Source organism: Bacillus sp. JAS24-2 (assembly GCF_008274905.1).
Lineage (GTDB): Bacteria > Bacillota > Bacilli > Bacillales > Bacillaceae_G > Bacillus_A > Bacillus_A cereus.
Window position 1 is genome coordinate 1412022 of the sequence record NZ_CP031068.1, and the last position, 114570, is coordinate 1526591.

Here is a 114570-nt window from a genome sequence, read left to right on the forward strand (position 1 = left end):
AAAGGATGCATTGAAAGGATTTATTTTTTCAACTTATTTACGCTTAAAAGGATATGAGGCGATATATATTAGGACAAGCTTAGCTGAAGATGGTATGTTATCAGCGGTAGAGGAAATACAGCCGAAATATGTATTTGTATCTTTTGCTGACGAACAAGAAATGAAAAAGACGATGAACTTTATAAATTTATTACAAGAAAAAAGGGAATCTCTTTTAGTTGGATTTATCGGAAAGCTAGGCGTTCTAAACCAGTTGGACATTGAAACAATCCTAATTGGTGATACGAAAGAAGAATGGGATGGATGGTTAAAAATGTCGGAATAGTTGTTCGAAAAGAACCATCTATTTTCTATTTCATATAATAAAAATTAGATGCATTGGTTACGTAGGGAGGGTATGAGATGAGGCTGGAACGATTAAATTACAATAAGATAAAAATTTTTCTAACATTTGATGATTTATCTGAACGAGGATTAACGAAAGAAGATTTATGGAGAAATGCACCGAAAGTACAGCAATTATTTCGTGATATGATGCAAGAAGCAAATAAGGAATTAGGGTTTGAAGCAGATGGTCCGATTGCAGTTGAAGTGTTTTCTCTACAAGCACAAGGGATGGTTGTAATTGTAACGAAAGAAAATCAAGAAATGGATACAGATGATGAGTTCCGTGACGAGTTTATTGAAATGCAAGTGACTCTAGATGAAAGTGAGCATATATTATATGAGTTTGCTACGCTAGATGACGTAATTAACCTGTCGAATCGCTTATATAACCTTGGTGTAACTGGCGGAAAGCTATATACGTGGGATGAGCGCTTCTATCTTTGGGTGGAAGAAGAGGAACAAATTCAATTGTTAAAGGCGGATTTTATAGCTATTTTAGCGGAATACGGTAATCCGTCTACAGCAACCATTTATCGCATCATGGAGTACGGTAAAGAATTAATGGATGTTAACGCGATAGAGCAAATACACAATTACTTTGTGAAAAAACAAAACCTCAGCTAATACAACATAGCTGAGGTTTTGTTTTTATTTGGAGAAGGGAAGGGATGATTGTAAATACTCGAACATACTTTTTGAAAATAAAATATGCAGTTTTATGGGAGTGTGGTTGATGGAAATAAAAAATATTTAAATATTTAAGTATTTTACTTTTCTAAAAGTAATAAAAGGACTATAATAATAGTGAAAACGCTTGCAACAGAAAATAGTTTGTATATATTTGTTAGCGTTTTCTATTGCATTCCAAATTTAAGGGTGTATACTAGGCAATGAAGGTTTACTAAACAAGTGAAATTACAGGGGGTTTACTTACTATGGTAGCCGAAAAGGGAACTCAAACAAAAACACAACAACAAAGGGAACAACATTTTGAACTATTGAATTCAACACAAATTGTTATTAGTGAAGCGTTAGAAAAATTGGGTTATCCAAACGAAGTATATGAATTATTAAAAGAACCAATTCGTATGATGACAGTGAAAATACCAGTTCGTATGGATGACGGGACTGTTAAAATATTTACAGGATATCGTGCACAACATAATGATGCTGTTGGTCCAACGAAAGGTGGGATTCGCTTCCATCCGAATGTAACAGAAAATGAAGTGAAAGCACTTTCAATCTGGATGAGTTTAAAATGTGGTATTGTTGATTTACCATATGGTGGAGGTAAGGGTGGAATTATTTGTGATCCACGTGAAATGTCATTCCGTGAGTTAGAAAGATTAAGTCGCGGTTATGTACGAGCAATTAGCCAAATCGTAGGACCGACGAAAGATATTCCAGCTCCAGATGTATTCACAAACTCTCAAATTATGGCATGGATGATGGATGAGTATAGCCGTATTGATGAATTTAATTCACCAGGATTTATTACAGGTAAACCGCTTGTATTAGGTGGATCACATGGACGTGAAACAGCAACAGCGAAAGGTGTAACAATTTGTATTCGCGAAGCTGCGAAAAAACGTGGCATTGATATTAAGGGTGCACGCGTTGTTGTTCAAGGATTCGGTAATGCTGGTAGCTTCTTAGCTAAATTTATGCATGATGCAGGTGCGAAAGTTATTGCAATCTCAGATGCTTACGGCGCGTTACATGATCCAAATGGATTAGATATTGATTATTTATTAGACCGTCGTGATAGCTTCGGTACAGTAACAAAGTTATTTAACAATACAATTTCAAACAAAGAATTGTTAGAACTTGATTGCGATATTTTAGTTCCAGCTGCAATTGAGAACCAAATTACAGAAGAAAATGCTAATGATATTAAAGCGAAAATCGTTGTTGAAGCAGCAAATGGTCCAACAACATTAGAAGCGACTAAAATTTTAACAGATCGCGGAATTTTACTTGTTCCAGACGTGTTAGCAAGTGCTGGTGGTGTAACAGTATCTTACTTTGAGTGGGTACAAAATAACCAAGGTTACTACTGGACTGAAGAAGAAGTAGAACAACGTTTAGAAAAAGTAATGGTAAGATCATTTGATTCTATTTATGAAACAGCACAAGTTCGTAAAGTGAACATGCGCTTAGCGGCGTACATGGTTGGTGTTCGTAAAATGGCTGAAGCAAGCCGCTTCAGAGGTTGGGTATAAAATATTATATCTTGAGAAAACGTGATTTCCTTTCGAGGGAATCACGTTTTTTTGTTGAAGTATTAAATGAGGTGTTGTATATGGAGAATGAAATGTTGGAACGAGTAGAACAATTAGAAGAAAAGGTTAATAGGTTAGAGGGAGAACTCGCAAGAACGATGAAAGCTCGCAAAATAAGTACCGTTCGGATGTTCGGGGAAGGGCTACTGTTTCTGATATTTGGTGTGGTTGTAGTAGGGCCGATTATTGCCGTTGTAATCTCAATTTTTACTTGGCTTGCTGAAAAATAAAATAAAATAAAAATAAAAAAGAACGCTTGTTCTACACGAACAAACGTGCTATACTCTCCTTAGATAAACAAAACGGAAATGATTTTAAGGAGAGATAAATGATGAAAATGACAGTAGACCAAAGATTTATGATGCCAGCAGATGTTGTAGAGCGAGTGGAAGTATTACGAAACAAACAAAGCAAGCGTGGCACATTATTACAATCGGTAAATAAATTTTTCGGTTTAGATACGAAAGAAGATTGTGTTTGGTTTTACGGTTTTTATGGAGTGGCTGTAAGTATCTTGTTGTTTATGGTGTTCACTTCAAATATTTTCGATTTTCTCTTCGCGTAAGAAATATGCGATAAGGACATTGCTACCGAATACATATATAAGGAAGTAAGGTAATCTTCTAGAGCGGGAGTTGGTAGCAATGGCGATGTTTCCTATAGAGCGCAATTATATTGGATATGGAAGTTCACGACCGGGGATTCCTCTGACTAAAGTGAGATTTATCGTAAGCCATGATACGGGGAATCCTGGAAGCAATGCGATAGGCAATCGAGATTACTTTAATGAATTACAACCGAAAGCTTCGGCGCATACATTTATAGATGATAAAACAATATTGGAGATTATTCCTATAAATGAAGTTGCGTATCATGTTCGATATGGTGTGCCGACGGATAATGACTTATATGGCTATGACGCGAATAAGGCGGCCATTGGAGTGGAACTTTGTTATGGTGGTGATGTTAACTTTTGGGAAGCGTATAATCGTTTTACATGGTATCATGCGTATTTATGCCAAAACTTTGGCTTAAATCCGAAAAAAGATATCGTGTCACATAAAACGCTTGATCCAGCTAGAAAGATTGATCCTGAGAATGTATTAGGGAAACAAGGTATTAAATTTCAGCAGTTTTTAGCAGATGTCTATCGGATGTACGTTTCGTTTAGATGACAAATATATGAAAAATGAATACAATAAAGATAGGTGCCTACTGCTGTAAGTAGGTTTTTTCTTGTTTTTATAAATAGTGCATTGGTAGAAGACTAGGAGTGGACGAGTATGCAGAAAGAAACAGTTATTATAATCGGAGGCGGTCCGTGCGGATTAGCGGCTGCAATTTCGTTGCAAAAGGTAGGGATAAATCCGTTAGTAATTGAAAAAGGAAACATTGTAAATGCCATTTATAATTATCCAACTCATCAAACATTTTTCTCTTCTAGTGAAAAATTAGAAATTGGTGATGTAGCTTTTATTACAGAAAATCGTAAGCCATTTCGAAATCAAGCGCTTGCGTATTATCGTGAAGTAGTAAAACGTAAATCTGTACGTGTAAATGCTTTTGAGCGAGTGGAGAAAGTTCAAAAAGATGGAGAAGTTTTTCAGGTTGAGACGACAAAGCGTGATGGAAGTAAGGAAATGTATATAGGGAAATATATTGTTGTAGCAACTGGATATTATGATAATCCAAATTATATGAATGTTCCAGGTGAGGAATTGAAGAAAGTAGCTCACTATTTTAAAGAGGGGCATCCTTATTTTGATCGAGATGTAGTAGTTATAGGTGGGAAAAACTCGAGTGTAGATGCCGCGTTAGAACTTGTTAAATCTGGTGCACGTGTAACGGTACTGTATCGTGGAAGTGAGTATTCACCAAGCATAAAGCCTTGGATTTTGCCGGAATTTGAGGCGTTAGTACGAAACGGTACAATTCAAATGCATTTTGGAGCTCATGTGAAAGAGATTACTGAGCATACATTAACGTTTACAGTTGATGGTGAAGCTTTTACAATCAAAAACGATTTTGTATTTGCGATGACTGGTTATCATCCTGATCATAGCTTCTTAACGAAGATGGGTGTTCAGATTGATGAAGAAACAGGACGTCCAATTTATACAGAGGATAGAATGGAAACGAATGCTGAAAATATTTTCATTGCAGGTGTCATTGCTGCTGGAAATAATGCAAATGAAATATTTATCGAGAACGGTAGATTTCATGGAGATGCGATTGCGCAAACCATTGCATCAAGAGAAAAATAAAAAGGAGCTGTCGGGAAAATCTCGACAGCTCCTTTTTATTCGTGCATAAACATATTTTGAATGGATTCATGAGAATTTGTATTCTCTAATGCAACAAGTAATTTAATGCGTGCTTTTTGTGCATTTAAGCCGTATGTGAATACAATGCTCATATCTTTTAAGTGTTTACCGCCACCTTCATACGAATATACGTCTTGAACGATACCGTTGAAACAGCGAGAAACTAATACGACAGGAATACCTTTATTTAATAATCTTTCTAGGCTAGGTAGTGTTCTTGGAGGGAGATTACCTTGTCCAAGAGCTTCGATAACAATGCCGTCTACAGGAAGATTTTCGATTGCTGCTAATAATGTATCATCCATGCCAGCATATGCTTTTAGAACAACTACATTTTTAGACACTTTATTTATCGTATATGATTCGCGATGTACTAAAGCGTGATGGAAGACAACGCCGCGTTTTGTTACCATTCCAATTGGTCCGTATTGTGGACTTTGGAATGTTGCGACATTACTTGTATGTGTTTTCGTTACATTTGTAGCGCAATGAATTTCGTCGTTTAATACGACTAAAACACCTTTTTCTGCAGCTTCATCACAACTAGCAACTTTTACAGCTGATAAGAAGTTATATAGACCATCAGCACCTAACTCATTACTAGAGCGCATTGCACCTGTCACTACGATCGGAATAGTTGCTTGTACTGTTAAATCTAAGAAATAAGCTGTTTCTTCTAATGTATCCGTACCATGCGTAATAACTACGCCATGAATGTTGTCTTGTTTTACTCTTTCATCAATGATGACTTGTAATTGTAACATTTCGCTCGGTGTCATATGAGGAGATGGTAGATGGAACACATCTTCAACGATTAAATCAACATCGCCTTCTAAATCAGGAATGAATTTTAAAAGAGGATTTTTTTTACCTGGTTGTACGACCCCAGTTTCTTTATCTTCCTCCATTGCAATTGTTCCACCTGTGTGTAAAACTAGGATTCTTTTCAATGCTTATACCCCTTTCAAGTAAAAAAATACATTTAGAACATAACATGTTTTGAGTAAATTCGACAATGGAAATGTATAAAAGTATGCCTCGAAAATGACAATAAAATTAACTGCTATATGTACGATGTATAAAATTACGAAACGAAATGTGCAAATATAGTATAGGAGGGAGAAATTACGGTGAAAAAGATGGAGAGAATTTTTATTCGTATATTAATAATACAATTCATTTGTCTTTCTGTTGTACAATTATTATTTATACATAAGTCATCAGTGAAATATTTATCTAAAATTGTTTATTATGAGGGTGTTATGGTAAAAAACAAAGTGGAAATCTTGCAGGTGAATCGGTAGTTTTCATTTTCTTCTATGAAGGATTATGCTACAATAATTGAGGATTTAATGACGCGAAGCAAATGAGAAGAAGCAGGGTGAACACCTGCTTTTCGTTTTGTTTTATAAGTGAAAAAATGAGGTGTTACAATGGATAAACGAATTTCAATTGCTATAGATGGTCCAGCAGCTGCAGGGAAAAGTACAGTGGCAAAAGTTGTTGCGAAGGAACTTTCTTATGTTTATATTGATACAGGCGCAATGTACCGTACGCTTACATATGCAGCCCTTGAACAAAAAGTAGACATTGAAAATGAAGAGCAGTTAATGGAAGTTGTAAAGAATGTAAATATTGAGTTTCAGCAAGGAGAAAATACACAGCTTGTATTTTTAAATGGACAAGATGTTTCTGAAGTAATTCGTACACCTGATGTGACGAATCGAGTATCTATTGTAGCGAAACATCGCCTTGTTCGTGAAGAAATGGTACGTCGTCAGCAAGAGTTAGCGAAAAAAGGCGGCGTTGTAATGGACGGCCGTGATATTGGTACACATGTATTACCGGATGCTGAAGTGAAAATCTTTATGCTTGCTTCTGTTGAAGAAAGAGCGGAAAGAAGGCATTTAGAAAATTTAAATAAAGGTTTCGATTCTAATTTAGAGCAGCTAAAAGAAGAAATTGCTCAGCGTGATAAATTAGATTCAGAACGCGAAGTTTCTCCACTAAAAAAGGCTGATGATGCATTGGAATTAGATACGACTTCTTTATCAATTGAAGAAGTTGTCCAAAAAATTATGAGCATTGTTTCTGGAGTGTTTGCGAAATAAAGAAAGGGGATAATCCTCTTTCTTTTTTTGTTTAAATAGAAATGTAAAGGATACGTGAATTATGAGTCTCTTTCCTTGACAAATGAGCTGATTTGTAAGAAGTTAGTTAAAGAGGAATAAAACTGTCAGAATATATTCGCTATTATATTTCAAAACATACTTTTTTCAAGCTGGTTTTGCTGTATACTATTTATATAGGTTTAATATATTTTCTTGTGAATGTTATTGAAAAAGAGTATGTGATGAGAAATTCTTAAACATGCAAATGAAAACTTTGTTTTCATTTCGTATATACATAAAAAATGCTTTGTCAATTCTGTAGGGAGGTATTTCCATGGTAGAGAAAATGAATGAAGAAGTTATGGATTCAAAAGAATTACAAGTTGGTGACGTTGTTACAGGTTCTGTAACGAAGGTTGAAGAGAAACAAGTGCTTGTAAATGTTGGATACAAAACAGATGGCGTAATTCCAATTAGTGAATTAGCTAACGTTCATATTGAAAAAGCAAGCGATGTTGTAGAATTAGATCAAACACTAGAGTTGAAAATTATTAAATTAGAAGAAGATGATCTTGTCTTATCTAAACGTGCTGTTGATGCAGAAAAAGCATGGGTAGAACTACAAGAGAAATTTACTTCTGGTCATGTATTTGATGTTACTGTAAAAGATATTGTGAATGGCGGATTAGTTGTGGACCTTGGTGTTCGCGGTTTTATTCCAGCTTCACTTGTGGAAGTACATTATGTAGAAGACTTTACTGACTATAAAGGTAAAACATTAGCGGTGAAAATTGTTGAATTAGACCGTGAAAAAAATCGTGTAATCCTTTCGCATAAAGCGGTAGTAGAATTAGAACTAGATTCTAAGAAAAAAGAAGCAATTTCTTCATTAAAAGAAGGGGACGTTGTTGAAGGAACAGTACAACGATTAACTGACTTTGGCGCATTCGTTAATGTTGGTGGAGTGGACGGTTTAGTTCACATTTCACAAATTTCACATGAACGTGTAGAGCAACCTTCTGAAGTGTTAGAGCAAGGTCAAAAGGTTAAGGTAAAGGTGTTATCTGTTGATGCTGATACACAACGTATTTCTTTATCAATTAAAGCAGCTCAACCAGGACCTTGGGAAAACGTTGCTGGCGAAATAAAAGCTGGAGATATTCGTGAGGGAGTAGTAAAACGCCTTGTTACATTTGGTGCATTCGTTGAGATTTTACCGGGCGTTGAAGGACTTGTACACGTATCTCAAATTGCAAATCGTCACGTGAAAAATCCGAATGAAGTATTGGAAATGGGACAAGAAGTAAAAGTGAAAGTACTTGAAGTTCACGTAGCAGAGAAACGTATTTCTTTAAGTATAAAAGAAGCGCTTGAGGAAAATAATGTAACTGAAGATTATAGTCAGTATGAGCCAAATGCTGATTCTGCTACTTTCCAATTAAGTGATATTATTGGTGAACAACTGAAAAAATTAAAGAAATAATGAGGGGTACAAGTGGTAAGGGCAAAACGTAAATTAGATCATATTGAATACGCTCTTTCTACTGGTCAGTCTCGTACGCATGGCTTTCATGATATTGATTTTGTGCATCAAAGCTTGCCAAATTCAAATTATGACACAATAACATGTGAAACAAAAATCGGCGAACTTTCACTAAGTTCGCCGATTTTTATCAATGCGATGACTGGTGGTGGAGGAGAGAAAACGTTACATATTAATGAGCAATTAGCATATGTAGCGAAACATCATAACCTTGCTATGGCTGTAGGTTCGCAAATGGCGGCGTTAAAAGATGAAAGTGAAGCTGCTTCTTATAAGGTGATCAGAAAGGTAAATCCAAATGGTATTTTCTTTGCTAATTTAGGTAGTGAGGCAACTATCGAACAGGCAGAGCGTGCCGTTGATATGATTGAAGCGAATGCATTGCAAATTCATTTAAATGTCATACAAGAGTTAACGATGCCAGAAGGAGACCGTGATTTTACTGGAGTACTTCAGCGCATTGAGAAAATTGTTTTAAATAGTAAAGTTCCTATCATTGTAAAAGAAGTTGGATTTGGGATGAGTAAGGAAACAGTGCAGCAGTTAGCGAACGTAGGTGTAACAGCAATTGATATTGGTGGGCAAGGTGGTACGAATTTTGCTGCTGTTGAAAATGAAAGAAGACAGCGAATGCTTTCTTATTTTAATAACTGGGGCATACAAACAGCAACCTCGATTATTGAAGCAACCTCTACAAATAATAACCTCTCTTTTATTGCATCTGGGGGCATACAAACAGCGCTTGACGTAGCGAAAGCGATCGCATTAGGGGCGAATACAACTGCGTTTGCTGGTTACTTTTTACGTATTTTAATGCAAGATGGTATCGAGAAGTTAGTGGATGAAATTGAGCTCCTACATACAGATTTGAAATTTATAATGACAGCTCTTGGTGCGAAAACGATAGAAGAGTTGCAATCTGTACCTCTTGTTGTAAAGGGTGAAACGTATCATTGGTTAATGCAGCGTGGTATTGATACTGCGCATTATAGTAGGAGATAAAAAATCAACCGTTCGGTTGATTTTTTTTGTTCTATTCTTTTTCGTAATATAAAGTGGAGAAAGGAATTAGTATTATATAAAAATATCATTTCGTAAAAATTGCAATTGAAAAAGGGTTGAAAAATGTAGATGGTGTGTTGTCGAATTACTGGAGAGAACTTAATTTTTAATAGGAATAGGTGAAGATAAAAAGAAGTAATGGGAGGATATAGTGTGTGAAATATTATTTCAATATAAATAGAAAACATTAAACTGATTATGTAAAAGACGGTTTCGTACAATATCGAAACCGTCTTTTTGCATTAATTAGTGCTGGTTTTGTTTTCGAGCCTGTTCTGGTGTATCAAGTCCAGTTGCACCTGGATATTGTAGTGATTGATCACGATCGGATTCAACGCGGCGTGATTCTCGTAGTTTTCGTTCTTGGCGATCTTTACCCATAATGAATAACACCTCCTTGTTAAAAGTGTTGCTGTTATAAGAAAAAACTATGCGTAAATAAAGTGGATTAACTTTCATAAAAAGTTCCCATAATGGAAAACATAGGAGGTGAAGTTGATGGATGGAAGTACTTTTTATTTTGTAGCTTGGATAGGGTGGATCATTGTAACCTTTTTTATGAAAAAGGACCTTATTCGGTGGAAGTTAGGCGCTTGTATACTGATTTTTATAATTTGCTCTCCGTTACATGTAACGATCGCCTCATTCGTGGTATCAGTAAATGCTCTTTTACTTTGTATTATTTCTTTTATAGGGATCACGCTATATTCTGTCTGGAAAAAATTATATAGCTTACTTTCGGCGCTTATTATTGCAATGTTATATACAAGTTTTCATCTGTTAGAAATATATGATCCGATTTGGATTGTGGTGGATAGAGTGTTTCTGCTAAGTAGTGGTCTTGTGTATGCATCGGTGTTATTGCATGGAGATCGCATATTACGATTATGTTCTCTATATGTAGGGATGTTACAAGGAGAGCTGCTAGTGACATTTATTTTTAGGAAATTGAATTTTCCATATGATTACGGTAGTTTAGCATTTTTTGATATCGTCGCCATTTCTACATTATTCATGGCAATATTGTTTTGGATTGCAAAAGCATCAGTATACATGGAACGGTTTAAGAGAAAAACACGTAAAAGAAAGGCGAGGGTAATACATGACTGAATATACACCAGCCATTTTATGCGGCGTAATAGCGGGGACAGTTACAAGGGTGCTAATGCTTCGGACGGATACACGGCAATATCCGACGAGGCTACATGGGAAAATTATTCATATTGCAATGGGGTTAATTGCAGCTGCTTTAGGAGCGATTGCAATCCCGTCTATTTTGAAAAAAGATTTTTCTGCCATTACATTTCTTACATTAGCAGCGACACAATTTCGTGATGTACGTAATATGGAAAGAAATACGCTTCAACAATTAGATGGGTATGAGCTCGTACCGCGTGGAAATACATACATTGAAGGAATTGCATTGGTTTTTGAAAGTCGCAACTATTTGGCAATGTTAACGTCGTTTGCAACGACGTTTGCGTATATAGGATTCCGTTCATGGATTGCAGGAGTAATTATGGCTATAATCGCATTTTTTATTGCGAAAAAATTAATGTCTGGTAAAAGGCTACATGATCTTGTTGAAATTGAGCACGTTCCGCTTCGTTTTGAAGGAGCAGGGCTTTATATTGACAATATTTACATTATGAATATTGGATTGCCAGCAAGACAAGAAGAAATTATGAAATATGGTATGGGTTTTATTTTAAAGCCGAAATCAATTGATGCGATGGTTACAATCTCAAATTTAGGGCAACGACAAGCTATTTTACACGATGTTTCAGTAGCGTTAGGGATTTATAGAGATTCTGGTACACCAGCGCTTGTACCGTTAGCAAAGCGTGATTTAGAGGATGGCAGGGTTGGGATTTTTGTCCTGCCGCAAGATCAAGATGCAGAGAAAGCGATAGGTGTCATAGGAAATGTACCAACGTTAGAAAGTGCTGTCCATATGTCATCGGAAGCCCCGAAAGGAAGGGGAGATAAGAGATGATGTTAGAAAGTGTTATTCTGGCAGTTATAACAACGACTCCAGAAAAATTTGCAGGTGGTGCTCCTTTATTCGTTTGCGAATCGACAGAGGAACTAGAATTTGTTGCAAATAATTTAGAGGCAATTTTAGATGGTATTGCACATCGCTTACAAGAGAATGTATATATTATTGTGAAACATTAGCAACGTGTGTTATAATGTGAGGTGTTTTGATACGTTGAGAAATATTCTGGAATGCAAATCCCTTCTTGCACAAAGAAGGGTTTTTTACATAATAAACAGAAGCAAGTTGAAAGGATGAAAGTATATGCCGAAACCAGTAATAGCGATAGTAGGTCGCCCGAACGTAGGGAAATCTACTATTTTCAATAGAATTGTTGGAGAAAGAGTTTCAATCGTAGAAGATATTCCAGGTGTAACGCGCGATCGTATTTATAGCGCTGGAGAATGGTTAAATCATGAATTTAACATTATTGATACGGGCGGAATTGATATTGGAGACGAGCCGTTTTTGACACAAATTCGTCAACAAGCTGAAGTAGCAATTGATGAAGCGGATGTTATCATTTTTATGACAAACGGTCGTGACGGTGTAACAGCAGCTGATGAAGAAGTTGCAAAAATTTTATATCGTTCAAATAAACCGGTTGTACTTGCAGTAAATAAAGTGGACAATCCGGAAATGCGCAGTGACATTTATGACTTTTATGCATTAGGATTTGGCGAACCATTCCCAATTTCAGGTACACACGGATTAGGGTTAGGTGACTTACTAGACGAAGCTGCACAACATTTTCCAAAGATTGAAGAAGACGGATATGATGAAGACACAATTCGTTTCTCTTTAATTGGACGTCCAAACGTAGGAAAATCATCACTTGTAAATGCTCTTCTTGGTCAAGAGCGTGTAATTGTTAGTAATGTAGCAGGAACAACTCGTGATGCTGTCGATACACCATATAGTAAAGATGGAAAAGATTATGTAATTATTGATACAGCTGGTATGCGTAAAAAAGGAAAAGTGTATGAAAGTACAGAAAAATATAGTGTACTTCGTGCGCTAAGAGCGATTGAACGTTCTGACGTTGTTTTAGTCGTTTTAGATGGTGAAGAAGGAATTATTGAGCAAGATAAAAAAATCGCTGGATATGCTCATGATTCAGGGCGAGCTGTTGTTATCGTTGTAAATAAATGGGATGCAGTGAAAAAAGACGAAAAAACAATGAAAGCATTTGAAGAAAATATCCGTGCTCATTTCCAATTCTTAGAATACGCACCAATTGTTTTCTTATCTGCAAAAACAAGAAAACGTACACAAACATTAATACCGGTTATCGATGAGGTAAATGAAAGTCATAGTATCCGTATTCAAACGAACGTATTAAACGATGTAATTATGGATGCGGTAGCGATGAATCCGACGCCAACTCATAATGGTAGCCGTCTGAAAATTTTCTATGCAACACAAGTTGCGGTAAAACCACCGACATTTGTTGTGTTTGTAAACGATCCAGAATTATTGCACTTCTCATATGAGCGTTTCTTGAAGAATCGCTTACGTGAATCATTTGGCTTCGTAGGAACGCCGATTCACATTATCGCTAGAGCAAGAGACTAATGGAGAGGATGTGATTTTATGACAAAAATCACAGTAGTAGGAGCAGGTAGCTGGGGAACAGCGTTAGCGATGGTATTAGCTGACAATGGACATGATGTACGTATTTGGGGAAATCGCCCAGAACTTATGGATGAAATTAATACGAAACATGAGAATAGTCGATATCTCCCAGGCATTACATTGCCAAGCACAATCGTAGCCTACTCTTCTTTAGAAGAAGCATTAGTAGATGTAAATACAGTACTGTTAGTAGTACCAACGAAAGCGTACAGAGATGTATTACAAGAGATGAAAGAAATTGTTACTGAACCAATTACTTGGATTCATGCGAGCAAAGGAATTGAACCTGGTACGTCAAAACGTATTTCGGAAGTGATTGAGGAAGAAATTCCAGAGCACTTAATTAAAGATGTTGTTGTACTGTCTGGACCGAGTCATGCTGAAGAAGTCGGTTTACGACAAGCGACAACAGTTACGTCTGCAGCAAAGCGTATGGAAGCGGCTGAGGAAGTACAAGATTTATTTATGAATAGTTATTTCCGTGTATACACAAATCCAGATATCGTTGGAGTTGAACTTGGTGGTGCGTTAAAAAATATTATCGCATTAGCTGCTGGTATAACTGATGGTCTTGGATTAGGTGATAATGCAAAGGCGGCATTGATGACACGTGGTTTAACAGAGATTGCTCGTTTAGGAAGAAAAATGGGCGGGAATCCGTTAACGTTTGCTGGTCTAACTGGTATGGGAGACTTAATTGTAACGTGTACAAGTGTTCATAGCCGAAATTGGCGCGCTGGAAATATGCTTGGAAAAGGACACTCTTTAGAAGAAGTGTTAGAAAGCATGGGTATGGTTGTGGAAGGTGTAAGAACAACGAAAGCTGCTCATGAATTGGCAGAGAAAATGGAAGTTGAAATGCCGATTACAGCTGCTTTATATGACGTGCTGTTCAATGGGAATAACGTAAAAGATGCGGTAGGCTCATTGATGGGGCGTGTTCGAAAACATGAAGTGGAAGCTATACCTGATTTACTGTAAAGAAAAGCGACAGAAGTACATTTGTACTTCTGTCGCTTTTTTATTTTTTGGGTCTTTTCACCATTTTTTCATTTTTGCATAGGATGAAGAGTAACTTGAGGAGAGGGTGAAAAGAATGGATAATAACATTTTTAATAATATTGAGAAGGAAGCGAAAGTAAATAAAGAGGATATTTTTAAATTAGCATCATCCGTGCAAAATGCGAATTTACGTGATGAAACTGTACTTCGTCAATTAATTCATCAAGTGGCTCTTATGGCGGGACGTGAAGTGCCGAAAGAGCAAGAGGATCAAATTGTAAAAGCGATTATTAATAATAATATGCCAACAGATTTTGGCTCGTTAAGCAAAATGTTTAAAAAATAAATTATGAGAAACAAAGAGTTTGTAGATTGCATATGATAGCCATGAAAGAATGGGAATAGAGCTGTTTTTGGGCATATTTGGTCAACCGAAGCGAGAGGTACAATCGCTTCGGTTTTATTTTTGTCTAGATTGGTGAGAAATGCTGGAAAACCTATTGATTAAAGTTATATATTCGCAATTTGTAGTAAAATGTTCTTTTTGTATTTGTTTAAAGATTTTAATTTGTTAAAATAGTATAAAAATAGATTGATAAAAAGGGGTGTGTATATGTCAGAAGGGCTTATGAAAATGTGGTTAGCTTTAGGGGCAATTGGATTTATGTTTTTTGCAGTAAGTTTTATTTTATTAAGTAGACATAAAATAAAGAATAAATTTTTGAAAGGGATTACAGCATTAGTAGCGTACACCCTTATGATTGTGTCAGGAATTGTTATTTTTCTTGTTGTATTTAGTGGACCTGTACAGCAGTAAATGGAATGGTCTCGAAAATACTACATACAGAGCAAATTAGATTAGTATGAAAAGGTGATGCTAGTGAAAAAATTACATATTATTTTAATATTTTGTTGTATGAGCCTTTTAACGGGGTGTCTGTATCCGAAAGAAAATATGAAGCAAAATGCGGTTCCTTATGAAGATCAGCTACAGGTTGTTCAAAAAGCTGTTGTGACATTTAAGGAGCAAAATGATGGGATATTGCCAATTAAGACGAGGGATATGAGTACACCTATTTATCAAAAGTATCCGATCGATTTTCAACAGATTGCCCCGCGTTACATACAAGAAGCGCCAGGGAATGCGTATGAAAGTGGAGGAGTATATCAATACGTATTAATAGACGTTGAAACAAATCCAACAGTAAAGTTAATTGATGTTAGGATGGCTGAACAAATTCAGGAACTATCTTTAAAGCTTAGGATGTATCGTGATGAACATCAATATCCACCTTTTAAAAAAGTAATTTCAGATGGTGTATATGAATTGGATTTCAAAAAACTAGGATATAAAGATGTGCCACAAGTGACAAGTCCATATTCTGGTAAAGGACTTCCTTTTGTAATTAATGAAAAAGGAGAAGTTTTTGTTGATTATAGAATCGACTTATATGACGCTTTGAAAAAAAATGAAGGGCAGTTTACGGAGGGAGAAGATATTCGAAATATACTTTCGAAAGGTTCCCCGTTTGTACCAGCTTATTCTTTACCGTACACAGTAAAGGATGGAGAACCAATTTTTTTAAAATGATAAGTCATGAACCTTTCTTTTAGTGAATAAGTTCTAGAAGAAAGGTTTTTTATGTTATACAACTTACGATGCAAACAAAAGATATTTTTTAATAGTCATATGAAATTGGACAAAATTATATGATATATTGTCCGAACTTCTAGAATACCATTATATTATATCAGATATTATAGGCAACGTTAGAGAAGGTATTAGTTGACTATAAACGCGGAATTATTCCCAAAAATTTTGAGGGAGGGAATCACTTGGAAAAGGTAGATATTTTTAAAGATATTGCAGAACGAACAGGCGGTGATATTTATTTTGGAGTTGTAGGAGCTGTTCGAACAGGGAAATCAACATTCATTAAAAAATTTATGGAACTTGTAGTTATTCCAAACATTGAGAATGAGTCTGACCGTCAAAGAGCGCAGGATGAATTGCCTCAAAGTGCTGCTGGTCGTACAATTATGACGACGGAACCGAAGTTTGTTCCAAACCAAGCGGTTTCTATCGAAGTAGATGAAGGACTTGAAGTGAATATTCGATTAGTAGATTGTGTTGGATATACGGTTCCTGGAGCGAAGGGCTATGAAGATGAGAATGGCCCACGCATGATTAATACCCCTTGGTATGAAGAACCTATTCCATTCCATGAAGCTGCAGAAATCGGCACGCGTAAAGTAATTCAAGAACATTCAACAATTGGTGTTGTAATTACAACAGATGGAACAATTGGTGAAATTCCAAGAAGAGATTATATAGAGGCAGAAGAACGCGTTGTAAATGAGTTGAAAGAAGTAGGAAAACCTTTCATTATGATAATTAATACGGTACAGCCGTATCATCCAGATACAGAGCAATTACGCCAAAGTTTATCAGAAGAATATGATATCCCGGTTATTGCAATGAGTGTGGAGAGTTTAAGAGAAACAGATGTATATAATGTACTTCGTGAAGCGCTATTTGAATTCCCTGTATTAGAAGTGAATGTGAACCTTCCGAGCTGGGTAATGGTGCTAAATGAAGGGCATTGGTTGCGTCAAAGTTATCAAGAAGCAGTTCAAGAAACTGTGAAGGATATAAAACGTCTTCGTGATGTGGATCGCGTTGTTTGGCAGTTTAGTCAATATGAATTTATTGATCGAGCGAGCCTAGCTGGCATTGATATGGGGCAAGGTGTGGCGGAGATTGATTTATATGCGCCAGATGAATTATATGATCAGATTTTAAAAGAAGTAGTAGGAGTAGAAATTCGAGGGAAAGATCATTTATTAAAGCTTATGCTCGATTTATCTCATGCGAAAATAGAGTACGATCAAGTGGCGGATGCACTGCGTATGGTTAAGCAAACAGGATATGGTGTAGCAGCGCCTGCATTAGCGGATATGAGCTTAGATGAGCCAGAAATTATTCGTCACGGTTCAAGGTTTGGTGTGAAGTTAAAAGCAGTAGCGCCATCTATTCATATGATTAAAGTAGATGTAGAGTCAACGTTTGAGCCGATTATTGGTACTGAAAAGCAAAGTGAAGAATTAGTTCGTTATTTAATGCAAGATTTTGAAGATGACCCGTTATCAATTTGGAATTCTGATATATTTGGACGTTCACTTAGCTCGATTGTTCGAGAAGGAATTCAAGCGAAATTATCTTTAATGCCAGAAAATGCTAGATATAAATTAAAAGAAACGCTAGAAAGAATTATTAATGAAGGATCTGGCGGATTAATTGCGATTATACTATAAGAAAAAATCCCTCTCACTGTAGAGGGATTTTTTGTTTTTTTGATTATAAAATAGAAAAATAAACAGTCATTATCTAATACATTGTTGTAAATTGTCAAGTTTCATCAGATTTTCACATTTTCAGAGTAACAATTTCCTTAAAAATATTGAATTATAAAGGAGAATCGTATAATATAGGCGTTGATAATGATTTATCTACATCTTTGTAGTATAGAATTTGCAAAAATTGCCTACAAATGAAAGTAAGACTCATTTTATGATCATTATACAGTCTTATCTTTGGGAGGAGGTGAATGGCATGAACAAGACAGATTTAATCAATGCTGTTGCAGAAGCAAGTTCCCTTTCTAAAAAGGACGCAACAAAAGCAGTAGACGCTGTTTTTGATTCTATCTTAGAAGCTTTAAAACAAGGTGATAAAGTACAACTGATCGGATTCGGTAACTTCGAAGTTCGTGAGCGTGCGGCTCGTAAAGGTCGTAACCCACAAACAGGTGAGGAGATTGAAATCGCTGCAAGTAAAGTACCTGCATTCAAACCTGGTAAAGCGTTAAAAGATGCGGTTAAATAATCCTTACATATTAACAGGGAAGAAGAGTTTCCTTTTTGGGAACTCTTCTTTTTGCTTTTAAAAACATAAATATGCTAGAATGTGTTCGTATCACTTTTAGGTTTTCGGGAGGGCTAGCGGATGGCAAAAGTTAATTTAGAACAAATTGAACATGCAGTACGCCTTATTTTAGAGGCGATTGGGGATGACCCAAATCGTGAGGGAGTACTTGATACACCAAAGCGTGTTGCAAAAATGTACGCAGAAGTGTTCTCAGGTATGCATGAAGATCCGAAAGAGCATTTGCATAAAGTATTCGGAGAAGATCACGAAGAGCTTGTACTAGTAAAAGATATACCATTTTATTCGATGTGTGAGCATCATTTAGTTCCATTCTATGGAGTTGCTCACGTTGCATATATTCCGCAAGGTGGAAAGGTGACAGGGTTAAGTAAATTAGCTCGTACCGTAGATACAATTGCACGTCGCCCACAACTGCAAGAACGTATTACATCAACAGTAGCGAACTCTATTATGGAAGTACTAGAGCCTCATGGTGTAATGGTAGTAGTAGAAGCAGAACATATGTGTATGACGATGCGTGGTGTAAAAAAACCAGGTGCGAAAACAGTAACGACAGCAGTGCGTGGTGTGCTTGAAAATGATGCTGCAGCGCGCAGTGAAATTTTATCGTTTATTAAAACGAAGTAAAGAAAAGCGGGAAACTGCTTTTCTTTTTTTTTTTTAGTAAATAAATGATATAGTTTTAACTAGACAGAGTGAGATTAGAAAGATTGCTTACATGAATGGTAGGTGTAGCCAAGTTTTGGTTATAGAAAATAGAGTGTATGTGTTATAATAAGTTTTATGAATTAGAAAACAAGGGTGATTTTTTGTGTGTGACATCTACGGAGGGTATGCGGGTATAAAAGAAAAATTGATGGAGAAATTACGCCATCCTTACTTTATAAACTATATTGAAGAACCATTTATTGATGAAGAAAAGATAGCATTGTTATATGGTGCTTTAAAGAGTGCAAACTTACATATAGAACAAATTGAGCATTACGTAGTAACAATTATGCTTGTACAAATTGCGCTTGATACGCATGAAAGGGTATCAAATAAAGCAGGCGAGGAAGAGATTGAATTCCATAAATGTCGTCAATTAACAGTACTTGCAGGCGATTACTATAGTGGACTATATTATTATTTATTGTCTATGAATCGTGATATTGTTTTAATTCGTGCACTTGCTGAAGGAATTAAAGAGATAAATGAACACAAAATTATGTTATACCAAAAAGCGCATGAAACGACGGATGACATAATGAAAAGCATAGTAATGATTGAGTCTGCGCTCCTTCAAAAAACATGTGATCATTTTCAGTTATCACATTGGAAGCCATTTATCACATACGTATTAGGTGGAAATCGCCTTCAAAAAGAAATTCAATTGTATGCTGATAAGCAACATTCGCCTGTTTTTCAAGCTATGCAAGATGCTTTAGGGGATAAAGCAGAAGTAGTGATTAATGGTTGGATGAAGGAATTGAGAAAGAAAGAAAAAAATTTTTTAGAAAATCACACAGACATAAATGAAATAAATTCTGTGTTAAGGAATAAATAGAAGACATAAGCAATTTTACATTGGAAGAAGGTACGAGCATGCAACAATCAAAAGAAGAAAGAGTACATGACGTATTTGAAAAGATTTCTGATAAATACGATGTGATGAATTCTGTAATTAGTTTTCAAAGACATAAAGCGTGGCGTAAAGAAACGATGCGAATTATGGATGTACAACCAGGCAGTCAAGCGCTTGATGTATGCTGTGGAACCGCAGATTGGACAATTGCGCTAGCTGGAGCCGTAGGTGAACAAGGAAAGGTTGTTGGCTTAGACTTCAGTGAAAATATGTTATCTGTCGGTAAGCAAAAGGTAGAGGCGTTACAATTAAAACAAGTAGAACTTCTACATGGGAATGCAATGGAACTTCCGTTTGAAGATAATACGTTTGATTATGTGACGATTGGGTTTGGTTTACGTAACGTACCGGATTATATGCACGTATTAAAAGAAATGACGCGTGTAGTAAAACCAGGTGGAAAAGTAATCTGTTTAGAAACATCTCAACCAACAATGATTGGTTTTCGACAAGGGTATATTTTATACTTTAAATATATCATGCCGTTATTTGGAAAGATGTTTGCGAAAAGTTATAAAGAGTATTCATGGCTTCAAGAATCTGCTAGTACGTTCCCAGGGATGAAAGAATTGGCTCAAATGTTTGAGCAAGCTGGACTTGAACGTGTGCAAGTGAAACCATTTACTTTTGGGGTAGCAGCGATGCATTTAGGTATTAAACCAGAATCAAAATAGAAAAAAGAAGTTTTAGGTTAAGGTGAACAATATGAAGTTACAACTTATGTACTCTTTTTTACGATCGGATATTAATGTGATAGAAAAAGAATTAAAAAAGACAGTCGCTTCTGAACAGCCATTAGTAGAAGAGGCAGCATTACAGCTTATTGAAGCTGGTGGGAAACGAATTCGTCCTGTATTTGTGTTGCTTGCAGGGAAATTTGGAGATTATAAGTTAGATGCGATTAAGCATGTTGCTGTTGCGTTAGAACTTATTCATATGGCTTCTCTTGTTCACGATGATGTTATTGATGCTGCATTTTTACGACGCGGCAGTGCGACTGTGAATGCGAAATGGGGAGATCGTATTGCGATGTATACAGGGGACTATCTGTTCGCTAAGTCTCTTGAATGTATAACAAATATCGAAATTCCAGAGGCGCATCAAGCGTTATCACATACTATTTTAGAAGTCTGTAAAGGTGAAATTGAACAAATTAAAGATAAATACAATTATGACCAAAATTTAAGAACGTATTTAAGAAGAATAAAGCGAAAAACAGCATTATTAATTGCCGCGAGTTGTCAATTGGGAGCGATTGCTGCTGGTGCTAATCGTGATACGGTAAATCGTCTATTTTGGTATGGGTATTTTGTAGGAATGTCTTATCAAATTATTGATGACATTTTAGACTTCGTTTCTACAGAAGAGAAACTTGGAAAACCTGCTGGCGGAGATTTACTACAAGGGAATATTACACTTCCTGCTTTATATGCGATGGAAGATCCAGTACTTCGTCAGAAAATCACATCTGTACATGAAAATTCAACAGCAAGTGAAATACAAGAAATTATTGATGCTGTAAAAAATAGTACAGCAATTGATCAAGCATTTGCATTTAGTGAACGTTATTTACATAAAGCTTTAGAAATAATAAAACCACTCCCACGTGGAAAAGCAAAGTACGCATTACAAAATGTTGCAAAGTATATTGGAAAACGAAAATTTTAATGTTTATTCTAAAAAATAAAATAATCTCTCTATTTCAAAACTATTGCACAATTGTGATAAGGGTGATAATATGTGTGTGGGGATATACAATTACATACATAATTCAGAAGTGGAGAGATTTTTTATGGAAAAAACATTTCTAATGGTAAAACCAGACGGTGTACAACGTGCCTTCATTGGGGAAATTGTAGCTCGTTTTGAGAAAAAAGGCTTTCAATTAGTTGGTGCAAAATTAATGCAAGTCACTCCGGAAATTGCTGGACAACACTACGCTGAGCATAAGGAAAAACCTTTCTTTGGTGAGTTAGTAGACTTTATTACATCTGGACCTGTGTTCGCAATGGTATGGCAAGGTGAAGGTGTAGTAGATACAGCGCGTAACATGATGGGGAAAACAAGACCACATGAAGCAGCTCCTGGAACAATTCGTGGAGATTTCGGTGTAACTGTTGCGAAAAACATTATCCATGGTTCTGATTCTTTAGAAAGCGCAGAGCGCGAGATTGCTATTTTCTTTAAAGAAGAAGAATTAGTTGATTACTCAAAATTAATGAATGAATGGATTTACTAATTATTTTGAAATAATTTGTAAACGCTTTAATCACTGTGATAATAGTAAAAAGTGCAAGGAGAATAGGGGTATTCTTCTTGCACTTTTTTTATTTTCAGTTAGTTACGAAGTTTGAGCTGTTATGATATGTTGATATTTAAATTAGGCCTATCGGAAATATAGAATAAGAAAATGGTCGATTTATGATATAATTTCTTTAATATTTTTAGAATGATAAAAGTTAATATAGTGAGATAAATACATATACGAAAAGAGGAATAACGTATGCGATATATTACAGCTGGTGAATCTCATGGTCCACAACTTACAACGATTATAGAAGGTGTTCCGGCAGGATTGTCTTTAGTAGCAGATGATATAAACGAAGAGTTAGCTAGAAGGCAAAAGGGATATGGGCGCGGTAGACGCATGCAAATTGAAACGGATCAAGTGCAAATTTTAAGTGGTGTTAGACATGGAGAAACATTAGGTTCCCCTATTGCACTTGTTGTTGAAAATCGTGATTTTGCACACTGGACAAAAATTATGGGGGCGGAGCCTTTAACTGAGCAAGAAGAAAAAGAGATGAAAAGGAAAGTGACAAAACCAAGGCCTGGGCATGCTGATTTAAATGGTGCGATTAAATATGGTCATAGAGATATGAGGAATGTACTGGAACGTTCGTCAGCGCGCGAAACGACGGTGCGTGTTGCTGCTGGTGCGGTTGCTAAAAAGGTGTTAGCAGAACTTGGTATTAAAGTGGCGGGCCATGTAATTGAAATTGGCGGTGTACAAGCTAAGGAGATTACGTATAGTTCAATTGAAGAATTAAAGAGTATTACAGAAGCATCTCCTGTACGTTGCTTAGATGAAGAAGCTGGTAACCAAATGATGAAAGCGATTGATGATGCGAAAGCAAATGGTGATTCAATTGGTGGAATCGTTGAAGTAATTGTGGAAGGGATGCCAATTGGAGTAGGCAGCTACGTGCATTATGATCGAAAACTGGATGCGAAATTAGCAGCTGCAATTATGAGTATTAATGCTTTTAAAGGTGTCGAGATTGGAATTGGTTTTGAAGCAGCGCATAGACCAGGAAGTGAAGTTCATGATGAAATTCTGTGGGATGAGGAGCATGGATATACACGAAGAACAAATAATGCAGGTGGACTAGAAGGCGGTATGACGACTGGAATGCCAATTGTTGTGCGCGGTGTGATGAAACCGATACCTACACTTTATAAACCTCTTCAAAGTGTAGATATTGATACGAAAGAGCCTTTTACAGCGAGTATTGAACGTTCAGATAGTTGTGCAGTGCCAGCAGCTAGTGTCGTTGCAGAAGCGGTTGTGGCTTGGGAATTAGCGACAGCTTTAATAGAACAATTCGGATTAGATCGTATGGAACTAATTCGTGAAAATATTGAGAAACATAATGAATATGCGAGGGGATTTTAATGGGAAACATACATATTCAAACGAAATCAAAAGAATATGATGTACATGTTGGTAAAGAAGCGTTGTCAAACTTAACAACGATCGTTCAAAATATGCAGCCAGCGGTATCTAACGTAATGATCATTTCAGATGAAGCTGTTGCATCACTACATTTACAGACAGTTATCGATGCATTACAAGTAGAGCAGCACGTGTTTTCGTTTGTTGTACCAAGTGGCGAAAAAGAGAAGTCTTTCGAAAATTTCTATGCGGCTCATACGTCAGCTCTTGAAAATAAATTAGATAGAAATTCTTTAATTCTTGCACTTGGAGGCGGAATGATTGGAGATTTAGCTGGTTTTGTTGCTGCATCGTTTATGCGTGGTATTCGCTTTGTGCAGGTTCCGACAACTTTATTAGCGCACGATAGCGCAGTGGGTGGGAAAGTAGCGATTAACCATCCGTTAGGTAAAAATATGATTGGTGCATTCCATCAGCCAGAAGCAGTTGTATATCATACACCGTTTTTACAGTCTCTTCCTGAAAAAGAGTGGCGTTCAGGTTATGCAGAGGTGATAAAGCATGCTCTTATTGGTGATGTGGAGCTATACCATTGGTTAAAAGAAGAAGTGCAAACATTAGCGGATCTTCATGATGAGAAGTTAATCCATATATTAACGAAGGCGATTCCTGTAAAGGCAAATGTTGTGTCACAAGATGAAACAGAGAAGGGTGTACGTGCTCATTTGAACTTTGGACATACGTTAGGACATGCTCTTGAAAAAGAGCTAGGGTATGGAAATATTACTCACGGTGACGGTGTAGCGGTTGGAATGTTATTCGCCATATTTTTAAGTGAGCAAGTGTACAAGGTTGATCTTGCTTATGAAGATATGAAGCAGTGGTTCTTGAAATACGGCTATCCAAAAATGCCAAGGGATTTGAATGTAGAGCGCCTCGTTCAATTGATGAAACAAGATAAGAAAGCAAATGCAGGAGCAATTCATATGGTGCTTATGCAGGAATATGGGGTAGTGAATGTCGTATCTATTTCAGATGAGACTGTTCATATTGCGTTAGAGGCATTTCAAAAAGATATGGTTTAAAATGATAGCGAAGTGCTGTGAAGTGCTCATTTAGAGGTATTCTCGTAATAGTGACGGTTATGACAAAAGATTACAGTAAGGGGCTATAACCGTATTGTAATCAAATTGAATGAAATGACTGGGGGAAGAAAAATGAGAGTGAAAGAGCAATTGTTAACTTTGAGAGCGTATGTGCCTGGGAAAAACATTGAAGAAGTAAAAAGAGAATATGGTTTATCAAAAATTGTGAAATTAGCATCCAACGAAAATCCATTCGGTTGTTCAGCACGTGTGACAGAAGCATTAACTTCTTTAGCGAGCCAATATGCCCTTTATCCAGATGGATATGCCTTTGAACTTCGGACAAAAGTAGCGGAACATTTAGGTGTAAAAGCAGAACAACTACTATTTGGTAGTGGATTAGATGAAGTCATTCAAATGATTAGCCGAGCGTTACTACATGAAGGAACAAACGTTGTAATGGCGAATCCTACGTTTTCACAATATCATCACCATGCTGTTATTGAAGGAGCAGAAGTTCGTGAAGTATCACTTAAAGATGGTATTCATGATTTAGATGCAATGCTAGAGCAAGTAGATGAGAAAACGAAAATTGTATGGATTTGTAATCCGAATAATCCAACAGGTACATATGTTGAGAAACAAAAATTACTTTCATTTTTAGAATCAGTTCCTAAGTCGGCTCTCGTTATTATGGACGAAGCATATTATGAATACGCGGAAGCAGAAGACTATCCGCAAACATTACCACTTCTTGAAAAGTATGAAAATCTTATGGTTTTACGCACGTTTTCAAAAGCATATGGTTTAGCTGCTTTTCGTATCGGATATGCGATTGGGGATGCGAAGTTAATCGGACAGCTAGAAGTAGCTAGGTTACCATTCAATACATCAACTGTAGCCCAATCTGTAGCACTCGCTGCATTAGAAGATCAAGCCTTTTTACAAGATTGTGTGCAAAAGAATGCTGAAGGTTTAAATCAGTATTATGCATTTTGTAAAGAATATAACGTATTCTATTATCCATCCCAAACAAATTTCATTTTCTTAAAACTTGGTATACCGGGTAATGAAGCTTTCGAACGATTAATGAAAAAAGGATATATCGTTCGTTCTGGTGCTGCATTTGGTATCGATGATGGTATTCGTATTACTGTCGGTTTGAAGGAAGAAAATGATGAAATTATAGAGTTGCTGAAAGAGCTTGTAAATGAGCAAGTACAGAAAGAAGAAACATATTCTTAAGAGATTGTGAAGGCTCCTAGTATAGGAGCCTTTTTTATCGCATTCAAAATAAAGGTTGAAGACTGCTAATTAAGTTATTCTGTAAACCACGGTTTGTATGGCTCGATAATTAGTGAGAGAAGTTATTTGCACGGTCATAAAAGAAAGCGGTACAATAGAAGATGATGGTAAGGTATCGGTGTCATATCCGAACCTTTTGAACAATTAACTACTCTGTAAGAAGAAGTATAAGAAGAAGTATGCTCATTCTAAAGGTTGCGTTCTAACAGTGAGTTGCTTATGATAAATGAACAGAAGAGAATATTTTTTAGAATTAAAGGAGACGTTTATGCAAAAGTTTGAACAAGCTGTTTCATATATTGAAAATGGTGAAGCGGAAAAAGGATTACAATTATTAAAAGAACAATTAAAAATTGCGAATGATGAAGAGAAGTATGATATCGCTCGTTACTATCATACGCTTGGATTTACAGATGAGGCATTAGCAATTACTGAAGACTTACGTTTACTGTATCCAGAAGAAAGTGAATTCACTGTATTTTTAGCAGAATTATATATTGATCTAGATAAAGAAGATGAAGCGATTGAAGTGCTTCATGATATTCCAGAAAATGACGATTTATATGTTCAATCGTTATTACTTGTTGCAGATTTATTCCAAATGCAAGGTTTTGATGATGTAGCAGAGCAAAAACTATTAAAGGCGAAAGAAATGATGCCTGATGAACCTGTTATTACGTTTGGGTTAGCAGAATTATATAGTAGTAAAGGTGAAGAACAAAAGGCAATTACTTATTATGAATCGCTATTAGCGGAACATAAAGTAATGGGTGGTGTTGTGATCGCACTTCGCCTCGCAGAAACGTTAAGCGCGATCGGAAACTGGGAAGAAGCGATTTCTTATTATGAAGCAGGCCTAGAGGAACAAAAAGATATTCACTCATTATTTGGATATGCCTTTACATTATACCAAGGTGAAGAATATCAGAGAGCAATTGGTGCTTGGCAAGAACTAAAAGAATTAGACCCTGAGTACGCATCACTGTACATGTATTTAGCGAAAAGCTATGAAAAAGAAGGAATGCTTCAAGAAAGCTATGAAACGCTTCATGAAGGAATTAAAGTAGATGAGCTTTCAGTTCCATTTTATGTAGAGTTGGCGAACATTGCGGCGAAATTAGGGAAAATAGTAGAAGCAGAGGAAGTTCTTCAAAAAGCGCTTGAGTTAGATCCAGGGCATTTAGGTGCAACATTAAAATATGCATATATCTTAAAAGAACAAGAAAAGTACGAAGAGTTAATTGCAATTGTAGAGCGTGCTATTGATAGTGGAGAACCAGATACACAACTACTTTGGGATCTTGCGTATGCAAAAAAACAATTAGAAATGTATTCGGATGCATTAAAACACTATGAAAGTGCATATACTTCTTTTAAGAATCATCCAGACTTCTTAGAAGAGTACGGTTATTTCTTATTGGAAGAAGGAAAACGAAAAGAGGCGAAAGAAGTATTTACCCAGTTATTACAACTAGACCCGACACAAATTCATATTGAAGAATTGTTATATAATTTAGAGGATTTTTCATAAGTTGGAAGGAAACTGAATGCCGCTTCTTGAATCTAAAAAGAAAAGAGAAAGACAGAGGAGGGACTTAATTGCTATGAATACCCCTGTTTCTGTAAACGAGAAGAAGGATTTTGTAAAATGGTTTTTGAATAATTACCAACTGAAACAGCGTGAATGTGTATGGATTCTGAATTATTTAATGAGTCACGACCAATTGATGCATAAAGTCCACTTCGTAGAGCATGCAAAATATTGTCCGCGTGGCTTAGTGATGTCAGCGAATTGTGTGAAAGACACACCGTTTCACTTTTTTAAACAAAATGTTATGACAACAGATGCTGAAAAATCGTTTCATGATATTCGTTTAAATCGAGATGAGGATATTTATATTCAACTCAACTTTAAATCATCGTTTCAAAATGCGAATTATGTAGCTGTATTAGAAGAAAACCCATATCTACCAAAGCATATTGAAGTAAATGAAAAAGATCGTTTACTTGCAGAAAGGTTTTTGGAAGAAAGTGTATTTTCGTTTAGGAGAGAACGCCTTTTGAAACAAATTGATGAAGCGTTAGATAAGCAAGATAAGGAAGCGTTTCATAGATTAACGGCAGAGTTAAAGACTTTATAGAATTTATTTGGATTAATTAATTTTTACAAATTTCAGACTTTTATAAAGAAAAACTACCTATATTGGGTAGTTTTTCTTTTTTTACCTCTTTTAGTGTGGTTTAATATATATAAAGTGAAAGTTCTGTCATTTGCAAGTGAAGGAGGGAAGGGATTTGAAGTGGATTGTAAAAGATGTAGAACAGTTTGAGCAAGCAAGAGAGTATGTTGATACAGGAGTAATACCGCTGTTATCAATTTCGGCAGCAAAAGAAATGAAAATGGTTGTAGAACAAGGTGAATTTATCGAATTGTTGAGCACGGAATTGGAAAGAGAGTATAAAGGAAGAGTGCTTTTACTGCCTGCGTTTACGTATTTGGTAGAAAGTCAAAAGAATGAAAAAGGTCGTTTGCAAGAATGGACAAATCATTTACGAAGTGAAGGTTTTAAGCATATTGCTTATGTTACAAGTGATTTTTCATGGAAAGAGGATATGCAAGAGTTACAGGGAGATTTATTTTGGTTTCCTTCATTAGCGTTAGAACAATTTAGTGATCAAGCAAAAAGAGAAGTTATTCATGCGCATATAAAAAATATAATGGTGATGTTGGAAGAGAAATGGGGAAACTCGCAATAAACAGAAAGTTCTTATTATTATGAGTAGTATGATATTGACCTGTGCATGAGCGTATTATATCATGATAGTGTCCTAGTTTTTATTTTTTATATAATTTATCACGAGGGGACAATTTCTGATAGAGGGGGGAAATTTTCGTGAGCGACAAAGAACATCGCGTGTCAAGAAGACAATTTTTAAATTACACACTCACAGGGGTAGGAGGCTTTATGGCTGCCGGTATTTTAATGCCGATGACGCGATTTGCGCTTGATCCGGTGTTAAGAAAAGAAGCGGGAACAGATATGGTTGCTGTTGCGCAAGTAAAGGATATTACAACAGAGCCGAAGCGTTTCGATTTTAAAGTGAAGCAGGTTGATGGTTGGTACAAGTCTGAAGAACCAAAATCGGCTTGGGTTCATAAAGATGAAAGCGGAGACATTGTTGCGTTCTCTCCAGTATGTAAACATTTAGGATGTACAGTTAACTGGAATTCGGACAAAGCACATCCGAATCAATTCTTTTGCCCATGTCACGGGGGGCGTTATACAAAAGATGGGATTAACATTAAAGGTACGCCACCCCTTGCTCCGCTTGATGTGTACGAGTCTAAAGTGAAAGATGGAACGCTGTATCTAGGAAAAGCGAAGCCAAGAGGGGGTGCAAAGTAGATGTTAAATAAAATTTATGATTGGGTGGATGAAAGATTGGATATTACACCAATATGGCGTGATATCGCTGATCATGAAGTACCTGAACATGTAAACCCGGCACATCACTTTTCTGCATTCGTCTATTGCTTTGGAGGACTTACCTTTTTCGTTACTGTAATTCAAATTTTATCTGGAATGTTTTTGACGATGTATTATGTGCCTGATATTAAAAATGCTTGGGAATCAGTTTACTATTTACAAAATGAAGTTGCTTATGGGCAAATTGTTCGTGGTATGCACCACTGGGGTGCTAGTCTCGTAATTGTAATGATGTTTTTACATACACTCAGAGTTTTCTTCCAAGGTGCGTATAAAAAGCCCCGTGAGTTAAACTGGATTGTTGGTGTTCTTATTTTCTTTGTTATGTTAGGTCTTGGTTTTACCGGATATTTATTGCCGTGGGATATGAAAGCTTTATTTGCTACAAAAGTAGGGATTCAAATTGCAGAGCAAACACCGCTCATTGGTCCTTATATTAAAACATTACTCGCTGGTCATTCCGAAATTGTTGGCGCTCAAACATTAACTCGCTTCTTTGCTATTCACGTCTTCTTCTTACCAGCAGCACTTCTAGGTTTAATGGCCTTCCACTTCATCATGATTCGCAAACAAGGTATTTCCGGTCCACTATAAGAGATTGCTAAATTAAAGGGGAAAGAACTAAAGGAGGGAGATTATGCATCGCGGCAAAGGGATGAAGTTTGTAGGAGATTCTCGGGTACCAGTAGCTCGGAAACCAAATATTCCAAAAGACTATTCTGAATACCCAGGGAAAACAGAAGCATTTTGGCCGAACTTCTTGTTAAAAGAATGGATGGTTGGTGCAGTTTTTTTAATCGGTTATTTATGTTTAACAGTGGCGCATCCGTCGCCGCTTGAGAGAATGGCGGACCCAACAGATGCTGGATATATACCACTTCCAGATTGGTATTTCTTATTCTTGTATCAGTTATTAAAGTATTCGTATGCTTCCGGTTCATTTACTGTAATTGGAGCATTTATTATGCCAGGGATTGCGTTTGGAGCATTACTGTTAGCTCCATTTCTTGATCGAGGTCCAGAAAGACGTCCATTGAAGCGTCCTGTGGCAACTGGATTTATGCTTTTAGCAATTGCATCGATTATCTTTTTAACTTGGGAATCTGTAGCACACCACGACTGGGAAGCTGCAAAAAAACAAGGAGCAATTGTAAAAACAGCGCCAGTTGATAAAAATGATGATGGCTATAAATTAATGCAAAAAAATACTTGTTTAACATGTCATGGTGACAATTTACAAGGCGGGGCAGCAGCACCGGCACTGCAAAACTTAACTTTAAAGCCAGAAGAAATTGCTAAAATTGCGAAAGAGGGAAAAGGTTCAATGCCTAAAGGTGTATTTAAAGGTACGGATGAGGAACTGAAGAAGCTTTCGGAATTCGTTGCAAAGTATAATAAAAAATAATAAAAAATAATAAAAAGCTGACTACAAAATTTGTAGTCAGCTTTTCTATTTAGTTGGATGAAGTTTGTTATAATAGAGTAGGATTTAATGAATGAATTACTTTGCTTGAAAGGTGTTGGACATACGGATTGGTGTACTTGTATGCAATGTTAAGACAACGCTCGGTATTATTATTTTTATTAATTGTTAACATATTAGGTACAATTTACGGATTTATATGGTACGGAAATCAATTGAAAGAAACGTCACCTATATTTTGGCCGTTTGTACCAGATAGTCCTATGGCGAGTCTCTTTTTTGTCTTTGTTTTAATTGCTTTTTTGGCAAAGAGAAACTGGGGATTAATAGAAGCGTTAGCGATTGTAACTTTAATAAAATATGGTATTTGGGCTGTTGTTGTAAACGGGATTATGATTTACGTAAAAGGGCCTATTGGCCTTATGGGCTACATGTTAATGCTTTCGCACTTTGCGATGGCAGTACAAGGATTTTTATATGCTCCATTCTATCGTATAAAAAAATGGCATTTTATAGTAGCAGCTGTGTGGACGTTGCATAACGATGCAATTGATTATTTATTTTGGCAAATGCCGCGATATGGAATTATGCATTTGTTTGTAGAGGAAATTGGTTATTTTACGTTTTGGTTAAGTATTGCTGTACTATGTATTACATATTATTGTTGCTTACGTGAGCAAAGGAAACAATTTTCTTTATGATGGTTAGAACATTTAGGGGGAGAACATGGAGAAAAATAAGAGTGGTACAAAAATATTGGATCGATTGATTACTTTAGTTGTTTCATATAGCATAGCATTTTCTATTTTTGCACTCGCAACAACGGCAGTTGTCTATGGAAAATGGCTGTATTATTTTGAAATTGATTTTTTAAATATTCCTGATTTAGCGGATATGACGAAGGATGAAATTAAAAGAAATTACGATGTGCTTATTACATATTTATCCCCGTTTTATGACGGAGCATTACATTTGCCAACATTAGATATGTCCACAAATGGCCGTATTCATTTTGTAGATGTTAAAAATATTTTAGTAAAGATTCAATATGTGATGTATGCGACAATTATGATTGCAGTGATAGGCGGAATTTATTTATTAAAAAAGAAAAATGAAAAGTTTTTACTGCACGGATCGATTTTAACAATCATTTTTCCGATAGCGCTTATGTTACCAATTGCTATTAATTTTGAAAAGAGTTTTGTATTATTCCATAAACTTTTATTTAGTAATGATTATTGGGTTTTTGATCCTGAAAAAGATCCAATTATATTAATGTTACCAGAAGAGTTCTTTATGCATGCTGCGTGTGCTATTTTATTATTCATTTTAGGTGGTAGTATACTTTGTTACAGTTTATATCGATATTTCGTAAAAAAGAAAAGGATGTCACAGAAAAAATTCTCTGCTTAAAGAGAATTTTTTTCTTTGTAAAATGATAATATATTTTTCGGTCTAGTTCTGTTCTATTCTTGTCCAAATTAACATATTTTGTACTAGTAGTTATAGGGGGGACCGGGATGAAGAGAACATTAATTGGATTGATAGCATTTCTAATTATAATGTTTCCGTTACGTATATATGCTGAAGAGTGGAATGAGCTAACAGGGTTGTTAGACGACTCGTTACAGTTAGTGAAGCGTAATGAAGATGAAAAAGCGGTACAAGTATTACAACATTTCTCGGAGCAATTTTTAATAAAGGGGAATGAAAAGAAGCAGGAAGTAACACCAGATCAAGTTAGAGTTATTTCTTTAGCTTACGATAAGGCGCAACAATCGCTCTCTGAAGAAGGTTTAGGTAAGCAAGCTAAAATTGATAATGTGCTGGCATTACAACTTGCTGTTGATGCACAAGTATCGAAATATCAACCACTTTGGATGGAAAGAGAAAGGAAAGTAATGGATGCCTTTTCTCAAATGGAAAAAGCGATGGAAAAAGAAGATGCTGGGCAGTTTCAACAAACGTTAAATACGTTTTTAAATGAATTCAATATTATTTATCCAAGCCTAATGATTGCTTTGCCAGAAAACGAGGTTCAGCGTGTAAATGTTCATTTATCTTATTTAGATGAATTTCGTAACGTTATGTTAAAAACGAAAGGCGGCCAAATGCAATTAGGGATTATTAAAGGGGATTTGCAAAAGATATTTCACACAGTAAAAAAAGATGAAATTGCACCCTCTCTCATTTGGTTTATGACAATTACTGGGGGACTTATTTTCTTCACATTAACTTATGTTGGATGGAGAAAGTATAAAGGAGAGAGAGAAAAAAGAAAAAGTAATGTACATTCTAAAAATAGATAATGCAATAAATAAAGATATGGATTGTAAGGTTTATTCATTGACAATAGTGGCAGAAGAAAATAGAATGAGAAGTACTATAATTAAAACTTCAATGGAGGTTCATGATGTTTTATTTAATTTACTTCGCGATCATAATGATCATACCGTTGTATGCACAGTCAAGAGTACGTAGTGCCTATAGCAAGTATTCACAAGTTTATTCAACATCAGGTATGACAGGAGCGGAAGTGGCTCGAAAAATTTTAGATGAAAATGGATTATACAACGTAGCTGTAGAAGAAACACCAGGTCATTTATCAGACCATTATGATCCAACCGCTAAGACGGTTCGATTATCAACAGATAACTATTATGGACATTCAGTTGCTGGTACAGCAGTTGCAGCACACGAAGTAGGACACGCAATTCAAGATGCAAAAGATTATAAATTTATGCGCGTTCGTCATTCGTTAGTGCCAGTTGCAAACTTTGGTTCGAATATGTCTTGGATTTTCGTCCTAATCGGTATATTTGCACAAATGTCTGGTTTGTTGTTATTAGGTATCATTTTAATGGCAGCAGGTGTTGTGTTCCAGCTCGTTACATTGCCAGTTGAGTTTGATGCGTCAAAGCGCGCAATGCAACAAATTGAAGCGTTAGGTATTGTATCAACAGATGAATATGGGCAAGCTCGTAAAGTATTAAATGCGGCAGCATTAACATATGTAGCAGCTGCAGCTGTAGCGGTATTTGAATTATTACGTCTCGTATTAATGTATACTGGTATGCAGCGTAGCGACGACTAAAGACTATCAATTTTGATAGTCTTTTTTTGTTGTATGGATTGAATTATATAATGTATTGCAAATAGAAATAATAGAAGTAATGCGGAAAGGCGGTGGGGGGAAATGAAATATCCAGACCATTTAGTAAAACAAGTGCAAGAGCGCAGTGCTCCTTATCAACTAGAAGGTTTTTTAAGTGGACAAGGTCCTGAAAATCCCAAATTTATGTTGTTAGGAGAAGCGCCTGGTGAAACAGAAATTCATAATGGGATTCCGTTTAGCGGGAGGGCGGGAAAACAATTAATGGATTTTTTAGAGCGTATTGATGTTACAAGGGAAGAAGTATATATTACGAGCGCTGTTCGAAGTAGACCTTATAAATGGCGAGAGAAAAAAGAAAGAAATGGTGAAATCATACAAAAAAAGTATAATAGAACGCCAAATCAGGGAGAAATAGTTGCCCATGCGCCTTTGTTAGATTATGAATTAGAGAAAATACATCCGAAGCTTATCGTCACGCTTGGAAATATCGGTCTTCAACGTTTAACAGGAAAAAATAAAAAAATCACAGATGTACACGGGCAATTATTAAAACAGCCCATTCAAAAATTAAAGGATATGCAAAGTGCAGAGTTTACATGGTCAGAGAAAGAATATCATGTTTTTCCGACTTTTCATCCAGCTTCCATTTTTTATAATCGGAGTTTATTGGAGCTTATTCATGAGGATTTTGAGAAGCTTAAAAGACTTGTAATAAAAAACTAGAAAAGCTAAGGCGCTTTTCTAGTTACATTTAATTATGTAAAGGGTTTTTATTTTCATCTAACGTAAATCCTTCACCAACTACATCATGTACATCACTTACAGCGACAAAAGCATGAGGATCTACAGAAGTAATGATATTCTTTAATTTCACGATTTCATTTTTAGCAACAACGCAATACAATACGTTACGTTCCACTTTTGTATACGATCCAACAGCTTTTAAAAAGGTTGCTCCGCGCTCCATTTCAGATAAAATTTTGGCAGCAATTTCATCGTTTTTCTCTGAGATAATAGTCGCTCCTTTGGCAGCATAAGCTCCTTCTTGCATAAAATCAATGACTTTAGCACCGATAAAAACAGCAACTAGCGTATACATGCCCTCGCGGTATGATAAATAGGTAAGAATAGAGACTACGATAACGACAGCATCAAACATAAACATTGTTTTCCCCATACTCCAGCCAACATATTTGTGAGCTAGTCGTGCGATAATATCTACACCGCCAGTAGTCCCGCCATATTTAAATATTATTCCAAGGCCGATACCGATAAATGCCCCGGCGAATAAAGCTGCGAGTGTCATATCATTTTGCAAGTTTAAATGTAAGTTGAGTACTTCGTAACGCTGGAAAATCCATAGAAATAAAGATACGCTAAAGGTGCCAATTAATGTATATAAAAATGTCGTTCTGCCAAGTAACCTCCAACCAATAAAAAATATAGGGATATTTAAAATTAAGTTTGAGTAGGAAGGATCAAACTTAAATAAAAAATACAATAATAGTGTAATACCAGTAAACCCACCCTCTGCAAGGTGGTTTTCAATATTGATATTGACAATACCGAAAGAAAATATAGCGGAACCGATTAAAATAAAAATAATATTTCGCATCTTCAATTTTGATGTCATATAGAAATCCCCCTAATTATGTAATGATTGCATTGCTCCGCTGAAACAGTAAAACATAATAATAAGTAATTTCTAGTTGCTAGTGAAAATAGTAAGAACTTGATTGATGTGGGCTGATCTTTTGTGAAAAGCACAAAAGAAGGTTTCACTTTATCCCGCTCTAACGGCTGATAGGAGATGAAGCAAAGAAGAGGGGCAAACCAGCCGTAGGAACTCGATTAGTTCAACTAATCTTTTGCAAAAAGCGCAAAAGAAGTTTCACTTTAACCCGTACCAACGGCTGGTAGGAGATAAAGCTCTGAAGAAAGGCGAACCAGCCGTAGGAACCCGATTAGTTCAACTAATCTTTTGCAAAAAAACACAAAAGAAGTTTCACTTTATTATAGTCTATCCAAAAATGGGTCGCAAATAGGTGTTTGGCGGGGAATAATATTTGTCAAATCGCGATGAATTGGCTAACATGAAAGAGGAAGGATTAGAGGTGAATAGTATGGAAGCAAAAACGATGAAAGATATGCAGAAAGAAGTAGATGCATATATTGGTCAGTTTAAAGAAGGTTATTTCAGTCCGCTTGCAATGATGGCTCGTTTAACGGAAGAAATGGGAGAGCTTGCAAGAGAGGTAAATCATTATTATGGTGAGAAACCGAAGAAAACAACTGAAAAAGAAAGAAGTATTGAAGAAGAGCTTGGAGATGTATTATTTGTTATGATTTGTATGGCAAATAGTTTAAATATTGATTTAGAGACAGCACATAACATTGTAATGAATAAATTTAATACACGTGATAAAGATCGCTGGACACGTATTGATGAGGGAGAGAAAGAATAATGAAAGAAATTAAAGTAATTATCGCCGGACCAAGAGGACGTATGGGACATGAAGCAGTTCTTCTTATGGAAAGAACGGAACATTTTAATTTAGTAGCAGCAGTGGATTATAAGCATGGTGGTGAGAAGATTTCTGATTTACCTGGCATGCCAGCATTACATGCACCGATTTACGCTGATTTACATACTTGTTTAGATGAAGTAGAAGCAGATGTGTTGTTAGATTTAACAACACCAGAAGTGGGGAAACAACACGTTACACTTGCAGTTGAGCGTGGACTTCGTTCGGTTATTGGTACAACTGGATTTACAGAAGAAGAATTGGCACGTTTAACAGAGAATGCAAAAGAAAAAGCAGTAGGAACAATTATTGCTCCAAACTTTGCAATTGGTGCAGTTCTTATGATGAAATTCTCACAAATGGCAGCGAAATATTTCCAAGATGTTGAGGTAATTGAATTACATCATGATCAAAAATTAGACGCACCATCTGGTACAGCTGTAAAAACGGTAGAGTTAATTCGTCAAAATCGTGAATCAAAGCAGCAAGGTCATCCAAATGAAGTAGAGCAACTAGCAGGTGCACGTGGTGCAAATGTAGACGGTATTCACATTCATAGTGTACGTTTGCCAGGGCTTATTGCACACCAAGAAGTAATGTTCGGTGGAGATGGACAAATGTTAACAGTTCGTCATGATTCATTCAATCGTGCATCATTTATGTCAGGTGTAAAACTATCAATTGAGACAGTAATGAACCTTGATCATCTTGTGTACGGTTTAGAAAATATTATCGACTAAAGGGGAGACAACGGATGAAAATTGCCTTAATCGCACATGACAAAAAGAAAAATGATATGGTTTCGTTTGCATACGCATATAAACCAATTTTTGAACAACATGAATTATTTGCAACAGGAACGACAGGGCTTCGTATTATGGAAGCGACTGGATTAGTTGTAACAAGATATCAATCTGGCCCTCTTGGTGGAGATCAAGAAATTGGTGCAATGATTGCAAAGAACGATTTAGATATGGTGATTTTCTTCCGCGATCCATTAACAGCACAGCCGCATGAACCGGATGTGAATGCATTGCTTCGTTTATGTGATGTATATGCGATTCCACTTGCAACGAATATGGCAAGTGCTGAAATGTTAATGCACGCATTAGAGCGAGGAGATTTAGATTATCGTAAGTTAAGAAAATGAGGGGAACAATTATGAGTGGATTACATATATTAGCGTTTGGTGCTCATGCCGATGATGTTGAAATCGGCATGGCTGGTACCATCGCTAAATATACAAAGCAAGGGTATGAAGTAGGTATTTGTGATTTAACAGAAGCTGATCTTTCTTCAAATGGAACGATAGAGTTGAGAAAAGAAGAAGCGAAGGTTGCAGCTCGTATAATGGGAGTAAAAACGAGGCTGAATTTAGCGATGCCAGACCGTGGTTTGTATATGAAAGAAGAGTATATACGTGAAATTGTCAAGGTGATCCGTACATATAAACCAAAACTAGTTTTTGCGCCGTACTATGAAGATCGCCATCCAGATCATGCAAATTGTGCAAAGCTTGTGGAAGAGGCTATTTTTTCAGCAGGAATCCGTAAATATATGCCGGAACTTTCACCACATCGTGTGGAGTCTTTTTATAATTATATGATTAATGGTTTTCATAAACCGAATTTTTGTATAGATATAAGTGAGTACCTCTCTATAAAGGTGGAAGCATTAGAAGCGTATGAAAGCCAGTTTTCAACAGGGAGTGATGGTGTTAAGACACCGTTAACAGAAGGTTACGTTGAAACTGTAATCGCTCGTGAGAAGATGTTTGGAAAAGAAGTTGGAGTCTTGTATGCCGAGGGATTTATGAGTAAGAAACCGGTTTTATTACATGCTGATTTATTAGGGGGATGTAAATGAAATTAAAAATAGGTATTACATGTTATCCTTCTGTAGGTGGTTCTGGAGTTGTTGGGACAGAATTAGGAAAGCAATTGGCGGAACGTGGGCATGAAATTCACTTTATCACATCGGGTTTACCATTCCGGTTAAATAAAGTATATCCAAACATTTATTTTCATGAAGTGACGGTAAATCAATACTCTGTATTTCAATATCCACCATACGATTTAGCGTTAGCAAGTAAAATGGCCGAGGTTGCACAAAGAGAAAACTTAGACATTTTACATGTGCATTACGCAATACCACATGCAATTTGTGCATATTTAGCAAAACAAATGATCGGAGAGCGTATTAAAATTGTTACAACCTTACATGGAACAGATATTACTGTGTTAGGTTCCGACCCTTCGTTAAATAATTTAATTCGTTTTGGTATTGAGCAATCGGATGTTGTCACTGCTGTCTCGCATTCATTAATTAACGAAACACATGAGCTTGTAAAACCAAGTAAAGAAATTCAAACGGTATATAACTTTATAGACGAACGTGTATATTTCAAGCGTAATATGTCTCAATTAAAGAAAGAATATGGTATAAGTGAGAGTGAAAAAGTACTTATTCATATTTCGAATTTCCGTAAAGTGAAACGTGTGCAGGATGTTGTTCAGGCATTTGCTAAAATTGTTAAAGAAGTAGATGCGAGGTTGCTTCTTGTTGGAGACGGACCAGAATTCTGTACCATTTTACAGATAGTGAAGAATTTACATATTGAAGATCGCGTTTTATTCTTAGGGAAGCAAGATAATGTTGCAGAACTACTTGCGATGAGTGATTTAATGTTGCTTCTATCAGAGAAGGAAAGTTTTGGTCTTGTTTTATTAGAAGCAATGGCGTGTGGTGTACCTTGTATCGGAACGCGGGTTGGAGGTATTCCAGAGGTTATTCAACACGGGGAAACAGGATATTTATGTGAAGTTGGCGATACAACAGGAGTGGCAAATCAAGCTATTCAGCTATTAAAGGACGAGGAACTTCACCGTAATATGGGAGAACGAGCAAGAGAAAGTGTTTATGAGCAATTTCGCTCAGAAAAAATTGTTTCACAATATGAAACGATTTACTATGACGTACTAAGGGATGACAAAAATGGAAAGATTTAAAAAAGCTAGTTCTATTATTGAGACATTAAAGCAACAAGGACATGAGGCTTACTTTGTTGGTGGGAGCGTACGAGATCTTATTATCGATAGGCCGATTGGAGATATTGATATTGCGACATCTGCTCTACCAGAAGAAGTGATGGCTATATTCCCAAGAAATGTTCCTGTTGGTCTTGAGCATGGAACTGTAATTGTTGTAGAAAATGGTGAGCCTTATGAGGTAACTACTTTTCGAACAGAAAGCGAATATGAAGATTTTCGAAGACCTAGTAGTGTTCAATTTGTTCGTTCATTAGAAGAGGATTTAAAACGTCGTGATTTCACGATGAATGCAATTGCTATGACAGAAGAAGGCAAAATGGTTGATTTATTTGCTGGACAGGAAGCCATTCAACAGAGAGAAATTGTGACAGTTGGAAATGCTGCGGATCGTTTTCAAGAAGATGCCCTGCGAATGATGCGTGGTATTCGGTTTGTAAGCACGTTAGGTTTTTCATTAGAAATGAAAACGAAGCAAGCGATTGAAACGTATGGGCATTTGCTAGAACATATAGCAATTGAGCGTATTACAGTAGAGTTTGAGAAACTGTTAACTGGTACATATTGTGTGAAAGGTCTCAAAGAATTAGTAGAGACGAAGCTGTTTTCTCATTTGCCATATTTACAAATGTCAGAAGAGAGACTGTTAAAAGCTACGCAGTATAAATGGGATTCTTTCGAAACGGATATTGAGGCGTGGGCATTTTTCTTATATTGTATCGGAGAAGAACATCCATCTGTCTTTTTACGTCAATGGAAGTTTTCGAATAAAAAAATAAAAGATATTGTTGCAGTTTTATTGGCAATTCGTACTAGAAAGGAGAAGGATTGGGATACAGTCCTTCTTTATAAAACGGGAATTCATATCGCTGAAATGGCAGAGAGAGTATATGAAGCGATGATTGAAAGCTATGACCCTACATCTGTTGAACGAGTACAATTAATGTTTCATGCATTGCCAATCCAGGAACGTCAAGAAATGAATGTGACTGGTAATGATTTATTAAACTGGGCAAACAAAAAGCCTGGTCCGTGGGTTGCTGAAATGCTTCAGAAAATCGAAGAAGCAATCGTACAAGGAAACGTAGTTAATGAGAAAGAGCGTATAAGGGAGTGGCTGCAAGGATGCAATCTACTATAAGAAAGCAGTTATTGCAAGTTTTTTCTGAAGCGGATGGCGAGTTTGTATCCGGCCAAACAATTAGTGATAAACTTGGTTGTTCAAGAACTGCTGTGTGGAAACATATGGAGGATCTGCGGAGTGAGGGATATGAACTTGAAGCTGTGCGCCGATTAGGTTACCGAATTGCAAGTAAGCCAGACAAAGTGACTGCTAATGAAATTCAGTTAGGGCTACAAACGAAGCGGATTGGTAGAACAGTGTATTTTGAAGAAACTGTTGAATCAACGCAGCACATTGCAGCAAAACTTGCTTATGAAGGTGCAGAAGAAGGAACTGTCGTTGTAGCAGAAGAACAAACAGCGGGAAGAGGTCGTTTAAGCAGAAAATGGCATTCACCAAAAGGAACAGGGATTTGGATGAGTATTATTTTACGCCCGTCAATCCCAGTTCATCATGCACCGCAACTTACTTTGTTAGCGGCTGTTAGTGTTGCACAGGCAATTGAAAAATGTACAGGTGTAAACGTAGGAATAAAATGGCCAAATGATATTTTAATTCAAGGTAAAAAGGCTGTAGGTATATTAACAGAAATGCAAGCGGATCCTGATAAAATTAATGCTGTCATTATGGGCATCGGTATTAATGCGAATCAAAAGCAAGAACATTTTGATGAAGAAATTCAGCACATCGCTACTTCATTAGCGATTGAATCAGGTAAGCCGATTGTTCGTGCAGAACTTATGCAACAAATCTATTTACAACTAGAAAAATTATATGAAGAATATTTACAAAATGGTTTCTCTGTCATTAAAATTCTTTGGGAAAGTTACGCTGTGAGCATCGGGAAAGAAATTACCGCTCGAACGATGAGAGAGACAATTACGGGGTTAGCAAAAGGAATCACAGAGGATGGTGTATTACTTCTGGAGGATCATGAGGGGAAAGTACATCATATTCATTCTGCAGATATCGAAATTAAGTAAAAGAAGTTCCTCTTTTGGAACTTCTTTTTATTTCAATAGTTTTGAGTTGAATTTGTAACATGATAATAAATTCTTTTCATATTTAAAGTTCATTTCAAAATAGCTTCCGTCGAGTTGACCTGGCATGTTATTTGACGATTACTTTGCCTGTCATTCCTTTAAGAAGATGGTATCGACATATTAATTCATATGTACCAGTATTTTTAGGTTTCACGGTAATATTCTTTTCTTTTCCTGACTGGACTACGACGTCAATACCGAGTTTTTTCACTGTAAAGGTGTGCTCGTTTTTACCTTTATTTTTCAATAGTAATGTTGTTGATCCTTCAAGCGGAATCGTGATGACATTTGGATTAAAGTAATCATCATTTAGTTCAACCTCAATCACTTTCGTTAAATCGGTGGGTTGTGTTACGACATGAACTGAGGCAAATACTTGGGAGGATCCTAAAGACATCCACCATACAATCATTACAAGCAAACTGCTGAATCGAAATAACCACCTGTTCATAGACATCTGCAATTCTCCTTTGTTAAGTACTTTCCTCAATTAACCTGCATCATTAGTTTAAGAGTTATACTATATAGTTAAATTGATTACAGAAAAAATTAACTTGGACTTTTTTAACATGCGTTGAAAAAACATGTATCTTTTCAGGATTGAATTATCCATAAAAACTGTATAGCATATATACTCTCGTGTTAAATTTCATATACCGTAATAAGAATAAAAAATTATTTTTTCGAAAAAATGTAGTAATTCCTTTTTGTAGTTTGCTATAATTAGTTCGAATGTGGGCAGTATCAGAGCGAACTGCACCATGATTCGAAGTCATACGAAAAATAATAACTTGGATTCTGCCTTGATCCAATAACGGACTGGGACAGAGGGATGAATAATGCCGACTAACACACAACCCTTCTGCCCTTTTATGGCCAGAGGGGTTTTTTTATATGATTTCGGCCATCTCCTCTCTCCTGCATAAAGGAGGAGTAGTTTTTGAAAACAAAAACAGATTTTTTGAAGATGAAAGAGCAAGGTGAGCCGATTACAATGCTAACGGCGTATGATTATCCATCTGCTAAATTAGCAGAAGAAGCTGAAGTTGATATGATTCTAGTTGGAGATTCTCTTGGAATGGTTGTACTCGGATACGATTCAACAGTACCTGTAACAGTAGAGGATATGATTCATCATACGAAAGCTGTACGCCGCGGAGCGAAAGAGACGTTTATTGTAACTGATATGCCATTTATGTCGTATCACGTATCATTACAAGAAACGATGGTGAATGCACGCCGCATCGTTCAAGAGAGCGGGGCACACGCACTGAAGGTAGAAGGTGCTGGAGAAGTTATATCGACGATTCAATATTTGACGAACGCAGGAATTCCTGTTGTAGCGCATTTAGGTTTAACCCCTCAATCTGTAGGAGTGTTGGGTGGATATAAAGTGCAAGGAAAAGATGCGGAGAGTGCAAAAAAATTAATAGAAGATGCAAAGAAATGTGAAGAAGCTGGTGCAATAGCGCTTGTGTTAGAATGTGTACCAATGCAGTTAGCAGAACTTATTTCAGAGCAACTAACAATACCGACAATTGGGATTGGAGCAGGACAAAAAGTAGATGGGCAAGTGCTTGTTTATCATGATCTTATCTCATACGGCGTAAATCGTGTTCCGAAATTTGTGAAGCAATATACGTCTGTTCAAGAGGAGATTGTGCGTGGGATTTCACAATATGTTACTGAAGTAAAGACAAGGCAATTTCCTGAAGAAAAACATTCGTTCACAATGAAAGAGGAAGAATGCTTAGCGTTATATGGAGGAAAACAATAATGAAAATCGTAACTACAGTGCAAGAGATGCAGCAAATTACGAGCGAACTTCGTGCAAGTGGAAAGAGTATTGGTTTTGTTCCAACAATGGGTTATTTACATGAAGGCCATGCTACTTTATTACGTAAGGCAAGAGAAGAAAATGAAACTGTAGTTTTAAGTGTATTTGTAAACCCACTACAATTTGGCCCAAATGAAGATTTAGATCGATATCCTCGTGATATTGATAGAGATGAAAATGTAGCAAAAGAAAACGGTGTAGATTATTTATTTTATCCGAGTGTAGAAGAAATGTATCCAGCAGAACAAACAACAACGGTAGAAGTTGTGAAGCGCACGGACGTATTATGCGGTCAACAAAGACCTGGTCATTTTGCTGGTGTTGCAACTGTACTAATGAAACTATTTAATATTACGCTGCCAAAGCGTGCTTATTTCGGTATGAAAGATGCTCAACAAGTTGCAGTAATTGAAGGGTTTGTAACTGATTTCAATATTCCAGTTACAATCGTACCAGTTGATATTGTAAGGGAAGAAGATGGTTTAGCGAAAAGTTCTCGTAACGTGTACCTATCACAAGATGAACGTGAAGAAGCTCTTCATTTATACCGCAGCCTATGTATAGCGAAAGAAAGAATTGAGGCAGGTGAACGTAATCCCGAAATCATTACAAATCTTGTGAAAGAGTATATTGAGACGCATACGAAAGGCACTGTAGATTATGCAGATTTATATGCATATCCGTCATTAACAATGGTAGAGAAAGTCAAAGGAAGAATCATTTTAGCTATTGCAGTTAAGTTTGAAAATGTAAGATTAATTGACAATATAACATTAACAGTTAAATAAGGGGGAGCATCTATGTTTCGCACAATGATGAGAGCAAAGTTACATCGTGCAACTGTAACGGAGGCAAATTTAAATTATGTAGGTAGTATTACAATTGATGAAGACTTAATGGATGCAGTAAATATTGTAGAAAACGAAAAAGTCCAAATTGTAAATAATAATAATGGTGCTCGCTTAGAGACATACGTTATTAAAGGGGAACGCGGTAGTGGTGTTGTTTGTTTAAACGGTGCTGCGGCAAGGCTTGTACAACCAGGGGACAAAGTAATTATTATTTGTTATGGGCTAGTTACGGAAGAAGAGATTCAAAAACAAGAACCAAAAATTGCAGTATTAGACGATAATAATCAAATTATTGAAATGTTAGGTGCTGAAAAAGCGGGTACGATATTATAAGTAGAAAGGCTATCTCCATTGCGGAGATAGCTTTTTTGTGCATCTTTTCATTAAGATGAGATAAAACGTGGTATAGTAACATTATATAAATTATTGTTGTTTGAAAGGTAAGAAATTGAGGTGTTACATATATGAGTAAGCGTTATGTCGTTGTTGATTTAGAGACGACAGGGAACTCCTGGAAAGATGGGAAGGATAAAATTACCCAAATTGCAGCTGTTGTAGTAGAAGATGGAGAGATATTGGAGATTTTTTCGTCTTTTGTTAACCCAAAGAGAGAGATCCCACCATTTATTACAGAATTAACAGGGATTGATGAAAGTCTTGTAAAACAAGCCCCGTTATTTCAAGATGTAGCCCCGATGATTGTTGAGCTATTACAAGGTGCGGCTTTCGTTGCGCATAATGTTCACTTTGATTGGAATTTTTTAAATGAAGAATTAAGGCAAGCTGGATATACAGAAATACATTGTCCGAAAATCGACACGGTTGAATTGGCTCAAATTCTTTTGCCGACAGCCGATAGTTATAAATTACGTGATTTAGCTAAGAAGCATGAACTAGAGCACGATCAACCACATCGTGCGGATAGTGATGCTCTTGCAACAGCGGAATTATTTTTACAATTTTTAAATGAAATTGAAAAGTTACCACTTGTCACGTTGCAATCGCTTTATGAATTAAGTGATGTGTTCCAAAGCGATATAGCTGATGTGCTTTCTGAAAATATTTTAAAGAAAGTAATGCACGGTAAAGAAGATATAGCGGAGTATGAAATACATCGAAATATTGCGCTGAAAAAGCGGAACTATTCCTTAAACCTTGGAGAAACGTGTTCATCAAAGTTTGATGCTTTCTTGAATAAAACGATGGATAAATTGGAATCACATATGCCAAAGTTTGAAAGAAGAGAAAGTCAACAACTGATGATGAAAGAGATATATACGGCGTTAAGAGATTCTCGTTTTTCACTAATTGAAGCGGGTACAGGAACAGGAAAGACTCTTGCTTATTTGCTTCCTAGTCTTTATTTTGCAAAGAGAAAAGAAGAACCTGTCATTATAAGTACACAAACGGTACAACTCCAACAACAAATATTAGAAAAAGAAATTCCGTTATTACAAAAAATAATGCCATTTTCATTTGAGGCAGCTCTTCTAAAAGGAAGAAAGCATTATTTATGCTTACATAAATTTGAGTATGCTTTGCAAGAGGAAGAAAAAAATTATGATATGGCACTTACGAAGGCGAAGATTTTAGTTTGGCTATTGCAAACTGAAACAGGTGATCGAGACGAATTAAATATTCCTGAGGGCGGAAAGTTACTTTGGAATCGTATTTGTAGCGATGCGTATAGTCCAGGCGGTATGCAAAGTAATTGGTTTAGTCGTTGTTTTTATCAGCGAGCGAAGAATAAAGCTTTATTTGCAGATATCGTTATTACAAATCATGCGTTATTATTTCAAGATTTTTCAAGTGAAGAACCGTTGTTTGCTTCATGCGAACATATTATTTTTGATGAAGCTCACCATATTGAAGAAGCTGCGAGTAGAACATTGGGTGAACAGTTTTCTTGTATGTATTTTCAATTGGTTATATCTCGTCTTGGGACGCTAGAAACAGAAGATGTACTCTCCAAAGTATATAAAATGATGAAAAAATCAGAGCAAGCATCTCGTTCAACTTTCCGTATGATAAGTTATAGTTTGAAGGAACTTAAGTTTGATGCGGATGAACTCTTCCAAATGTTACGTACTTTTATATTTAAACAAACAAAGCAAGAGCAAGGAACGAATAATATGCCGCTCATCTATAGGTATAACGCAGATCTAGAAAAAGGTAAGTTGTGGGATAGTATCGTCGAATTAACAAATCGTTTTATATATGAATTAAGAAGGGTAGTAACTGCTCTTGAGAAGCAAGTGGATATATTGCAAAGTAAGTTAGAATGGGAGATGCATGTTGTAACAGGTGAATTTATGCATTTAATTGAGTTGCTGAGAAAGATGGCAGAATCATTACAGTTACTCGTATTAGAAAAGAATTCGTATGTAACTTGGATGGAGACTGAAACGAAAGGGACGATTCATTCAACAGTTCTATACGCACAGCCTGTCCATATTGGTGAAAGATTTGCTGATGAATTTTTAACAGAAAAAAAGAGTGTTATTTTTACATCCGCAACACTAACAGTTAACGATACGTTTGATTATATAAAAGAGGAACTTGGTTTACATGATTTCGCTCCAAATACTTTAAAGGTTCCGTCACCATTTCGTTATGATGAACAGATGAAATTAATGGTTTCAACGGATGTACCTTTTATTAAGCAAGTAAGTAATGAGCGATATATTGAATCTGTATCGGAACATATTGCAAAGATAGCAAAAGCCACAAAAGGCAGAATGCTCGTTTTATTCACTTCGTATGAAATGTTAAAAGAAGCGTATGCGAATTTAAAAAATAATGATGAATTAGAGGGTTATTTATTACTCACCCAAAGTGTGAATAATAGAAGTCGAAGCCGCTTAATTCGAAAGTTTCAAGAGTTCGACAAATCAATTTTATTAGGGACGAGCAGTTTCTGGGAAGGAATAGATATTCCTGGAGATGCCTTAAGTTGTCTTGTTATAGTCCGTCTACCATTTACACCTCCTCATCAGCCGATGATGGAAGCGAAAGGTGAGTGGCTAAAAAATCAAGGTGAAGATGTATTCGCTAAATTAGCGCTCCCACAAGCAATATTACGTTTCAAACAAGGATTCGGCCGCTTAATTCGAACGAATACAGATACAGGAACGGTAGTAGTGTTAGATCGTCGTTTGACGAGTTCTTCCTATGGAAAACGATTTCTACAATCGATTCCTAACGTACCTCTTTATGAAGGACCATTAGAAGAATTGTTAGTACAATTAGAAGAACCATTAAATGAATAAAAATGGAAGAAAAATACGCCTGAAGTACTTATAAACTTCAGGCGTAAAAAATGTGGGTAGGAGGAATTTTATTTTTCTTACTTCTTGTATACAAAATGTGTTGGTTTTCGACTTGAAACCTTTTTTTGCTGTACATGTCCTGCTATAATAGATGGGTGATGAAGCAGGGGTTGTAAAGAATGTACTCTTATTGTAACCGCATTGCGTTCTTCTATAATTAGAAATTTTTGTGTAACGGAGGAGTTTTTTCATGGATAAGAAAATCGAAGTACTATCAACGACGCGTATTAAATATTCGTCGGATTTGTATAAAATTGTTGATAGTTTAAATCGTACGTTAAAAGAGCAGGACCTCATGTTCGGACTAGCATTAGACGAAAAAGATAAAGAAACAGCTGTATTTACGATTTACAGAACGTAGTGATACAATGAAAAAGTGGATCTTTGCAATCATTATTGTTATCGTTGCTAGCGGAATATATGGGGCGTATGTTTATAATAAAGCGATGGGAAAGAAAATTCCAAAAGAGTCGAAATTTGTAGAAATTGCTAAAGAAAAAGCAAAGCTTACAAAGGTGAAATCTGTTGATTATTACAACGGAAAATCTGCATATATAGTCGTGCAAGGTACAGATGAAAAGGGAGAACAACTTATCGTTTGGGTGCCTGAGAAAAAAGGGGATACTGTAGTAAGGAAAAAGAGCGAAGGTATTTCTGAAAAAGAGGCTATACAAAGAACAATAGAGCAAGTCGGCAATGAAAGTAAGGAATCAAAAAGTAAGCCGAAAGAGATTATGAAAGTGAAATTAGGCTTTGAAAATGATGTACCACTATGGGAAGTTACATATATTGATGATGACAATCGTTATAGTTATTACTATCTTGAATTTAAAGATGGAAAATTTTTAAGACGATATAGCATTGAAAAATAGATGTAGGGGGAACTACAAATGAAATTAGCAAAGCGAGTAGCTGCTTTAACACCGTCTTCAACTTTAGAAATTACAGCAAAGGCACAAGCATTAAAAGCAGAGGGTCATGATGTAATTGGATTAGGGGCAGGGGAACCTGACTTTAATACACCAGAGCATATTATGGATGCTGCACATAAAGCGATGTTAGAAGGGCATACGAAGTATACACCAACAGGTGGATTACAATCGTTAAAACAAGAAATTGTGAAGAAATTTACTCGCGATCAAGGTATTGCGTATGATCCATCTGAAATTATTGTATGTAATGGTGCAAAGCATGCATTATATACATTATTCCAAGTATTACTTGATGAGGGAGATGAAGTTATCATCCCAACTCCTTACTGGGTAAGCTATCCAGAGCAAGTAAAGCTTGCTGGCGGTAAGCCGGTTTATGTAGAAGGTTTAGAAGACAATGAGTACAAAATTACAGCAAAGCAGCTGCGTGAGGCAATTACAGAGAAAACGAAAGCAGTTATTATTAATTCACCGAGCAATCCAACAGGAATGATTTATAGCAAAGAAGAATTACAACAGCTTGGAGAAGTATGTTTAGAACATGATATTTTAATCGTTTCTGATGAAATTTATGAAAAATTAATTTATGGTGGCGTAGAATATACTTCAATTGCCCAGCTTTCTAATGCATTAAAAGAACAAACACTTATTATTAATGGTGTATCTAAATCTCATTCTATGACAGGATGGCGTATTGGATATGCTGCAGGAAATAAGCAGCTTATTAAAGCAATGACGAATTTAGCGAGTCATAGTACGTCAAACCCTACTTCAATCGCTCAATACGGCGCAATTGCGGCATATGCAGGCTCACAAGAACCTGTGGAAACAATGCGTCAAGCCTTTGAAGAGAGATTAAACATCATTTATGATAAATTAATTCAAATCCCTGGCTTTACTTGTATTAAACCGCAAGGGGCATTTTACTTATTCCCTAACGTAAAAGAAGCTGTAGCTTTATCAGGATATGCAACAGTTGATGATTGGGCAAAAGCTCTATTAGAAGAGGAAAAAGTGGCTCTTGTACCAGGTACAGGATTTGGTGCTCCAAATAATGTTCGTTTATCATATGCGACATCTCTTGAACAAGTAGAGAAAGCATTAGAGCGCATCCATACATTTATGAAAAGTAAAGTGCAAGCTTAATTTTATATTTCATTCATGTAATATAAAAAACCTCCCTATTAATGGGGAGGTTTTTTTGACGGATTGTGGCAAAAAGAAATAGCTAAAGGTGTGTTATACTAGAGAGCGAGGTGTTTGGTGATGAAAAAGAAAATGATGTTACAGTGGTTTGAGCAGGGAAGCATTGCAATTCCAAAATTGCTTATGATGCATTATAAAAAATTAGGTTTAAATGAGACGGAATTTATGGTTGTACTTCATGTACACACATTTTTAGAATCAGGTAATTCGTTTCCGACTCCTTCAGAGATTTCTGAACGGATGACGATAACGGAAATGAAATGTATGGAAGTAATTCAGACGTTGATTCAAAAAGGTTTTTTATCACTAGAAGGTGGACAAAGATCAGAAGCGATGATGTGCGAAAGTTATTCTTTACAACCGTTATGGGAAAAAATATTACATTTCTTAATGGATGAATCAATAGAGGAAGAGCAAAAAGAAAAAAAACAGCTACAAGTAAATTTATATACAGTATTTGAAAAAGAATTTGGAAGACCACTTTCGCCGTTCGAATGTGAAACGTTAGGGATGTGGGAGGACCAAGATCAACATCATCCAAATTTAATTCAAGCGGCTCTTAGAGAAGCTGTAATGAGTGGAAAACTAAATTTCCGATATATTGATCGTATTTTATTTGAGTGGAAAAAGAATGGAATTAAAACGGTAGATCAGGCTCAAAATCAAGGTCAAAAATTTAGAGCGAATCAACAAAGGGCACAACAAATGACAAAACAAGAGACGAAATTTACTGGAAAAGTGCCTTTTTATAATTGGTTGGAGCAGTAATATAGGAGGAAAAATATGCTTAACAAAACGCAAATCCGTTATTGTTTAGACACAATGGCGGATATGTATCCAGAAGCACATTGTGAATTGGTTCATGATAATCCATTTGAACTTGTAATCGCGGTGGCGTTATCTGCACAATGTACGGATGTACTTGTAAATAAAGTGACAAGAAATTTATTTCAAAAATATAAAACACCAGAAGATTATTTAAGTGTTTCTCTAGAAGAATTACAACAAGATATACGCTCTATCGGATTGTATAGAAATAAAGCAAAAAACATTCAAAAATTATGCCGAATGTTATTAGATGACTATAATGGAGAAGTACCGAACGATCGAGATGAACTTACGAAATTACCAGGTGTAGGAAGGAAAACAGCGAATGTTGTAGTTTCCGTAGCGTTTGGAATTCCGGCAATTGCTGTTGATACACATGTGGAGCGAGTGAGTAAACGATTAGCTATGTGTAGATGGAAAGACTCTGTGTTAGAAGTAGAAAAAACATTAATGAAGAAAGTACCAATGGATGAGTGGGGAGTTACACATCATCGTATGATTTTCTTTGGACGTTATCATTGTAAAGCACAACGACCGCAATGTGAGGAATGCAGACTGTTAGAAGTATGTCGTGAAGGAAAGAAGCGAATGAAGGTGAAATAAAGGATGGAACGAGTTATAGAAATACCGAAAGAATTTCACTGTTTACCATTTTTTAAAGAAAGTGTAAATTTAATTAAGTATCATACAGACAATTCTTTTGAAGAGATAATACAAAATACTTACTTTATATTTGATATTGAAAGACAGTATGAGCCATGGAAGGAAATTGAAAACAGCATTCCAGTGATGTTGAATGTATGGAAAAATAAGCATGAAGACATTGCTATACTGTTTCGAAATAGAAATAAGCAAGAGGCTGAGGGATCAATGATTCTTTTTTCAGCTCACTTGTTATCGGTTGTCTATTGGCTAAATGAACAACCTGTTCATAGTTTGAATGAAATGCAAATAAATACGAATAAATTAAAAGTGCAACCTGTTAATTTTATGGAAAGATATTCATTCATTATAAAGAAACCGAGTAATTATCATTCTTATATTCAATTAGCGCAGTTGTATATCGAAATAGAAAAGCTGTATGTAAAGAAAATGATAACAAAAAAGAAGTCCGCTTCTCGTTAAGAGAAACGGACTTCTTTTTTTGTATATTAGGACTCTGTTGTAACAACAGCACCGTCTGCGTGAGGTGTATCTCCTCCGGGATTTTGGTGTTGCTGTTCTTGTTGTTTCTTAGCCTCTTCTTCAGCTTTTTTCTTGGCCTCTTCTTCAGCTTTCTTCTTAGCTTCTTCTTCAGCTTTTTTCTTAGCTTCTTCTTCAGCTTTCCTTCTAGCTTCCTCATCAGCTTTCTTTTGAGCTTCTTCTTGCTGTTTACGTTGTTGTTCTTGCTGTTGCTGTTCTTGTTGTTTCTTAGCCTCTTCTTCAGCCTTTTTCTTAGCTTCGTCTTGTTTTACTTTATCTTCATTAGCCTTTTTCTGGGCTTCCTCATCAGCTTTTTTCTTAGCTTCTTCATCGGCCTTTTTCTTAGCCTCTTCTTCAGCTTTTTTTGCATCTGGAGTTCCGCCAGGCGCAGTGAAGGATGCACCAACTGCTGGGCTTGTGCCAGTACCTTTTTTCGCTACTACAGAGAAGCTGTAAGTAACACCTGGTTTAATACCACCAAGAGTAGCTGTCGTACCACTTATTGATAGGCTACCACTTGAACCGTCAGTTGCTTTATAGCTGGCTGCATATGCATCAACTTCTGCTGGTCCAGACCAGTTTAGTGTAACTGTGCTAGCGCCATCAAAAGTGACATTCAGACCACTAGGGGCATCTACTTTAATTTGTTTAATTGCATCTTTTTTCGCACCTTTTACGTATAACTCTCCGTTTATTTCTTGTACAGAAGAAGGACGTTCAAAGCGTGATTTATCTGTAGCGAATTTGCTCATCATTACTTGGAACATTTGCTGTGCAATTCTAGTGGAGCGATCGCTAACATAATTTTTTGGACCATCTTTTTCGTAACCGGTCCAAACAGCCATTGTGTATTGTGGCGTATATCCAGCAAACCAGCTATCTCTGTTTGCATCAGCTGGGATGTCATATTTTTGAAGAACTGATTCATCAAAGTTTTGTGTTCCTGTTTTACCTGCTACGTCAACACCTGAAACGTATGCTGTTGGACCTGTACCACCAGAACCAGGTTTTACTACGTCACGAAGAACGTCAGTAACCATATAAGCTGTATAGTCTTGCATTGCGCGATGTTCTTTCGGTTTAAAGCTTTTCTTTTTCCCGTCCGGGAAGGTTACTTCTTTTACGAAGTGTGGTTTATTATAGTTACCACTATTACCAAAGGTTGCATATGCACCTGCTACTTCTAATGGAGAACTATCGTTACTACCGATTGCTGTTGATTCGTAGACTTTTCCTTCTTTAAAGGTCATGCCTAAACCTTCAGCAAATTCTTTTGACTTATTAAGACCAACTGTTTGTGCTGTCTTTAAAGCTGGAATGTTTAATGACTTTTTCAAAGCTTCACGTAGTGAAACGTCACCTTTGTAACTCTTTGTTGCATTTTGTATTTTCTTACCATTGGAATACGTATACTCTGAGTCGTTTAATTGATGGTATGTAGACCATTGTAAATTTTCAATTGCCGGACCGTAGTCGAAAATTGGTTTCATTGTTGAACCAACTTGGCGTTTTAAATCAGTTGCCATATTATGACCTTTGAAAGTAGACTTACTTTCTTTACGTCCAGCACCAATTGCTCGAACTTCTCCAGACTGTGTATCCATAAATACGAATGACCCTTGGAATTGATCGTCCGGATACTTAATAAGATTGCCATCCATAATTTTGTCGGCGTAATCTTGAGCATCTTGATCAAGTGTTGTATGAATCGTTAAACCATCTGAACCGATATTTACATCAGGATATTCTTTTTCAACTTCTTTTACAACCGCATCTAAAAATGCTTGATACTTCATCTCAGTTACTTCTGAAGACGGTTGAAGGCCCTCAGTTACTGGAATCTTAACGGCGTTATTCATTTCTTCTTTTGTTATATAACCATGTCGATTCATTAATGATAATACGACATTACGACGATTTGTTGCTCGTTCAACATTTTCCTTTTTTGTTGGATCATAAATGTTTGGACCTTGGGGTAAACCAGCGAGCATAGCAGCTTCATGTAATTGCAAGTCTTTTAAATCTTTACCATAATATTTTTGCGCTGCTGTCGCAATACCGTATGAACGGTTACCTAAATTAATCTTATTTAAGTACATTTCTAAAATCTCATGTTTAGAGTATTGTTGCTCTAATTTGTAAGATAAGTACCATTCTTGCACTTTTCTTTTAGCAGTTTTGTCCATCGTTAGAAAGTAGTTTTTAACGACTTGCTGTGTAATCGTACTACCACCTTGGGAACCGAAACCACCAGTGACATTTTCCATAACTGCTTTTGTAGTTCGTTTAAAATCAATTCCATTATGATCATAGAAACGCGAATCCTCAGTTGCAAGAAATGCATTTTCAACTACTTTTGGAATTTGATCATAAGTAACATGTGTTCGTTTTTCAGCACCGTATTCATAGAAGAAATTTCCGTTTTTATCGAGAAACTTTGTTGATAAAGGATTAACAAGTTTGGATTTGTCTAATTTTGGAGCGTCCTTTACCATAACAAAGAAAGCGGAAACGCCGGCTACAAGACCAACGATACCAAGAAGTAGACAACCTATAAGGAATTTCTTGAAAAAGGAGCCTTTTTTCTTTGGTTTTTCTTCTTTATGTGTTTTTTTCTCTTGATTTTTCACATGATTTCGTTCTGTACGAGAACGATAATTATCTGACATTATACTTTCTCCTACCTTTCATTCTCTCCCCCAAAAGTCGAAAAAAGAGCCTTAGTGATGACTCTATCACGAAAAATAAACCATGTCTAGTACACGGATATAGTCAATCCGAGGGTGATAACCGCATGATAATAAGGATCCATGCTCTTCTATTTCTTCTTTCGTAATCGACTTGCGTCCACCAGTATTTTGACGATTCCAAAATGCAATAATATGTTTTGCATCTAGTAAATAAAATTCATCAAAAAGTGTAAATTTAATAATAACAAATGCAATTCCATTATGAGCAACCACTTGCTTCATATGTTCAATTTGATGAAGGTGGAAGTTTTGAAGTGGGAAACTAGTTTTATTTTTGGTTTCCTTTGCTTCAAAATCGATGTATTTCCCTTTGTATACACCGTTGTAATCTGTTGTAGAAGGTTGTTTAAAATACGCTTCTTTTACCACTGCAGCACTTCGAGCGGGGTAATCTACTTTTACAATTTGAAGAGGTGTAGGCTTTTTATGTACACATGCAATATTATGGGTTAAGTAATATTGATTTGTTTCATTCAATTCCTCTTCAAGGGACATACCTCTATTACTATAAGTATGTGTTTTTATAGGTGTTTTTTGAGGTTGTGAAGCTTGATTATACCTTTTTCCATTTGGGTAACGAATGGTCATAGTGTGTCCACCCCCAACTTGCTAAGAATTACTTACAAAGGTGATTATATCAAAAAATGAAAAAAGATGTGACCTTTTTGATGAAAGGTATGATGACTTATTTATGTTTACATGGAATGATTATATGAAAATTAAACAAAATCGAGAAAAAAATTTTTGTATAGAGGAAGAAAAAGCAATCATTCACAATATTAAAAAGAAAACAGAAATAGCTAATGTGGACAATATTTCTCGGACACAATCTTATCAAGAATATTATTTAAGAAATAGTGAAATCAGGTGGGCCTTTTTAGCGAGTATGGTTTCGAGAAATGCGGGCTGGAATATGACTGATTTAGAAGGGAGATATTATGCTACTGTTTTACCTAGAACGGTAAAAAAACATTTATTTCTTCTGTACGAACAGGCTAATTGGATTATTTTTTTAGATGCATTTCCTCAGCTATTATTGTATGAGGAAAGTAAGAAGAGACATGCACCTCTCTTTCATTTGTTGCAATACTTCAATGTATCAATTTTTATGGAAAAAGAATGGTTACTTTTCTGGGAAAGAAGAGATATGAATAGACTTATGACAGCGCTTATTATAAATGAACAAAATAAAATTCAAAAACCAGTCATTGAGAACACATATTTTAAAAAACATGTATTCCATACTGCACTTTTTAAAGTACAAGAAAGACTTCATATTAGTGCAGTTATCTTCCCAACAATTGAAGGGAGAATGTATGGGTTTTCGGTTTATCAATTTGAAACGTTACAAAAGCGTATAGAACTAGGAAAAAAATTAGCATGGTTATTGTTTCATCCAATTTATAATGGTTCGTTTTATAAGTTTGCACTGCAAACTACACATACTGGGTCTAGAGAAGATTATGAAGTTTACGCAAAGGAAACTCGAAAGTCTTATACGCCAACACTTAGAGATATTTATCCTGTTATTTTACATGAAGAAATAAAAATGAGAGATTGGTTTTGTGCAAATATGAAAATGAATGTGTTATTTGTACTTGAAGAACCTAAAGGGGAAGTTAATATAACAGAATGGTATAGAAGAAAGAGAGAACAAATCTATAGGCTATCTATCGTAAACCGTTTTGCTAAAAGGATCGATGAGTTCATGATATAATAAAAAAGAAGTCCCGTCTTCCATTTTGAAGACGGGACTTCTTAATTTGAAAAAATCCTGCTATGCGTGCTACAACTTTAATTTCAAAACGTAATGCTAGTAGGAGATTAAGGATGATTTGAAATTTAAATGTTCGTAATAAAGTCTCGCTTTATGTAGCAGGGAAGTTTGGACCATCTAGCTTTGGATTGCCAGTCTCGGGTTTATTTTGTTGTTTGTTTTGGTTTTTCTTTTTTTCATTTTTGTTCTTTGCCATTGTAATACACCTCCTTTTTGTATTGTTACCATTTCTATAAATGACATACGAAATGATTTCTTTGACGAATAACAACTAGTTTTGTCATGTGGGCAGGAGTGGTGAATCATTCGGCGAAATTACATGACAAAGGAAAAGCAAAGAAGGAGGCGTTTTGTATATGGCGATGGTTCAGAAGGAAGATGTAATGAAAAAAATGGATCAAATGTTAAGTTCTCTCGATTTGCTGGAAATGAATATAGGGATTAGAATGAATCATGCATTAAAGGATGCGAGTGAAAAAATATGTAATAAGATAGAAATAACAGAAATGCATATTGAACATATGGAAAATAAATTAGTGCATCACGAAGAAAAAGGGAATTGGGTGAAGACATTTCAAACCGTCGTAGTGAGTGCATAATAAGGTGGGAAAGAAATGAAGAATGAAGCATTAATACAGTCTTCAGAAAAACTCATGCAGTATAATAATGAAGCGAATGTAAAAAAAAGAGAACTAACTGAATACGACTTTTATAAGGATATGAAACCGTTTGTAGATATGGTAGATGAGGAATTAAAGAAGTGGAAAGAACTAGCTTATACGTGGATTAAAGAAGAAAAGCCAAAGTATATACATGTACAGCAAATTGATCAAGTATACGATAATTTACAAACGAATGTGTTGCAATGCTTTGTAAATAAAGGTAAAGGTAAACGATTCTTTGAAACACACCAAGCCATTTCGTATACTTTGCAAAATATAGTTGAGCAATGTAAATAACAAGAGGGAGAGCCCTCTTGTTATTTTTATGCTTCTGTCATTGTTGTAGGTTTTGTTGCGCCGTTTATTTCTAATTCTTTTATTAATGTTCGATAATCTGATATGCATATTTTTCCTTCGAGATACCAATGTCTCGCAAAGTCTAATAATTCATTTGCATTCTCTGTGCAATACCCCTTTTTTTGAGAAAACGCTTGTTTTAAATCCCCTAATACCATGTTGATTCCTCCCCCATGAGAATCTTCTTCTTAATTATCATAGCATGGAAGGGTTTTCTTTTTTAATTTTTTAAAAATTTAAACTTCCGACAAAAATAGACATATATTCCATCACACATATTATTTTATAGGTACATATTATATATGTAGAAACTTATGTGAAGGAGGAGAGAATGCATGTTTCAACAACCTAACGTATATCAGCAATCGAATCCATATGCACAGCAAAATATGTACCAATATAATACGGATACATATTTACGGTATAATATGTATCCTTTCGAGCCTTATTATGGAAATCAAAATTATTATCAACCGTTTGAAGTGTCCTTTATGAATCAAGCTCAACAACCACAACAGCAGCAACCTTATGTGAATCAAGCTCAACAATCACAAGCTCAGCAACCATACATGAATCAACCACAGCAGCAGCCTTATATGAATTCGCAATATTATATGCCACCACCATCGCCGTATGCTAATCAACAAGCGATGTTTTATCCACCAAAACAACCGTACCCGACGCAGGGTAAGCAAAAGCAACAACAGCCAAGCCAGTTTTCTAGTTTTGTTTCTCAATTTAAAACATCAGATGGTAACTATGATGTAAATAAAATGATGAATACAGCTGGACAAATGATGAATGCGATGAATCAAGTGACAGGTATTGTAAAGCAAGTTGGAGGCTTTTTTGGTAAGTGATGTTGAAGGATTGTCTATAAAAACAATGTAAATGAAATAAAGGACTAGACAAATTTCCTTGTAATAAATGGGTATATATAACAAACGGCTTTCTCTCTTTTCTCATACTGTAAAGTGTAATCAGATTTTTTTAACGAGAGAGGAGAGAAAAAACTATGCATCATTGTCATCCTTGCTTTGGAGGGCATAAGCCTACAGGACCTATTTGTACGACTGCTCCTGTCATTCATCCGACGAAACAATGCGTAACACACTCTTTTTCAACAACGGTGGTGCCACACATTTTCCCAACACATACAACACATGTACATCATCAACAAATTAAAAACCAAAACTTCTTCCCACAAACAAATTCAAATGTAAATGTTGTGGACCCAATCGACCCAGGATTCGGTGGCGGATGTGGACCGTGTGGTCATGGACATCATGGACATCATGGACATCATGGACATCACGTATCACCATTTGGTCCAGGACCAAATGTATCTCCGTTTGGACCAAACGTATCACCATTCGGTCCAAATATCGGACCAAACGTTGGTGGAATGTTTAAAAAGTAAATGATATGTTAGAACTAGCGAAATGCTAGTTCTTTTTTTGTAATTGGAGTGTTGATATGAAAGTTATTGCAGTAACAGGATATAAGCCATTTGAACTTGGAATATTTAAAAATGATCATCCAGGAGTGGAGTGTATAAAGAAAGCATTACACCGTAAATTAACCAATTTTGTAGAAGATGGTTTAGAGTGGGTTATAATAAGTGGCCAATTAGGTGTAGAATTATGGGCTGCTGAAGTTGTTTTTGAAATGCAAGTAGAATATCCTGATTTAAAATTAGCGGTATTCACTCCGTTTTTAGAACAAGAAGAAAATTGGAAAGAAGATAATCGTGAATATTACGAATTTATTCTTTCTCAAGCAGACCATGTTGATAGTATCACGAAACGGAAGTATGAAAGCCCAGAGCAATTTAAATTAAAAAATCAATTTTTTATTGAAAAAAGTGATGCGCTTTTAGCGGTATACGATGAAGAAAAACCAGGAAGTCCCAAATATATTGTAGAATCAGCAAAGAAAAAAGGGGAAATAGAAAATTATCACAGTTATTTCATTCTTTTTTCTGATTTACAAGATATAATAGAAGAGGAACAGTGGAATAATGCAGAGTAATATGTAATATAGTACTCGTATATATGATTGACAAAAAGCATTGTTTCTGAAAAAATTTAGTTAATGAAAGTTTTGGTAAAAATTTGAGGTGAAGAAAATGATTTCGGATAAAATTAAATTAACAGCGAAAGATATTTTAGAAAAAGAATTTAAAACAGGTATGAGAGGTTATCAGCAAGAAGAAGTAGACAAGTTTCTTGATATGATCATTAAAGACTATGAAGCTTTCCACAAAGAGTTTGAGCAATTAAAGCAACAAAATGCTCGTTTAAAGCGTGAATTAGAGGAACAAAAACTAGCAGTAACGCAAGTTCCACAACAACCTGTACAAACACCAGTTGCACAACCAGTTTATAACAACACGAATACGGATATTTTAAAACGCTTATCTAACTTAGAAAAAGCTGTATTTGGAAGTAAGTTATACGAATGATGTAAGGTGGGAAAAGGTTTAAGCATTTTACATAGAAAAAAACGTTGCAAAATCTTTTTGTTTCCACTATACTAATGGATGTCATAACGTTTGGGTAATCGCTGCAACGCCAACGTTGTAGAGGAAAGTCCATGCTCGCACGGCCTGAGATGGCTGTAGTGTTCGTGCCTAGCCAATTCATAAGCTAGGGTATTCTGGCTGTAAGGCTGGTTTAACGGCAGGGAAAAAACCTAAGTCCTTTCGGATATGGTTTGACTACCTTTAAAGTGCCACAGTGACGAAGTCCTTGAAGAAATGATAGGAGTGGAACGAGGTAAACCCCACGAGCGAGAAACCCAAATAATGGTAGGGGAATCTTTTCCAAGGAAATGAACGACGGGAAAGGACAGGTTTTATAACCTGTAGATAGATGATTGCCACCGGAGTACGAGGCGTGGGCCGTTTGTAGTACAAAGGAACAGAACATGGCTTACAGAACGTTATGAACCAACTATGAAATAACTCAGCTCTCCTTTGTTAGAGGAGGGCTTTTTATTTGTATGAAGTTATAAAGTATGAGTTAAAATGGTTAATGAGAAAATTTTTCGTAAAATGTAATGATTAATAGGACCAATTGCTATTAATTATTGTTTGAATATACATAAGAGGTGAATGCAAATGGGAAAAGTTACTTTAATTGCAACAGCGGCAATGGGTATTGAAGCGTTAGTTGCCCGAGAAGTTCGCGATCTTGGTTATGAATGTCAAGTAGAAAACAGCAAAGTAACATTTGAAGCAGATGAAAAGGCGATTTGTCGTACGAATTTATGGTTACGTACTGCGGACCGTGTAAAAATTAAAGTTGGCGAATTTAAAGCAACAACATTTGATGAGCTATTTGAAAAAACGAAAGCATTAAACTGGGGAGATTATATTCCAGAGAATGGTGAATTCCCTGTTATCGGAAAATCTTTAAAATCTGAATTATTCAGTGTTTCGGATTGCCAACGTATCGTTAAAAAAGCTGTCGTTGAAAAATTAAAAACAACATATAAACGTACAACTTGGTTTGAAGAAGATGGCCCGTTATTCCGTATCGAGATTGCAATGCTAAAGGATATTGCGACATTAACAATTGATGCGAGCGGTGTTGGACTTCATAAACGTGGATACCGTATGGATCAAGGGGAAGCTCCGTTAAAAGAAACATTAGCTGCGTCTTTAATTAAATTAACAAACTGGAAGCCGGATCGTCCATTTGTTGATCCATTCTGTGGATCAGGTACAATTCCGATTGAAGCAGCATTAATTGGACAAAACATTGCACCAGGATTTAACCGTGGTTTCGCATCTGACGAGTGGGGCTGGGTAGGTAAACAAAACTGGCGTGAAGCTCGTCAAGAAGCTGAAGATTTAGCGAACTATGATCAACGATTACAAATCATTGGATCCGATATTGATCATCGTATGATTCGAGTTGCTCAAGATAATGCAGAAGAAGTAGGCTTGGGCGATTTAATTACATTTAAACAAATGCAAGTAAAAGATTTCACAACAAAAGAGGATTATGGCTACGTTGTAACGAATCCTCCATACGGAGAACGTTTAAGTGAAAAAGCACTTGTTGAACAATTGTACAAAGAAATGGGACAAGTATTCCGCCCATTAGATACATGGTCAGCGTATGTATTAACAAGTTACGAAGCATTTGAGAAGTGCTATGGAAAAGATGCATCGAAGAAACGTAAACTGTTTAACGGGTTTATCCGTACAGATTACTACCAATACTTCGGAAAACGTCCACCGCGTAATTCATAGTATAAAACTCCTCCAGCGCGCATATACTGGCTATTATGTAATGCGTAAAGGAGGAAGTGATATGGATAATTTCCAATTATCAATGATTCAAAAAGCTATTCACCGTACGTATGATGAGCTCGGAAAAGAAGTGGATAGTCAAGATGCGATTGTAGATGAAATACAAAAAGCACAAGAAGAATATTTGTCAGCTCTTTCACATGAAACAGCGATTGATAAAAGGTATTTAAAGTCATTAATATAGAAGAAAATTTTCCTTTTTCGAAAGGAAAATTTTTTTTCGTGTATTTATATCTATGGCAACAGGGGAAAGTAGCTGCACACATATGAGTAGCGGTTACTATATCTTTTTATAGAAAAACTTTTTGGTTGGAGGCTAAGGATGTTTACTGAGAAGAGATTACCATTTGAAGTAGGAAAACAAGACAATTTTTATGATAAGTTGAATGAGTGGATTGGAGATGTGTTTTACGACATCCTTCCGGAAAAAGGTTTTGAAGAGCGTGATGAACAAATTTTTATGGCGTTTCAATTAGAGCGTGCTTTCCAAGAAAAGAAAGTTATGTTCGCAGAAGCGGGTGTAGGAACAGGGAAAACTATTGTATATCTTCTATATGCAATTTGCTATGCGCGTTATACTGGAAAACCAGCTATAATTGCTTGTGCAGATGAAACGTTAATTGAGCAGCTTGTGAAAGAAGAAGGGGACATTGCTAAGTTATCTGAAGCATTAGGGCTATCTGTAGATGTAAGGCTTGCAAAATCAATGGATAATTATTTATGCTTACGTAAACTTGAAGATGTTATGAGTGGACGAGCTCCAGAAGTAATTGAAGACGTATATTATGAATTACCACAATTCGTATTTGATCATGGTACGATGCAAAACTTTACTCACTATGGTGACCGAAAAGAATTTCCACTATTAAATGACGAAGAATGGTCAAAAGTAAATTGGGATTACTTCCAAGATTGCTTCACTTGTGATTCTCGTCATCGTTGCGGTCAAACTCTTTCTCGTGAACATTATCGTAAAGCAGCAGATTTAATTATTTGTTCTCAAGATTTTTATATGGATCATATTTGGACGTACGATGCTCGAAAGCGTGAAGGACAAATTCCATTATTACCAGAAAGTAGTTGTGTTGTATTCGATGAAGGACATCTTGTAGAATATGCAGCTCAAAAAGCTTTAACATATCGTTTAAAGCAAACGATGATGGAGCAACTACTAACGAGATTGCTACAAAACGATATTCGTGAGGAGTTTGCACATTTAGTAGAAGAAACAATTTGGCAAACAGAGCGATTCTTTGATGTGTTACAAGAAAACAAAAAAGAAATTGCCGGTTCTGATCGTTTAGAAATTACTGTGACAGAAAAAGTAACAGCTGAAGCAAAACGACTTTATGCGAAAATTGGTGAAGTCGGTGATGCGTTAGTATTTGAAAGTGAAATGCATACAGTAAATACGTATGATTTAAATATCGTTGATGAACATTTAGATGTATTAGAACATTCACTTCGTCTATTCATGCATGAGAAAAATGTAATTACATGGGGTGAAGAAGGTGATGGAGCCTTCACGTTAGTAATTATGCCACGTGCAGTTGAAGAAGTATTACAAGAGAAAGTATTCTCGAAGAAAATCCCGTATATCTTCTCATCTGCTACATTATCTAATAACGATTCATTCGCATTTACAGCAAATAGCCTAGGGGTAAAAGATTACTTATCATTCTCAGTTGCCTCACCATTTGATTATGAAGAGCAAATGGCAGTAAACTTACTATCGCATACGAAAGAAAATGAGTGGGAAAGAAAGTGTCAATATACACTTGAAAATATACAGAAAACAAACGGACGTACACTTGTATTATTCCGTACAACGCAAGAACTTGCAGCGTTTAAAGAATATGTAAGTAAAGAACAAATGTCAGTTCCGTTCTTATATGAAGGGGATCAAGAAATTAGTCAGCTCGTTTCTCGTTTCCAAAATGAAGAAGAGACTGTACTTTGTGCCGTTCATTTATGGGAAGGTTTAGATATTCCTGGTTCATCATTATCACATGTTATCATTTGGTCATTACCATTCCCTCCAAACGATCCTGTGTTTGAGGCGAAGCGTAAACATGTAAATGATCCATTCTGGGATGTAGATGTACCGTATATGATTTTACGTCTTCGTCAAGGGATTGGCCGTTTAATTCGTACGAGCGACGATAAAGGTGCTATATCAATCTTCTTATCTGATACAGAAGATGAGAAAGTGATAGAAGCGGTGAAAAACGTACTACCAGTAGAAGGTAAAGAATTATAAGGAGAAAGCTTGGCGCTTGCCAAGCTTTTTTTCTATTATAAAAGGAAATTAGATTTTCATGTCGAATTAAGTTTGAGGTAGAAAAAGGAGGTTTTTATACAATGACAGTAGCTACATATGAAGTAGAAAAACAATTTTTAACATATGTGAAGAAGATACAAAATTACGGAGAAGCATTAAGTTTAATGTTTTGGGACTTAAGAACAGGGGCGCCTAAAAAAGGTGTTGATCAACGTTCAGAAGTAATTGGTATGCTTTCATCCGAAGTGTTTGCTATGTCGACTTCAGATGAGATGGGGAACTATTTAACAGAGCTTGAAGCTTTAATACGTGAAGATAAACTTTCTGAAACGACGAAGAAAATGGTTGAAGAGTGTCGGAAAGAATATGATAGAAATAAGAAAATTCCACAAGCGGAATATGAAGCGTATGTGAAATTAGAAGCGAAAGCAGAGAGTGTGTGGGAAGAAGCTCGTGAAAAATCTGATTTCGAAATGTTCCGCCCGTACTTAGAAAAAATTGTTGAATTTAAAAAGAAATTTATTACATATTGGGGTTACGAAACATATAAATACAATACATTATTAGACATGTATGAGCCAGGTATTACAGTAGAAGTTTTAGATCACGTATTTGGTCAACTTCGTGAGCGCATCGTGCCGCTTGTAAAAGAAATCTCTGAGTCTAAAAAAGGATTAAAAACAAGTGCTTTATCGGAAAAATTTTCAAAAGAAAAACAAAAGAACTTTACATTAGAACTATTAAAGCAATTGAATTATGACTTTGAAGCAGGCCGTCTTGATGAAACAGTACATCCATTCGAAATTACATTAAATAGAGGGGATGTTCGTATTACGACACGCTATGACGAAAAGGATTTCCGCATGGCTGTGTTTGGAACAATTCATGAATGTGGTCATGCTGTATATGAACAAAATATTTCAGAGAAATTTGAAGGTACACCGTTATGTAGTGGAACATCTATGGGTATTCATGAGTCACAATCGTTATTCTTTGAGAACTTTATCGGCCGTAATAAATCATTCTGGAAGAAAAATTATGATTTATTAAAAGAGTATAGCAATGGTCAATTTAATGATATGTCAGTCGATGAATTTTATGATGCAATTAACGAATCGAAGCCGTCATTCATTCGTATAGAAGCAGATGAGCTTACATACCCGCTTCATGTTATGGTGCGTTATGAATTAGAGAAAGAATTATTTGATGGTACATTACAAGTGAAGGACTTACCAGCAGCTTGGAATGATAAGATGGAAGCATATTTAGGAATTCGTCCGGAAAATGATGCGCAAGGTGTATTGCAAGATGTTCACTGGGCTGGTGGCTCATTTGGATACTTCCCATCTTATGCGCTTGGTTACATGTATGCAGCGCAATTTAAGCAAAGAATGTTAAAAGACATTCCAAGCTTTGACGCATTATTAGAAGAAGGAAACGTAACACCAATTCGTGAATGGTTAACAGAACATATTCACCAATATGGTAAAACGAAAAAGCCACTTGAAATTTTAGAAGATGTAACAGGCGAAGGGTTAAATGCAAATTACTTAGCAGATTATTTAGAAGTGAAGTATAAAGAAATTTATGAGTTATAAAAAAGAGCTGCTTACTTGCAGCTTTTTTTTATAGGGGATAGAAGATGGTTTATACATATACAGTAATGACGCAAGAAGAGGCGGAAGAGATTGCATATAACTGGCATTATAAAGGGGAATATTCCTTTTACGATATAGAGGCAGATGAAGAAGATTTAGCTGAGTTTTTAGAGGATGAGAGTAGAGGGAATCATGTATTTTCTGTGAAAGAAAATGGTACTCTCATTGGGTTCTTTACGGTTTGTAAAATAAATAATGGAACGGTTGAGATAGGACTTGGAATGAGACCTGATATAACTGGCAATGGATTTGGTTTACAGTTCGTGAATGCTGGACTAGCTTTTAGCAAAGAAAAATACGGATGCAAATATATAACACTATCAGTAGCGACATTTAATGAGAGAGCGATAAAAGTGTATAAAAGGGCGGGATTTGAAGCGGTTGGAACGTTTATACAGAAAACAAATGGTGGTTGTTTTGAGTTCTTGAAAATGAACTATATATGTAAACGTGATTAAAAAACAGAGGGATCTTCTGTTTTTTTATTTTGATTTAGAAATATATGATACATATTTTTTACTTTTTGTAATTGAGAGTTTTGAAATTTTGGTAGAGGGTGTGTATGATAGAAGTTTAGTAGCAAATAGTAGGTTTAGCAAGGAAGGGTAGAGGTAGTATGATTACAATTAAAACGAAAAATGAAATAGATTTGATGCATGAATCTGGAAAATTACTTGCTTCATGTCATAAAGAAATTGCGAAAATGATAAAGCCAGGTATAACGACACAAGAGATTGATACGTTTGTTGAAATGTATTTAAAAAAGCATGGTGCCACATCTGAACAGAAAGGTTACAACGGGTATCCATATGCGATATGTGCATCTGTAAACGATGAAATGTGTCATGCGTTTCCGGCCGATGTTCCTTTAACTGAGGGTAATATTGTAACAATTGACACGGTAGTAAACTTAAATGGGGGTCTTTCAGATTCTGCTTGGACGTATAGAGTTGGAAAAGTTTCTGATGAAGCAGAAAAGTTGTTGTTAGTAGCTGAGAATGCTTTGTATAAAGGGATTGATCAGGCGGTAATTGGTAATCATGTAGGAGACATTGGCTATGCAATTGAAAGTTATGTAACAAATGAAGGTTTTTCTGTCGCAAGAGACTTTACGGGACATGGGATTGGTAAAGAGATTCATGAAGAACCAGCAATTTTTCATTTTGGGAAACAAGGACAAGGACCTCAGTTACAAGAAGGAATGGTAATTACAATTGAACCGATTGTAAATATAGGTATGCGATATTCTAAAGTAGATTTAAATGGGTGGACTGTACGAACGATGGACGGGAAATTATCAGCTCAATATGAGCATACAATTGCGATTACAAAAGATGGGCCAATCATTTTAACGAAGTTGTAATTGGGAATGAAAGAGTTTGCAAAACTCGAACGAAAATAGTGGTTTTTAAAAATTTGTACGTGTTTTTTTGATAAATGCTTTTCAAAGCATAAAAAGTACGTTATAATCCTTCTATAAAATAAATAGTTAGCTACACTCATATAATCGCGGGGATATGGCCTGCAAGTTTCTACCGAAGTACCGTAAATACTTTGACTATGAGTGAGGACGAATATAATTGCTTGTTTAGCATTCTTTTTTTGCGAAACTCCAAAAGCGCGTCTCTCACTTGTAACGAGTGGTGGCGGCTTTTGGAGTTTTTTTATTGCATAAGAGGGGGAACAAACATGATGAAAGTATTACAAGAAAAGATTTTGAACGAAGGAAAGGTTTTATCTGGTGACGTATTAAAGGTAGATGCTTTTTTAAATCATCAAATTGATCCAGTACTTATGCAAGAAATCGGAAAAGAATTTGCTAAACGTTTTAAAGAAGAGAACATTACAAAAATCGTGACGATTGAATCTTCAGGCATTGCACCAGCAGTTATGGCTGCATTAGAGCTTGGTGTAAAAGTAATTTTTGCACGAAAACGTAAATCGTTAACGTTACAAGATAATATGTACGTTGCAAACGTATATTCATTTACAAAACAAGAAACAAATGAAATTTCATTATCTCGAAATCATATCGATGAAAATGATCGTGTATTAATCATCGATGACTTTTTAGCAAATGGTCAGGCTGCTTTAGGTTTAATGAGTTTAGTAGAGCAAGCCGGAGCGAGTATTGCAGGAATTGGAATTGTTATTGAAAAAGCATTTCAAGATGGAGGAAAGAAGCTTCGTGAACAAGGCGTTCGTGTTGAATCACTAGCAGAAATTGCATCACTTGATAACGGCACAGTTACATTTGTACAGCAAGAAACTGCGGAGGTGAAATAAACGATGAAGCAGCATCCATTTAAAATTGCATCGCTTGGTATGCAGCATATGCTTGCAATGTATGCTGGAGCAATTATCGTTCCGCTTATTGTGGGCGGTGGACTTGGTTTAAATCAAAAAGAGTTAACATATTTAGTCTCAATTGATTTATTAATGTGCGGCGTTGCGACAATTTTACAAGCATTATCAAATCGCTTTTTCGGTATAGGACTTCCCGTTGTACTTGGTTGTACATTTACAGCGGTTGGACCGATGATTGCGATTGGAAAACAATACGGTGTGTCTTCAATTTATGGAGCAATTATTGCAGCTGGGTTATTCGTTGTTATTTTTGCGAAATTATTTGGAAAACTTGTAAAACTATTTCCACCTGTTGTAACAGGATCTGTCGTTACAGTAATTGGAGTTACACTTGTTCCAGCTGCTATTAATGATATGGCTGGCGGAGTAGGAAGCAAAGATTTCGGAAGTCTTGAAAACTTAGCGTTAGCATTTGGAGTGTTACTATTTATCATCATTATGTATCGTTTCTTTGATGGATTTATCCGTTCCATTTCTATTCTATTAGGTTTGTTGTTCGGTACTATCGTTGCAGCGTTTATGGGGAAAGTAAGTTTGCAAGCGGTTGGAGAGGCGGATTGGTTCCACGGTATTCAACCATTTTACTTCGGTACACCAACATTTGAATTAACACCAATTATTACGATGATTTTAGTTGCTTGCGTAGGGATTGTAGAAGCAACGGGTGTATACTTTGCATTATCTGATATTTGCAATAAAAAAATCGGTGAAAAAGAATTAACAAAAGGCTATCGCGCAGAAGGATTAGCGATGGTGTTAGGTGGCATTTTCAACGCGTTCCCATATACAACATACTCTCAAAACGTAGGACTTGTTCAATTAACTGGAGTAAGAAATCGCGTTATTATTTATACTTGCGGTGGTATGTTAATCGTTCTTGGATTTATTCCAAAAATTGCAGCCATTACAACGATTATTCCGAAATCAGTACTGGGCGGTGCGATGTTAGCGATGTTCGGTATGGTTATGGCATATGGTATTAAAATGTTAAGTAGCGTTGATTTTGGTAAACAAGAAAACTTATTAATCGTTGCATGTTCTGTCGGAATTGGGCTTGGCGTAACAGTCGTTCCTACATTATTTTCACAACTTCCAGAAAGCATTCGTATTTTAACAGATAACGGAATTGTACTTGGAAGTGCGTCAGCAGTACTTTTAAATATCGTATTTAATATGGTGCCGCAGCGCAAAGTGAAAGTAGAAGAAGAGCCAGTATCTATGCAAAGTGCAGTAAGAGAAGCGTGAAAAAGCAAGGTCTCGTTATGAGACCTTGCTTTTCTTTTTAAGTGGCATTATTTTCCCGTACGTACCAAGACGCCAAATGTACTCAAGTGGCCCGTATTGGTAATGTGAAAGCCACCAGCGGCTAATAAAGATTTGTAACGTGTAGAAACTAATGCAGAATATTGGTCCAACCCATAATGGAGCAGGATAATAATTTTTAAGGAATAGACCAAATACAAGTAATGTAACAATTGTATGCGAGATGTAATTTGTTAATGCCATTCGTCCAACGTATTGGAATGGACGTAATAATGTTTGCCATTTTTCTTTTTGTAATAAACGCATTAGCGTGAAAATGTAGAATATGAATAACGTTTTTCCGCTAAACATTGTAAAGACCTGCATATAAATTGGTTCATAAAATGGTTTTGATAAGAAGTAACGGACCATGAAGAACCACATTGGTAATGTTAAAAGGAACATAATAATTTGCCATTTTTTAAGTTTTAGATCTAACTCTTTCGTGCGGCGGAAAATATCCTTTTTGCCGGCGTATAAACCAAGCAAAAATAGCCCAACTGTTTCTGGAAGCATAAGTAAATTTAATTCAATTCCATCAGCGTAAAATGCATGGAAACGATTTTTTATTTGTGACACCCAGTCTTCAAGTGGCATGATAGGTAAGGAGAATCCTAATTCTTCCTTTGGAACGAATGCAATCATAATACCTACGATTAGCATGAAAAACTGAAAAATACTCAATAAAACGATAGCCCATATTAAAATAGTACGAGGTTCTCTCTTATAAAATAAAAATAAGAAAAATCCAGCAATTGCATAAGTATGTAAAATGTCTCCGTCCCATAAAAGAACGTAATGTAAGAAACCGAATAATAATAAAATAAGTAAGCGGCGAACAAACAAAGTTTTTGGGCGGTCGGTTTTCGCCTCAGCACGACTCATAAAAATATAAAAACCTAATCCGAATAAAAACGAAAAAATTGTATAAAATTTCGTTTGAATAAACATATCGTAAAATAGGCGAATATAGCTGTCTATCCCTTCGTAAATTCCTGAAAGATCACGTGAGTCAACCCCGGCGATAACAGGCCAATTCACAAGAAAAATACCTAGTACAGCTATTCCTCTAATAATATCGATGGAGTGTATCCTCTCGCCATGTGTGAGATTTTGCGTCATTTTTTTCCTCCTTGTTAAGTAATTCCCTTTTATTATACAAAATGTAAGATGAAGGGGATAGGCGATATTTCCATTTTTTTAAACTGTTAAGTTATGTAGGATAAGATATAATAAGAGTGCACAATAAGTTTTACCCTTTTTCAAAACAGGCAGTAAAGCTCCTTCTTATAAGGAGCTTTCTTTATGAAAAGTGTTGATAATGATTCTCTTTAATGATAAAATATATTTAAAATTGATAATCATTATCAAAAAAGGTTGGTGCGTAAGTATGGTATATACATTAGTAGCAGGTACAGTCGCTGTATATGCAGTTATTGCGAAGTATGTTTTAAATGGAGTAGGAACAGCAAAATGAGTGATATGACATAAAATCCCTTTCATTTGTAAAAAGAATGAAAGGGATTTTTTATTTTTAATGAGAATATGCTGAAAATTTAGTATGATAGTAAAGTGAAACTATAATCAATGGGTAGGTGTAACTCTCACTGGTTATGAGCTCGCAAATAGCGGGGAAAAGTATATACATCTTGGATAAAGGGGAACAAGGGGATGACAAACATAGTACAGACAAACGGTATGAAAAAACTTGTTTGTTTTTATGAAGAGTGGCAAAAACACGGCGATGCAGAGAATAGTTTAAAGTTGTTTGAGGTAATTCAAAAATATAAACAAGAACAGCTTATGATAGCGTTCTGTGGTCACTTCTCTGCAGGGAAATCAACGATGATGAATCATCTATATAAAGCGCAGTTGTTACCAACAAGTCCAATTCCGACAAGCGCTAACGTTGTCAAAATTGAAAAAGGAATGGATCGTGTTGTTGTAACGGTTAAATCTGGAGAACAGTACGAGTATGACGGTGCATATTCAGCTGAAGAATTAAAACAAATTTGTAAAGATGGTGATGAGGTAATTGGTGTTCACATTTATCGGAATGATGCGCCAATTCCTGAAGGTGTTATGTTAGTAGATACACCAGGGATTGACTCAACAGATGATGCCCATCAATTAGCGACAGAATCAACGCTACATCTAGCAGACGTAATTTTTTATATGATGGATTATAATCACGTCCAATCGGAAGTAAATTTGCAATTTGTTAAAGAATTGAAACAACGTAATAAAACGGTTTATCTCGTTGTCAATCAAATAGATAAACATAAAGAAAATGAATTGTCGTTTGAGAATTATAAAGATAGTGTAAAGCAATCGTTCTCTAACTGGGATATTGAAGTAGATGGAGTATATTATACGTCATTACGAATGATGAACCATCCACATAATGAAATTGGAATCTTAGAAACGTTAATTACTTCTATTATGAAAGAAAAAGAGCAGTATGTAAGGACTGGAATGGAGCGAGAAACGGAATATTTAATGGGGGAACATTTCTCGTTTATTGTTTCTGAAAATGAAAAAGCTCTTTTGAAATATGAGGAAGAGTTAGCATCACCACTTTCTATTTCAGAGGTAGTTGAAAAGAAGGAAGAGTTAACGGAAGCGAAAAATCGTGAGGCAAGTAAAGAGTCTCATGTGAGAAATGAATTTATAAAAGGCCTACAAGCTATATTAGATAACGCGTATTTAATGCCATTTGAAATGAGAGAATTGGCAAATGCGTACTTAGAAACGAAATTAACAAAGTTTAAAGTCGGTTTGCTATTTGCGAAAGGAAAGACGGAGCAAGAAAAACAAAGGCGTGTAGAGGCGTTTTATTCTGCCCTTCAAAAGACTGTTGAAACGCAGCTTGATTTTCATGTGAAGGAATTTATTGTAGCCTTCTTAAAAGAAGAAGGATTGTTCACGGAGGAAATTGGGAAAGACATATATGGGTTAGAAATTGCTTTCGGACCAGAAATGTTGGCTGAGGTAATTAAACAAGGCGCAGGTTTCACAGGTGATTACTTACTTCTTTATACAGCGGATGTAGCGAATGAACTAAAGAAGCGTTATTTTATAAAAGCACAGCAAATTTTTGATAAAAGTGCGGTCGTTTTAAAGCAAAAGGTGAGGGAAGCAGTTGCTCGTATTGAAGAAGAGATTGAAACATATACGATGTTGCAAACGGCGAAAGAAACACAATTACAATACAATAACAATTTGGTGGCATATGAAGACTATTTACGAAATGTTTGGCACGATCATATTGCTACGCCTGAAGGTTTGCAAATAGATGAGATATTGCAAAGGGAAAAGCAAATTGTTAGTGAGAAATTTACACTACAAGAGCAGGAAATCGTAAACGATAACGTAGCGATTCATGAAGAAGAGCTGAAAGGAACGGCGGCTTTAAATATTCAGCGGATATTAGAGAAAGTGAAAAAAGCTGAAACGATATTAGAGCCATTGCCAGCGCTGAAACATGTACAGCAAGAGGTAATAGAGAAAAGAAGACGTGTAGAAACAAAACAATTTACAGTAGCGTTATTCGGGGCATTTAGTGCTGGAAAATCATCATTTGCCAATGCCTTACTCGGTGAGAAAGTACTTCCTGTATCACCAAACCCGACGACGGCAACGATTAATCAAATTTTGCCGGTTACAGAGGAAAAACCACATGGAACAGTAATTGTTCAGTTTAAATCAAAGCAAGCGTTATTAGAAGATATGAAAGCTGTTTATAAGCTGTTTCATTATGAGATTGCTACGTTAGATGAAGCGTTAGCACAAATTGATAACGTTATGAAATATCCTTCACCAACTGGGAAGCAAAAAACAACATTTAGCTTTTTACGAGCGGTACAAAAAGGGTATGATGCAGTTTCTACTTATTTAGGAGAACAAGTACAAGTTACATTAGAAGAGTTCTCTGATTATGTAGCGAATGAAGAGAAATCATGCTTCGTTGAGTATATGGAACTTTATTATGATTGTGCTTTAACAAGGCAGGGAGTAGCGCTTGTAGACACACCTGGAGCGGATTCTATCAATGCTCGCCATACGGATGTTGCATTCCAGTATATTAAAAACGCAGATGCTATTTTATTTGTAACATATTATAACCATGTATTCTCTCGTGCTGACCGTGAATTTTTAATTCAGCTTGGTCGTGTAAAGGATACTTTTGCCCTTGATAAAATGTTCTTCTTAATTAATGCGGCGGATTTAGCAGAGTCTGAAGAAGAACTTGAAATGGTAAAAGGTTATATCGCAGATCAGCTACTACAATACGGTATTAGAAATCCGCGTTTATTTGCAATTTCAAGTTTATGTGCGCTTGAAGAGAAACAAGGAAAGAATGTTGAAAAAGAGAAGTATGGTATTTTACAAAACTCTGGGATTACTAAGTTTGAGGAATCATTTACGTCCTTTATGATGAGAGATTTAATGCTTGTTTCTGTGCATGCTCTATATGGTGCGTTGCAAGGGGCAGATCAGCTTTTAGTAAACATGATAAAGGGTGCAAAGCAGGGGAATGAAGAGAAAGAGAAGCAAACGAAAAAATATGAAGCAGAGCGTGATCAACTACTTCATATCATTTCTTCATATAGTGTACTTGCTGAAGAACAGGCGATGCAAAATGAAGTGAAAGAGTTGCTTTATTACGTGCAACAGCGTCTATTCCTCCGCTATAATGATGTGTTTACTGAATTTATTAATCCGGCATCACTTCGAACGGATGGAAATGTGAAAACACAATTGCAACAGTGTGTTATGGAATTAGTAGCATTTATTCAGCATGATTTATTACAAGAAATGCGTGCGACATCATTACGCCTTGAAAAATGGATAGACGAAGCGATGAAGCGTGCAAAGGATGAAATTGTAGTGAACTGTAAAGTAGAAAATGAATCAATTTCTATGAATGGAACAGTGGAGTATGAATACAAAGATATTACACATAAAGAACCGTTCCCTTCAGTTGAAATAAAAGATTTCAAAAAAGCACTGGCACATTTTAAAAATGAGAAAAGCTTTTTTGAAAAGAATGACAAGGCTTTTATGCAAGAAGACGCTAAATCTGTATTAGAACCGCTCGTATCAAACTATGTAGCTGATGAAAAACATTTATTTGTTCATCATTATAAGCAAGAGTGGGATATGAAGTGGAATTTATTCGAAAAAGTGATGCAGCAAGATGTGATGAACTATTATGAAAGTATATTGTTTGCATTGGCTGAAACGATCGATGTATCTCTATATGAACAAAGTAAAGAACAATTGCAAAAGCAGTTAGTAGAGATTGAAAAAGAAATTTATGTTATATAGTCGTTATGAGAAAAAGATTCGTTCAATTTTCTTTTGAAGTACAGTATCTAAAGATTTTACAAATCCAGCAAATTCATCGGTAGAAATCATATGAGTAAGAACGAGTCGTCTGCCATCTGGTGTTTCACCGCATAAGACGAATGAAGAAAATTCATATGTTTTGTTTTCAACTACTAATTTTGGATAGGAATACGTGTCGCTTTTCTTCTTCTTTCCATCAATAGAGATGACGTTGCATTTTTTCTCATTGTTGTCCATGGTGAATCCCTCCTTTCTATTATTTATGGTAGACAAGGAGGGTTTAGAACAATAGAGAAGGGGGAATTTTTTATGTCTGTTGTAATAGAACGTATTCCAAAAGAGGCTATACCGAAGGCTTTATTGTTACTTGCTGATCCAAGTGAACGGCAAATAGCTACGTATGTACAAAGAGGATTAACATACGTAGCTAAGCAGGGGGGGAGCGTTATCGGCGTATATGTTCTTTTGGAAACAAGGCCAAAGACGATGGAAATCATGAATATTGCGGTTGCAGAGCATTTGCAAGGAAAAGGGATTGGGAAGAAGCTATTAAGGCATGCTGTAGAAACTGCTAAAGGATATGGTATGTCAAAACTTGAAGTTGGTACAGGCAATTCTAGTGTTTCACAACTTGCTTTATATCAAAAATGTGGATTTCGTATTTTTTCTATTGATTTTGATTACTTTTCGAAGCATTATGAAGAAGAGATTATTGAAAATGGGATTGTATGTCGTGATATGATCCGGCTTGCAATGGAATTGAATAAAAACGTATAACTATTTAGGGGGAAGAGAAGATGGAAGTACATAAAGCAATTACAGCACATTCTCGTAAACAAAATGAAAGTGTAAAAGCATGTTTACAATTAGATGCACAGCGTGAAGCAGCTATTGAAGCTGCCGTATCTCTTGCGTCAAATGGGAAAGAATTTTCGGTTGATGTCATTAATGTTGTAACGAAGCAGATTAATGATCTTGCAAAAAATGGTGTTACCTTGCAGCGTAAATATGTTACAGAAGAAATGGTTATGGAGTATGTAAGTCGTTTGAAAGAGAAAGAAGGTCGTTAAAGATGATAGTTACAGTCGAATGGTTACGTGAGCATATAGAAGATGAGAATGTCCGTATAATCGATTGTCGTTTTGATTTAGCGAATCCTAATTGGGGTAGAGAAAAGTATGAAGAAGGACATATTCCTCATGCGTTATATTTTGATTTGAATTTAGATTTATCAAGTCCTATAGCAGAACATGGTGGCCGCCATCCTTTACCAAATATTGAGGAGTTTGCAGACAAGCTTTCGAAGGCTGGTATTGATGAACATACGACAGTAATTGCGTATGACAGTCAAGCCGGTGCAAATGCTGCTCGTTTATGGTGGTTATGTAACTATGTAGGACATGAGAAAGTATATATATTAGATGGTGGTTTCCAGGCTTGGAAAGAGAATGGACTACCGACAACAGCGGAAATTCCTGTTGCTATACGAAAAACATTCAAAGCTAATATACAAGATCATATGCTTGTAACGATGGAAACGGTCAGAGAGAATATCCGTGCAGGTGCGGATGTTACATTAATTGATTCAAGAGAGCCCAAACGTTATGCTGGTGTAGAGGAACTTGTCGATCATAAAGCAGGACATATTCCAACAGCGGTAAACCATTTTTGGAAGGATGGAATGTTGCAATCAGGACAATTTAAGAATAAAGCTGGGCAACAAGAACGATTCCAAAATCTGTCGAAAGATAAGGAAACCATTGTATATTGTGGTTCTGGTGTTACGGCATGTCCAAATATCGTCGCATTAAAATTGGCTGGATTCCAAAATGTTAAATTGTATGCAGGTAGCTGGAGTGATTGGATCTCTTATCCAGAAAATCAAATTGCAAAAGAAGAAGATTAATCACTTGCATGCAAAAATAATTTGTATTAAAATAAGGTCACAAGCAAGAGATTGCTCGAAAAACTTTGTATTTTACACATTGGAAACAATGTGATAATATAACGACAAGTAAATAATACATCCTGCGGTGTGCGTAACTTATTTATGTCTAAAACCGATGTTAGTTATACGGAAGCTCAATATTTAGCGACCATCATCAAGCCTTCCTTGTGGAGGAAGATGTACGGTAACTGTGAGGGCATCCACCTGCGAGTAGCGGGTTTTTGGACATTTACGAGGAGCGGCACGTGCGGGGGTCTTATTTCAACTAACCTTATATAAAATTCCTACGGTGTACGTAGCTTATGCATGTCTTAAACCAATAAGTTTAATATGGAAGTTCAATATTTAAATGTAGCTAACATGCCATCTTTTTAAGAAGGAAGTTACAAACATTTGTGAGGGCATCCACCTGTGAGAGCAGGTTTATGGACATCTAGAGAGAACGGCATATGTGGGGCTATATAAAAACCTTACGTTTTATACGTAAGGTTTTTTTGTTGCATAGATATATTAATATTATCTTGATTCACCTGTGAAGTTTCCGTAATAAATGTAGCACTTTCTGTCTTCATCAATCTCTCTTGAATCCAAGGAGAATTCCATAGAAATGCCGTCTCGCTGAATATATATAATATCTGAATGAAGAGATGGTAAAATTTCTTCGTAGTTCCATACATCTTGACTATCTACTAAGCTTGAACTCGTTTCACTTAGTTCTCTAATTTCAAAACCGATGTGGGAGTATGTAGGGTCTGAAGGGTCATTGGCGAAAACTTCTTTTTGAATATAAATAACTGCTGTTCCGTCTGGATCAACCGAAGTTGCAGTAACAACATAAGTATTTTTCTCTTTAATAAAATATTCACAAGTCATGCGTGCGATAATTTCAGAATTAGAAATATTGGCGTAGTTCCATAAAGCAGGATACCCTTTCGTTTCATCATTAAGTCGATATTCTAAGCGCATTTTATACCTCTTCTTCCTTTTTCTTCTACTTTATCATGCCATCCTATATAATAGGAATAGAATTTAAAAAGGGGAGTGCGAAGGTGACAAAAACGAAATGGCTAGTAGGTGGTGTCGTAACGTCTTTAATGACTGGCACTTTATTTGGTTGCGCACAAGATCTTCCCCCAAAACCGAATGATAATAGTTGTTCTGATTGGGATTGGGATGATGAACTTGGGGTATGGCAGTGTGATGATAGTAGTTCAGGTTATCGTGGGCATTATTTCTATGGTGGGCGATACTATCAAAATAAATCCACTTTTAAAAATTCATCGGCGTTTAAATCGTATCAATCGTCTGCTGAATTTAAAGGTGGAATTGGAAGCGGTTCAAAGGGAGGATTTGGGGGCTAAAATATGTCGCAATACATAAGGGATCGAAAAGAATTTTATTTAAAATATCCGAATTTTTGGTCGGATTTATATGAATGTGAGTATAGTTTGTTTCATGTTTTTTCTATAACAAATCAGACTTTGGACCAATTACACTTAGCGACTGAACGAATGGGCAAAATATTTTTTAAGACTGCTAGACTGCTGCGTAATCTAAGTGACGAACAGCTTCTAGATCTTGGCTTTCCATCCGCGAGTTTATCATTCATTAGAATGAAAGGGCTTTATCCTGAATCTGTAATTTCGCGATTTGATTTTGCTGTAACAGAGGATAACAAAATCAAAATGCTTGAGTTTAATAGTGATACACCAACTTTTATTGTGGAATGTTTTCAAATGAATGGGAAAGTATGTGAAAATCTAGGCTATGATGATCCAAACTCAGATCAAGAACGATTGCTATCTTCTGGTGTAACGAAAGCAGTAATGGAAGCGACAAAGGGATTAGATAATCCAAATGTTGTTTTTACAGCACATCATGAACATATCGAGGATTGGAATACCACTATGTATTTAAGTCAGCTATGCCATGTTGAAAATAAAGTAGTGCCAATTTCAGAACTTAGAATTACAAAAGATGCTCTAGTTGATAAAGATGGGGCGAAGATTGATGTTTTATATCGCCAAACATATCCGATAGAAGATTTAATTGAGGATCAAGATCCTGAAACAGGAGATTTGGTAGGTGTGGAACTGCTGCAACTTGTAAAAGCCGGAAAGCTTTTTATAATAAATCCTTTGTCAGCATTTTTACTTCAGCCAAAATCAATTCAGTGTCTTATTTGGGGGTTAGCAGAAGAAGAGGTCTTTTATACAAACGAGGAACAACAGTGGATTAAAGAATATATGTTACCTACATATTTAGAACCAGATTTATTTTTAGGAAAAGGTTCTTTCGTTCAAAAACCTTCATTTGGTAGAGAAGGAGATACAATTACGATTCGCGATAAGGATGAAAATATTATGCTTCAAAATGCACATCAAACGTATAAAACTGCACTGCCGATATTTCAAAAGTATACAGAACTGCCAGTCGTATCCTTGGAAACAGAAAAAGGGATGGAGAAACTGTCCTATGTGTTTGGTTCTTTTTTAATTGCTGGAAAAGCGAGTAGTATCGGTATTCGCGCGGGAGAAAAGATTACAGGAAATGAATCGTACTATTTACCGGTAGGTATAAAAAGGAGGGGGAAAAATGATTAATTTTTTATTATATTTAGCAGTAACACTTGGACTTTTATGTATTGGTCTGTTCTTGATGGAAGTGACAACGAAAGTTAAGGAATTTAAGTTAATGGCTCAAGGTAATAAGGCGGTAAGCTATGTGCTTGGAGGGCGATTACTTGGGTTAGCTATCGTTTTATATTCGACAGCAGCTAATTCAATTTCACTTCTTGATATGATTTCATGGGGAGCAGTTGGGATTTTGGCTCAAATTATCGTCTTTTATTTAGCTGAGTGGCTTACACCACGCTTTAATATAAACAAAAGTCTCGAAGAAGATAATCAAGCAGTCGGTCTTTTTCTTATGTTTTTATCGCTTTCAATTGGGATTGTAATCGCTGGTTGTATAACTTATTAAAAACTTTACGTTTAAACGTAAAGTTTTTTATTTTATACCGCTATTTGCCGGGCAGCCCGATTGGTGAGGGCTAATAATCAGTGGCGGATGAACAAAACCCCCACTGATTAAAGTTTCACTTTATATACGTTAGTTTGCCATACCATTTGAAAAAATTGTAGGCTACGGTTGACATCTATTTTAAATAAGAGTAACATTTTCAATGTAATGAAAATAAGTCTCTGTTAGGTGAGGCTCCTGTATAGAGAAATGCTACTGCCCAAAAATGTCGAGAGACGCCAATGGGTCAACAGGAATGATCGAATTAAGGTTTTTCTTAACGTAGCTGGTAATGTACCTATGCTATACAGTGCTAAAACTCGGTGAGGGAGAGGTCCGTAGATTTCTAATTATATTAGAAATCGTTTATTTGTGTATGTAATGGCCGCTACTCTCTTAAGGGTAGGGGTCTTTTTTGTTACCAAGCTATGAGTAATTTCATATTATAAACTATAAAATTAAACGAGGAGGTGAGGAGCATGTCAAATTCTGACTCGGTTCCGTTACCCATATACTTCAAATCAAAAATTTATGATGTAGGCAGGAAACGATTTGTTCCTCCCTCTATATTTATCACAATATAGCGTTTATAAAGCGCGAGACACTTTCACAGTAAAGTGGATAAATTGAGAAACAAAGCGTTTCTTCCTATGTTGTAAAGGAGGAGACGATAATATGTTATATGCAAACAAAACTGTGGGTAACACGTCATATAAACTAAGTAAAAAATCAATAAAAGAACAAACAATGCTCCAAAAAAATAAAGATTTATTAATTGAAATTGCAACAAGAGATGTAAAATCTGTATTTGCATATTTTAAAACAACAAGAGACGGGCTATCAATGAAAGAGGCACAAAAACGTATTCAAGTATATGGCCGAAATGAACTAACTTCAAAAAGAGCACTTCTTGCAGAAGTAATGATGAAGCTAGGTGGCATGATTCCAGGTTTTTCAAAACAACGTGTGTGTGATGAATTACAACGTGAAACGATTACTGTATCTAGAGTAGAATGTTCTAGTAGTACAGGGTTAAATAGTGAACTGAAAATGATGGAGATACCTGTGCAAGAACTTGTACCTGGAGATATGATTTTTCTTTCGGCTGGAGATGCTGTGCCAGCTGATGTACGTATTATTTATGCAGATGATTTATTAGTGAATGAGTCTGTATTAACGGGAAACGAAGCGAATATAGAGAAGTTTGAGAGCTGCTATCACCTTGAACGTAAACGGTTTATTCCATTAAAACGGATGAAAGATTATAATCCACTTGAGCTTGAAAATGTATGTTTTAAAGGTTCGCATATCGTTAGTGGAAATGCAAAAGCTATCGTTGTTTCTACTGGAAAAAATACGTATTCAGGCATCTTGCATACTTGTTGTAGCAGAACGTCTTAATGTGTTAATGATGCTAAATATACAAAAACAATGTATAATAGACAAAGTTGAGCAAAAACGTAGAATGGTAATCTATTTATATAACCTTACGTGATAACGTAAGGTTATTATTTTTTTAATAGGAGAGGAATTATGAAAAAAGTATTATTAGTTGATGGTATGGCACTATTATTTCGTGCTTTTTACGCAACAAGTGTCTACGGACAATTTATGAAACGACAAGATGGAACCCCTACGAACGGGATTCATGGTTATATGAAACACTTATTAACAGCTACGCAAGCGATCGAACCAACACATATCGTTACATGCTGGGATATGGGAAGTACGACATTTAGAACAGAATCGTTCTCGAATTATAAAGCAAATCGTGCAGCGCCACCAGAAGAATTAATTCCTCAATTTGATTTAGTGCAAGAAATGACTGCAAAATTATCCATTCCAGTTATCGGTATGAAAGGCTACGAAGCCGATGATTGTATCGGTACGCTTGCAAAACAATATTGCAATGAAGCTGAAGTTTATATTTTAACAGGTGATACGGATTTACTTCAACTTGTTGATAAGAGCGTTACAGTCATGCTTCTGCGTAAAGGAATTGGAAATTACGAATATTACACACCGGAGAAAATCATGGAAGAAAAAGGTGTAGAGCCGTGGCAAATCGTCCATGCAAAAGCTTTCATGGGAGATACAAGTGATAATTATCCAGGGGTAAAAGGTATCGGTGAAAAAACAGCGTATAAGCTTATTCAAGAGCACGGAACAGTATCCGCTGTACTAGAAAATGTAGAATCATTAACAAAAGCGCAGCGTACGAAGATTGAAAGTGATTTAGAGAACTTAAATATTTCGTTACAATTAGCCCAAATTCACTGTGAAGTTCCAATTTCATGTTCACTAGAAGAAGGATTACACACAATGGATGAAGAAAAACTTAGATTTGTTTGTGAAGAAATGAATTGGGGAAGACCTGAAATATTAATAAATATGCTATAAATAGTTTGGGAAGAGGGATGTTGCATAAGTCGAACTTTGACTTGGTGACACCTTCTTTTTGTTTTTGTAAACAGTATTATAATAAATAAAATTATGTCGAACTCAATTTTAAATATATAAATATTTCGACAAGATATAATGATAAAAGTTGATGAAAATAATAACTTTTATCATGAAGTGAATTAATTTCAACATAGTTTTAGATAATCATTTTTTCGTGTTCACAAAGTTGTCAGAAAATAAACGAGATTTTCATATGAAGTTCAAATAGAATTCACAACAATCAATTATTATAAGAACACACAGATAATTCTTTATCTTTTATATAAACCATCCCCCAAGGAGGACAATGAAAATGAGAAAAAAAGTGAGAAAATCTTTTAAACAATTATTAATTGAAAATAAACAATCACTATTAAATAATAAAGAAAATATGAAAGAAATTGAAGAGAGAATTGAGAAACGACATGTAGCATATAGTGGTGCCAGTAATTAAATAAAATAAAAAAGATAGCCTATGTAGGCTATCTTTTTTATTTTATATTGAAAAAACGCTATTCAGCTCTTTAATTTTGTAAATATGCAAGATATTTTTATAGCGTTTTTCTATCAATATTACTCATTTTTCGAGGTTGAAATTGGTATATACCAATTTTTGAGATTTTCTATTCAAAATATTACAAAAAATGTTACAATACACTCAAATTTATACTATAAAATCATTTTAATATGAAAAATTGGAATGAAAAGAAAGGAGAGGAATATGAATAAAGATGTCGCTTTGAAATGATTATTATCATTTCATTAGGAGTTGATGTAAAAAGATGAAAAGATACGAAGAATTGGACTCTATAAGAGGGATTTCTTCATTAGTAGTAATGATTGGTCATCATTTAATGATTTTTTCAGCATTTCAAAATTACAGTTATGAAGATAATAAACCATTTGTTGTGTATCTATTAAAAGAAACGCCTGCTCGTCTAATTTTTAGTAGTGGTAACGAATCAGTTATTATCTTTTTTGTTTTGAGCGGATTTGTTTTGTATGAATCTATTCAAAAAAACTATAGTAGCTATGGGTCATACCTTTTAAAACGTATATGCAGAATATATATTCCTTATATTGTGGCAATAATTATAGCTATTGTATGCCAGATTACAATTAGTGAATATGGTATTTCTTATTTAAGTGAATGGTTTAATCGCTCATGGACGATTGAAAGTTCTTCAAGCTTAATCGCACAACATATTTTATTGGTTGGGAAATATAATACAGATGCATATAACGGTGTGATTTGGTCACTTGTCCATGAAATGCGAATATCAATAATTTTCCCGTTAATTTTGATGATTTGCTTACGAAAAACGTTAAGGTGTTCATTACTATTATTGTTTAGTTTTAGTATATGTTCTGTCGTAATATTATTTTTGTTTCGCTCGGGCTTAACATTAACAAGCTATGCATTAACATTGCATTACACAGTACTGTTTTTACTAGGAGCACTAGTTGCGAAGTATAAAAATAATTTAATAGTTTTTTATAGTAATTGTACTAAAAACACGAAAATTGCATGGTTTTTATTTGCGATTTTACTTTTTATGTATGAAGGGCTTATAGGAGAAATTAAAGTGCTCAATAATTTTATATTTCGAGACTACGTAGTGGCGATAAGTGCATGTTTATTTGTCATATTAAGTTTGTCAATATCAACTTTGTCGTCCTTGCTACATAATAAATATTTGTTATATTTGGGGAAGATTTCTTACAGTCTTTATTTATACCATATTATATCGTTGTTTTCCCTTATATACATGCTCCATGAAATATTACCGTTGCCTATTATTTTAATTTTTTCACTTGTTTTTTCGTTTATACTTGCAATGCTTTCGTATGTATATGTAGAAAAATTTGCATTCGGAGTCGGAAAGTATGTAACAAAACAAGTGGATAGAAGAGAGAAAGGGTTATCTGTAAAGAGTGAATTGCAGGATGTTATTCAGAAAAGGGCGGTGAAATAATTGAAGCAAGAAATGAGTATAAAAGATTTTCAACAATTACTGAAAAGAAGATTCGTAACGATTATTTTAACGATGTGTTGTTTAACCGCTTCTTTAGTTCTTATCTCTATGTATGTTTTAAAGCCGTCATATCAATATTCAACGCAAATTCTTGTTGGGAATTTAGATGAGTTTAATAAGGAAAATTCAACAAATAAAACACAAGAAAATAAGCAACTAGTAACATCGTATGTTGATATTTTAAAAAGCCCATTAATTATTTCAACAGTCAAAAAAACTTTGAAATTAGAGCAATCAAGTTATGAATTAGCACAAAAAATCTCGGTTGTGAATACGGACAACTCACAAATTGTAACTGTTACAGTAAAAGATTCCAATCCGAAAATCGTGAAAGACATTGTAAAGACATTGGCAGAGCAATCACAAAAAAGCTTTCAACAGTACACAAATGTACAAGGGGTGAAAGTATTAACTGATCCTGAGTTACAGGAACAGGCTGAAAAATTGTTTCCGAAATTTCAACTGATCATTCCTATTTCTTTAATTGTTAGTTTTTTTGTTGGGATAGGTTTAGCTGTATTTCGAGATTATTTTGATGAACGTATATACACGGAACAGGATTTAGAGAAAATAACAACAGTCTCTGTTATTGGTCACATAAATATGGAACCAAATAGAAAAAAGAAACCTACAGAGGTTGATAAAAAATCATCTATATATCGAGGTGAACATGTCGATGTTTAGGACAAAGAAGCAGCTGCCATTCAATTTGCATGATGATCTGATGAAAGAGCAGTTTTATACGGTGTATCACGAGCTGAAAAAATCCGGAAAACAACTGTTCACAGTTAGTTCAACGAAGGACAGAGGTGTTGTTGCCTCGCTTATAGTAAATATGGGTCTAGTGTTTGCGGAAATGAAAAAAAAGGTGTTACTTATTGATGTGAATTTTTCTGACCCTAAACTACATGTATTATTACAAAGTGATCACATGATAACAGTAAACGATATAATAAGCTCTTCCTCCTGCAATTATGAATCTTTTTCTAGTAATTTGTCTAATTACTTATATTGTATTCCTGCAAAAAAAACAGTACATACAGGGACGCCTTTAGTTGCTATGGATGAATTTGATAATGCGATTGCTAAGTGGAAAGAAGATTTTGATTACATTTTCGTTTATTCTTCTGAAGTATTTGAACTTCCTGCTACGCACATTATTGCAGGGAAATGCGATGGAGTGGTTTTAGCAGTTAAAAAGCAAAAAGATTCATTACGTACAGTGCAAAAAGTAATAGCGGATATAAATAGGAAAGAATGTGAATTAATAGGTATAATTTTATATTCTTGAATGTGGGGGTAACGATCCATGATTCGTGAAACAAATCAAGCCAAGTTGTATACGATTCCGGCTCAAGAAAAGCCTAGCATATTGAATCGAAGTGTAAAACGCTTGTTTGATATTATATTTTCAATCATATTGTTACTATTAACAATACCAATTATGTTGTTCTTTTGTATTATGATTACCTTAGAAACATCAGGGGCTCCAATATACTTTCAAGAACGTTTAGGTATAAACGGGAAGAAGTTTAATGTATTTAAATTAAGGTCGATGGTAAAGGATGCTGAAATGAACGGACCACAATGGGCAAAAGAAAATGATCAAAGAATTACAAAAGTTGGATTGTTTATAAGAAAAACGAGAATTGATGAATTACCACAGCTCTTAAACATTTTAAGAGGAGATATGTCTTTTGTAGGCCCTAGACCAGAGAGAGAGTTTTTTTATAATGAGTTTGATGCGTATATTCCAGAATTTAAGGAACGTTTAATAGTAAAACCAGGATTAACAGGATGGGCACAAATAAATGGAGGGTATAATCTTGATCCAAAGGAAAAGTTGAGGCTGGACATGGAGTATATTGAAATGAAAACATTTCGGATGGACATCCGTATTTTATGTAAAACCGTTTTAATTGTATTGAACGGTAATGGTGCAAGATAAATATATATGTAAACAAACAACATATGTAAGTAAGTTACTTGCAAAGGAGAACTTGTATGGGTAGATCTATTCTAAGCAATATTATCCATCTATTTTATAGTACGATTTTAGCTAACCTTCTTCAGGCCGTCAGTTTAATTGTTTTAGCAAACTTTTTTAACGCACAACATTATGGGATGTTTAGTGTTGCCATAGCAGTGACGTTTGTTATGTTATTTTTTACAGACTTAGGACTTAGTAATACGTTTCTTCGAGAAGGGGCAAAGGATGGAGCAGATTTAGAGCAGATTTTATCATCGTATATAAAAATAAGGATGATTCTACTTATTTTTGTTTCTATCATCGGTTATATTGCTATTCATTATATGTATGCGGATAAAACTTTAATTTATATGATGATAAACGTAATGTTTTTCATGTTAATAGGATTAACTTGGCAAAACATAGGGATTGCCTATTTTCAACTGACGGAACGTATGAAGTATATAGCGCTCATAAAAGTTGTATCAGCATCAGTTGTCATTATAATTACATGTTTTTGTATTTTCGGAGAGTTACCGGTGTATGTAACAGCTCGCTTATATGCTTTTGGGTATATGATTGGTGGTTTATTCAGTATATATATCATGAGAAGAAAGACGAAAATGAATATGAAAGTCGTAATTCATAAAGCGTTATTTTGGCAATTAACTCCCTTTATTATTAGCGGTTTTTTAATAATGAGTACGCCACAATTAGCGCCTATCTTGCTTAACTATACATTGCCATTAAGTATGGTAGGTGTTTTTGCAGTGGCGTACCGGATGCCGGCAGCTTTATATCAAGTACCAGGGGTAATTGCAGGTGCATTTTTTCCGGTGCTCTTTAAGCATTATAACCAGAATAATATAGAAGAGCATACGAAATTAAATTTACTTCAAATTAAATCAATGGCGATTGTAGGAATATGTATGACGATCGGTTTATATCATTTAGCACCATACTTTATTTCTATATTTTTTCATGAAGAATGGAGGAATGCAGTAGAACCACTCCAAATATTATCATTTCTTATTGTGCTACAAAGTTTAAATATTGCCATTGCTGACGGTTTAACGACGAGTGGTTGTCAAAATAAGAGGACTGTTGTGCAGTGTGTAGCATTGGTGATAGGTGGGGTTATGCTTTATAGCTTTAGTAGTCTTGGTGGAGTGATAGGAGCGGCATACGCTATGGTTTTATTTGAAATAGTCGCTTTAGTGGGATATATAGCGGTAAGTGTAGTGAAGAAAAAAATTGTATTCCAAATTGTAATACCGTATACAATTTATTTTGGTGTAACCTTTATTGGAGTGCAATATATATTGCATACATATCATTTAATTGCGCTTGTTCTTAATATACTAATTGTAGTAGCTGCCATATTCCTATATGATTATGAGCTAAAAAAACTTCTTCTTTCTTTTATAAGAAAAATACGCAAAAAGGATTATATTACGAAACAGGGGATATAGCCTATGGAAAATAATATGAAAGTATCAATGGGATGGATTATTCTTCTAATATTATTTGTCATGTTAAGTAAATACAATTTATATATTGGATTTTCATTGAAGATATATATGATTTTTTTAGTCATATATTTTTGTTTAACAATTAAAGACTTTCATATTCAAAAGTTATATTTTCATGAAGTTATATTTTTACTGTTTTATTTCATTTATTGTTTAAGCGGAATTCTTTCTATGTATTTAAATGCTAGTATTCGTATGATTTTTGGCGTGCTACTCGTTTTAGGATGCTATTTTATAATGAGAAATTTATTGGGGAATACTGAAATAGTGGTACTTGAATCATCTATTGCTTATGTAGGAATAGTATTTAATGTTGTAAGTCTACTACTCTATATAATCGGTTTACAATACTTTAGTTTATACGGTGGAGAAGAGAGAGAAATTTTTGCTGGATTATTAGTTGATAGAGGATATCCACGGTTAATTGGATTGCTAGATGATCCTAACATTTTTATTTTCTATAATACAATATTTTTTATGTACTATATGACGAATTTGCAAAATATCACTAACATCTTAGGGTTAATTTTATGTGTTACGACGAGTCTATTAACCTTTTCAAGAGGGGGAATAATAGCGCTTGTGCTTGTCATTTTTGTATATATATGTATGTCTAGTTTCGCTAAAAAAATAAAAATAATTATGAGTTTAGTATTGTTTAGTGTAGTTATTTTTAGTTTATCGAATAGTGTAATGGGGGGCCAATTAGATGACATATTAAATAAACGAATTTCTGATTTTTCCCATGATAATGGAAGTGGTAGATTTACATTATGGGAAGCTGCTTTTAAATATTATTTATCCAATCCATATATCGGAATTGGTGCGTTTAACTTCTCGAATTATTATGAGTATCAATTTAATGAAAAATTATATGTACACAATACATTTTTAGAAATTTTGTCTGAGTCGGGTACAATTGGTTTTCTTCTATATAGTGCGTTTTTATTCATATTAATGTTTAAGTTAGCGCAGCATACTTTGTTTCGTGAAAAACCATACCTTCTATTGACTATGATTGCATTTTTATTTCAGATGATGTCATTGTCACTCATTATTAACGAAGCGTTCTTTTTATTTTTAGCAGTTGTTGTGAAGTATATTTCAATATATGAAGGAAGGGGAAAGATAGATGGTAAAATGTCTATCAGCACATAATAAGGCGCCTCATGTTTCTGTAATAACACCTTCTTATAATAGTAGACGATTTATAGGTGAGACAATTTTATCTGTACAGAATCAATCGTATGAAAACTGGGAAATGATTATCGTTGATGACTGTTCAACCGACCAATCTGCCGCAAAAATTAAAGAGATAATAGAAGGAGACTCACGTATTAGGTTATTATCATTAAAAGAAAATGTTGGTGCTGCTAAAGCTCGGAATTTAGCGATTCGAGAGGCGAGAGGAAGGTACATTGCCTTTTTAGATAGTGATGATATATGGTTGCCACATAAATTGAAGACACAATTGTTATTTATGGAAGAAATGAATATTGCTTTTTCATATGCGTCGTATAGTTTAATTGATGAAAATGGTAATGAATTAAATCGCGAAGTGAGTGTACCAAAATCTGTTGACTATCATTATTTAGTAGGAAATACAATTATCGGGTGTTTAACGGTGATGATTGATCGTGAAAAAATTCCGTATGTCGAAATGCCTAGTGTACAGCCGGAAGATACAGCGTTATGGCTGAACTTATTACATGAAGGGCATGAAGCAAAAGGGATACAGCAAGTATTAGCGAAGTATCGAATTGTAGCAAATTCTGTTTCGAGAAATAAAGTTAGAGCAGCTTTTCGGTATTGGAAATTATTAAGGGACCAAAAAAGTCTTAATGCAGTGCAAAGCTTTTACTATTTTAGTAAGTATGCTTATCATGCTTATAAAAAAAATAAAATCAATGTAGTTGGGAAGACGCAATTATGAATATACTGTTGATGACTGATAAATTGATAACTGGCGGAGCCGAAAATTATTTCTGTAAATTAGAAAATAATTTGCATTATGAGGATTTTAAGATTTATACAGCTGCAGGTGATGGAGAACTATATGAATCCCTTACTAGAAAAGAAAATTTTATCTTACTTAGTCGATGGAATCATTTGAGAAATATTTATTATTTACGAAACGAAATTTGTAAACGAAAGATAGAACTTATTCATGCAAATAGTTTGCGAATGGTATTATATGCTTTTCTACTTCAAAAGTTTATTAAAAAAAAGATGAAAATTGTTTATACGAAACACAATGTAACGATATTAGAAAAGAAAATGCCAACGCTTTTTCGGTATTTCATGAATAAATATGTGAACAATATTATTACAGTAAGTGAGTTTGAAAAGAACAATTTAATTTCAATTCATGTAGCAGAAGAAAAAATAAATACAATTTATAACGGTGTTGATATTGAAAAGTTTTTATTCCAGCAGAAAAAGAAAGAATCTACATATAAAATAGGGATATTAGCTAGATTATCCAAAGAGAAAAACCATCAACTATTTGTCAAAATTGCAAATGTATTGAAAAAGAGAAATGATTTTATGTTTTATATTGCTGGTGATGGACCAGAGAAAGAATCGATTATGAAAGAAATAGAAAAATATGGATTGAAGCAAAGGGTGAAGATGCTAGGGAATATTTCAGAGCCGCATGAGTTTATAGGGAATATGGACGCCTTACTTTTATTATCTTTTCGTGAAGTGTTTCCAATGGTAGTAATTGAAGCGATGGCTACAGGGACACCAATTGTTTCAATAGATGTTGGTGGAATACATGAAGCGGTAATAGATGGAGAGTCAGGTGTTTTGATATCTGAATATTGCGAATCAGAATTCGCAAGTGCGCTTGAGGAACTACAAGGGAATGAAGAAAAGGTAACTGCTATTAGATTGAAAGCACGAGAGAAAGCAATGAGATATTTCTCGTTAACTAAAATGATAGAGGAAACGAAAAATATATATGAATTAAACAAATGACCGAGTAGGTCGTTTGTTTTTTTTATTATAGAAACTTTTAAGAGACAACTCACATATTATATGAAAAAGGTAATATGAGGAGTGAATTTATTTTGTCAGAATATATTTCATCCCAAGAAGATTGTGCGCCAGAAAGTAGCGTTCATATTGATTGTTTTGGCGCAGTTCCAAACTCGGGAAATGATAGCTCATTAGCAATTCAGCAAGCTATTGATTATTGTGTAGCGAATCGAATTTCGACGGTTAGAATTACAGGGATAAATACGTACAAAATTGTAAAGCCGATTGTTATTAAATCAAACGTAAGATTAGAGTTGGATCCTACCGTAACACTGCAAATTGATGGGGATTTTAATGCATTTGAGCTACAAAGTAACGCTTCGATAGTTGGTGGTACTCTTCAAGTTATAAATCCATTGTTTCAATCTGCTGTTATTTATGTTTCTGGTTCACAACAAATCGAAGTACCTAATCAATCTGTTATATCAAATATAAATATAATAAATACAACTCCATCGTATAAAGGAAAAGCTATACATTTTTATTGTCAAAAGGCATGGGATTTTATTAGTTTCTTTCAAGTTAAATTTATTCAAATTAAAAACTTTCAAACTGCAATACATTTGAAGACAGAATATATAAATGATATCAATACACCTTGCTGGATTAACGCCAATGTATTTCAATCTATATTTATTGATGGATGTGTGTATGGGATTGAAGTAGATGGAAATAGTGATTTGCCAAATGAAAGTTCAGGGAATACGTTTCATGATATTCAAGTGCAATGTAGACAACAAACGGAAAAAGTAATTCGTTGTTCAGGTGCGTATAATACATTTGATTGTATGATCTGGGATACGTACCGGATGAGTAGTGAACAAATTGTTATTGAATTTTCTTCCAATTCTCATCGTAACTACCTTTTTTCAAATCTGCTTTCGACAACTATTGTAGATAAAGGACAATACAATGTTTGTAAGTCTACTTATGAAGAATCCCTACGAATTCAGTTACCTTTGACGTTAAATAGACCTCATTTAATAGGAAATCAAGATGATATTTTAGTAAATGCTCAGCAGAAATATAACGTTAAGCAAGTAAGTGGAAAAGTGCCGTACGGGGGAAATCTCACAAATTGCTTTAATTTAATAGATGAACAAAGTGTAAACTATATTGACGTTCCAGATAGTGATCCAGTTGTAATTGAAATGGATTTTACGAAAAAACCAATACAAATGTTAAATTGTTTTGGAATGTATTTTGGATGGGGAGAGAGCCCAAAGAAAATTAAAATTGAATATGCATTAAGTGCAACTGGAAGTTGGGTTATCGCGTTGGATGTTCCATTAAATGTTGGCGATACAATTATATCGAATATGAAGGCCAGTCAGTTATATAAAGTTAGAATTACATTAAGTGGTTATTCTCAAGATCATAAACGTTTTCGAATTAATCGTATCTTTGCAAGATCTTCTATGGAAAATGGGAGTGCTTGGTTAGCGACGACTGGCGGAAGAATGTTTGGAGATATTGAAATAGAGGCAAGTAAAGGTATAATCATGAAGACTGCTAGTGGAGTGAAATGGAAAGTTACTATTAATGAAGCTGGCCAACTTATTACGACTAAAATAACTTGAGATGGTGTTTAATCGTATATCCTTGGACGAGTTACAACGTAGTGGGATATAGGTAATGAAAAAGAGATTGTAATTTGGTTTCAACCAAACTACAATCTCTTTTTTGTTTCAATTACTTCCACCAAATCCAAGTCCAAAGGTAATTTCGTACATTTCGAGGAGTAATGCGAATGAAGCGTTCACCGTCAAAGAAGCAATTTAAATTTGGAAGTGCTTCATCTGGATTTTCTGGAACAAAGGTGACGATGTTTTCGTTACTTGTAACGGTTACTGTAATTGGTGGGTCGGTAGCGGATTTGAAGTTGTAATGTTTTAATCGCAAGATAAATACTTTCTACCCTAAAATAGCTTCTACGTAAAGAACATCACTACTAGCAGGGATATTTAAAATAACGATAGAACTATTTTGTATATAGATATGTTGCACCAGCATGGTTTTAATTACTAATTTTACTTAATTTTTAAGTGAATGGTGTCATATCACATACATATAGTTCTGGTCAAAATAGGATATGTATGCGGTAGTTAAAGGGAAAAGTATATAAGCTGATTTAGAAAGAACAATCTAAGAGTCTAGATAAAGAGAGGGAGAATGATTGAATTGGAAATTAGAGTGGAGCGTCTTCGGAAAGAGCAAATAAGCGACATTGTAGCATTATCTTCTTATATTGGTTGGGATTATAACAGAGAAGAAGTTGAAACAATTTTTAACTCAGGTATTGTATACGGCGTATGGAATGAGAGAAAGGAACTTATTGCTAGCGCGGCAATAATATTATATGGGGAGAAATTAGCGTCTATCGGAATGGTGATTGTACATCCAGATTATAAGGGGAGAGGGATTGGAAAGATAATAACGGAAGCGTGCGTTAAAAGCGTATCAGCTCATACTCCAATTATGCTGATTGCTACGGATGAAGGGAAACCTTTATATGAAAAGTTAGGATTTAGGGCAGTAAGTTATGTTTCTAAATACATATGTAACTCATACAATGCGAAAGATTATTGTGTAAGAAATGAAGATTATGTGATGAATTATGAAGAGGGTGATTTAGAAAAAATAATAAAAATAGATGAATATGCGTTTGGAACAAATAGAAAAGAGTTTTTAAAGAAAAGAATTATGCAAAGTAAGCAGTGTGTCGTTGTAAAGAATACGGAAGAAAATATAATAGGATACGGTTTAAGTATACAAACGCCAGAAAATAAAATAATAGGACCAGTCGTTGCTAAAAATAATGCGATGGCAATGAGAATAGTACATGATTTAGCAAGAGAACATCATGGTAAATTAAGAATTGATGTACCAGAGGGGAAAAACGATTTTGTGAATCAATTAGAGGCTGTTGGCTTTCAAAAAGTTAATATACCACCAATTATGATGAGAAATAGTAATCGGTTATTAAAAAGAAATAGTGAACTATATAGTATTGCAGCGCAAATTTTTGGATGAAAAAGAACCCTTTTAAATGAAGGATTCTTTTTTGAGCCAATTTAATCACGATATTGGTCATGAATTGGCTGAAAGAGGTCTTCCTCGATATCTCTCACCATAGAAAAATGGTCAACGTTATAATGACCGTGTAAAGTTTTATTGTGATGACCAATAATTTGTTCTGCAGACAATACGTTAGAATCAGTTGTTGAATGACCATTTTTAATTAATGTAACGTCAAATCCTTGTACAGTTGCTGTCCTAACGGCAGTGTCAATGCAATGTTCTGTTTTACATCCGCCTATAACAATATGATTAATGTTTTCTTCTTTTAAAAGTTCAAGTAAAGAAGTGCCGTAGAATGAATTGGTTGCTGCTTTATTAATAAAGATTGCAGACTGAGGTATTTGAATTTGATTATGTACTTCAAATCCTTCGCCACTACCAGAAGCAACATCGATATCTCTTACGAAAACAATAAGGGCATTTGAATCTATTGCTTTCTGTATGGCTGTATTTAGTATAGATAAAAGCTCAGTTTTACGAAAAACTTCATTTTTTTGCTCGTTTCCATCAATTAATTCTTGCTGAGCGTCGATAATTAATAGTGCTTGTTTCATCGTGTCTCCCCTTTAATATGAAATAAGTTCCACTGTACATATTCCTTCAGATTGTTAGGAAATCCTCCATTGCAAGCGAAGTAGAAGAGTGATTTACAAAGTTGTCAAAGAAATTTCATTCTCATAGCGTGTAAAAACATGTATGATAGGAGATGGAGAATTTTTGAGTAGGTGGGAATAACATGCAAACAGTAGAAGATTATCTTTCATTCTTACATACGAAAGGATTTAAATTATCAGAGGAAGCACAAGGGTTTATTATGTTTGGACAAGGATATACTGGTGCGTCTGATGGGATTGTGAACGCAGCAATAGAAGCGACAATTAAACATCAATTGCAGTTTGATGGTAGTTATTTCGTTGCGTTATTAGAACGATTGAAAGAGGAAGAAATTACAGATAAAAAAAGCGCTAAGGCTTTTATGCGGAAGTTACAAGCGTAACTTCACGCAGCCTGCGCTTCTTTTTTTGTTTTGGAAGGTAATTCAACAAAAATCATGCCTAGAAAAATACATAGACATCCGATAATAGCAGAAATAGAAAGTTGTTCATTTGCAACGAGAACGCCTGTTAATGCAGCAAAAACGGGCTCCATTGCGAAAATAATTGCTACTCTCGTTGGAGAAGTGTGTTTTTGTGCAGATGTTTGAATGAAAAAAGCAATAGATGTTGCAAACAGGGCAGTTAGAAAGAGTGCGAATAAAAAGGATTGATTCGTCCATAGTGATACTGAAAATAACTTTTCCCAGTCTTCAAACAAGAAAGCGCAAATAGAAGAAAATATACCAACAGCTAATACTTGAGATGTGCTTAATAATAAAGGTGATATTTTTTTAGAAAAGAAGCCGTTAATAAGAATATGGGCAGCGAAAGCGACTGCACAACCGAGAACAAGTATATCTCCTATATTTAATTGGAAAGAATCAGCAGCTGTTAATAAGTACAAACCTGTTGTAGCTACAGCAATACCAAGTACGATGAAAATGGTGGCTTTTTGTTTTAAAAAGATAAATGATAAGATTGGGACCATAACAATGCTTAGCCCAGTTAAGAAACCTGCTTTTGAAGAAGTTGTATAAAGTAAGCCAAATGTTTGTAATAAATAGCCGACAAATAAGAAGAACCCAACTATTAATCCAGCTAAACTACTATGTTTTAATTCTTGTTTTGAAGTTTTCTGTGAGAAAATAATTTGAACGAATAATAAAATAATTCCAGCGAATAAAAAACGAATACCATTAAACGTAAATGGACCAACGAAAGACATAGCGTTTTGAACGACAACAAACGTAGCTCCCCAAATAAAAGAGACAAATAATAAAGCAAGAGGAGCAATCCACTCTTTTTTCACACTCATACCCCCGTTAATTTTGTAAGATAGCTTTTCTAGCTAATTCATCAGCTACTTTATTTTGATTACTTGGAATCCACTTAATAAAAAAGAGATTGAAGTTTTTTATGTACTGTAGTGCTTCATCTAAAAGAGGTGCAAATATTTTATTTTTTGCGTATTCTTTTTCAACAGCCCGCTCAACAAGCTGGGAATCTGTACGAAAAGAGACAGTGCTATAATTATGCTCAATGCAATATTTTAATGCTAGAAGTAAAGCGCGGTATTCTGCTTCATGATTGGACATTGTTCCAAGTGGTACTGATAATTGTACAGGCGGCTGAACGCCTTTAATAAACACTCCTGCACCAGAAGGACCAGGATTTCCTTTTGATGCACCATCAATATATACTTCAATCAAAATGAGAAACCTCCAAATTATAAGATTATCCCCTACTTAAATATTTTTTTGAAGTAGGGGATAGGGTAGTTATCCGATTGTGATGCTGTAACGACATGTAAATGTTTCATTCGCTTGTAAAGATTGAATTCCCTTTTTGTCCTTGAAATCTTTTGCTGGATTTACTTCATCAGCGATTCCATACCAAGGTTCAATACATAAGAAAGGTGCGTTATCCCCTGGTGTCCATACGCCGACAAATGGAAATCCATCAAATTCTACTTTTACAAATTTATTATGTTTATGAGAACGAATCGAAATTTCATTCGTATTCATATGTTCAAAAATAAGTGCATCATTTTTGAATAAATCGTATGTAAGTGGCAATTCAGTCGTATTTTCAGCGATTAATTGCTTTTTGTTTGAAAGATAAGGTCCTTCTAATACGCTTGTTTCTAAGCGTTCCGAACCATTAAACGATAAGTGATAATCTGTAAATGATTCACCGTCCAATAAAGGGAAGTTGAATCCAGGATGTGCTCCGATTGAGAAGAACATTTCTTTAGAAGTAGGATTGTTTACTTCATATGTTACATGAACACTTTGTCCATCTAGCTCATAAGAAACGAGTAATTCGAATTCGTATGGGTATTTTTTTAATGTTTCTTCATTACTAGTAACGATATAAGTGATCTTTGTTTCGCTTTGTTCTTTCACAGAGAAAGTAAGATCACGAGCGAAACCGTGTTGTGTTAATGAATATGGTTTACCGTCTACGTAGTATGTATTATCTACTAATCGACCGACAATTGGGAACAAAATTGGTGCACGGCGTCCCCAATAAGTAGAATCACCTTGCCATAAATATTCTATGTTGTCTTCTTTTAAGCGAACGCTCTGTAATTCTGCACCTTTGTCAGAAATGGAAACGATCACTTTTTCATTTTGAATTGTTGCTGTCATGAAGTGAAACCTCCTAAATCTTTCATATGTTTCATTATACGTTGTCTAAAAGGAAAAAGGTAGTTTATGATAGGAAATCTATTGACGAAAGAGGGGCTACCACGTAAAATATAATCTTGTTGCTAAAAAAAAGAATAACGTGGTTCGAAACCATCCCACGTAAAAAAACTAAGGAGATTTTGTCATGAATATTAGAACATTAGTCGGTAATGGTATTTTAGCGGCATTATATATTGCTGTTTCTATGCTTATTCAGCCATTTGGCTTTACAAATGTACAGTTTCGTATTTCAGAGATGTTTAATCATCTCGTTGTATTTAACAAGAAAGCAATTTACGGAATTGTATTAGGGGTATTTTTAACGAATCTCTTTTTCTCACCTATGATCGCTTATGATTTAGTATTTGGAGTAGGCCAATCTATTCTTGCATTAGTTGCAACGATTATTTCTATGCGGTTTATTAAAGGTGTTTGGGCTCGTATGATTTTTAATACAGTTATCTTTACGGTTACAATGTTTATGATTGCAATTGAACTTCATCTTGCATTTGACCTACCATTTATGTGGACTTGGTTAACATGTGCAGCAGGTGAATTCGTAGTAATGGCGATCGGTATGCCTGTAATGTACTGGATTAATAAGCGAGTACAATTTGAAAGATTTATGTAATAGATGAAAGAGCTATTCCTTATATAGGATGGCTCTTTTTGTATGTGATTATATTGAATATAATACTGTGACTCTTGATAAAATATAATAAAATAAAGTGAGGCTTCAATTAGCCGGATAAATAAGAAGTCTTACATAAGGGGAATGTAGTATGAAATATAAAATTCATTGGTTGTATAAAACGAAGCGCGGATTGCAGACGGAATTAACAACAGAGTATATGAACATAGAAGAAGTACTTCAATTTGCAGAGGATTTTGAGAAAACAGGAAGAGTAAAAGAAATTTCATTTTATGATGAAATGGACGCAGAATGGTCATTAAAAGAGATGAAAAAGTTAAGTAAGCAAGTAGAGGAAGATCCCCAAGAAATACTCGTTTATTTTGATGGGGGGTATGATGTGCAAACGAAAGAAGCTGGCGTTGGTATATGTGTGTATTATAAAAAAGGAAATACAAACTACCGGATTCGCCGCAATGCATATATAGAAGGTATATATGATAATAATGAAGCGGAATATGCATCGTTACTATACGGTATGAATATACTCGAGGAATTAGGGATTAAGTATGAAGCAGTCACACTTCGCGGTGATTCTCAAGTTGTACTGCAGCAATTAGCCGGAGAATGGCCTTGTTATGATGAGCATTTAAACCATTATTTAGATCAAATTGAACAAAAGGCGAAGCAAATGAAATTAAAACTTATATGTGAACCAATATCTAGAAAACAAAATAAAGAAGCACATCAATTAGCTACGCAAGCATTGGAAGGAACAGTTATTGATAGTCATAAAGAAATAACTGAATAGAGAGGTGCAAAGGTGGATAAAAAGCAACTCATTACAGAGGTAAATGACTTATTAGAAACGTATTGTGAAGGATGTTTCTTGCGAGAACATAATCGAAAGACAAATAGTAAATATTATGCCCATTCATTTTGTATACGGCAATGTACAGTTGGAGAAACATTGAAAAAGTATGGAGAACAGTTGTCATGAAAAAACATCCAGAGAAAATTCTCTGGATGTTTTTTAGTGTCTTGCTTCGTTTAGTTGATGCTCACATTTATTTAATTTCTTTTCCTCATTCATTAAAAATGGCTCATCTAAATCAGTTGCAACAGATTTCATAATTTCAAGCTGAGAGCGAGCTGCTTCTACAGCAGTAGTAGCATGCTCTAATGTATCTGGATCCATTGAAATTGTTGCTGATCCTACCATTTTTTGTGCTGTTTCTACACGGAATTTCACTTCTTCAAAATCATTTACTTCTGATCCCATTAATAATTCCTCCTTTGTATAGTGCGCATTTCACATAGTTTTTGCTCTGTAAAACGGAAATATACAAAGGAATAACAAAGGAGGTTACCAAGTAAGGCAACCTCCTGTTATATGTTGGATTAAAGTTTTACTACGTTAGCAGCTTGAGGTCCGCGGTTACCTTCAGTAATGTCGAAAGATACTTCTTGACCTTCTTCTAAAGCTTTGTAGCCGTCTCCTTGAATAGCAGAGAAATGTACGAATACATCATCAGCGCCTTCCATTTCGATAAATCCAAAACCTTTTTCGTTGTTAAACCATTTTACTTTTCCTTGCATGTTACAATTCCTCCTAAAAGCGTTTACTATTTTCATTTAGTGAAATTCATTAAAAAAATAATATAAACTAAAAATGCTATATTCTTGAATATTCTGCTAAATGATTAATTTAAATATACACGAATTGGGAGAATTTAGTCAAGTAAGCGATTTTATTTTTTTGTATTTTTAAATAATTTTCCAGTCAAATTTTTAAATAGGTATAGGACAGGCCGAGTATGTAATATTCTTAATTGAATGCTATACATAATGAGGTGAAAGAATGAATAAGTCTTACTTATTAGATAATGAAGGAATGAGAACGAGAACCGACATACCGGATTGGGTTGCAAAAGAATTTGAGATTTTTTCAAATGTTGTGTTAGAACCAACTTTTCCATGTTATTTCGGTTTAACAGCTTTGAAAAAGAATGAACTTCGTTATTCATTTCTTTCTCATAATGATTGGAGTCATTTGCCGCATACAATGTTATCTTTTTTAGAGTTAATGAAAGAGAGACCGATTGTAAGAAGGGGCTTTTTCCTTTTTGTAGAACCGGAATGTGAAGAACAATCACTCGAATATTACCGTGATTCTTTTTGGAAAGTGTTACAGTATTTACATGAAAACGATAATCAAGCATGGCCAAAGCAAATTCCTGAAGACCCAGACCATTATTTATGGGAATTTTCATTTGGTGGTGAGCCAATATTCGCATTTGGAAATGCGCCAGCTTATAAACAACGAAAAACTAGACATTTAGGGAATTCTCTCGTTATTGGGTTTCAGCCACGCATTATTTTTGATGGATTAGAGGGAGATCGTCCTAAAGGAGCATATTCAAGACAAATGGTCCGTGAGCGAGTTGAAAAGTGGGATCAATTGCCGAAACATCCTAACATTAGTCATTATGGTGACCCAGAGCATCGTGAATGGAAACAATATTTCATAGGAGACGATGTAGAGCCAATAAAAGGGAAATGTCCTTTTCTTCATAGGATAGAAAAGTAAGAGCCATCATCTAGATGGCTCTTTTGTATATTTTGGATAAAAAAGGGTATTTTATTATGAAAGCTAGTCTATTTTTTAAAATTACATCATTAACTAGTAGTAAAGAGAGTAGAAAGGATAGAGCGATGATTGGAGCAATTATACAGCAAATCGTATTAGGTATATCATTAGCTGCGCCAGTAGGGCCGATTAATATTGAAATGTTAAAACGAGGAATTGAACGTGGTTTTTGGCACGCTTGGGTTGTTGGAATTGGTGGAATGACTGCAGATGTTTTATTTATGCTTCTCATTTATTTCGGTTTATCTTCTGTGTTTATGTATACATATGTACAAGCCTTCATGTATTGCACGGGTTTTTTCTTGTTATTTTATTTAGGATTTCAAAGTGTAAAACAAGGAATTTTCGAATCGAATATGGAATATAAAAAAGAAGAGGTAGGTGGCCTTAAGCAATCGTTTATGGCAGGATTTTTAATTGCGATATCCAATCCATTAAATCTTGTTTTTTGGTTTGGTATATACGGAAGTACACTTAGCTCATTACTTACGAAGGTAACGAAACAAGAAGCTTTTTTGTACAGTCTTTGCATTATTGTTGGTATTATTTTATGGAATTTAAATATTGCTTTTTCTGTACATTTTGGAAGAACTTTATTAAAACCAAAAGCGCTTGGCTACATAACAGCCGGAGCAGGTATTATTTTAGTAGGTTACTCTATACATTTTGCATACAAAGCTTTACAGTTGTTCACATAAGATTGAAGGGGAGATTTTTATGTATCGAACCACTATTGACGGAAAAGAAATTATAATTACGTTAGCGCCAAAAATCCGAAAAGAAATTACTGATAGAAATCCACTATATGAAGCGGTATTTCATAATGCTGCAAGATTGTTACAAACAAAGCAACCGACGTTTGCAGTAAATCATGAAATATTTGGGCTCATTATTGGAGAAGTGCAAAGAGGAGAAGTAACAGTGTTTGCAGTGGAACATATTATTCCGAAGCAAAATATATTTGGATCAAACAATTTTTTCTCGGCAATAGAACAACAGGCAAATTTGTAAAGTGAATAGAATAAGAATAGAAAAGAAATAGTCGTAACGATATGTTGCGGCTGTTTTTTTGGAAAAGGGGGAAATAAGATGAAGAAAGTGGGGAAAGAGTTCTTTTTACAACATGATATTGTTATTATGTATAGCATTCTATTTATTTTCATTATTATTTTAAAAATGCAATTTTTTACGTGGTTTGGCATGTTAGCATGTGTGTTTGGGATTGTTTTCTATACACTTAATGAATATATGACACATCGTTTTTTATTCCATATAAAGCCACCTAAAAACACATTTCTATTAAAAATGTTAAGAAGATTGCATTATGATCACCACGTATATCCAGATGATTTAAAACTTTTGTTTTTACCTGTATGGTTTAGTATACCTAGTTTTACTATATATTTACTTATAGCATATGGTATTACAAAAAGTGTTACTATTGCACTTTCATTTGGAATCGGAATGATTATTATGCTGCTCGTTTACGAATGGAAACATTATATTGCTCATAGACCGATTCGTCCCGTCACTAAGTTTGGAAGATGGCTAAAAAAACAACATATATTACACCATTATAAAAACGAAAAGTTTTGGTTTGGTGTTTCAAATCCAGTATTCGATTTTATATTTGGAACACTTAAAGACGGAAAAGATGTTGAGTTAAGCGAAACGGCTCGTAATTTAGAAAAGGAAAAAAAGACAAAAGTAGTGCGTTAAGCACTGCTTTTGTCTTAATGAGGATAAATAAGTAAGGTGTCACTTTATTTTGAAAAAGTATATTAAAAATTTAGGGGAAATTGCCGAAAAATGTCTATCAAAAAATCTTTGCATGAATGCATGGATTGTCTAAAATGAATATAAGTTTCTGAATATTTATAAAATTTAGTCTTTAGGTATGCAAGGGGTAAGTGTATTTTAAGTAAGAGAGGGGATCGGTTAATGAAACGAGACGATACGTCAGCACGTAAGTTGCAAAATGAGGTGAATTATACAGAGGTCGTTCAGTCGGAAGAATTTCAATTGTTATTAAATACGAAAAAGAAGTTTATCATTCCAATGAGTATTTTCTTTTTTAGTTTTTTTATCGCATTACCTATTCTAACATCGTATTCAAAGGTGCTTAATACACCTGCATTTGGAGACGTTACATGGGCGTGGGTATTTGCTTTTTCCCAATTTATTATGACATGGGCACTATGTATGATTTATAGCAAAAAAGCAGAATCATTTGATGAAATCTCCCGAAAAATTTTGCAAGATATGCAAAAAGGGAGGGGCTGAACTTGAATACTACTGCATTTGCACTATTTTTAATTATTGTTCTTGGTACGCTCGTCATAACCTATTTTGCATCGAAAAAAACGAAAAATGCGAGTGAATTTTATACGGCTGGAGGGGGATTAACTGGTTGGCAAAATGGTCTGGCCATTGCTGGAGATTACATGTCTGCTGCTTCATTTCTCGGTATAGCTGGAGCAATCGCATTAACTGGGTTTGATGGATTCTTTTATAGTATCGGTTTTTTAGTTGCTTATTTAGTTGTACTATATCTTGTTGCAGAACCGCTTAGAAATTTAGGAAAGTACACTTTGGCGGATATGATTGCAGCACGCTTTGACGCGAAAAAAGTTCGCGGAGTTGCAGCTCTTAATACGATGACGATTTCTATCTTTTATATGATTGCACAATTAGTTGGCGCGGGTGCACTTATTAAATTATTATTAGGGATTGAATATACGACATCTGTATTAATCGTTGGAACACTTATGACGGTGTATGTTATTTTTGGTGGTATGACAGCAACGAGCTGGGTACAAATTGTAAAGGCTGTATTACTTATGGCCGGTACGTTTATTATTTCTGTTATCGTTTTCGCAAAATTCAACTTCAGCGTGACTGAAATGTTTGCCCAAATGAAAACAGCTACACCATTAAAAGATTCATTTTTAAATCCAGGTGTAAAGTATAAGGATGGCCTTGATACACTTTCTTTAAATTTAGGACTAGTACTTGGTACAGCTGGATTACCACATATACTTGTCCGCTTTTTTACAGTACGTGATGCAAAAACTGCACGTCAATCTGTCGTATATGCGACATGGTTAATTGGTGCATTTTATATTATGACGATTTTCTTAGGATTTGGTGCGGCAGCGTTTGTAGGAAATGAAGAGATTATTAAAGCGAACCCAGCGGGTAATATGGCAGCACCTTTATTAGCCAAAGCGTTAGGTGGAGACTTCTTATTTGCTTTCGTATCAGCAATTGCTTTTGCAACAATTTTGGCTGTAGTGGCAGGTCTCGTATTAACGGCAGCATCAGCATTCGCTCATGATTTTTATAATGAGATCATTCGCAAAGGGAAATCATCGGAAAAAGAGCAAGTATCTATGGCTCGGTATGCATCTATTGGAGTAGCGATATTATCTATCATACTTGCATTATTTGCCCAAACATTAAACGTAGCATTTTTAGTATCATTAGCATTTGCAGTTGCAGCGAGTGCAAATCTACCAGTGATTTTATTTACAATATATTGGAAGCGTTTTAATACAACGGGTGCTATTTCCGGTATGATTGTAGGGCTCGTATCAGCAATTGTTCTCGTAGCGTTGAGTCCGAATGTTTGGAACCCTGTAGCTGGAAAAGCTATTTTTGTTGGGGAAGCGATATTCCCATATACGACACCAGGAATTATTTCAATTCCGCTCGGATTTCTTGCAGCATATTTAGGAACTGTTTTATCTAGTAAGAAAGAAGATGCAGCGAAATTTGATGAAATTCTTGTGAAATCTAATACTGGTCACGGTATTAGTGATGCGTCTTCACATTAAATAAAAGAGGAGCTTTTCGATAGATAAGAAAAGCTCTTTTTTCTTTTGTCATTTTCTTGTAAATATTACTGATTTGTAAGTAGGATTTGTCTTAATTTTGTGGAATGAAAATAGCAGGGAGAAATTTAAGTCATCATGGCACCAGCGCAGCTTTTGTGAAAAATAAGTTGTTATGGAAGGTGGAAGTAATGATGAAAACGAAGCAAACTGATGAATTATTAGCAAAAGATGAGCAATATGTTTGGCACGGAATGCGTCCCTTTAGTCCAAATAGTACAATGGTAGGGGCAAAAGCTGAAGGGTGCTGGGTTGAAGATATACAAGGAAAAAGATATTTAGATGGTATGAGTGGTCTTTGGTGTGTGAATAGTGGATATGGAAGAAAGGAGCTCGCAGAAGCGGCTTATAAGCAATTACAAACATTATCATACTTTCCAATGTCACAATCTCATGAACCAGCTATAAAGCTTGCTGAAAAATTAAATGAGTGGCTTGGGGGAGAGTATGTTATTTTCTTCTCAAATAGTGGTTCAGAAGCGAACGAAACAGCTTTTAAAATAGCAAGACAATACTATGCGCAAAAAGGTGAACCACATCGTTATAAATTTATGTCACGTTATCGTGGGTATCACGGGAATACAATGGCGACAATGGCAGCGACGGGACAAGCGCAGCGTAGATATCAATATGAACCGTTTGCTTCAGGCTTTTTACACGTAACACCACCGGATTGTTACCGTATGCCTGAAATTGAAGGGCAGCATATTTATGATGTAGAATGTGTGAAAGAAGTCGATCGTGTTATGACGTGGGAATTAAGTGAAACAATTGCCGCTTTTATTATGGAACCAATTATTACAGGCGGGGGCATATTAATGCCACCACAAGACTATATGAAAGCTGTTCATGAAACGTGTCAAAAACACGGTGCCTTGCTTATTAGTGATGAAGTAATTTGCGGTTTCGGACGTACAGGAAAAGCATTTGGATTTATGAATTATGATGTGAAGCCAGATATTATTACGATGGCAAAAGGGATTACGAGCGCATATTTACCATTATCTGCAACAGCTGTGAAAAAAGAAATATATGAAGCATTTAAAGGGAAGGGAGAGTATGAATTCTTCCGACATATTAATACATTTGGTGGAAATCCAGCAGCTTGTGCATTAGCCCTTAAAAACTTAGAGATTATGGAAAATGAAAATTTAATTGAGCGATCTGCGCAAATGGGTTCCCTTTTATTAGAGCAACTAAAAGATGAAATTGGGGAACATCCGCTTGTTGGGGATATTAGAGGAAAAGGTCTATTAGTTGGAATTGAATTAGTAAATGATAAAGAGACGAAAGAGCCAATTGATAACGACAAAATCGCAAGTGTCGTAAATGCTTGTAAAGAAAAAGGGCTTATTATAGGACGAAACGGTATGACGACAGCAGGATATAATAACGTTTTAACATTAGCGCCGCCGCTTATTATTTCAAGTGAAGAAATTGCCTTTGTTGTTGGAACTTTGAAGACGGCGATGGAACGTATTTAATAAATAGAGAGAGGAGCGAGCTGTAATATAAGGCTCGCTTTTGTTTTTTAGTAGGAGGGGACTTTTAATGGAGAAATATGATCCTAACAAACATTATCACATCGGATATTATGAAGACGGATATGATTTAGAAGTGACGGCGTACAAAAGAATAAATGAACCAGTTTGGGATGCTTATCTTCCGCACTATGAGGTAGACGATTTTTACAAAAAAGTGGAGAAAATGAAGCTAGGTGAATATATAGATGACTATGGTATTAAAGTATATTCATTTAGTAATGACATCGATGATGAAGAAGCACGAACTATTTTTGAAAACTGGTTAAAAACGAATGGAATTGTTTAAAGATAAAATGAAAAAGGAGATTACTATCTTGTAAGATAGTAATCTCCTTTTCTTATTCTTATAGTAAATTTACTTACTTGCTTTCATTGCTTTATCTTTTGCACCAAAAGTGTATTTTAACATTGGTGGTGTAATCATTGTAGTTAAAATAACGACAATAACGATTGCTGTAAAGTAATCTTGTGCCAATAGACCTGAAGAAAGTCCTGTTCCTGCAATGATAAGTGCAACTTCACCACGAGAAACCATACCAGAACCGATAATTGCAGAAGACTTAGCATCAAATCCAGTCATGCGTGCACCAACACCACAACCAATTAGTTTCGTTAATACAGCGATTACTGTTAATGCTAAGATGAACCAAATTTGATTGCCAATACCGTCAAATGTAATATTCATACCGATACTAACGAAGAATACTGGAACGAACATAGCGTAAGCAATTGGTTCTACTTTCTTTTCTACTTCATGTTTGTAGTTTGTTTGAGAAATTGCAATACCAGCAGCGAAAGCACCGATAATACCAGCAATTCCTAATAGTTCGCCGAAATATGCGAATGAGAAACAGATGATAAGAGCTGCGCTCACGATAGACTCAGATACGCGCAGTGGTGACAACCAACGCATAATTGCTGGAACACCTTTCCATCCAATTAAAATAATAGAAGCGAAGAATACTACTTTCTTCAAGATAATCATTGTTAAGTTAACATCATCAGTGCCTAAGAAGCTCATTGCGAATGCTAATAAAATAACAACAAGAATATCATCAAATACAGCGGCTCCAAGCATCGTCGTACTTTCACGTGTTTTCATTTTACCTAAATCACGAAGTGTTTGTACGGAAATACTAACACTTGTCGCACATAGAAGTAATCCTAAGAATACAGCGTTTCCTTGTTCCATTCCCATAACAAGGCCGGAAACGTAACCACCTACGAATGGAAGAATAATACCTCCGAGTGCAACTGCTAAAGAAGAATTACGATTGGCGTTTAATTCTTCTAAGTCTGTTTCAAGTCCAGCCATAAACATTAGAAGAATAACCCCGACATTACTTAATTGAGTTAGAAGCTCTGAATTTTCAATCCAACCTAATACAGCTGGACCGATAACGATACCGACAATTAATTTACCTAGTACAGAAGGTTGACCTAATCTAACACTAAGATCACCAGCAAGCTTTGTACTTAATAAAATAAGTGCAATTTGAAAGAAAAATTCGAATTCCATCTGATCCTCTCCTCATCATTTTTAGTTTTATCATACGATTTCTCGGAATTTGCCTAATGAAAATATGTAAAACCCATTAAACAAAAGGGTCTGATTACGAGTTCTTTTGAACTTGTAATTTGAACCTGTAATTAATATATAATATATTTTGCAAAAAATCAATGAAAAAATGGGAGCTTTTTTAGAGAGAGACGGTGTTATTAGAGATATACATATAAGAATAGTGTGTGAATTTTTATATGTATGAAATAGTATGAAGTCCTTTTTCATTACAAATAATAAAGCCTAAATGCTATTTCACGAATTATAAATGTGAAAAGGAGGTTTTATCATTTGAATTCATTAAAAAATAACTTGTCTATTGTTGCTTTAGGTGGAGTAAATGAAATAGGAAAAAATATGTATGCTATCCAATATGAAAATGATATTGTCGTCATTGATTGTGGATCTAAATTTCCAGATGAAAGTTTATTAGGGATTGATTTAATAATTCCAGATGTCACATATTTGCAAGAAAATAAAGAAAAAATTCGCGGTTTAGTAGTAACGCACGGGCATGAGGACCATATTGGCGGAATACCATATTTTTTAAAACAACTAAATGTACCAATCTATGCAACAAAGTTAACGTTAGGTTTAATTGAAATTAAATTAAAGGAACACAATCTTCAAAATGATACGGAATTAATCGTTATTCATTCAGAATCAGAAATTGATTGTGGTTCTATTAAGGCAACCTTTTTTAAAACGAACCACAGTATTCCGGATTGTCTCGGTATTGTTTTTCATACACCAGAAGGTACTGTAGTACATACAGGTGATTTTAAATTTGATTTAACACCAGTAAATAATCAACATCCTGATATTCATAAAATGGCTAAAATAGGAAGTGAAGGTGTACTAGCTTTATTATCTGAAAGCACAAATGCAGAACGCCCAGGTTTTACTCCATCAGAAAGGTCAGTAGGAGAACGGGTAGAGGAAATATTTATGAAAGCAAATAGAAAAGTAATTATTTCTACATTTGCTTCTAATGTGAATCGTGTTCAGCAAATAGTTGAAGCTTGCATAAAAACAAATCGAAAATTGGCTTTGCTCGGGAGAAGTATGGTAAATGTAGTAGAAGTTGCTCTAGAGAAAGGGTATTTACATATTCCAGACGGCATGTTGATTGAAGCGAGTGAGATAAATCGTTTAGATCCAAAGCAGGTAGCGATACTTTGTACAGGAAGTCAAGGAGAACCGATGGCAGCTTTAGCGCGTTTAGCGAGTGGAAACTATAGACAAGTTGATGTTTTACCAGAAGATACGGTTATTATAGCTGCGACTCCGATTCCAGGAAATGAACGTAACGTTTCAAGAATTATAGATAATCTATTTGCTTTAGGAGCAAAAGTAATTTATGGATCAGGTAGTTCTACTGGAGTCCATGTATCTGGTCATGCGTATCAAGAAGAATTGAAATTAATGCTCACTTTAATGAAACCTAAATATTTTATCCCAATTCATGGAGAGTTTAGAATGCTACATCACCATAGTTTGTTAGCAGAATCAATTGGTATTGAAAAGGAAAATATCTTTATCGTACGTAATGGAGATGTTGTAGATATTAGTAATGAAGTGGCAATTCAATCTAGAAGAATACAGGCAGGAAATATATATGTAGATGGATTAGGAATTGGAGATGTTGGAAATGCATTATTACGTGATCGTAAACAACTTTCAGAAGATGGAATGCTCGTTATAGTTATTACTTTTAATAAAGTGGATGGAGAAATAATTTCAGGTCCTGATATTATTTCTCGTGGATTTGTCTATGTTCGTGATTCAGAAGAATTTTTAAGAGAATTAAATAAATTAGCTGTTATTACAATTAATAATTTAAAGAAAGAGAATGTGAATAGCTGGGGTATTTTGAAAAGGGAGGTAAGAGAAGCGTTAGGGAAGTATATATATACAAATACAAAACGAAAGCCGATGATTCTTCCTATAATAATAGAGGTTTAATAGTAAAAAAAGAATTCTCGTATGGGAATTCTTTTTTGTTTTGAAGACAAAATGAACATATAATGAAATAAATAGAAATGGAAGGAAATAAAAGATGTTATTAAATAAACGTTTTACAATTGGAGAAATGGCAAAAATGCATAATATCGCAGAATCTACATTAAGGTATTATGATGAAAAAGGAATTTTTCATCCGTCCATTGTTGATCCTCAAACGAATTATCGTTATTATACAATCGATCAATTTTCACTATTAGATACGATTAAGTTTTTACGCCAATTAAACATTCCATTAAAGGAAATTAAAAAATATATTGATGAAAGAAATCCAGCATACGCACTCAATTTACTGGAAAAACAACAAGAGATGATGCTGAAGAAACAAAGAGAAATTGAGTATGCTTTAGCGAAAATGGAGCATAGAATTCATTTAATTAAGGAAGCAACAAAAGCAAAAGCTGAACAAATGGTAATAAAAGAGATCCCGCAGCGAAAAATAACAGCTATTGCGGTTGCCCCGAATACGACGGATGATATGTTTGAGTACTACATTCATTCGTTGCAAAAAAATATGAGGCAAATGGATGATAGCTTATTTTCTGGAGATATTGGTGTAACTGTTGCGAAAAAAGGGTTAATGCAAAATGAGTTTCAAGCATATAGCAGTGTATTTATTCTTTTGGATTATATGCCTTTTGAAGTACAGAGTTCAGATGAAATTAAAGAAGGTATGTTTGCCTGTGTATATCATCATGGGCCATATGAAGAAACTGATGAAACATATAAGAAGCTAATGAAATATATTGATCAAGAAGGATACGAAATAAGTGGAGATGCAATTGAGATTGCATTAATTGATTGGTCTGTAACAGAAGATCCTGAGGAGCAAGTAACAGAAATTCAAATTCCTATAATGAAAAAACAAAGCAATAAGTTATAGGACTCGTATAATTACAAATGAGCATCAAACGCGATAATTAAGTCACCTATTTTTTAATTCTCTATTGACCTTAAAGTTACTTGAAGGTTTAAACTAAGAAAAGAGAGTTGAAAAAAAGGAGCATATTAGAGTATGGAAGCAACAGAAAAATTAAGAGAAAAACCAATTAAAAGCTTATTTATTTCTTATTTAATACCAGCAGTTCTTGGAATGGTATTAATGTCAGTGAATATTGTAATTGACGCGGTTATGATTAGTAGAGGAGTTGGGGCGAACGGTTTAGCAGGAGTGAACGTGGCTATTCCAGCCTTTTCGATTTTCTTCTCTATTTCATTATGGATCGGAATGGGCGGGGCAACGTTATACTCCATTGCATTAGGTGAAAATAAACGAGAAAGAGCAAGGTCTATTTTTACTCAATCAATGACGGTAGCAGTTGTTATCGTAGGGATTTTAGCAGCGATTTGCTTATGGAGAATAGAAGATTTAGCATACTTATTTGGTGCAAACGAAGTGATTCTACCATATGCGTTAGACTATTTACACGTATTATTAACATTTGGAATGATATACGTTTTAGAAAATATTTTAAGTACATTTATACGAAATGATGGAAATCCTAATTTAGCAATGGCTGGTCTTGTTGTAACGGCTGTATTAAATATAGTGTTTGACTATATCTTTATTTTTATCTTTGGATGGGGCGTAACAGGTGCTGCCTCAGCGACTATTCTTTCGGCAGCGATTGGTTTCCTTGTATTATTAACCCATTTCTTTAGAAAAAGTAGTATTTTAAAGTGGACGAAATTTCATTTTGAATGGGATACTGTCAAACAAATTATGGTGATTGGTTTCCCAAGTTTTACAGCAGAAAGTACGGTTGCAATCGTAACGATTGGTTTTAATATCGCATTTGTCCAATATGCAGGAGAAGTAGGAGTAGCTTCCTATGCGATGGTGAATAGTATTCATGCAATGACATTACTATTATTCTTTGGTGTTGGAGCAGCATTACAGCCAATTGCTAGTTTCCATTACGGGGCAAATTTATCAGAGAGACTTCGTGAAGGATTGAAGTTTGCTGTGAAAATTGCAGTTGTCCTTGGAGGCGTTGCGATAATTGTCGGATTATTCTTCGGGAAATATATCATTGGTTTATTTGATGTTCAATCTCCAGAATTATTGGAGTTAACCTTAACAGGTATTAGTTTATTCTTTATCCAATACGTATTTTTAGGTTATAACATTGTGTATGGAGAGTACTTCCAATCAGTGCGACAAACGAAGAAATCAGTACTTATTATAATGAGCCGAGGATTACTATTTATTATTCCATTGTTATGGATTATGCCGAAACTATTTGGTATAAATGGAATTTGGCTCGTTATGCCAGTTGCAGAAGTAATGACAGCGATTATCGTATTTACGATGAATCGTATGAAACATCCTGTTCCATTAAATATGGCAGGAGAGAAAGAAGCGATATGATAAAAAATCCCCTTAAGCAATTAAGGGGATTTTCTTATTCCTTTAAACTAATAGCAAAAGATCCATCCGTTTCTTGAACAGAAGCAAAGGCAACGTTTTTAATATTTGTAATTCCTTTTTCTTTTAATTCTTTATATAACCATTTTTCATCTTTATGTATTAACTTTAAGTTATCATATTGAATTTGTGAATCGACGATAAGTGCAATTGGTAATCCAGCATACTTAACATCTATGTTTAAATCTTTTGGAGTTAATGGTACAAGTTCTCTTTTTGGTAAAATACTAATAGCGCCGTTCGCTTCTAAAATAGCGTATTCAATTTCATGAACACTTGGATATCCTGCAACGCGAAGATTAGAAAGCAGTTCTGCAATGGGGTATCTACTTTTTTGTAAGTTCTCAAAAATAATATCACCATGTTTAATTAAAATGATAGGGTGTCCGAGAATAAAACGATTTAGTTTGTTGAATAGGCTTAATTTTGTAAGGAGTAAATGTAAACATGTGATAACAACCATACCGAGAAATGCTTGTAAAGCACCAGAGACGGGTATGGCCTGGAAAGCTAAATAAGATAAAAAAATTATAGCCCCAAAATCATGAGGAGTTAGTTGCGCTAACGCGGATTTACCGAGTAACTTAAGCGATAGCAAAAATAAGATGAAAAAGAACGACACGTTACATAAAAAGAGAAGCAATAGAGACACTCCTTCGTGTAAAGTTGTACTTACTATTCCCGAAAGTAATATAAATATTACCTTTCAGAGGATAAATTAGGGTTTATTGGAATTTGTCTGTATACAAACAAATAAATGGATATTATCATGAAGGAAGTAAAAGAAAATAGGAGTATATGAATATGAGAAAGAAGAAAATAATGAAGGGCATTTTAGTTGTTATAATGATTTGCGCCGTGTATGCGGGGTTTTTACAATATCACATTTATAAGCATGGGCATATGAATGCAACATACGATGCTGATTACATAATTGTACTAGGATCGAAAGTAAATGGGACGAAACCATCTTATTCATTGCAATATCGTATTGATAAAGCAGCTGAATATTTAAAATCACATGAGAAAACAATCGCTATCGTATCTGGAGGACAAGGAAAAGGCGAAGACATTTCAGAAGCATTAGCAATGAAACAAGGACTAATAAAACAAAATATCGCAGAAGACCGCATTATAATGGAGGACAAATCTACGAGTACAGATGAGAATATTACATTCTCAAAACCGTTAATTCCAGCCGATATGAAAAAAGGTATGATCGTAACAAACGATTTTCACATGTTTAGAGCGAAAAAAATAGCGGCCAAACAAGGTTTACAATTAGAAGGTCTTCCGGCAAAAACACCAAAACCAATCATCATTCCATCGAATGTACGAGAATATTTAGCAATTACACAGTATTGGTTTATGAATCGAATATAGTGAAAGTGATCCCGTCTGAAACTCAGGCGGGATTTAGTTTGAGGAAAATCTTACAAATATGTCACGTTCGTGAAAGGTAAAGCGATAGTTTCTAGAATGATTTCCTGACATAATGAAGGTAACAAAAACTATTTAGAGGTGAATCGGATGAAAGGAAATAATATTTTATCTTCGTTATGTTACTTTAGTATCTTTTTTGCACCATTTTTACTACCAATTATCGTGTACTTTGTTGCAGAAGATGAAGTGAAGTATCACGCGAAAAAAGCATTTTGGTCACATGTTTTCCCATACGCAATCTTATTTGGAGGACTAGCAGTATCAGGCATGTACGGTTTAGGTTTCAATCAATCTGACGGTGCTGGAATTGGAATGGCTATCACATATGCAGTGTTCATTCTTGTAGGAATTTACTACTTCATTTGGAATATCGTAAAAGGTATTAAAGTTTTGAAAACAGCGTAATAAGATAAGTATAATTTCATTTACCGTATCGATAAACTTTTTAAAAAAGAGCAATTCAAAAAGAATTGCTCTTTTTGTGCTTATAAGTTGTGAAAATTGAAAAAGATATGTTAATTTTTCATTATGAAGAGAAAAAAGGAGTGATTTTCATGAATGAGATCATACATAAGATGGAGCAACATGTTTCAGTTCGTAAATATAAAGAAGAATCAATTCCGAAAGATGTAGTAGAAAAGATGGTGCATGCTGCGCAACATGCAGCATCATCACATTTTGTACAGGCGTATTCTGTTATATATGTAACAGATCAGGAATTAAAGGCTAAACTAGCAGAGCTATCCGGAAATCGCCATGTGAAGGACTGTGCAGCATTTTTTGTTTATTGTGCAGATTTAAAACGACTTGAAATTGCATGTGAAAAACATAGTACAGAGATAAAGCATGAGGGAGTAGAAGACTTTATCGTTGCGACGGTAGATGCTTCACTTTTTGCGCAAAACTTAGCACTAGCAGCAGAATCGTTAGGATACGGTATTTGTTATATTGGTGGTATTCGTAATAATCCGAGAGAAGTGAGTGAACTGCTTCATTTACCGGATAAAGTATATCCTGTATTCGGAATGACAGTCGGTGTACCAGATGAAGAACATGGAGTTAAACCACGTTTACCAGTAGCAGCAGTTCTTCATGAAAATGGATATGATGAACAAAAATATGATGAATTACTAAACGAATATGATGAAACGATGAACGCGTATTATAAAGAAAGATCATCAAACAAGAAAAACGTAACATGGACGGAATCAATGAGTTCGTTTATGTCTAAAGAAAAAAGAATGCATATGAAAGAGTTTTTA

130 protein-coding genes, 3 other RNA genes, 1 pseudogene and 3 riboswitches (2 of these 137 running past the window's edge) are annotated in these 114570 nt (G+C 35.2%); of the genes and pseudogenes, 114 read left to right on the forward strand and 20 right to left on the reverse strand.

Translation table 11 applies throughout. From position 1 onward, the window contains the following. From DN407_RS07345 to DN407_RS07375, 7 genes are all read left to right on the forward strand, one after another. Positions 1–325: the final stretch of a MerR family transcriptional regulator gene (locus DN407_RS07345; protein WP_001142653.1), read on the forward strand. 551 nt of this gene lie to the left of the window's left edge; 325 of the gene's 876 nt are visible here — the last part of the coding sequence; its start codon lies beyond the left edge, outside the window; the stop codon is at positions 323–325. Between the two features lie 77 nt (positions 326–402). After that, complete coding sequence (locus DN407_RS07350; protein ID WP_001235402.1) at positions 403–1011, forward strand: genetic competence negative regulator; 609 nt, start codon at positions 403–405, stop codon at positions 1009–1011. 311 nt (positions 1012–1322) lie between these two features. Beyond that, complete coding sequence (gene gudB / locus DN407_RS07355; protein ID WP_000225173.1) at positions 1323–2609, forward strand: NAD-specific glutamate dehydrogenase; 1287 nt, start codon at positions 1323–1325, stop codon at positions 2607–2609. An 80-nt stretch (positions 2610–2689) separates the two neighbouring features. Continuing rightward, positions 2690–2899, forward strand: a complete 210-nt coding sequence (locus DN407_RS07360; protein ID WP_000426768.1) for a hypothetical protein — start codon at positions 2690–2692, stop codon at positions 2897–2899. A 98-nt stretch (positions 2900–2997) separates the two neighbouring features. Further along, on the forward strand, positions 2998–3234 hold the full coding sequence (locus tag DN407_RS07365; RefSeq protein WP_001983018.1) for a DUF3961 domain-containing protein: 237 nt from the start codon (positions 2998–3000) through the stop codon (positions 3232–3234). 79 nt (positions 3235–3313) lie between these two features. After that, positions 3314–3844: a peptidoglycan recognition protein family protein gene (locus DN407_RS07370; RefSeq protein WP_001240655.1), complete on the forward strand. Its 531-nt coding sequence runs from the start codon at positions 3314–3316 to the stop codon at positions 3842–3844. A gap of 108 nt (positions 3845–3952) precedes the next feature. Next, complete coding sequence (locus DN407_RS07375) at positions 3953–4933, forward strand: YpdA family putative bacillithiol disulfide reductase (protein WP_001168510.1); 981 nt, start codon at positions 3953–3955, stop codon at positions 4931–4933. A gap of 35 nt (positions 4934–4968) precedes the next feature. On the opposite strand, the gene ansA is transcribed toward DN407_RS07375, so the two are convergent. After that, the gene (ansA, locus tag DN407_RS07380) at positions 4969–5943 is read right to left on the reverse strand and encodes an asparaginase (RefSeq protein ID WP_149216142.1); all 975 of its coding nucleotides are present in this window, start codon (positions 5941–5943) and stop codon (positions 4969–4971) included. Between the two features lie 180 nt (positions 5944–6123). Here ansA and DN407_RS31560 point away from each other — a divergent pair, with 180 nt between their 5' ends. The 4 genes from DN407_RS31560 to DN407_RS07395 all read left to right on the forward strand — a co-directional run bounded on the left by DN407_RS31560 (position 6124) and on the right by DN407_RS07395 (position 9649). Further along, on the forward strand, positions 6124–6297 hold the full coding sequence (locus DN407_RS31560; protein WP_000738057.1) for a YpfB family protein: 174 nt from the start codon (positions 6124–6126) through the stop codon (positions 6295–6297). 129 nt (positions 6298–6426) lie between these two features. After that, positions 6427–7104: a (d)CMP kinase gene (cmk, locus tag DN407_RS07385; protein ID WP_000361252.1), complete on the forward strand. Its 678-nt coding sequence runs from the start codon at positions 6427–6429 to the stop codon at positions 7102–7104. Between the two features lie 334 nt (positions 7105–7438). After that, positions 7439–8587 (forward strand): 30S ribosomal protein S1, encoded by a 1149-nt coding sequence (gene rpsA / locus DN407_RS07390; RefSeq protein WP_000229559.1) that lies wholly within the window; start codon positions 7439–7441, stop codon positions 8585–8587. Positions 8588–8599: 12 nt separating this feature from the next. Next, the gene (locus DN407_RS07395; protein WP_000251037.1) at positions 8600–9649 is read left to right on the forward strand and encodes a type 2 isopentenyl-diphosphate Delta-isomerase; all 1050 of its coding nucleotides are present in this window, start codon (positions 8600–8602) and stop codon (positions 9647–9649) included. Positions 9650–9955: 306 nt separating this feature from the next. Here the strand turns inward: DN407_RS07395 and DN407_RS07400 are convergent, their stop codons facing one another. Then, complete coding sequence (locus DN407_RS07400; protein ID WP_000513900.1) at positions 9956–10090, reverse strand: YpzI family protein; 135 nt, start codon at positions 10088–10090, stop codon at positions 9956–9958. 117 nt (positions 10091–10207) lie between these two features. Here DN407_RS07400 and DN407_RS07405 point away from each other — a divergent pair, with 117 nt between their 5' ends. The 29 genes from DN407_RS07405 (at position 10208) to DN407_RS07545 (ending at position 34772) form a co-directional block, all read left to right on the forward strand. Continuing rightward, on the forward strand, positions 10208–10819 hold the full coding sequence (locus DN407_RS07405) for a YphA family membrane protein (protein ID WP_000349098.1): 612 nt from the start codon (positions 10208–10210) through the stop codon (positions 10817–10819). Next, on the forward strand, positions 10812–11705 hold the full coding sequence (locus DN407_RS07410) for a YIEGIA family protein (protein ID WP_000141596.1): 894 nt from the start codon (positions 10812–10814) through the stop codon (positions 11703–11705). Before DN407_RS07405 ends, DN407_RS07410 begins: the two co-directional genes overlap by 8 nt. Beyond that, positions 11702–11887, forward strand: coding sequence for a capping complex subunit for YIEGIA (locus DN407_RS07415; RefSeq protein WP_000979059.1), 186 nt, complete (start codon positions 11702–11704; stop codon positions 11885–11887). Before DN407_RS07410 ends, DN407_RS07415 begins: the two co-directional genes overlap by 4 nt. 124 nt (positions 11888–12011) lie before the next feature. Beyond that, a complete protein-coding gene (der, locus tag DN407_RS07420; protein ID WP_001125893.1) occupies positions 12012–13322 on the forward strand; it encodes a ribosome biogenesis GTPase Der in 1311 nt (436 codons plus the stop codon). Positions 13323–13340: 18 nt separating this feature from the next. Further along, the gene (locus DN407_RS07425) at positions 13341–14363 is read left to right on the forward strand and encodes an NAD(P)H-dependent glycerol-3-phosphate dehydrogenase (protein WP_000161763.1); all 1023 of its coding nucleotides are present in this window, start codon (positions 13341–13343) and stop codon (positions 14361–14363) included. Positions 14364–14478: 115 nt separating this feature from the next. Continuing rightward, a complete protein-coding gene (locus DN407_RS07430; RefSeq protein WP_000369754.1) occupies positions 14479–14730 on the forward strand; it encodes a stage VI sporulation protein F in 252 nt (83 codons plus the stop codon). Between the two features lie 267 nt (positions 14731–14997). Continuing rightward, entirely contained in the window at positions 14998–15201 is a 204-nt protein-coding gene (locus tag DN407_RS07435; protein ID WP_001289004.1) for a DUF2768 domain-containing protein, read from the forward strand. A 63-nt stretch (positions 15202–15264) separates the two neighbouring features. Continuing rightward, a complete protein-coding gene (locus DN407_RS07440) occupies positions 15265–15975 on the forward strand; it encodes a hypothetical protein (protein ID WP_000733112.1) in 711 nt (236 codons plus the stop codon). Between the two features lie 245 nt (positions 15976–16220). Then, complete coding sequence (gene spoIVA / locus DN407_RS07445) at positions 16221–17699, forward strand: stage IV sporulation protein A (RefSeq protein WP_000416519.1); 1479 nt, start codon at positions 16221–16223, stop codon at positions 17697–17699. A 298-nt stretch (positions 17700–17997) separates the two neighbouring features. Then, entirely contained in the window at positions 17998–18270 is a 273-nt protein-coding gene (locus DN407_RS07450; protein WP_001043860.1) for an HU family DNA-binding protein, read from the forward strand. Positions 18271–18390: 120 nt separating this feature from the next. Then, positions 18391–18960, forward strand: a complete 570-nt coding sequence (folE, locus tag DN407_RS07455) for a GTP cyclohydrolase I FolE (RefSeq protein ID WP_001151482.1) — start codon at positions 18391–18393, stop codon at positions 18958–18960. Positions 18961–19144: 184 nt separating this feature from the next. Then, positions 19145–19879, forward strand: a complete 735-nt coding sequence (locus DN407_RS07460; RefSeq protein ID WP_000332845.1) for a heptaprenyl diphosphate synthase component 1 — start codon at positions 19145–19147, stop codon at positions 19877–19879. Positions 19880–19917: 38 nt separating this feature from the next. Continuing rightward, positions 19918–20631 (forward strand): 2-heptaprenyl-1,4-naphthoquinone methyltransferase, encoded by a 714-nt coding sequence (menG, locus tag DN407_RS07465; protein WP_001187674.1) that lies wholly within the window; start codon positions 19918–19920, stop codon positions 20629–20631. Between the two features lie 31 nt (positions 20632–20662). Then, positions 20663–21625, forward strand: coding sequence for a heptaprenyl diphosphate synthase component II (gene hepT, locus DN407_RS07470; protein ID WP_000776076.1), 963 nt, complete (start codon positions 20663–20665; stop codon positions 21623–21625). A gap of 124 nt (positions 21626–21749) precedes the next feature. Continuing rightward, a complete protein-coding gene (gene ndk, locus DN407_RS07475; protein WP_000415883.1) occupies positions 21750–22196 on the forward strand; it encodes a nucleoside-diphosphate kinase in 447 nt (148 codons plus the stop codon). 264 nt (positions 22197–22460) lie between these two features. After that, positions 22461–23633, forward strand: coding sequence for a chorismate synthase (aroC, locus tag DN407_RS07480; RefSeq protein WP_001269386.1), 1173 nt, complete (start codon positions 22461–22463; stop codon positions 23631–23633). After that, positions 23633–24718: a 3-dehydroquinate synthase gene (aroB, locus tag DN407_RS07485; protein WP_000526812.1), complete on the forward strand. Its 1086-nt coding sequence runs from the start codon at positions 23633–23635 to the stop codon at positions 24716–24718. The genes aroC and aroB overlap by 1 nt, the downstream gene beginning before the upstream one ends. A 132-nt stretch (positions 24719–24850) precedes the next feature. Continuing rightward, the gene (hisC, locus tag DN407_RS07490) at positions 24851–25963 is read left to right on the forward strand and encodes a histidinol-phosphate transaminase (RefSeq protein ID WP_001264023.1); all 1113 of its coding nucleotides are present in this window, start codon (positions 24851–24853) and stop codon (positions 25961–25963) included. Positions 25964–26291: 328 nt separating this feature from the next. Then, a complete protein-coding gene (locus DN407_RS07495) occupies positions 26292–27554 on the forward strand; it encodes a tetratricopeptide repeat protein (protein WP_001168671.1) in 1263 nt (420 codons plus the stop codon). A 73-nt stretch (positions 27555–27627) separates the two neighbouring features. Continuing rightward, complete coding sequence (locus tag DN407_RS07500) at positions 27628–28164, forward strand: ReoY family proteolytic degradation factor (protein WP_001095925.1); 537 nt, start codon at positions 27628–27630, stop codon at positions 28162–28164. A 154-nt stretch (positions 28165–28318) separates the two neighbouring features. Next, the gene (locus tag DN407_RS07505) at positions 28319–28780 is read left to right on the forward strand and encodes a YpiF family protein (protein ID WP_000871314.1); all 462 of its coding nucleotides are present in this window, start codon (positions 28319–28321) and stop codon (positions 28778–28780) included. A 137-nt stretch (positions 28781–28917) separates the two neighbouring features. Continuing rightward, positions 28918–29430 carry a menaquinol-cytochrome c reductase iron-sulfur subunit gene (gene qcrA, locus DN407_RS07510; protein WP_001280593.1) on the forward strand — a complete coding sequence of 171 codons (513 nt, stop codon included), beginning with the start codon at positions 28918–28920 and terminating at the stop codon, positions 29428–29430. Then, positions 29431–30105 (forward strand): menaquinol-cytochrome c reductase cytochrome b subunit, encoded by a 675-nt coding sequence (gene qcrB / locus DN407_RS07515; RefSeq protein WP_000932700.1) that lies wholly within the window; start codon positions 29431–29433, stop codon positions 30103–30105. A 43-nt stretch (positions 30106–30148) separates the two neighbouring features. Continuing rightward, entirely contained in the window at positions 30149–30916 is a 768-nt protein-coding gene (gene qcrC / locus DN407_RS07520) for a menaquinol-cytochrome c reductase cytochrome b/c subunit (RefSeq protein WP_000554603.1), read from the forward strand. A gap of 128 nt (positions 30917–31044) precedes the next feature. Continuing rightward, entirely contained in the window at positions 31045–31635 is a 591-nt protein-coding gene (gene lhaT, locus DN407_RS07525) for a lipoprotein heptaprenylglyceryl N-acetyltransferase LhaT (RefSeq protein WP_025967075.1), read from the forward strand. Positions 31636–31660: 25 nt separating this feature from the next. After that, positions 31661–32347 (forward strand): lipoprotein intramolecular transacylase Lit, encoded by a 687-nt coding sequence (lit, locus tag DN407_RS07530; RefSeq protein ID WP_000414377.1) that lies wholly within the window; start codon positions 31661–31663, stop codon positions 32345–32347. 107 nt (positions 32348–32454) lie between these two features. Then, complete coding sequence (gene ypjB, locus DN407_RS07535; RefSeq protein ID WP_000831583.1) at positions 32455–33243, forward strand: sporulation protein YpjB; 789 nt, start codon at positions 32455–32457, stop codon at positions 33241–33243. 101 nt (positions 33244–33344) lie between these two features. Continuing rightward, positions 33345–34028, forward strand: coding sequence for a zinc metallopeptidase (locus DN407_RS07540; protein ID WP_058839490.1), 684 nt, complete (start codon positions 33345–33347; stop codon positions 34026–34028). Between the two features lie 102 nt (positions 34029–34130). Next, positions 34131–34772: a uracil-DNA glycosylase gene (locus DN407_RS07545; protein ID WP_000876871.1), complete on the forward strand. Its 642-nt coding sequence runs from the start codon at positions 34131–34133 to the stop codon at positions 34770–34772. Between the two features lie 28 nt (positions 34773–34800). Here the strand turns inward: DN407_RS07545 and DN407_RS07550 are convergent, their stop codons facing one another. Beyond that, a complete protein-coding gene (locus DN407_RS07550) occupies positions 34801–35682 on the reverse strand; it encodes a YitT family protein (protein ID WP_000202121.1) in 882 nt (293 codons plus the stop codon). 490 nt (positions 35683–36172) lie between these two features. On the opposite strand from DN407_RS07550, the gene DN407_RS07560 reads away from it, so the two are divergent. Genes DN407_RS07560 through DN407_RS07590 form a run of 7 tightly spaced genes read left to right on the forward strand, consistent with a single transcriptional unit; the run spans position 36173 to position 41727 of the window. Next, positions 36173–36514 (forward strand): nucleotide pyrophosphohydrolase, encoded by a 342-nt coding sequence (locus DN407_RS07560; RefSeq protein WP_002108639.1) that lies wholly within the window; start codon positions 36173–36175, stop codon positions 36512–36514. Further along, entirely contained in the window at positions 36514–37314 is an 801-nt protein-coding gene (dapB, locus tag DN407_RS07565) for a dihydrodipicolinate reductase (protein ID WP_000658810.1), read from the forward strand. The genes DN407_RS07560 and dapB overlap by 1 nt, the downstream gene beginning before the upstream one ends. A 14-nt stretch (positions 37315–37328) precedes the next feature. Beyond that, positions 37329–37724 carry a methylglyoxal synthase gene (mgsA, locus tag DN407_RS07570; protein WP_000684765.1) on the forward strand — a complete coding sequence of 132 codons (396 nt, stop codon included), beginning with the start codon at positions 37329–37331 and terminating at the stop codon, positions 37722–37724. Between the two features lie 11 nt (positions 37725–37735). After that, on the forward strand, positions 37736–38440 hold the full coding sequence (gene bshB1 / locus DN407_RS07575) for a bacillithiol biosynthesis deacetylase BshB1 (protein ID WP_000015673.1): 705 nt from the start codon (positions 37736–37738) through the stop codon (positions 38438–38440). Next, entirely contained in the window at positions 38437–39582 is a 1146-nt protein-coding gene (gene bshA / locus DN407_RS07580) for an N-acetyl-alpha-D-glucosaminyl L-malate synthase BshA (protein WP_149216143.1), read from the forward strand. The genes bshB1 and bshA overlap by 4 nt, the downstream gene beginning before the upstream one ends. Beyond that, positions 39569–40762, forward strand: a complete 1194-nt coding sequence (locus DN407_RS07585) for a CCA tRNA nucleotidyltransferase (protein WP_053514231.1) — start codon at positions 39569–39571, stop codon at positions 40760–40762. Before bshA ends, DN407_RS07585 begins: the two co-directional genes overlap by 14 nt. Beyond that, entirely contained in the window at positions 40747–41727 is a 981-nt protein-coding gene (locus DN407_RS07590) for a biotin--[acetyl-CoA-carboxylase] ligase (RefSeq protein ID WP_001192063.1), read from the forward strand. Before DN407_RS07585 ends, DN407_RS07590 begins: the two co-directional genes overlap by 16 nt. Before the next feature lie 127 nt (positions 41728–41854). Here the strand turns inward: DN407_RS07590 and DN407_RS07595 are convergent, their stop codons facing one another. Further along, positions 41855–42244 (reverse strand): cupredoxin domain-containing protein, encoded by a 390-nt coding sequence (locus DN407_RS07595; RefSeq protein WP_000062393.1) that lies wholly within the window; start codon positions 42242–42244, stop codon positions 41855–41857. 483 nt (positions 42245–42727) lie between these two features. Between DN407_RS07595 and panB the strand changes: the two genes are divergently transcribed. The 10 genes from panB (at position 42728) to DN407_RS07650 (ending at position 51895) form a co-directional block, all read left to right on the forward strand. Further along, positions 42728–43564 (forward strand): 3-methyl-2-oxobutanoate hydroxymethyltransferase, encoded by an 837-nt coding sequence (panB, locus tag DN407_RS07605; RefSeq protein WP_000851108.1) that lies wholly within the window; start codon positions 42728–42730, stop codon positions 43562–43564. Beyond that, positions 43564–44412, forward strand: a complete 849-nt coding sequence (gene panC / locus DN407_RS07610) for a pantoate--beta-alanine ligase (protein ID WP_000707027.1) — start codon at positions 43564–43566, stop codon at positions 44410–44412. The genes panB and panC overlap by 1 nt, the downstream gene beginning before the upstream one ends. Positions 44413–44424: 12 nt before the next feature. Next, positions 44425–44808 carry an aspartate 1-decarboxylase gene (panD, locus tag DN407_RS07615; protein WP_149216144.1) on the forward strand — a complete coding sequence of 128 codons (384 nt, stop codon included), beginning with the start codon at positions 44425–44427 and terminating at the stop codon, positions 44806–44808. 131 nt (positions 44809–44939) lie between these two features. Then, positions 44940–47744, forward strand: coding sequence for an ATP-dependent DNA helicase DinG (dinG, locus tag DN407_RS07620; protein WP_098518050.1), 2805 nt, complete (start codon positions 44940–44942; stop codon positions 47742–47744). Positions 47745–47994: 250 nt separating this feature from the next. After that, complete coding sequence (locus DN407_RS07625) at positions 47995–48165, forward strand: YpmA family protein (protein ID WP_000358352.1); 171 nt, start codon at positions 47995–47997, stop codon at positions 48163–48165. A 7-nt stretch (positions 48166–48172) separates the two neighbouring features. Then, entirely contained in the window at positions 48173–48676 is a 504-nt protein-coding gene (locus DN407_RS07630) for a cell wall elongation regulator TseB-like domain-containing protein (RefSeq protein WP_000758739.1), read from the forward strand. Between the two features lie 18 nt (positions 48677–48694). Continuing rightward, complete coding sequence (gene aspB / locus DN407_RS07635) at positions 48695–49882, forward strand: aspartate transaminase AspB (RefSeq protein ID WP_000761571.1); 1188 nt, start codon at positions 48695–48697, stop codon at positions 49880–49882. Between the two features lie 120 nt (positions 49883–50002). After that, positions 50003–50710, forward strand: a complete 708-nt coding sequence (gene dnaD, locus DN407_RS07640; protein WP_000728552.1) for a DNA replication protein DnaD — start codon at positions 50003–50005, stop codon at positions 50708–50710. 15 nt (positions 50711–50725) lie between these two features. Further along, entirely contained in the window at positions 50726–51373 is a 648-nt protein-coding gene (nth, locus tag DN407_RS07645; protein ID WP_000933034.1) for an endonuclease III, read from the forward strand. 3 nt (positions 51374–51376) lie between these two features. Further along, positions 51377–51895 (forward strand): YpoC family protein, encoded by a 519-nt coding sequence (locus tag DN407_RS07650; protein ID WP_149216145.1) that lies wholly within the window; start codon positions 51377–51379, stop codon positions 51893–51895. A gap of 26 nt (positions 51896–51921) precedes the next feature. On the opposite strand, the gene DN407_RS07655 is transcribed toward DN407_RS07650, so the two are convergent. Next, positions 51922–54621, reverse strand: a complete 2700-nt coding sequence (locus tag DN407_RS07655) for a PBP1A family penicillin-binding protein (RefSeq protein ID WP_001283099.1) — start codon at positions 54619–54621, stop codon at positions 51922–51924. Positions 54622–54687: 66 nt separating this feature from the next. Beyond that, on the reverse strand, positions 54688–55290 hold the full coding sequence (recU, locus tag DN407_RS07660) for a Holliday junction resolvase RecU (RefSeq protein WP_000155598.1): 603 nt from the start codon (positions 55288–55290) through the stop codon (positions 54688–54690). Positions 55291–55393: 103 nt separating this feature from the next. Between recU and DN407_RS07665 the strand changes: the two genes are divergently transcribed. Continuing rightward, positions 55394–56419, forward strand: coding sequence for a DUF2515 domain-containing protein (locus DN407_RS07665; protein ID WP_000495650.1), 1026 nt, complete (start codon positions 55394–55396; stop codon positions 56417–56419). Between the two features lie 151 nt (positions 56420–56570). Here the strand turns inward: DN407_RS07665 and DN407_RS32730 are convergent, their stop codons facing one another. Then, positions 56571–56750 carry a hypothetical protein gene (locus DN407_RS32730; protein ID WP_001987054.1) on the reverse strand — a complete coding sequence of 60 codons (180 nt, stop codon included), beginning with the start codon at positions 56748–56750 and terminating at the stop codon, positions 56571–56573. A gap of 85 nt (positions 56751–56835) precedes the next feature. Between DN407_RS32730 and DN407_RS07670 the strand changes: the two genes are divergently transcribed. Beyond that, complete coding sequence (locus DN407_RS07670; protein ID WP_070757132.1) at positions 56836–57078, forward strand: hypothetical protein; 243 nt, start codon at positions 56836–56838, stop codon at positions 57076–57078. Between the two features lie 15 nt (positions 57079–57093). Then, complete coding sequence (locus tag DN407_RS07675) at positions 57094–57438, forward strand: YppE family protein (protein WP_000786940.1); 345 nt, start codon at positions 57094–57096, stop codon at positions 57436–57438. Positions 57439–57464: 26 nt separating this feature from the next. Here DN407_RS07675 and DN407_RS07680 read toward each other — a convergent pair whose 3' ends face one another. After that, positions 57465–57656, reverse strand: a complete 192-nt coding sequence (locus DN407_RS07680) for a YppF family protein (RefSeq protein ID WP_000242652.1) — start codon at positions 57654–57656, stop codon at positions 57465–57467. A 177-nt stretch (positions 57657–57833) separates the two neighbouring features. Between DN407_RS07680 and DN407_RS07685 the strand changes: the two genes are divergently transcribed. From DN407_RS07685 to pbuX, 13 genes are all read left to right on the forward strand, one after another. Beyond that, positions 57834–58358, forward strand: coding sequence for a YppG family protein (locus tag DN407_RS07685; RefSeq protein WP_149216146.1), 525 nt, complete (start codon positions 57834–57836; stop codon positions 58356–58358). A gap of 155 nt (positions 58359–58513) precedes the next feature. Further along, entirely contained in the window at positions 58514–58918 is a 405-nt protein-coding gene (locus tag DN407_RS07690) for a CotD family spore coat protein (protein WP_097918704.1), read from the forward strand. 56 nt (positions 58919–58974) lie between these two features. Then, positions 58975–59529, forward strand: coding sequence for an SLOG family protein (locus DN407_RS07695; RefSeq protein WP_000862915.1), 555 nt, complete (start codon positions 58975–58977; stop codon positions 59527–59529). Between the two features lie 97 nt (positions 59530–59626). Next, complete coding sequence (gpsB, locus tag DN407_RS07700) at positions 59627–59962, forward strand: cell division regulator GpsB (RefSeq protein ID WP_000622431.1); 336 nt, start codon at positions 59627–59629, stop codon at positions 59960–59962. A gap of 86 nt (positions 59963–60048) precedes the next feature. Continuing rightward, positions 60049–60439: RNase P RNA component class B (gene rnpB / locus DN407_RS07705), an RNA gene on the forward strand. A 180-nt stretch (positions 60440–60619) separates the two neighbouring features. Further along, positions 60620–61759 carry a THUMP domain-containing class I SAM-dependent RNA methyltransferase gene (locus DN407_RS07710; RefSeq protein ID WP_000521224.1) on the forward strand — a complete coding sequence of 380 codons (1140 nt, stop codon included), beginning with the start codon at positions 60620–60622 and terminating at the stop codon, positions 61757–61759. 61 nt (positions 61760–61820) lie between these two features. Continuing rightward, on the forward strand, positions 61821–62003 hold the full coding sequence (locus DN407_RS07715; RefSeq protein WP_000368569.1) for a DUF3921 family protein: 183 nt from the start codon (positions 61821–61823) through the stop codon (positions 62001–62003). Between the two features lie 138 nt (positions 62004–62141). Next, positions 62142–64079 (forward strand): ATP-dependent DNA helicase, encoded by a 1938-nt coding sequence (locus tag DN407_RS07720; RefSeq protein WP_000493698.1) that lies wholly within the window; start codon positions 62142–62144, stop codon positions 64077–64079. A 101-nt stretch (positions 64080–64180) separates the two neighbouring features. After that, positions 64181–65698 carry a carboxypeptidase gene (ypwA, locus tag DN407_RS07725; RefSeq protein WP_149216147.1) on the forward strand — a complete coding sequence of 506 codons (1518 nt, stop codon included), beginning with the start codon at positions 64181–64183 and terminating at the stop codon, positions 65696–65698. 44 nt (positions 65699–65742) lie between these two features. Then, positions 65743–66216, forward strand: coding sequence for a GNAT family N-acetyltransferase (locus tag DN407_RS07730; RefSeq protein ID WP_016109670.1), 474 nt, complete (start codon positions 65743–65745; stop codon positions 66214–66216). A gap of 158 nt (positions 66217–66374) precedes the next feature. Beyond that, positions 66375–67121, forward strand: a complete 747-nt coding sequence (locus tag DN407_RS07735) for a type I methionyl aminopeptidase (protein WP_000628415.1) — start codon at positions 66375–66377, stop codon at positions 67119–67121. Between the two features lie 116 nt (positions 67122–67237). Continuing rightward, positions 67238–67339, forward strand: a riboswitch (purine riboswitch). Positions 67340–67450: 111 nt separating this feature from the next. Then, a complete protein-coding gene (locus tag DN407_RS07745) occupies positions 67451–68044 on the forward strand; it encodes a xanthine phosphoribosyltransferase (RefSeq protein ID WP_000866483.1) in 594 nt (197 codons plus the stop codon). A 3-nt stretch (positions 68045–68047) separates the two neighbouring features. Beyond that, on the forward strand, positions 68048–69370 hold the full coding sequence (gene pbuX / locus DN407_RS07750) for a xanthine permease PbuX (RefSeq protein WP_000809223.1): 1323 nt from the start codon (positions 68048–68050) through the stop codon (positions 69368–69370). 15 nt (positions 69371–69385) lie between these two features. Here the strand turns inward: pbuX and DN407_RS07755 are convergent, their stop codons facing one another. Then, positions 69386–70549: a DUF418 domain-containing protein gene (locus DN407_RS07755; protein ID WP_149216148.1), complete on the reverse strand. Its 1164-nt coding sequence runs from the start codon at positions 70547–70549 to the stop codon at positions 69386–69388. Between the two features lie 190 nt (positions 70550–70739). Between DN407_RS07755 and DN407_RS31960 the strand changes: the two genes are divergently transcribed. Beyond that, positions 70740–70904, forward strand: coding sequence for a hypothetical protein (locus DN407_RS31960; protein ID WP_002100871.1), 165 nt, complete (start codon positions 70740–70742; stop codon positions 70902–70904). A 194-nt stretch (positions 70905–71098) separates the two neighbouring features. Further along, positions 71099–74758 carry a dynamin family protein gene (locus DN407_RS07760; RefSeq protein WP_149216149.1) on the forward strand — a complete coding sequence of 1220 codons (3660 nt, stop codon included), beginning with the start codon at positions 71099–71101 and terminating at the stop codon, positions 74756–74758. 3 nt (positions 74759–74761) lie between these two features. Here the strand turns inward: DN407_RS07760 and DN407_RS07765 are convergent, their stop codons facing one another. Further along, positions 74762–75016, reverse strand: coding sequence for a DUF3931 domain-containing protein (locus DN407_RS07765; protein ID WP_000369740.1), 255 nt, complete (start codon positions 75014–75016; stop codon positions 74762–74764). A gap of 72 nt (positions 75017–75088) precedes the next feature. Here DN407_RS07765 and DN407_RS07770 point away from each other — a divergent pair, with 72 nt between their 5' ends. The 5 genes from DN407_RS07770 to ssrS (DN407_RS07790) all read left to right on the forward strand — a co-directional run bounded on the left by DN407_RS07770 (position 75089) and on the right by ssrS (DN407_RS07790) (position 77189). Beyond that, positions 75089–75556 carry a GNAT family N-acetyltransferase gene (locus DN407_RS07770; RefSeq protein ID WP_000117686.1) on the forward strand — a complete coding sequence of 156 codons (468 nt, stop codon included), beginning with the start codon at positions 75089–75091 and terminating at the stop codon, positions 75554–75556. A 20-nt stretch (positions 75557–75576) separates the two neighbouring features. Then, complete coding sequence (locus DN407_RS07775; RefSeq protein WP_000451818.1) at positions 75577–75849, forward strand: YpbS family protein; 273 nt, start codon at positions 75577–75579, stop codon at positions 75847–75849. A gap of 2 nt (positions 75850–75851) precedes the next feature. Continuing rightward, positions 75852–76685 carry a sulfurtransferase gene (locus DN407_RS07780; RefSeq protein ID WP_000637566.1) on the forward strand — a complete coding sequence of 278 codons (834 nt, stop codon included), beginning with the start codon at positions 75852–75854 and terminating at the stop codon, positions 76683–76685. A gap of 116 nt (positions 76686–76801) precedes the next feature. Beyond that, a non-coding RNA gene (ssrS, locus tag DN407_RS07785) (6S RNA) lies at positions 76802–76984 on the forward strand. Positions 76985–77005: 21 nt separating this feature from the next. After that, a non-coding RNA gene (gene ssrS, locus DN407_RS07790) (6S RNA) lies at positions 77006–77189 on the forward strand. Positions 77190–77243: 54 nt separating this feature from the next. On the opposite strand, the gene DN407_RS07795 is transcribed toward ssrS (DN407_RS07790), so the two are convergent. After that, positions 77244–77693, reverse strand: coding sequence for a hypothetical protein (locus DN407_RS07795; RefSeq protein ID WP_001235520.1), 450 nt, complete (start codon positions 77691–77693; stop codon positions 77244–77246). Positions 77694–77776: 83 nt separating this feature from the next. Here DN407_RS07795 and DN407_RS07800 point away from each other — a divergent pair, with 83 nt between their 5' ends. The 15 genes from DN407_RS07800 (at position 77777) to DN407_RS07875 (ending at position 92349) form a co-directional block, all read left to right on the forward strand. After that, the gene (locus DN407_RS07800; protein ID WP_000169030.1) at positions 77777–78088 is read left to right on the forward strand and encodes a hypothetical protein; all 312 of its coding nucleotides are present in this window, start codon (positions 77777–77779) and stop codon (positions 78086–78088) included. A gap of 3 nt (positions 78089–78091) precedes the next feature. Then, complete coding sequence (locus tag DN407_RS07805) at positions 78092–79330, forward strand: glutathionylspermidine synthase family protein (protein ID WP_149216150.1); 1239 nt, start codon at positions 78092–78094, stop codon at positions 79328–79330. Next, positions 79323–79709 carry a DUF350 domain-containing protein gene (locus DN407_RS07810; RefSeq protein WP_000606857.1) on the forward strand — a complete coding sequence of 129 codons (387 nt, stop codon included), beginning with the start codon at positions 79323–79325 and terminating at the stop codon, positions 79707–79709. Before DN407_RS07805 ends, DN407_RS07810 begins: the two co-directional genes overlap by 8 nt. A 213-nt stretch (positions 79710–79922) precedes the next feature. Continuing rightward, a riboswitch (M-box (ykoK) riboswitch) is annotated at positions 79923–80088 on the forward strand. 335 nt (positions 80089–80423) lie between these two features. Next, on the forward strand, positions 80424–81149 hold the full coding sequence (locus tag DN407_RS07820) for a P-type ATPase actuator domain-containing protein (RefSeq protein WP_000964949.1): 726 nt from the start codon (positions 80424–80426) through the stop codon (positions 81147–81149). Positions 81150–81281: 132 nt separating this feature from the next. After that, positions 81282–82148 carry a 5'-3' exonuclease gene (locus DN407_RS07825; RefSeq protein ID WP_000757075.1) on the forward strand — a complete coding sequence of 289 codons (867 nt, stop codon included), beginning with the start codon at positions 81282–81284 and terminating at the stop codon, positions 82146–82148. Positions 82149–82503: 355 nt separating this feature from the next. Continuing rightward, a complete protein-coding gene (locus DN407_RS07830) occupies positions 82504–82644 on the forward strand; it encodes an FbpB family small basic protein (RefSeq protein ID WP_001228048.1) in 141 nt (46 codons plus the stop codon). A gap of 328 nt (positions 82645–82972) precedes the next feature. Next, positions 82973–84166, forward strand: a complete 1194-nt coding sequence (locus DN407_RS07835) for an acyltransferase family protein (protein WP_000833054.1) — start codon at positions 82973–82975, stop codon at positions 84164–84166. Further along, positions 84167–84910 (forward strand): YveK family protein, encoded by a 744-nt coding sequence (locus tag DN407_RS07840; protein ID WP_000807055.1) that lies wholly within the window; start codon positions 84167–84169, stop codon positions 84908–84910. It begins immediately after the preceding gene. Next, positions 84897–85517: a CpsD/CapB family tyrosine-protein kinase gene (locus tag DN407_RS07845; RefSeq protein WP_002100874.1), complete on the forward strand. Its 621-nt coding sequence runs from the start codon at positions 84897–84899 to the stop codon at positions 85515–85517. Before DN407_RS07840 ends, DN407_RS07845 begins: the two co-directional genes overlap by 14 nt. A gap of 18 nt (positions 85518–85535) precedes the next feature. Further along, positions 85536–86174 (forward strand): sugar transferase, encoded by a 639-nt coding sequence (locus tag DN407_RS07850; RefSeq protein WP_000617650.1) that lies wholly within the window; start codon positions 85536–85538, stop codon positions 86172–86174. 56 nt (positions 86175–86230) lie between these two features. Further along, positions 86231–87667 (forward strand): oligosaccharide flippase family protein, encoded by a 1437-nt coding sequence (locus DN407_RS07855; protein ID WP_149216151.1) that lies wholly within the window; start codon positions 86231–86233, stop codon positions 87665–87667. Between the two features lie 3 nt (positions 87668–87670). Beyond that, positions 87671–88885, forward strand: coding sequence for an O-antigen ligase family protein (locus DN407_RS07860; RefSeq protein ID WP_149216152.1), 1215 nt, complete (start codon positions 87671–87673; stop codon positions 88883–88885). Beyond that, positions 88860–89660: a glycosyltransferase family 2 protein gene (locus DN407_RS07865; RefSeq protein WP_000237694.1), complete on the forward strand. Its 801-nt coding sequence runs from the start codon at positions 88860–88862 to the stop codon at positions 89658–89660. The genes DN407_RS07860 and DN407_RS07865 overlap by 26 nt, the downstream gene beginning before the upstream one ends. Beyond that, a complete protein-coding gene (locus tag DN407_RS07870) occupies positions 89657–90709 on the forward strand; it encodes a glycosyltransferase family 4 protein (protein WP_001023683.1) in 1053 nt (350 codons plus the stop codon). The genes DN407_RS07865 and DN407_RS07870 overlap by 4 nt, the downstream gene beginning before the upstream one ends. A 92-nt stretch (positions 90710–90801) precedes the next feature. Beyond that, the gene (locus tag DN407_RS07875; RefSeq protein ID WP_139894384.1) at positions 90802–92349 is read left to right on the forward strand and encodes a glycoside hydrolase family protein; all 1548 of its coding nucleotides are present in this window, start codon (positions 90802–90804) and stop codon (positions 92347–92349) included. A 112-nt stretch (positions 92350–92461) separates the two neighbouring features. Here the strand turns inward: DN407_RS07875 and DN407_RS32910 are convergent. After that, positions 92462–92644 (reverse strand): annotated as a pseudogene (locus DN407_RS32910) (hypothetical protein); the annotation flags it as partial. A gap of 297 nt (positions 92645–92941) precedes the next feature. Between DN407_RS32910 and DN407_RS07885 the strand changes: the two are divergent. Further along, the gene (locus DN407_RS07885) at positions 92942–93802 is read left to right on the forward strand and encodes a GNAT family N-acetyltransferase (protein WP_118414290.1); all 861 of its coding nucleotides are present in this window, start codon (positions 92942–92944) and stop codon (positions 93800–93802) included. A gap of 41 nt (positions 93803–93843) precedes the next feature. On the opposite strand, the gene DN407_RS07890 is transcribed toward DN407_RS07885, so the two are convergent. Beyond that, positions 93844–94404, reverse strand: a complete 561-nt coding sequence (locus DN407_RS07890; protein ID WP_149216153.1) for a cysteine hydrolase family protein — start codon at positions 94402–94404, stop codon at positions 93844–93846. A gap of 182 nt (positions 94405–94586) precedes the next feature. Here DN407_RS07890 and DN407_RS07895 point away from each other — a divergent pair, with 182 nt between their 5' ends. After that, positions 94587–94847: a DUF6123 family protein gene (locus DN407_RS07895; RefSeq protein ID WP_001195212.1), complete on the forward strand. Its 261-nt coding sequence runs from the start codon at positions 94587–94589 to the stop codon at positions 94845–94847. 2 nt (positions 94848–94849) lie between these two features. On the opposite strand, the gene DN407_RS07900 is transcribed toward DN407_RS07895, so the two are convergent. The 3 genes from DN407_RS07900 to DN407_RS07910 form a co-directional block, all read right to left on the reverse strand. Then, positions 94850–95755 (reverse strand): DMT family transporter, encoded by a 906-nt coding sequence (locus DN407_RS07900; protein ID WP_000712602.1) that lies wholly within the window; start codon positions 95753–95755, stop codon positions 94850–94852. 13 nt (positions 95756–95768) lie between these two features. Beyond that, on the reverse strand, positions 95769–96155 hold the full coding sequence (locus DN407_RS07905; protein ID WP_149216154.1) for a reverse transcriptase-like protein: 387 nt from the start codon (positions 96153–96155) through the stop codon (positions 95769–95771). Between the two features lie 69 nt (positions 96156–96224). Beyond that, positions 96225–97097: an aldose 1-epimerase family protein gene (locus DN407_RS07910; RefSeq protein WP_000127397.1), complete on the reverse strand. Its 873-nt coding sequence runs from the start codon at positions 97095–97097 to the stop codon at positions 96225–96227. A 133-nt stretch (positions 97098–97230) separates the two neighbouring features. Then, positions 97231–97275: riboswitch (PreQ1 riboswitch) on the forward strand. A gap of 6 nt (positions 97276–97281) precedes the next feature. Between DN407_RS07910 and DN407_RS07915 the strand changes: the two genes are divergently transcribed. The 3 genes from DN407_RS07915 (at position 97282) to DN407_RS07925 (ending at position 98767) form a co-directional block, all read left to right on the forward strand. After that, on the forward strand, positions 97282–97767 hold the full coding sequence (locus tag DN407_RS07915) for a QueT transporter family protein (protein ID WP_001026477.1): 486 nt from the start codon (positions 97282–97284) through the stop codon (positions 97765–97767). A 151-nt stretch (positions 97768–97918) separates the two neighbouring features. Continuing rightward, entirely contained in the window at positions 97919–98578 is a 660-nt protein-coding gene (locus DN407_RS07920; RefSeq protein ID WP_000875554.1) for a ribonuclease H family protein, read from the forward strand. Between the two features lie 12 nt (positions 98579–98590). After that, on the forward strand, positions 98591–98767 hold the full coding sequence (locus DN407_RS07925; protein WP_000358801.1) for a zinc-finger domain-containing protein: 177 nt from the start codon (positions 98591–98593) through the stop codon (positions 98765–98767). Positions 98768–98800: 33 nt separating this feature from the next. Here the strand turns inward: DN407_RS07925 and DN407_RS07930 are convergent, their stop codons facing one another. Continuing rightward, complete coding sequence (locus DN407_RS07930; protein ID WP_000534392.1) at positions 98801–99049, reverse strand: DUF2564 family protein; 249 nt, start codon at positions 99047–99049, stop codon at positions 98801–98803. A 119-nt stretch (positions 99050–99168) separates the two neighbouring features. After that, positions 99169–99366: a cold shock-like protein CspB gene (cspB, locus tag DN407_RS07935; protein ID WP_001161731.1), complete on the reverse strand. Its 198-nt coding sequence runs from the start codon at positions 99364–99366 to the stop codon at positions 99169–99171. A 262-nt stretch (positions 99367–99628) separates the two neighbouring features. Here cspB and DN407_RS07940 point away from each other — a divergent pair, with 262 nt between their 5' ends. From DN407_RS07940 to DN407_RS07975, 8 genes are all read left to right on the forward strand, one after another. Then, complete coding sequence (locus tag DN407_RS07940) at positions 99629–100357, forward strand: YqcI/YcgG family protein (protein ID WP_001043768.1); 729 nt, start codon at positions 99629–99631, stop codon at positions 100355–100357. A 14-nt stretch (positions 100358–100371) separates the two neighbouring features. Then, the gene (locus DN407_RS07945) at positions 100372–101115 is read left to right on the forward strand and encodes a LysE family transporter (protein WP_001196839.1); all 744 of its coding nucleotides are present in this window, start codon (positions 100372–100374) and stop codon (positions 101113–101115) included. Between the two features lie 19 nt (positions 101116–101134). Next, complete coding sequence (locus DN407_RS07950; RefSeq protein WP_000286362.1) at positions 101135–101428, forward strand: hypothetical protein; 294 nt, start codon at positions 101135–101137, stop codon at positions 101426–101428. 78 nt (positions 101429–101506) lie between these two features. Then, positions 101507–102136, forward strand: coding sequence for a sterol desaturase family protein (locus tag DN407_RS07955; protein WP_000755400.1), 630 nt, complete (start codon positions 101507–101509; stop codon positions 102134–102136). 222 nt (positions 102137–102358) lie between these two features. Continuing rightward, the gene (locus DN407_RS07960; RefSeq protein WP_000817366.1) at positions 102359–102700 is read left to right on the forward strand and encodes a DUF485 domain-containing protein; all 342 of its coding nucleotides are present in this window, start codon (positions 102359–102361) and stop codon (positions 102698–102700) included. 2 nt (positions 102701–102702) lie between these two features. After that, positions 102703–104253 carry a solute symporter family protein gene (locus tag DN407_RS07965; protein WP_149216155.1) on the forward strand — a complete coding sequence of 517 codons (1551 nt, stop codon included), beginning with the start codon at positions 102703–102705 and terminating at the stop codon, positions 104251–104253. Between the two features lie 191 nt (positions 104254–104444). Continuing rightward, positions 104445–105794 (forward strand): aspartate aminotransferase family protein, encoded by a 1350-nt coding sequence (locus tag DN407_RS07970; RefSeq protein ID WP_000850959.1) that lies wholly within the window; start codon positions 104445–104447, stop codon positions 105792–105794. A gap of 67 nt (positions 105795–105861) precedes the next feature. After that, complete coding sequence (locus DN407_RS07975; protein WP_000417070.1) at positions 105862–106140, forward strand: DUF3986 family protein; 279 nt, start codon at positions 105862–105864, stop codon at positions 106138–106140. A 69-nt stretch (positions 106141–106209) separates the two neighbouring features. On the opposite strand, the gene DN407_RS07980 is transcribed toward DN407_RS07975, so the two are convergent. Next, a complete protein-coding gene (locus DN407_RS07980) occupies positions 106210–107373 on the reverse strand; it encodes a cation:proton antiporter (protein WP_000393892.1) in 1164 nt (387 codons plus the stop codon). Between the two features lie 333 nt (positions 107374–107706). On the opposite strand from DN407_RS07980, the gene DN407_RS07985 reads away from it, so the two are divergent. From DN407_RS07985 to DN407_RS07995, 3 genes are all read left to right on the forward strand, one after another. Then, positions 107707–109380, forward strand: coding sequence for a ribonuclease J (locus DN407_RS07985; RefSeq protein ID WP_001086703.1), 1674 nt, complete (start codon positions 107707–107709; stop codon positions 109378–109380). Between the two features lie 94 nt (positions 109381–109474). Continuing rightward, the gene (locus tag DN407_RS07990) at positions 109475–110320 is read left to right on the forward strand and encodes a MerR family transcriptional regulator (protein WP_000925910.1); all 846 of its coding nucleotides are present in this window, start codon (positions 109475–109477) and stop codon (positions 110318–110320) included. Between the two features lie 132 nt (positions 110321–110452). Continuing rightward, entirely contained in the window at positions 110453–111808 is a 1356-nt protein-coding gene (locus tag DN407_RS07995; RefSeq protein WP_000388390.1) for an MATE family efflux transporter, read from the forward strand. A 34-nt stretch (positions 111809–111842) separates the two neighbouring features. On the opposite strand, the gene DN407_RS08000 is transcribed toward DN407_RS07995, so the two are convergent. Then, positions 111843–112508 carry a DUF421 domain-containing protein gene (locus tag DN407_RS08000; protein WP_000923922.1) on the reverse strand — a complete coding sequence of 222 codons (666 nt, stop codon included), beginning with the start codon at positions 112506–112508 and terminating at the stop codon, positions 111843–111845. Positions 112509–112669: 161 nt separating this feature from the next. Between DN407_RS08000 and DN407_RS08005 the strand changes: the two genes are divergently transcribed. The 3 genes from DN407_RS08005 to nfsA form a co-directional block, all read left to right on the forward strand. Continuing rightward, on the forward strand, positions 112670–113248 hold the full coding sequence (locus tag DN407_RS08005; RefSeq protein WP_001227676.1) for a YdcF family protein: 579 nt from the start codon (positions 112670–112672) through the stop codon (positions 113246–113248). Between the two features lie 147 nt (positions 113249–113395). After that, a complete protein-coding gene (locus DN407_RS08010; protein WP_000678055.1) occupies positions 113396–113713 on the forward strand; it encodes a magnetosome magnetite crystal formation protein family in 318 nt (105 codons plus the stop codon). A gap of 149 nt (positions 113714–113862) precedes the next feature. Continuing rightward, positions 113863–114570: the 5' portion of an oxygen-insensitive NADPH nitroreductase gene (gene nfsA, locus DN407_RS08015; RefSeq protein ID WP_098365151.1), read on the forward strand. 27 nt of this gene lie beyond the right edge of the window; 708 of the gene's 735 nt are visible here — the first part of the coding sequence; the start codon lies at positions 113863–113865; its stop codon lies beyond the right edge, outside the window.

What these genes read in the sequence shown, in the direction of transcription:
- der (WP_001125893.1), top strand. Translation starts at nt 12,012, where the DNA reads ATGCCGAAACCAGTAATAGCGATAGTAGGTCGCCCGAACGTAGGGAAA.
- aroB (WP_000526812.1), top strand. Translation starts at nt 23,633, where the DNA reads ATGGGAAACATACATATTCAAACGAAATCAAAAGAATATGATGTACAT.
- DN407_RS07910 (WP_000127397.1), bottom strand. Translation starts at nt 97,097, where the DNA reads ATGACAGCAACAATTCAAAATGAAAAAGTGATCGTTTCCATTTCTGAC.
- DN407_RS07685 (WP_149216146.1), top strand. Translation starts at nt 57,834, where the DNA reads ATGTTTCAACAACCTAACGTATATCAGCAATCGAATCCATATGCACAG.
- ypwA (WP_149216147.1), top strand. Translation starts at nt 64,181, where the DNA reads ATGACAGTAGCTACATATGAAGTAGAAAAACAATTTTTAACATATGTG.
- bshA (WP_149216143.1), top strand. Translation starts at nt 38,437, where the DNA reads ATGAAATTAAAAATAGGTATTACATGTTATCCTTCTGTAGGTGGTTCT.
- pbuX (WP_000809223.1), top strand. Translation starts at nt 68,048, where the DNA reads ATGAAGCAGCATCCATTTAAAATTGCATCGCTTGGTATGCAGCATATG.
- nth (WP_000933034.1), top strand. Translation starts at nt 50,726, where the DNA reads ATGCTTAACAAAACGCAAATCCGTTATTGTTTAGACACAATGGCGGAT.
- DN407_RS07770 (WP_000117686.1), top strand. Translation starts at nt 75,089, where the DNA reads ATGTCTGTTGTAATAGAACGTATTCCAAAAGAGGCTATACCGAAGGCT.
- DN407_RS07870 (WP_001023683.1), top strand. Translation starts at nt 89,657, where the DNA reads ATGAATATACTGTTGATGACTGATAAATTGATAACTGGCGGAGCCGAA.
- DN407_RS07830 (WP_001228048.1), top strand. Translation starts at nt 82,504, where the DNA reads ATGAGAAAAAAAGTGAGAAAATCTTTTAAACAATTATTAATTGAAAAT.
- DN407_RS07955 (WP_000755400.1), top strand. Translation starts at nt 101,507, where the DNA reads ATGAAGAAAGTGGGGAAAGAGTTCTTTTTACAACATGATATTGTTATT.
- gpsB (WP_000622431.1), top strand. Translation starts at nt 59,627, where the DNA reads ATGATTTCGGATAAAATTAAATTAACAGCGAAAGATATTTTAGAAAAA.
- DN407_RS07675 (WP_000786940.1), top strand. Translation starts at nt 57,094, where the DNA reads ATGAAGAATGAAGCATTAATACAGTCTTCAGAAAAACTCATGCAGTAT.
- DN407_RS07670 (WP_070757132.1), top strand. Translation starts at nt 56,836, where the DNA reads ATGGCGATGGTTCAGAAGGAAGATGTAATGAAAAAAATGGATCAAATG.
- DN407_RS07545 (WP_000876871.1), top strand. Translation starts at nt 34,131, where the DNA reads ATGAAATATCCAGACCATTTAGTAAAACAAGTGCAAGAGCGCAGTGCT.
- DN407_RS07375 (WP_001168510.1), top strand. Translation starts at nt 3,953, where the DNA reads ATGCAGAAAGAAACAGTTATTATAATCGGAGGCGGTCCGTGCGGATTA.
- DN407_RS07680 (WP_000242652.1), bottom strand. Translation starts at nt 57,656, where the DNA reads ATGGTATTAGGGGATTTAAAACAAGCGTTTTCTCAAAAAAAGGGGTAT.
- DN407_RS07710 (WP_000521224.1), top strand. Translation starts at nt 60,620, where the DNA reads ATGGGAAAAGTTACTTTAATTGCAACAGCGGCAATGGGTATTGAAGCG.
- aroC (WP_001269386.1), top strand. Translation starts at nt 22,461, where the DNA reads ATGCGATATATTACAGCTGGTGAATCTCATGGTCCACAACTTACAACG.
- hepT (WP_000776076.1), top strand. Translation starts at nt 20,663, where the DNA reads ATGAAGTTACAACTTATGTACTCTTTTTTACGATCGGATATTAATGTG.
- DN407_RS07945 (WP_001196839.1), top strand. Translation starts at nt 100,372, where the DNA reads ATGGCTCTTTTGTATATTTTGGATAAAAAAGGGTATTTTATTATGAAA.
- DN407_RS07885 (WP_118414290.1), top strand. Translation starts at nt 92,942, where the DNA reads ATGATTGAATTGGAAATTAGAGTGGAGCGTCTTCGGAAAGAGCAAATA.
- DN407_RS07730 (WP_016109670.1), top strand. Translation starts at nt 65,743, where the DNA reads ATGGTTTATACATATACAGTAATGACGCAAGAAGAGGCGGAAGAGATT.
- DN407_RS07400 (WP_000513900.1), bottom strand. Translation starts at nt 10,090, where the DNA reads ATGGGTAAAGATCGCCAAGAACGAAAACTACGAGAATCACGCCGCGTT.
- DN407_RS07625 (WP_000358352.1), top strand. Translation starts at nt 47,995, where the DNA reads ATGGATAAGAAAATCGAAGTACTATCAACGACGCGTATTAAATATTCG.
- DN407_RS07975 (WP_000417070.1), top strand. Translation starts at nt 105,862, where the DNA reads ATGGAGAAATATGATCCTAACAAACATTATCACATCGGATATTATGAA.
- DN407_RS07855 (WP_149216151.1), top strand. Translation starts at nt 86,231, where the DNA reads ATGGGTAGATCTATTCTAAGCAATATTATCCATCTATTTTATAGTACG.
- DN407_RS07990 (WP_000925910.1), top strand. Translation starts at nt 109,475, where the DNA reads ATGTTATTAAATAAACGTTTTACAATTGGAGAAATGGCAAAAATGCAT.
- DN407_RS07585 (WP_053514231.1), top strand. Translation starts at nt 39,569, where the DNA reads ATGGAAAGATTTAAAAAAGCTAGTTCTATTATTGAGACATTAAAGCAA.
- DN407_RS07365 (WP_001983018.1), top strand. Translation starts at nt 2,998, where the DNA reads ATGATGAAAATGACAGTAGACCAAAGATTTATGATGCCAGCAGATGTT.
- DN407_RS07780 (WP_000637566.1), top strand. Translation starts at nt 75,852, where the DNA reads ATGATAGTTACAGTCGAATGGTTACGTGAGCATATAGAAGATGAGAAT.
- DN407_RS07920 (WP_000875554.1), top strand. Translation starts at nt 97,919, where the DNA reads ATGAAATATAAAATTCATTGGTTGTATAAAACGAAGCGCGGATTGCAG.
- DN407_RS07980 (WP_000393892.1), bottom strand. Translation starts at nt 107,373, where the DNA reads ATGGAATTCGAATTTTTCTTTCAAATTGCACTTATTTTATTAAGTACA.
- DN407_RS07735 (WP_000628415.1), top strand. Translation starts at nt 66,375, where the DNA reads ATGATTACAATTAAAACGAAAAATGAAATAGATTTGATGCATGAATCT.
- DN407_RS08005 (WP_001227676.1), top strand. Translation starts at nt 112,670, where the DNA reads ATGAGAAAGAAGAAAATAATGAAGGGCATTTTAGTTGTTATAATGATT.
- DN407_RS07450 (WP_001043860.1), top strand. Translation starts at nt 17,998, where the DNA reads ATGAACAAGACAGATTTAATCAATGCTGTTGCAGAAGCAAGTTCCCTT.
- DN407_RS08010 (WP_000678055.1), top strand. Translation starts at nt 113,396, where the DNA reads ATGAAAGGAAATAATATTTTATCTTCGTTATGTTACTTTAGTATCTTT.
- DN407_RS07410 (WP_000141596.1), top strand. Translation starts at nt 10,812, where the DNA reads ATGACTGAATATACACCAGCCATTTTATGCGGCGTAATAGCGGGGACA.
- DN407_RS07425 (WP_000161763.1), top strand. Translation starts at nt 13,341, where the DNA reads ATGACAAAAATCACAGTAGTAGGAGCAGGTAGCTGGGGAACAGCGTTA.
- DN407_RS07495 (WP_001168671.1), top strand. Translation starts at nt 26,292, where the DNA reads ATGCAAAAGTTTGAACAAGCTGTTTCATATATTGAAAATGGTGAAGCG.
- DN407_RS07350 (WP_001235402.1), top strand. Translation starts at nt 403, where the DNA reads ATGAGGCTGGAACGATTAAATTACAATAAGATAAAAATTTTTCTAACA.
- DN407_RS07775 (WP_000451818.1), top strand. Translation starts at nt 75,577, where the DNA reads ATGGAAGTACATAAAGCAATTACAGCACATTCTCGTAAACAAAATGAA.
- lit (WP_000414377.1), top strand. Translation starts at nt 31,661, where the DNA reads ATGGAGAAAAATAAGAGTGGTACAAAAATATTGGATCGATTGATTACT.
- DN407_RS07755 (WP_149216148.1), bottom strand. Translation starts at nt 70,549, where the DNA reads ATGACGCAAAATCTCACACATGGCGAGAGGATACACTCCATCGATATT.
- DN407_RS07890 (WP_149216153.1), bottom strand. Translation starts at nt 94,404, where the DNA reads ATGAAACAAGCACTATTAATTATCGACGCTCAGCAAGAATTAATTGAT.
- DN407_RS07720 (WP_000493698.1), top strand. Translation starts at nt 62,142, where the DNA reads ATGTTTACTGAGAAGAGATTACCATTTGAAGTAGGAAAACAAGACAAT.
- DN407_RS07745 (WP_000866483.1), top strand. Translation starts at nt 67,451, where the DNA reads ATGAAAGTATTACAAGAAAAGATTTTGAACGAAGGAAAGGTTTTATCT.
- DN407_RS07950 (WP_000286362.1), top strand. Translation starts at nt 101,135, where the DNA reads ATGTATCGAACCACTATTGACGGAAAAGAAATTATAATTACGTTAGCG.
- DN407_RS07765 (WP_000369740.1), bottom strand. Translation starts at nt 75,016, where the DNA reads ATGGACAACAATGAGAAAAAATGCAACGTCATCTCTATTGATGGAAAG.
- DN407_RS07665 (WP_000495650.1), top strand. Translation starts at nt 55,394, where the DNA reads ATGTTTACATGGAATGATTATATGAAAATTAAACAAAATCGAGAAAAA.
- menG (WP_001187674.1), top strand. Translation starts at nt 19,918, where the DNA reads ATGCAACAATCAAAAGAAGAAAGAGTACATGACGTATTTGAAAAGATT.
- DN407_RS07825 (WP_000757075.1), top strand. Translation starts at nt 81,282, where the DNA reads ATGAAAAAAGTATTATTAGTTGATGGTATGGCACTATTATTTCGTGCT.
- DN407_RS07960 (WP_000817366.1), top strand. Translation starts at nt 102,359, where the DNA reads ATGAAACGAGACGATACGTCAGCACGTAAGTTGCAAAATGAGGTGAAT.
- DN407_RS07435 (WP_001289004.1), top strand. Translation starts at nt 14,998, where the DNA reads ATGTCAGAAGGGCTTATGAAAATGTGGTTAGCTTTAGGGGCAATTGGA.
- DN407_RS07760 (WP_149216149.1), top strand. Translation starts at nt 71,099, where the DNA reads ATGACAAACATAGTACAGACAAACGGTATGAAAAAACTTGTTTGTTTT.
- qcrB (WP_000932700.1), top strand. Translation starts at nt 29,431, where the DNA reads ATGTTAAATAAAATTTATGATTGGGTGGATGAAAGATTGGATATTACA.
- DN407_RS07360 (WP_000426768.1), top strand. Translation starts at nt 2,690, where the DNA reads ATGGAGAATGAAATGTTGGAACGAGTAGAACAATTAGAAGAAAAGGTT.
- DN407_RS07845 (WP_002100874.1), top strand. Translation starts at nt 84,897, where the DNA reads ATGTCGATGTTTAGGACAAAGAAGCAGCTGCCATTCAATTTGCATGAT.
- mgsA (WP_000684765.1), top strand. Translation starts at nt 37,329, where the DNA reads ATGAAAATTGCCTTAATCGCACATGACAAAAAGAAAAATGATATGGTT.
- DN407_RS07805 (WP_149216150.1), top strand. Translation starts at nt 78,092, where the DNA reads ATGTCGCAATACATAAGGGATCGAAAAGAATTTTATTTAAAATATCCG.
- DN407_RS07590 (WP_001192063.1), top strand. Translation starts at nt 40,747, where the DNA reads ATGCAATCTACTATAAGAAAGCAGTTATTGCAAGTTTTTTCTGAAGCG.
- DN407_RS07695 (WP_000862915.1), top strand. Translation starts at nt 58,975, where the DNA reads ATGAAAGTTATTGCAGTAACAGGATATAAGCCATTTGAACTTGGAATA.
- DN407_RS07415 (WP_000979059.1), top strand. Translation starts at nt 11,702, where the DNA reads ATGATGTTAGAAAGTGTTATTCTGGCAGTTATAACAACGACTCCAGAA.
- DN407_RS07595 (WP_000062393.1), bottom strand. Translation starts at nt 42,244, where the DNA reads ATGTCTATGAACAGGTGGTTATTTCGATTCAGCAGTTTGCTTGTAATG.
- ypjB (WP_000831583.1), top strand. Translation starts at nt 32,455, where the DNA reads ATGAAGAGAACATTAATTGGATTGATAGCATTTCTAATTATAATGTTT.
- DN407_RS07795 (WP_001235520.1), bottom strand. Translation starts at nt 77,693, where the DNA reads ATGCGCTTAGAATATCGACTTAATGATGAAACGAAAGGGTATCCTGCT.
- aspB (WP_000761571.1), top strand. Translation starts at nt 48,695, where the DNA reads ATGAAATTAGCAAAGCGAGTAGCTGCTTTAACACCGTCTTCAACTTTA.
- recU (WP_000155598.1), bottom strand. Translation starts at nt 55,290, where the DNA reads ATGACCATTCGTTACCCAAATGGAAAAAGGTATAATCAAGCTTCACAA.
- dapB (WP_000658810.1), top strand. Translation starts at nt 36,514, where the DNA reads ATGAAAGAAATTAAAGTAATTATCGCCGGACCAAGAGGACGTATGGGA.
- DN407_RS07370 (WP_001240655.1), top strand. Translation starts at nt 3,314, where the DNA reads ATGGCGATGTTTCCTATAGAGCGCAATTATATTGGATATGGAAGTTCA.
- qcrC (WP_000554603.1), top strand. Translation starts at nt 30,149, where the DNA reads ATGCATCGCGGCAAAGGGATGAAGTTTGTAGGAGATTCTCGGGTACCA.
- panD (WP_149216144.1), top strand. Translation starts at nt 44,425, where the DNA reads ATGTTTCGCACAATGATGAGAGCAAAGTTACATCGTGCAACTGTAACG.
- DN407_RS07655 (WP_001283099.1), bottom strand. Translation starts at nt 54,621, where the DNA reads ATGTCAGATAATTATCGTTCTCGTACAGAACGAAATCATGTGAAAAAT.
- bshB1 (WP_000015673.1), top strand. Translation starts at nt 37,736, where the DNA reads ATGAGTGGATTACATATATTAGCGTTTGGTGCTCATGCCGATGATGTT.
- DN407_RS07970 (WP_000850959.1), top strand. Translation starts at nt 104,445, where the DNA reads ATGAAAACGAAGCAAACTGATGAATTATTAGCAAAAGATGAGCAATAT.
- DN407_RS07430 (WP_000369754.1), top strand. Translation starts at nt 14,479, where the DNA reads ATGGATAATAACATTTTTAATAATATTGAGAAGGAAGCGAAAGTAAAT.
- hisC (WP_001264023.1), top strand. Translation starts at nt 24,851, where the DNA reads ATGAGAGTGAAAGAGCAATTGTTAACTTTGAGAGCGTATGTGCCTGGG.
- folE (WP_001151482.1), top strand. Translation starts at nt 18,391, where the DNA reads ATGGCAAAAGTTAATTTAGAACAAATTGAACATGCAGTACGCCTTATT.
- DN407_RS07895 (WP_001195212.1), top strand. Translation starts at nt 94,587, where the DNA reads ATGCAAACAGTAGAAGATTATCTTTCATTCTTACATACGAAAGGATTT.
- dnaD (WP_000728552.1), top strand. Translation starts at nt 50,003, where the DNA reads ATGAAAAAGAAAATGATGTTACAGTGGTTTGAGCAGGGAAGCATTGCA.
- DN407_RS07630 (WP_000758739.1), top strand. Translation starts at nt 48,173, where the DNA reads ATGAAAAAGTGGATCTTTGCAATCATTATTGTTATCGTTGCTAGCGGA.
- DN407_RS07865 (WP_000237694.1), top strand. Translation starts at nt 88,860, where the DNA reads ATGGTAAAATGTCTATCAGCACATAATAAGGCGCCTCATGTTTCTGTA.
- DN407_RS07500 (WP_001095925.1), top strand. Translation starts at nt 27,628, where the DNA reads ATGAATACCCCTGTTTCTGTAAACGAGAAGAAGGATTTTGTAAAATGG.
- DN407_RS07860 (WP_149216152.1), top strand. Translation starts at nt 87,671, where the DNA reads ATGGAAAATAATATGAAAGTATCAATGGGATGGATTATTCTTCTAATA.
- DN407_RS07650 (WP_149216145.1), top strand. Translation starts at nt 51,377, where the DNA reads ATGGAACGAGTTATAGAAATACCGAAAGAATTTCACTGTTTACCATTT.
- DN407_RS07715 (WP_000368569.1), top strand. Translation starts at nt 61,821, where the DNA reads ATGGATAATTTCCAATTATCAATGATTCAAAAAGCTATTCACCGTACG.
- dinG (WP_098518050.1), top strand. Translation starts at nt 44,940, where the DNA reads ATGAGTAAGCGTTATGTCGTTGTTGATTTAGAGACGACAGGGAACTCC.
- DN407_RS07550 (WP_000202121.1), bottom strand. Translation starts at nt 35,682, where the DNA reads ATGACATCAAAATTGAAGATGCGAAATATTATTTTTATTTTAATCGGT.
- ndk (WP_000415883.1), top strand. Translation starts at nt 21,750, where the DNA reads ATGGAAAAAACATTTCTAATGGTAAAACCAGACGGTGTACAACGTGCC.
- DN407_RS07940 (WP_001043768.1), top strand. Translation starts at nt 99,629, where the DNA reads ATGAATAAGTCTTACTTATTAGATAATGAAGGAATGAGAACGAGAACC.
- panC (WP_000707027.1), top strand. Translation starts at nt 43,564, where the DNA reads ATGAAAATCGTAACTACAGTGCAAGAGATGCAGCAAATTACGAGCGAA.
- DN407_RS07820 (WP_000964949.1), top strand. Translation starts at nt 80,424, where the DNA reads ATGTTATATGCAAACAAAACTGTGGGTAACACGTCATATAAACTAAGT.
- gudB (WP_000225173.1), top strand. Translation starts at nt 1,323, where the DNA reads ATGGTAGCCGAAAAGGGAACTCAAACAAAAACACAACAACAAAGGGAA.
- DN407_RS07995 (WP_000388390.1), top strand. Translation starts at nt 110,453, where the DNA reads ATGGAAGCAACAGAAAAATTAAGAGAAAAACCAATTAAAAGCTTATTT.
- DN407_RS07850 (WP_000617650.1), top strand. Translation starts at nt 85,536, where the DNA reads ATGATTCGTGAAACAAATCAAGCCAAGTTGTATACGATTCCGGCTCAA.
- DN407_RS07930 (WP_000534392.1), bottom strand. Translation starts at nt 99,049, where the DNA reads ATGGGATCAGAAGTAAATGATTTTGAAGAAGTGAAATTCCGTGTAGAA.
- DN407_RS07540 (WP_058839490.1), top strand. Translation starts at nt 33,345, where the DNA reads ATGATGTTTTATTTAATTTACTTCGCGATCATAATGATCATACCGTTG.
- rpsA (WP_000229559.1), top strand. Translation starts at nt 7,439, where the DNA reads ATGGTAGAGAAAATGAATGAAGAAGTTATGGATTCAAAAGAATTACAA.
- DN407_RS07835 (WP_000833054.1), top strand. Translation starts at nt 82,973, where the DNA reads ATGAAAAGATACGAAGAATTGGACTCTATAAGAGGGATTTCTTCATTA.
- cmk (WP_000361252.1), top strand. Translation starts at nt 6,427, where the DNA reads ATGGATAAACGAATTTCAATTGCTATAGATGGTCCAGCAGCTGCAGGG.
- DN407_RS07810 (WP_000606857.1), top strand. Translation starts at nt 79,323, where the DNA reads ATGATTAATTTTTTATTATATTTAGCAGTAACACTTGGACTTTTATGT.
- DN407_RS07405 (WP_000349098.1), top strand. Translation starts at nt 10,208, where the DNA reads ATGGATGGAAGTACTTTTTATTTTGTAGCTTGGATAGGGTGGATCATT.
- cspB (WP_001161731.1), bottom strand. Translation starts at nt 99,366, where the DNA reads ATGCAAGGAAAAGTAAAATGGTTTAACAACGAAAAAGGTTTTGGATTT.
- DN407_RS07915 (WP_001026477.1), top strand. Translation starts at nt 97,282, where the DNA reads ATGAATATTAGAACATTAGTCGGTAATGGTATTTTAGCGGCATTATAT.
- DN407_RS07560 (WP_002108639.1), top strand. Translation starts at nt 36,173, where the DNA reads ATGGAAGCAAAAACGATGAAAGATATGCAGAAAGAAGTAGATGCATAT.
- DN407_RS07690 (WP_097918704.1), top strand. Translation starts at nt 58,514, where the DNA reads ATGCATCATTGTCATCCTTGCTTTGGAGGGCATAAGCCTACAGGACCT.